The sequence below is a fragment of the Corynebacterium sp. Marseille-P4321 genome (genome assembly GCF_903645305.1).
Lineage (GTDB): Bacteria > Actinomycetota > Actinomycetes > Mycobacteriales > Mycobacteriaceae > Corynebacterium.
In genome coordinates this window covers 56272-168138 of sequence record NZ_CAHJXO010000003.1, presented here as the reverse complement: position 1 = coordinate 168138, position 111867 = coordinate 56272, and the positions used below count along the sequence as shown (strand labels likewise).

Genomic DNA, 111867 nt, shown 5'->3' with positions numbered 1-111867 from the left:
AATGAAGCCCACCTCCTCGTCCGAAAGCTTGAGCACCGTCACGTTCTCCAACATGCCGCGCAGAAAAAGGCGGTGTTTTTCAGACGCGAAGGCGGGGCGGATGTTCGGATCCAGGCACACCACCGCGCCCAAATCCGCGGACTCGCGCGCGGCGGCCGCATAGCGCAGCGACGCTGGCTCCAGTGCCAGCGACAGCGTCCCAAAAACCGCGTACCCGGCGGAAACCGGCACGGGTTCCGCGAGGCGATCGGCAGTGCCGTCGACGTAGAAGGTGTACGACGCCGAGCCGTTCTCCGCGAGGGAAGCCACCGCCAAGGACGTGGGTTCGTTACCGGTGGGGCAGTGGGAAAGGTCCACGCCAACGTCGATAAGCGAAGTGCGAAGCGCCTCCCCGAACGCATCCGCGGACAAGCGCGACTGGAACGACACCTGCGAACCCATGCGCCCAAGAGCGCGGGCGACGTTAAACGGGCCGCCGCCGAGCGCCGGTGTGAGCGGCGCGAGCGGGTGCGGCGAGGACGGCACGAGGTCGACGAGCGCTTCTCCGTAGACGGTGATCATGGGGGACCGCGCGCCTACCGTACCGGGCCAGCCTGGCGGTAGAGGCGGTGGAAGTGATGCACCGGGCCGTGACCCTGGCCCACGTTCAGGTCATCGGCGTGGGCGATCGCCTCGTGCAGCCACTCGGAAGTCCACGTCACTGCGTCGTTCGCAGCGGCGGGGGAGCGGTCGCCGAGGGCCAGGCGAGTGGCAAGCGCAGACGACAGTGAGCAGCCCGTGCCATGGGTGTTCTTGGTGTCCACACGCGGAACCCCCGCGACGTGGACCACGCCGTCCGGCTGTACAAGGGCGTTCGACGCGGCGCCGGATTCAAGGTGGCCGCCTTTTACCAGCACAGCCACCCCGGTCGCGTTGGCGTACTCCTTGCCCTGCTCTACTGCGGTGTCGAAATCTTCGGCAGGCTCATTCTGGGTGAGTACGGCGAGCTCCGGAATGTTCGGGGTGACCACGGTGGCGTGATCCTTCACAAACTGGCGCAGCGCCTCCTCGGCATCCTGGGTGAGCAGGCGATCGCCGCTGGTTGCCACCATCACCGGGTCCACGACTACGACGGGCACGCGACGGCGCTTGAGGAAATCGGAGACGGTCTTGGTGGTTTTCGCATCGCCGAGCATGCCGATCTTCACCGCGTCGACCTCCACATCGTCGAAGACGGAGGCGAGCTGCGCTTCAAGGAACGCCTGCGGCGGGGTGTGGATCTCGCGAACGCCCTGCGTGTTCTGCGCGACCAGGGAAGTGACCACGCACATGCCGAAACCTCCCGCGGCGGCGATGGACTTCAAGTCCGCCTGGATCCCGGCGCCGCCAGTCGGGTCGGTGCCGGCGATTGAGAGAACGTTGGGGATTTGGCTGTAAGCGCGGCCTGTCATGGAGCCATCCTTTCGCGATTGCGGATAGTGATGGTCCCGACGGTACCGAAGACGAGGAGGTTCGCGTCGTGGCGGCGGGTAACCTAAGCACATGGTTTCGGTGCGGCCCACGATAAAGGTGCTTAAAGTTCTGGCAGGTTCGGGAAAACTGCCGAACAAAACATCGATGGCGTACCAGTGCGCACAACGTGCCACGGAAAACGAAATAAAGTTGCAGTACCTTCGTGAGGCGGTTGCGCACGCTCAAATGGAAGTCGCCCTAGTCGAATATGCTCAAGCTCGTTTTGACAGGGGGATTTTCGAGAGATTGAAGGCTTTCAATTTCCCGATTTTCGAAACACGCGACACGGGGGGATCCGCTTGGCGAGGGGCTGTAATCCACGACGGAGGGGAAGAAGCTTGGCTGGTTTACGCAGACAGCCATGATCATTTTCACGCGGAAGCAAAAACCGTCATTTCCAGTATGCGTGCGGCGGGAACGCTAGGACCGAGCAAACTGGATTTGCGCATTCTGAATCTCCAGAAAGCTGTTCAGAAGCGACAAGAGTTTGAAAAATTGTTAATCACGGAGACGTTGACGGCAATTAAACAAGCCGTCGTTCTTGGCGAACAGGGGGAGATTCAGGCCGGATCGTTGAAGATCGCGCTCGGGATTGACACTTCTTCGTTCGATACATGGGACGTTGAGTCTGCCCATGATGAAATCGACATTTTATCTATCCGAATCACCAACTGGCACGACAACTATGAGGAACTGCAATCTTTCACTTGTGTGTTACAACGATTGCTGCGTGTCGACGAAGGAATGATGGAGGCATACGCAGGGCCGACCTACGTGCTTAACATCGGAATTTCACGTGCGGACCTTATTGCCATACTCGATATTCCCCGCGAATCTCTACGTGTGGCGGATTTTGCCCCTCCTCCTCCCGACAAGCTTCACTATTCGACTAAAGGTTCTCTCGCGGAGGCATATGTAACGGGGAATGCCATCCGAGCCGTCTGCGGCAAGTGGTGGGTGCCAATCGGCGATGACAAAACCCATGGCCATTTGCCGATCTGCCCCGACTGTGAACGGCTCGAACCCTATGCCGAAGCATTGCGCGCCTACCTCCGCTCGGTTACAGATCCTTGAGTTCGTCCATTTCTTCATGCGTAAAAGGCTCTTGCAGGGGGTCGGCGCTGGTGTTGTTGCCGTGAAGTGCCTCAGCCAGAATCCGGGCGCCTGCGTCGCGGACTTGCATGAAATTCCGCAGGTCGGACATTTTGATGCGCTGGTGAGACCCGACCATGTGAAATGGGAGATCGCCGTCACGCATAAACTTCAGCAGGTGCGGGCGGCTCATTTTCAGCAGCTTCGCAGCCTCGTTAGGAGAGACCTCGGCATCATCTGCGAGGACGTTGATCGTTTGCCCCTCGTTCAAAGCGACCAGAATGGACTCCAATAACAGGGCGAGGTTCGAATCTGGGGCGGAAGCAATGAAGTCGCGCAGGCCCGCAATTTCCTCTTGAGTAAGACTCTGGCTTTCAAGTTGTGCGATGACAGCGTTCGACATGCTCGCTCCCTCCAGACCGAAACCGCTAACTGATTATCTGTAATAACTGTAATTGCCGTACTCCGGTTTTGCAATAACACCGGCTTGTTGCGGAAGCGGGGATCCAGGTAGGTCCGGGTGGGATATGTAAGCGGTTACGCTGCGGCGATGGCGAGCTGCTCGTTGAAGCGCTCGTAGTCGCCGCGCACCTTCGCCAGCGGCTCCACCACAACGGTCTCCGACATCGTCGCGACCTCTCTCTGTAACGCGGCGCGGGTGCGCCGCTTCACGCTCGAGCCGATCAGCCCGCCGAACACCGCGGTGATAAGGCCCACCACAAGCCCGCCGAGCAGTCCGGCGAGGATGAGCAGCGTCGGAATCGGCCACCCTTCCACCTGCGGCACAAGGTCGGCGCCCAGCAGCGGGGTGAGGATGCCGGGCACGAACGCAACGAGCAAGTACCAGATCACGCCGAGCAGCGCGGCGAGTAGGAACAGCCACTGCAGCACAGTGAGCAGGCTCCAGCTTTTCGACGGCTCCGCGGGCAACCTCGTCCGCGCCACCGCCCGGTCCAACTCCGCGGGAAGTGCTTGCGAGACTTCATCGGCGCGGTCGGCTACGGCCGCCTCCCACGCCGGGGGTAGCCCAGCCGCAGCGTCCGCGGCGTAATCGCGCAGGCCACGGTTGGCCACGGCCTTCGAAGCGGCGTCGAGCTCCGGCATGGACGTGCGGTGCACCCCGACCTCGTCGGCGTCCTCGCGAAGACCCAGCCTGCGTAGCGGGTCCGGCTTGAAGCGGGTAATCCAGCTGGTTACCAGCCACCCGGTGCGCTCGTGCAGCCGCTTGCGGTAGGCAGCTGCGGTAGTCTCCGCGATACGGTCGGCGTCGGCGGCTTGGGTGAGCGCGGCATCCAGCTCGCGCTTGGCCTGCTTCGCCGGGGCCCGCGTTGCCTCGCTGGCAGGCGCGGCGAGGTCCCGCGTCACGGCCTGAATGTCAGCCTCGATGCGGGCGGTCTGCGCAGTATGGGCCCGCGCCACCTTGGCGATCGCGCCGCGCAAGCGCTCAATGCCCTCACCGGTGAGGGTGGAGGTGGGGATGACGGTGATGTTGCGCAAGCCGTCGTCGATAAGCAATTGCTCGAAGCTGCCCGCAACCGTGCCCACATCGCCGGCAGCGAGCAGATCCGCCTTGTTCAGCACCGCAAGCGTGACCTCGGAGTGCGTGGCGTGCGGGCGGATGAATTGATCGTGGATGACGCTGTCGGCGTACTTCTCGGGGTCCGTGACCCACACCAGCACGTCCACCTGCCCCGCAAGGCGCGTGGCGATCTCCCGGTTGGACACCTCGACGGAGTCGAAGTCAGGGAGGTCCAGCAGGATGAGCGGGCCCGCGCCGGGGGCGAACTCGCCCGCGCGCTCGCGGCGGTCCTCCACACCGAGCCAGTCCAACAGCTCCTCAGAGCCCGCGGGCTCCCAGATTGCGGCAAGCGGGGACGAGGTGGTGGGGCGGCGCGCCGCGGCCTTGCCCAAATCCTCGCCGACTACCGCGTTGAAGAGGGAAGTTTTACCCGATCCGGTGGCGCCGAAAAAGCCCACTACGGTGTGCTCGGCGGACAGCGCGCGGCGCTCGTTGCCCGCGCGGGCGACGTGCTCGAGGCGGTCCAACTGCTGCTGGCCCAGGTAGCCCCGGCCGATCTCGGCGGCGTCCTCGAGGGCTTCGAGCCGCTCGGTGAGGGTGGGTTTCTTTTTAAAGATTGCCATTGCCGAATGTCCCCCTCAGCTGGTCGAACAAACCGCGCAGCGTGCCCGTCTCGAAGCTTTGCTGGATATCGTCCTCGACCACGGCCGGTGCGTGAACCGCCGGGCGGATGCCGAGGAATTTCTCGTTGACCAGGCCGCGGGCAGCATCGGCGGTTTCCTGTATATGCTGCGCCGTGGCACCCTCCAGCAGCGGGTCCGTCACCTCGAAGTAGCGGGCGCGCTCCGCATCGAACAGTGCGGTGAGGCGCTCGTTGAGGTCGTTGCGCGCCTCGGTGGCCATGCGGCGTACCGTATCCTCGCCGAAAATGGTTTCCAAAAGCTTCTGGCCCACCACCGCGGACCCGCCCGCAATAGCCACCTCGCCGCCGGTCAGGCCCGCGGTGGTGGAAAAGACCACCAGCATGAGCGCCACGGTGACCACGTTGAGGCCGAGCGACATCACGCGGGCCCGCTGGCGCTTCTCGCCGGCGGTGCCCTGAATGCGCTCGAGCAGGCTTTGCTGCCAGTCCCGCACCAGCTGGGCCGCTTGCGCGTCGATGTCCGCGCTCGCCCGCGCCAACGCCTGGTCCGCGTCTTCGCGCAGCTGCGGGGCCACCGCGCCCAGGTGCGACCAGGAGCGTGCCGCGGCCGTGTCGGCGGCGTCCACGATCACAGCGTGCAGGCCGTGCTCGAGCTCGGTTTCCACCTCGCGCAGCGGAGCGGGCTCACCGGTGAAGAAGCTGCCCACCTTGTCCACGGCTTGGGAGAACCAGCGTTCAAACCCGCGGATTACGTCCGAGGTTCCCACCACGTCCTGCCAGCGGTCCATCACTTCCTGGCGCAGCAGCTTGCCGTCCGAGGTGGCGTCGATGACGTGCCGGTTCGCGCCGCGGTAATGCTCGGTGATCGTCTCGTCGATCTGGTTGCCGAACGCCTCCTGGCGCTCCCGGCGCTGCGCAAGCTGGTCCACGCGGTTCAGCGCACCATCCACGGCGCCCGCGACGGTCTTGCCGGCCACGTCGCGCCGGGTGGCCGTATCGTCGGCAAGCTGCGTGAGATAGTCCCGCAACGGTGCGACCAACCCTTCACCGAGAAACTCGTCCGGGTTCGCCTCCCCGCCCAGATCCTTCACAAACGGCACCTCAAACACCTGCGCCGATTCGAGCCCCGCCTCGGACATCATGCGCCTTAAGTCGTCCGGCACCGTCTGCGCGGCAACCTCGTCGAGCCGGTTGAGCACCACAACCACCTCGATGCCGCGCGACGCCGCGTCGTTGAGAAAGTTCCACACCAGCTGGTCCGCGTAGCGCGCCGGGGTGGTGACGAAGATCCACAGGTCGGCGGCGGCGAGCAACTGCGAAGCCAAGGCGCGGTTCGCATCGTCGATGGAGTCGAAATCCGGGGCGTCGAGCAGCGCTAAGCCCCCGGGCACGCTGCCCGTCTCCACCACCCGCAGCGTGGTGGACTGCTCGTTGCCCGCTCCGTGGGAGCGGGTGAGACCCGGCAGGACCTGCGGGGAGTTGAACCACTCGGCATCCCCCGGATTTGCCACCAGCACCGGCTGCCGGGTGGTGGGGCGGATGACGCCGGGATTAGACACCCGCTCGCGCAGCAGCGCGTTGACGAGCGTGGACTTGCCGGATCCGGTGGAACCGCCGATGACGGCGAGCAGCGGCGCATCCAGATTGGCAAGGCGGGGCAGGATGTAATCGTCGAACTGGTTAATCACCGCCCTGGCTTCCGGAGTCGCATCCGTGGGCAGGGACGTGTCGGCGACGGCATCGCGCACGGCGCGGACCGCATCGATGACCTCGGTGGTGTTGGGCGAAGAGGTAGTCACCCGGCTCATTCTTCCATGCCCGGACGACACGGGGGCTGGGTAGCTCGCCGGCTAGTCCTTGTAGTTTGTCTTGGTCAGGTTCAGCCAGCCGTAAATGCCGCCCATGATCAGCCCGCCGCCGATGAAGTTGCCCACCCACACAATGCTCCAGTGGCGCGCCACATTCGCGAAGGTGTAGCCGGGGATATTTTCCGGTCCGAACTCGAAGCCGGTTAGCGATGTCAGGACGAAGTTGGCGATGGAATGCTCGTAGCTCATCGCCGCGAACGCCGGGACGATCACGATGACACCGAGCAGCTTGGCCGTGTAGTCCTTGTCCGCCTGCGTTGTCAGCATGAACGCGATGTTGACCACGATGTTGGCCAGGATCGCCTCGATGAGGAGCTTCCCGCTCGGCTTTTCGAGTTTGGCCACCATCAACTGGTAGATAAAGCTATCCGTTGTCACTGCCTCGCCAATTGTTGTCGAGGCGATCATGGAGGTGATGAGCACGCCGCCGATGAGGTTGAACAGGGTGACAAAGCACACGATGGCGAAGCCCCTGCGCAGCGTGTTCTTCTTGTGAATCGCCCCATACGTCATGAACATCATGTCGCCGGTGGCAAGCTCTCCCTGTAGCACCACAATGACGTACAGGGTTGTTGCGAAGATGGAGGCGAACGCGTACCTACCCAACCCGGGCACCATGGACTCGGCCGCCGTTGCGGTGTTCGCGGCGAACGCCGTCATGATGCCCAGGAACACTCCCGCGAGCATCGCCCTCACCGCGAATCGCGCCGGTTCTTGGCTGAAAAGGTCGAGTTTGTTCTGGATGGATTTCGGGGCTGACTCGTGGAAGCTCACCGGGACGAATGTACGGCAGCGGATGGGGTTGCGCTCGGTGGGGTTGGCCAGCGTGGCAGAATACCCAAAAGTGGTACTCTCGTCGCATGGCTAGGAACACCTCCGTAACGCTCGGCGATCACTTCGACCGGTTCGTGGCAGCGCAATTAGCGACCGACCGCTATGCGTCGGCCAGCGAGGTGCTCCGCGCGGGTCTCAGGCTTCTGGAGGAGCGCGAAGAGCAGCTCGAACTGTTGCGGGGGGCTCTGCGACAGGGGTTGGATAGTGGCATAGCTGAGCCATTTGACATGGACCAGTACATGGCGGATATCAAGGCCTCCGGTGTATAAGTTCACTGTTCAGGCGAAGCGCGACCTGGATCAGATCAGGGACTACACGCTGGAGACCTGGGAAGCTGATCAGGCTTACCTCTATGTGGGCAAACTTCGGGGCGGCTTTGAGTCCATCGATCATGATCCGGGGGTGGGGAAGGCTCGACCAGATCTTGGAAACGGGATGCGTTCTTTCGCAGTGGGGAGGCACCTGGTGTTCTACACCCGGCATGAGGGAGACGTCATCATTGTTCGTATCCTCCATCAGCGGATGGATCCGCATCTTCACATGTAGGTCCCCGAATTCGGTGCCGTACCGTATGCGCGGCAAAATACGCGGAGCGATTTGGGCAAACGCCCCAGGTCGTGCTTTAATACCCCAGTTGTCTACTGCTGGTCGGTTGCGACGCGCGTTTCCGAGTGTCGTTGCCGAGACCCTTCGACGGTGCGCAACCGTTCGTCGATGAGCAATAGGCTCCGAAAGCAATTGACCACGTGCGTGCAGGACGGAAATCTGGCGCACATTGATCCAGGTCAGGAGACCAACTGTGATTCAGCAAGAATCGCGTCTGAAGGTCGCCGACAACACGGGTGCACGCGAGCTGCTGTGCATCCGCGTCCTCGGCGGCTCTGTCCGACGCTTCGCCGGCATCGGCGACACGATCGTCGCCACCGTGAAGGAAGCTGCCCCGGGCGGCAACGTCAAGGAGGGCGAGGTCGTTCGCGCCGTCATTGTTCGCGCGAAGAAGGAGACCCGTCGTCCGGACGGTTCCTACATCGCGTTCGACGAGAACGCCGCTGTCCTTATCAAGAACGACACTGAGCCGCGCGGCACCCGTATCTTCGGCCCGGTGGCACGTGAGCTTCGCGACAAGAAGTTCATGAAGATCGTGTCTCTCGCACCGGAGGTGATCTAACTTATGAAGATCAAGAAGGGCGATATGGTTCAGGTCATCGCCGGCAAGGACAAGGGTGCTCAGGGTCGCGTCATTGAGGCGTACCCGAAGCGCGAGAAGGTCCTCGTCGAGGGTGTCAACCGCATCAAGAAGCACGTCGCGAACTCCTACACCGAGCGTGGCACCGAGTCCGGCGGCATCGTGACCCAGGAAGCGCCGATTCACGTGTCCAACGTGATGATCCTCGACTCCGACGGCAAGCCGACCCGCATCGGCTACCGCTTCGACGAGGACGGCAAGAAGTACCGCGTGGCCAAGACGAACGGGAAGGACATCTAATGACTGAGAGCATTCAGAACTACACCCCGCGTCTCAAGACCCGCTACCAGGACGAGATTCGCGGCAAGCTGAACGAGGAGTTCGGCTACGACAACGTCATGCAGATCCCCGGTCTGACCAAGATCGTGGTGAACATGGGTGTCGGCGACGCTGCTCGCGACTCCAAGGTGATCAACGGTGCCCTCGAGGACCTCGCCGCTATCACCGGCCAGAAGCCGCAGCTGCGCCGCGCAAAGAAGTCTATTGCGAACTTCAAGCTCCGTGAGGGCATGCCGATCGGCGCGAAGGTGACCCTGCGCGGCGACCGCATGTGGGAGTTCCTGGATCGCCTGCTCACCGTGGCTCTGCCGCGTATTCGCGACTTCCGCGGCCTGAACGACAAGCAGTTCGACGGTAACGGCAACTACACCTTCGGCCTGTCCGAGCAGACCATGTTCTACGAGATCGACATCGACAAGATCGATCGCGTGCGCGGCATGGACATCACGCTCGTGACCACCGCCACGAACGACGACGAGGGCCGCGCGCTCCTGCGCCACCTCGGCTTCCCGTTCGCGGACAAGGACGGCAAGATGAAGCGCGCATAAGCGTTGGCTTCTGCCTGGCGAGTACCTCCGGCCCTTTTGGGCCGGAGGTTTCGTGTTTTTCGGGGTGCCTTTTGCAACTGAGGCGAGATGTTACGGATGGGATTACAAAACCCCTGGATGCTGAATTTGATTCCGAAATACTTCAGGCGGGGACGCTGGAGGGTTCCTCGAAGCACGATTAACCGCCACCATGAAGGTTGGGATATTATCCCCGTCGTATTAAATACATATGCTTAGTAGGGGACTCCATGTCATTTTTCTCCCGCAGCGCGATCATTGCGCCGAAGACTTTTAACCGCTGGCTCATCGTCCCCGCGGCACTGGCCATCCACCTTTCCATCGGCCAGGTGTACGGGTTCTCTGTATTCAAGAAGCCGATGATGGAGCACTTCGGCGTCGGCGAGGTCGCGGTGGGGTGGATCTTCTCCCTGGCCATCGGGATGCTCGGTATCTCCTCCGCACTGTTCGGTTCGTGGGTGGAAAAGGTCGGCCCGCGCGCCTCGATGGCGGTCTCCGGCACGCTGTGGGTGATCGGCTTCTTCGTGGCCACCCTGGGTATTAGCACCGGCAACCTGTGGCTGGTGTACTTCGGCTACGGTTTCATCGGCGGCATTGGCTTAGGCATCGGCTACATTTCGCCGGTGTCCACACTGATGAAGTGGTTCCCTGACCGGCCAGGCCTTGCCACCGGCCTTGCCATCATGGGCTTCGGCGGCGGCGCGCTGATCGCCTCCCCGGCATCGAACCGGCTCATGGAAGCTTTCGGCGGCGGCACCGAAATCGCCGACCGTGCAGCTGGCTTGCAGCCCACCTTCATTACGCTTGCGCTCGTATACGCGGCGGTGATTGCGATGGGCGCGTACTGCATCCGCCTGCCGCACCCCGACTGGACGCCGTCCGGGGCACCGCGTCTGAACAAGCCGTCGAAAGTCGCTATTGCCGGCGCGAACGTCAGCGCCGCCAATGCGATTCGCACGCCACAGTTCTGGTGCCTGTGGGTAATCCTGTTCTGCAACATCACAGCGGGCATCGGCATTCTGGAAAACGCCGCGCCGATGATCCAGGACTACTACCCGGCGCTCACCGCGGCCGCCGCCGCAGGGTTCGTGGGCCTGCTCTCACTTGCGAACATGGGTGGGCGTTTCATCTGGTCGTCCGCGTCCGACGTCATCGGCCGCAAGAACATCTACATGGTGTACCTCGGCGTGGGGTTCATTTTCTACTTCGTCCTTGCGAGCGCGGGTCACACAAGCCTCGCGCTATTTGTCATCAGCGCGCTCATTTTGCTCACGTTTTACGGCGGCGGGTTCGCCACCATCCCCGCGTACCTGCGTGATTTGTTCGGCGTGTACCAGGTGGGCGCCATTCACGGCCGCCTGCTCACGGCGTGGTCGGCCGCTGGTGTTGCGGGCCCTTTGATTATCAACATGGTGGTCGAGCGCCAGGCGGCTCGTGGCAACGAGGGGCCGCAGCTCTACCAGCTTTCGCTTTACATCATGTGCGCGCTGCTGGCAGTGGGCCTCATCGCCAACTTCCTGGTCAAGCCGGTCGAGCGCAAGTGGTTCGAAGATCCGGCGAAGGTGCAGGCGAAGATCGACGCCGACCGCGCGTCGGTGCTGAACGCCCAAACGGACGAGCAGGGCAAGCTACGCGCCACTTCCGGGGCCGCGCACACCGCAGTCGCGGGAGTATTGGCCGTGGTGATCGTGCTACTGCTGGTCTACGGCCTGTGGGAAACCGCCGTGAAGGCCTCCGGCATGTTCGTGGGCTAAGCAGCAGCAAAGCCCCCGAGGCCTAGGCGCCCGAGTACACGCTGAACCGCTCAGCGGACGCCTCGCCCACGAGGACCGTGTTCGTCTCGCGCGCGAGGTCCACGGCCATGGCGGTGACATCCGCGGTAGTCACCACCGCGCCGAAGCCCGCGGCGGCGGCCGCGCGCATCATCTCGAACGTCACGCGGGAGTCCACGGCGAGGATGGTGTCGGCGGCGGGCACGGAAGCGTCGAGAAGCATGTGCCCTGCAAGCTTGTGCACCGCATTGACCGCACCGATGTCCTGGCGCACCACGCCACCCGCCGCGGCGGTGGGAAGCGCGCGCTTGCGGTGCCTGCTCAGCTGGGACGGCACGGCGAAGACCGCCTCCGGGTCGAGTGGCATGAACTCCGGGCGCACGGGCAGGCTCGCGGCGAGCTCCCGCACGCGCTGCTCCGCGGAGATGCCGCACGATTGCGCGGGGATCGGGTCGATGAATTGCGGCGGGGCAGCGGGGCGGGCGAGATCGATATCCAACAGGTTGTAGGTGTTCTTCCCGCCAATCGCGCCCTCGCAGTAGCGCGCGGTGGCCACGTCGGCGGCGCTTTTGATCAACCCGTGGGCGAGCAGCACGCCGTGCGCGAGCTCAATGTCGTGGCCGGGTGTACGGAAGAGCTGCGCGACCTCTTCGCCGCGGGCGCGGATCTCTAGCGGCTCCTCCACCTCAACCTGGCCTGCGCGTGTATCCCGCGTACCGTCGGCGCCGATGCGGGTAACTGCGAAACTCTGCTTTAACCTGCTCACCCGGACGATGCTAACGCGAAGAGCGCACCGTCAGCGCAAGGCCCGCGCCGAGCAGGCACGCCACGGCGCACGCCTGGTACAGGCCGGGGTAGCCGCCGAGGTAGCGCAGGCCCGCCGCGGCGAGCAGCCCGTCCAGGGTGGGGTGCATACCGGTGCCGATATGCATGCCATGGAGAGGGATAGTTTTGCTCGCCATAGCACCAGCCTAATCAGGGCGGCAATCCCGCTAGAAACGCAAATCGAACTCCGTCGCACCATCGATGCGCTCCGGGTCGGTGCGCGTGGCGATGGACACCCGATTGAACACGTTGATCGTGCAAATGGACACCAATAGGTTGTGCGTGCCGTCCTCGCCAAAGGCCGCGACGCAGGCGTCCCACAATTCATCGGGCACGGAGGCGTAGCCGTCGATATGCGTCACCGCGTCCGTGAGCCGCAGGGCGAGCACCTCCTCCTCCGTAAACACGCCCGGGTGATTCGTCCAGTCCTCCGCCGCGAGGATCCTTTCCTCGGAAAAGCCATCGCCGCGTGCGTCGCGCCGGTGGGTGGCTATGCACGCCTTGCAGTCATTGATCACGCTCGCCCGGAGCGTGATCAAGTGCCCGAGCTCTCGGGGCGTATTGGCATTTGAGTACTTCACCATGGGTAAAAGCGACTTGAACGCCTCGCCTTTGAGCTGTGTGCGTGATTCGGCCATGTGGTCAGGCTACCTGCGCACACTTTGGTTATCCACAACCCCGCGCGCCCGAATTCCACAAGCACGTCGAGTGGTGTCTGGGTGCTGCGATAGAACTATTACGCACACGGTCGCAACGGCCGCGAGGACACATGAGAAAGGGGTGGGCGCGATGCGCGCAGACAATCACACACATTCGGCGGCTGTGGCCGGGGCGGGCAACGGCGAGAAGCTCAAGGAGAAAGTACAGAAGCTGCTCAACCAGGCCAAAGACAGGGAGGGCACGCCGGAAGGCGAGACGTTTTACGCCAAAGCGTTCAGTCTCATGGCGGAGTACGGCATCGATCAGCGCGATTTGGACCAGCCTGATGAAGGCGACGCGGTTACTCACCGCACCTACACCTTCAAGCATTCCTACACCGAGATGCAGGCGGGCCTGCTTCATGCGATCGCCTCGGGGCTGCACTGCACCGGGTTCACACACAGGGTGTACAACTCCACGCGAGTGGAATCTGCGACGATTTTCGGCCTGAAGTGCCACCTGGAGCGGGTGGACATGCTCTACGGCATGCTGCTGCCCGTCATGCTTGCAGGTGCCCAACGCGTGCGCGCGAGAAACGTGAGGGAATCAACGGTGATCATGCGCCGGTCATTCATGTCCGGCTACGCATCAGAGATCCGCGCACGTCTCGCGGAGGCGGAGGTGGAGGCAGCAGGGCCAGGTAGCGAATATGCACTAGTGCTTATCGACGACTTCGAGCGGGCCTCGCGTGCCTGCGACGACTACGCGGCGGCTAAAGGTTTCTACCTTTCCCAGCACGAAACGAACCGCTCCTTCGACCCCGGCGCCTACCTTCGGGGCAAGGCGGCGGGGGAGCGTTCCGACCTGGGGCAGACGCGGGTCGGGGCGCGGCCAGCACTGCCGTTCTAATAAGCCCTGTGTGCTCTTACTTCAACAGCCAGGCGGCCGCGGCGACGATCATCGCCTCGGACGCCCGGTCCAGGGTGGGCTGCAGATCCGGCACGAAGTGCGGGGAGTGGTTTGCCGCCGCGGTGGATTCGTCCGCAAACGCGCCGAGGCCCCAGTACGTGTACGGAGTGCCGAAGGCGTCCGGAATGTAGGAGAAGTCCTCGGAGGCCGGGACCGGGTCCAAGTCGATGGACTGCTCGCCGAAGTAGGCGTCGAAGGCGGCGCGCACCTGGTTGGTGACCTCCGGGTCGTTGTCCGTAAGCGGGTAGTGCTCTGCTGGCTCCCACTCCGGTTCCTTCGGGCTGCCGGCAGCCGCGCACTCGGCGCGCACCACACGCTCGATCGCCGCGCGCAGCTTCTCCGCGTCGCCGCGGGCGTAGGTTCGGGTGTTGATAAGCATCTCGGCCTTGTCCGAGATGATGTTGGACTTCACGCCGGCGTGCACTGCGCCGACGGTGAGTACGGCGGTGTTGCGCGCCGGCAGCTCGTGGGGCACGAGCGTGTGCAGGCGGGTGATAATGTGCGCGGCCAGCAGCACAGGGTCAACGCCTTCCTGCGGCATGGAACCGTGGGTGCCCTTGCCCCACACCGTGAGCTTCCCAGCGTTCGCCTCCGACATCACCGGTCCAACGCAGGTGCCCACGTAGCCGGCAGGCAACAGCGGCAGGACGTGCTGGGCGAGGAATACGTCGGGCTTCGGCATGACATCCGCGATGCCTGCTTTCACCATGACATCGGCGCCGCCGAACTGCTCTTCGGCGGGCTGGAACACCGCGACCAAGGTGCCGGACCACGCGTCGCGGTTGGTGGCGAAGGCTTCCACGGCGCCCAAGGCACCCATGATGTGAAAGTCGTGACCGCACGCGTGCATCGTCGGCTTCTCCACACCGGTGAACTTATCCAGCTGGCGTGCGGTGGAGGCGTAGTCCTTGTCGGGCGCTTCCTCCACCGGCAGGCCGTCGATATCAGCCCTGATTGCAACGATGGGCCCTTCGCCGTTTTCCACCACGCACACCGTGCCCGTCTCAGCCACCGGGGAGTAGGTCAGTCCGAGCTCGTCGAGACGCTCGCGGATCTTCGCCGCAGTATTGACCTCCTGCAGGGAAAGCTCCGGGTTTTGGTGGAACCAGCGGTAGAGCTCCTCGCGCTCGGAACGGGTACGCTCCACGGTGGACAGCAGGGTGTGCAGGGAAGAAGCGCTCTCGGTCATGCACGCAGTCTAAAGTGCGGTGCGACCCTTTGGAGGCGGAACAGGCAGCGAATTTGATTATTGTCCCAGCATGCGCGTAGGTTAGACCGTCGGACTTGCGCGCCGGATCTTCGGCGTGTGCAAGCCGACAATTTTTTGCACATCCAACTTTGTTGCAGGCCCCCCGCCATGATGCGGACCGCGTGCAAGGGAGGCGGCGAGCGCCCCACGTTACTGAGCGTGGGGAGCGTGAAGTAGCCCCCGACAGACCACGCGGATAACGCGGCTCGACGCTAATCGCATCGGGCCAGTAGGTGGTGGGAACCGCAACGAGAAAGGTAGACGGTCTCTTATGACCATGACTGATCCGATCGCGGACATGCTGTCCCGCGTGCGCAACGCTACAAATGCGCAGCACGACAGCGTGTCTATGCCTTCGTCGAAGATCAAGGTGAACATCGCCGAGATCTTGAAGCAGGAAGGCTACATCGAGGACTACAAGGTTGAGGACGAGAAGGTGGGCAAGTCGCTGACCCTCGACCTCAAGTACGGCCCGACCCGCGAGGCTTCCATTGCAGGCCTGCGCCGCGTGTCTAAGCCGGGTCTGCGTGTCTACGCGAAGTCCAACGACCTGCCGCAGGTGCTCGGCGGCCTGGGCGTGGCAATCATCTCCACGTCCCACGGCCTGCTCACCGACCGCCAGGCTCAAGAGAAGGGTGTAGGCGGGGAAGTCCTCGCTTACGTCTGGTAAAGGGAGGTTGGAAACACTATGTCTCGCGTAGGTAACGCACCCATCGCAATCCCGAACGGTGTCGAGGTGAAGGTTAACGGCCAGAACGTCGAGGTCAAGGGCCCGAAGGGCACCATGGACCTGGACATCCCGGCTCCGATCACCGCGTCCGTCGAGGACAATGAAATCGTGGTGTCCCGTCCGGACGACCACCGCCAGAACCGCTCGCTGCACGGCCTGTCGCGCTCGCTGATCAACAACCTCGTTGTCGGCGTGACCGAGGGCTACAAGATCAACATGGAGATCTTCGGCGTCGGCTACCGCGTGCAGCAGAAGGGCAAGGACCTCGAGTTCTCCCTCGGCTACTCGCACCCGATCCTGATCGAGGCGCCGGAAGGCGTCACCTTCTCCGTCGACGGCAACACCAAGTTCGCCATCGAGGGCACCGACAAGCAGCAGGTTGGCCAGATTGCGGCGAACATCCGCCGTCTTCGCAAGGATGACCCGTACAAGGGTAAGGGCATCCGCTACGAGGGCGAGCAGATCCGTCGCAAGGTCGGAAAGACGGGTAAGTAATCATGAGCAATACTGCAGAGAACACCAAGCGCACCCCGGTGGGCAAGGACATCTCGTCCCGCCGCCGCGAGGCGCGTCAGCGCCGCCACAACCGCATCCGCAAGACGCTGCGTGGCACCCCGGAGACCCCGCGTCTCGTCGTGCACCGCTCGTCTCGCCACATCCACGTCCAGGTCATCGACGACCTTGCGGGCCACACCCTGGTCTCCGCGTCGTCCATCGAGCCGGACGTGCGCAACCTGGAGGGCGACAAGAAGGACAAGGCCGCCAAGGTCGGCCAGCTTGTCGCTGAGCGTGCAAAGGCCGCCGGCATCGAGGAGATCGTCTTCGACCGCGCTGGCTACAAGTACCACGGCCGCGTTCAGGCGCTCGCCGAGGCAGCTCGTGAAGGTGGTTTGAAGTTCTAATGATCACCGCAATCAACACCATTAACGGAGGGATCGCGTAATGGCCGAGAACAACGGCGGACGCTCCGCCGAGGACCAGAACAACAACAACGACCGCAACGAGCGCGGCGGCCAGGGCCGCAACGACCGCGGTGGCCGTGGTGGCGAGCGCGGTGGCCGGGGCGGCCGTCGCGATGACCGCCGCAACCAGAACGACGAGCGCGATAAGTACATCGAGCGCGTCATCACCATCAACCGCGTTGCCAAGACCGTCAAGGGCGGCCGCAACATGTCCTTCACCGCGCTGGTAGTTGTCGGCGACGGCGAGGGCATGGTTGGCGTCGGCTACGGCAAGGCCAAGGAAGTCCCGGCCGCAATTCAGAAGGGTGCAGAGGAAGCTCGTAAGAACTTCTTCCGCGTCCCGATGATCGGTGGCACCATCCCGCACCCGGTGCAGGGCGAAGCTGCCGCAGGCATCGTGATGATGCGTCCGGCTGCTCCCGGTACCGGTGTGATCGCCGGCGGCGCCGTCCGTCCGGTGCTCGAGTGCGCTGGTATCCAGGACATCCTGGCGAAGTCCCTCGGCTCCGACAACGCTCTGAACGTGGTTCAGGCAACCGTTGCGGGCCTGAAGCAACTCGTGCGCCCCGAAGAGGTCGCCGCAAAGCGTGGCAAGGCCGTCGAGGATGTCGCGCCGGCTCGTATGCTGCGCGCACGCGCAGGACAGGAGGCCTAATTACAATGGCACTGAAGATTACGTTGCACCACGGCAAGGTCGGCGAAAAGCCGGCTACCCGCGCTAACCTCGAGGCCCTCGGTCTGCGCAAGATCGGCCAGAGCGTTGTCAAGCCTGACAACGCTGCGGTCCGCGGCCAGATCCTCAAGGTGCGCCACCTTGTCGATGTCGAAGAAGTTGCAGGGGAGGAGTAAAGCACATGGCTGATGTCATCAAGCTTCACGATTTGCGCCCTGCAGAGGGCTCCAACAAAGCCAAGACCCGTGTTGGTCGCGGTGAAGCGTCCAAGGGTAAGACCGCTGGTCGCGGTACGAAGGGCACCAAGGCTCGTAAGCAGGTTTCTGCTGCTTTCGAGGGTGGCCAGATGCCGCTGCACATGCGTCTGCCGAAGCTGAAGGGCTTCAAGAACCCGAACCGCGTCGAGTACCAGGTGGTCAACGTTGCGGATCTGGCGAAGGCATTCCCGGAGGGCGGCGACATTGCTATCGCCGACATCGTCGCAGCGGGCCTCGTGCGCCCGAAGCAGCCGGTGAAGGTGCTGGGCGAGGGCGAGATCAACGTCGCGCTCAACGTCACCGCCACCAAGTTCTCCAAGTCCGCGGCTGAGAAGATCGAGGCTGCCGGCGGTTCCGCGAACGCGGAGGCATTCGCCAAGCGCGCGGCCAAGAACGTCGAGGGCCCGGTTGAGTCTGCTGAGGGTGACGCCACCCCGGCCGCAGAAGCAACCGAGGGTGCTCGCGGCGTGCTCGACTCCGACCCGCTTCAGGGCGGCGCCGAGGTGAACGAGGCTGAGCCGCAGGACGAGGCGTAAGCCTTAAGTCCCGCGCACAAGCGCTCGCGCGAACAATCCCCCATTCGAACCCGCTGAGGGTTCGGGCGGGGGATTTTTCATGCGCAGGAGAACCAATGCAGGTTCGCAGCTGTGAAGAACCTGCCGAGCACCGGTGAATCTGCGAGCGTGCCTCGGAAGGGCGTACCTCAAATATCAATTCTTGCGGGGTGGCTGCTAGGGTAGTGGGGTCAAATCAGGACTGGCGGTTTCCGCGTGCCTGAATCCGATGAATTTGTCCACTATCTCCCGGCTGCAATTCTGGCGGCGGGGGCCAGGAGGCTTTGTGTCCGCAATTGCTCAGGCGTTTAAGGACCATGATCTTCGCAAGAAGATCATGATCACCCTTGCGCTGATCATTCTCTACCGCATCGGCTGCCAAATCCCCACGCCGGGCGTTGACTACGCGCTGATCAACGAACGGCTCGAAGAGGTCTCGCGCGGCGAGCAGGCGACGATGTTCTCCATCATCGGGCTGTTCTCTGGTGGCGCGTTGCTGCAGCTGTCCATCTTCGCCATCGGCATCATGCCGTACATTACGGCGTCGATTATCGTGCAGCTGCTCACCGTGGTGATCCCGCGGTTCGAGGAGCTGAAGAAGGAAGGCCAGTCCGGCCAGGCGAAGATGACGCAGTACACGCGTTACCTCACCGTGGCGCTGGCACTCCTGCAGTCCGCAGGCATTGTCGCGCTGGCGGACCGTGAGCAGCTCCTCGGCCAGGGAGTGCCTGTGCTGGTGGAGGACCGCAACATCTGGACGCTGATCATGATGATCATCGTCATGACCTCGGGTGCTGTGCTCATCATGTGGCTCGGCGAGATCATCACCGAAAAGGGCGTGGGCAACGGTATGTCCCTGCTCATCATGGCGGGTATCGCTACCCAGATTCCGTCCGAGGGTGTGTTCATCTACCAGAACTCCGGCGCGATGACGCTCACCCTCGTGGTGCTTGCGCTTATAGTGCTCGTGATCGGCATCGTGTTCATCGAGCAGGGTCAGCGCCGCATCCCGGTGCAGTACGCGAAGCGCATGGTGGGCCGCCGCCAGTACGGCGGGTCCTCTACCTACCTGCCGCTGAAGGTGAACCAGGCCGGCGTTATCCCGGTGATCTTCGCGTCCTCGCTGATGTACGTCCCGGTGCTCATCACCCAGATTGTCACCATGAACAACCCCACTCCGCCGGACAACTGGTGGATGAACCACGTCATGGCGTGGCTGCAGAACCCGGGTTCGTGGCAGTACATCCTCACCTACGTTGTGCTGATCATCTTCTTCTCCTACTTCTACGTCTCCATCCAGTACGACCCGGTGGAGCAGGCGGAGAACATGAAGAAGTACGGTGGCTTCATCCCCGGCATCCGTCCGGGCCGTCCGACTGCGGAGTACCTCGGCTACGTAATGAACCGTCTGCTTTTCGTCGGCTCGATCTACCTCGCGCTGATTGCAGTGTTGCCGAACCTGGCGATGGACGCGGGTATCACCGGCTCCGGCCAGATGGGTATGAGCGCCTTCGGCGGTACAGCCATCCTGATTATGGTGTCCGTGGCTCTGACCACGGTGAAGCAAATTGAATCCCAGCTACTCCAATCCAACTACGAAGGACTGTTGCGATAATGCGTCTCGTTCTCCTTGGCCCTCCCGGTGCTGGCAAGGGCACCCAGGCCGCGATTCTTTCCGAAAAGCTCGGCGTTCCCCACATCTCCACCGGAGATCTGTTCCGCGCCAACATCGGCGAGGGCACCCCACTGGGTGTTGAGGCGAAGAGCTACATCGACGCCGGCAAGCTGGTGCCCACCGACGTCACCGCCCGCATGGTGGAGGACCGCCTGAACCAGGACGATGCGGCCGACGGCTTCCTGCTGGACGGCTTCCCGCGCACTGTGGAGCAGGCTGAGATCCTCACTGAGCTGCTGGCGAAGAAGGGCGAGAAGCTCGACGGCGTCCTGAACTTCGTGGTGGATGAGGACGTGGTGGTGGAGCGCATGCTGGCCCGCGGCCGCGCCGACGACAACGAGGAGACCATCCGCACCCGCCTCGGTGTGTACCGCGACGAGACGGCTCCGCTGATTGATCACTACGGTGACGCGATCATCTCGATCGATGCTGTCGGCGATGTGGACGAGATCAACCAGCGCACCATGGAGGCACTGGGCAAGTAGCCCGCTTACGCGCAGGCCGGTGTGTTTCGCACCGGCTTTTTGCATTTTGCTTATCGACGACTAAAGGACACAACGCCCATGCCACTGCGCAAACGCAAAATTCCGGCGAAGACCCCGGAGCAGCTGGAGAAGATGGAGGCCGCTGGCCGCATCGTCGGGCTCGCGCTGAAAGAGGTGCGCGCCGCGGCGAAACCTGGTGTGAGCACGCTCGAGCTGGACCAGGTGGCCGAAACCGTGATCCGCGACCACGGGGCGTACCCCACCTTCCTCGGCTACAACGGGTTTCCGGGTTCGATCTGCGCGTCGGTCAACGACGTGGTGGTGCACGGCATCCCGAACGAGGTAGACGTGCTCGAAGAAGGCGACCTTGTTTCCATCGATTGCGGTGCGACGCTTGACGGCTGGGTGGGGGATTCCGCGTGGTCGTTTGGGGTGGGGGAGTTACCGGCAGGCGTCGATAAGCTCAATGCGGCAACCGAATGGGTGATGCAGCAGGGGATTGCCGCGATGGTACCGGGCAAGCGGCTCACCGACGTTTCGCACGCGCTGGAGCAGGCGACGTACGCAGCGGAGGAGCGCTTCGGTGTCTCGCTTGGCATTGTCGACGGCTATGGCGGCCACGGCATCGGCCGCACCATGCACGAGGACCCGTTTTTGGCCAACGAAGGCAAGCCGAACCGAGGGCCCGTCATCCAAGAGGGCTCCGTGCTGTGCATCGAGCCGATGCTGATCCTCGGCGGCGGGTTTGAAACCGAGGTGCTGGACGACGAGTGGACCGTGGTCACCCTCGACGGCGCACCGGCCGCCCACTGGGAGCACACGGTGGCAGCAACGACACAGGGTCCGCGAATTCTCACCCCACGTTCCTAACAGCGGGGTTTAGGGTTATACTTCCGCCATGTCTTACCGCCCCCGTCACGCTAAGCCGTCGCCGCTGAAGCGGCGTGCCACCACCTTCCTCGCCGGCGCCGGTGTCGTCGCCTCGCTGACCGCCCCGGTTGTCGCCGAGGCGGCGCCGGCCCCGCGCCCCGGCGTCCAGGCGCCGGCCGGCTCCAGCCTGGATTCCTTCACTGCCCAGGTGGAAAAGCAGATCGCCCAGCTCAACCGCAACGCCCGCAACGCCGCTTGGGACGTGCGCAACAACCTGCGCCGCCAGGCAGACTCGCTGGCGGCGATCGACCCGACGCTGCCAGCGCGCGCGAAGAAGGAAATCGACCGCATCGTCGAGCAGTTCTTCCCGGGCCTGATCGCGGAGAAGACCCCCAAGCCCAAGCCCAAGCCGAAGCCGAAGCCGGCTCCGGCCCCCGCACCGGCACCTGCGCCCGCTCCGCGCACTGGGTTCGACTACGGCCCGTGCCCGCCTGACGCGAAGGCCTGCATCGACCTCGACGGCCGCCGCTCCTGGCTGCAGAACAACGGCCAGATGTACTACCAGTCCGGCCTGATCGGCCCGGGCCGCCCCGGCTACGAAACCCCGCGTGGCACGTTCTACGTCAATCGCAAGGTCAAGGACGAGATCTCCTGGGAGTTCGGCAACGCGCCGATGCCATACGCGACGTACTTCACCTACAACGGCATCGCGTTCCACGAGGGCGACCCGGCCATCCTGTCGCACGGCTGCATCCGCATGTACCGCCACGATGCGCAGCGTTACTTCAACGACCTGCAGATCGGCGACAAGGTGTACGTGTACTAGCGCAAGCTAACGTCGATAAGCATCATGCCCCGCCGTGGACCACGCGGCGGGGTTTGTGTTTGCGCAGGTAAAGGCATATGATGGTACGTCGGTGTGTGTAACGCACCGACTTGACCGGTATTAAACGTCTGCCACCTGCTAAAACGTAGGTGCTGTAGGAAGTGGAGTGTATGGCAAAAGAAGGCGCAATCGAGGTTGAAGGCCGTATCATCGAGCCTTTGAAGAACGCGATGTTCCGTGTCGAACTGGACAACGGGCACGAGGTTCTTGCCCACATCAGTGGCAAGATGCGCCAGCACTACATCCGCATCCTCCCGGAGGACCGCGTCGTGGTGGAGCTGTCTCCCTACGACCTGGACCGCGGACGTATTACTTACCGTTACAAGTAAGTCTTTAAGCCTCCTCACCCAGATTGCCCGGTTCACCCGGGAATCGCCTACCTCTGGCCACGGTGGCTGGAGCCGCGCGTAACCACAACCCACTCTCCGGCACGGCCCGGACAAAGTGTTGTCTGGCGTGGACGGGTGGGGAGAAAACCACCGTAACAACCCGAAAGGCACGTACCTCATGGCACGTCTAGCTGGTGTTGATCTCCCGCGCAACAAGCGCATGGAGATCGCTCTCACCTACATTTACGGCATCGGTGCAACCCGATCCAAGGAACTGCTGGAGAAGACCGGCATTTCTCCCGACCTGCGCACGGACGATCTCTCCGACGAGCAGCTCTCCGCGCTGCGTGACGCGATTGAGTCCTCCTACACCGTAGAGGGCGACCTGCGCCGCGAGGTGCAGGCAGACATCCGCCGCAAGATTGAAATCGGCTCCTACCAGGGCATGCGCCACCGTCGTGGCCTGCCTGTCCGCGGTCAGCGCACGAAGACCAACGCGCGCACCCGCAAGGGCCCGAAGAAGACTATCGCAGGAAAGAAGAAGTAACCTATGCCTCCTCAGACTCGTGGTGCGCGTCGTGGACGCCGCACCGTAAAGAAGAATGTGGCTGCAGGCCACGCATACATCAAGTCCACCTTCAACAACACCATCGTGTCCATCACGGACCCGCAGGGCAACGTGATTTCCTGGGCATCTTCCGGCCACGTCGGCTTCAAGGGCTCCCGTAAGTCCACGCCGTTCGCCGCGCAGATGGCTGCAGAGAACGCCGCCCGCAAGGCCATGGACCACGGCATGAAGAAGGTCGACGTTTTTGTTAAGGGTCCGGGCTCCGGCCGCGAGACCGCTATCCGTTCGCTCCAGGCCGCCGGCCTGGAGGTGTCGTCGATCTCCGACGTGACGCCGCAGCCGTTCAACGGCTGCCGTCCGCCGAAGCGTCGTCGCGTTTAAGGCTGAAAGGAAAGAGGTAAGAGAAACATGGCTCGTTACACCGGCCCTGCTACCCGTAAGTCCCGTCGCCTCCGCGTCGACCTGGTCGGCGGCGACATGTCCTTCGAGCGTCGCCCCTACCCTCCGGGGCAGGCTGGCCGCGCTCGCATCAAGGAGTCCGAGTACCTGCTCCAGCTGCAGGAGAAGCAGAAGGCTCGCTTCACCTACGGCGTGATGGAGAAGCAGTTCCGCCGCTACTACGAAGAGGCGAACCGTCGCCAGGGTAAGACCGGCGACAACCTGCTCATCCTGCTGGAGTCCCGCTTGGATAACGTTGTCTACCGCGCTGGTCTGGCAAAGACCCGCCGTCAGGCACGTCAGCTGGTCTCCCACGGCCACTTCACGGTCAACGGCAAGAAGGTCGACGTTCCGTCCTTCGCCGTCACCCAGTACGACATCATTGATGTCCGCGACAAGTCCCGCAACATGCTCTGGTTCGAAGAGGCCCAGGACAACCTGATGGAGGCTGTCGTTCCGGCTTGGCTGCAGGTCGTTCCGGACACCCTGCGCATCCTCGTGCACCAGCTGCCCGAGCGCGCTCAGATCGACGTGCCGCTGCAGGAGCAGCTCATCGTCGAGCTTTACTCGAAGTAACCCAGTTACTTCACCACCGCGCACGCAAGGTTTACACGTTATCTTTGCGGGTGCGAAACATCCCGAATATCCATTCCTACCGGCTTCATATAGCGGGAGCCGACAAAGGAGAAGTTCATGCTCATCTCTCAGCGTCCTGAATTGACCGAGGAGTACATCGACACCAACCGCTCGAAGTTCGTCATCGAGCCGCTCGAGCCTGGTTTCGGCTATACCCTGGGCAACTCCCTGCGCCGCACGCTGCTGTCGTCCATCCCGGGCGCGGCCGTGACTTCGATCAAGATCGACGGTGTGCTCCACGAGTTCACCACGATCAACGGCATCAAGGAGAACGTCTCTGAGATCATCCTCAACATCAAGGACATGGTGCTGTCCTCCGACTCGGACGAGCCGGTAGTCATGCACCTGGCCGTTGAGGGCCCGGGCAACGTCACCGCTGGCGACATTGAGCCGCCGGCTGGCGTTGAGATCCACAACCCGGATCTGCACATCGCCTCGCTCAACGAGCAGGCTCGCCTGGAGATGGAGCTTGTTGTCGAGCGTGGCCGCGGCTACGTTCCGGCCATGCCGAACTCCGGTGGTGAGGCCGGCCGCATTCCGGTCGACCAGATCTACTCGCCGGTCACCCGCGTTGCCTACAAGGTTGAGGCAACCCGTGTTGAGCAGCGCACCGACTTCGACAAGCTCATCATCGACGTGGAGACCAAGAACTCCATGACCGCCCGCGACGCTCTGGCGTCGGCCGGTTCCACCCTGGTGGAGCTCTTCGGCCTGGCGCGCGAGCTGAACACGGCGGCTGAGGGCATCGAGATCGGCCCGTCGGCGCAGGAGACCGAGTACATCGCCGCGTACTCCACGCCGATCGAGGACCTGAACTTCTCCGTCCGTTCGTACAACTGCCTGAAGCGTCAGGAGATCCACACCGTTGGTGAGCTCGCAGAGTGCACCGAGAGCGATCTGCTGGATATCCGCAACTTCGGCCAGAAGTCGATCAATGAGGTGAAGATCAAGCTCGCGAACCTGGGCTTGACCTTGAAGGATGCGCCGGATGATTTCGACCCGACCCAGATTGAAGGCTACGACGCCGAGACTGGGGATTACGTGGACACCAGCGCGGACGAGACCGAGTAAGCCAAAGAGCACGCGCTCGCTTACGCACACTTAACCGCAAACGAGGAGTACGAATATGCCTACCCCGAAGAAGGGTGCCCGTCTCGGAGGGTCCGCCAGCCACCAGCAGCACATGCTGGCTAACCTGGCGCAGTCCCTGTTCGAGCACGGCGCTATCAAGACCACGGACGCTAAAGCGAAGATGCTGCGTCCGTACGCCGAGAAGCTGATCACGAAGGCGAAGAAGGGCTCCGTGGCTGACCGCCGCGCAGTTGCCGCTCAGCTGCCGAGCAAGGAGATCGCTGCATACCTGTGCAACGAGCTCGCGCCGCAGTTCGAGAACCGCGAGGGCGGCTACACCCGCTCGATCAAACTGCCGAACCGTTCCGGCGACAACGCCCCGATGACGCAGATCTCCCTCGTGCTCGAGGAGACCGTGTCTTCTGAGGCGACCCGCGCTGCACGCGCCGCTGCCTCCAAGCAGGCTGCGGAGCCGGAGCGCACCGTCACCGAGACCGAGGACGAGGTCATCGTTGAGGAGACCGTGGTCGAGGAGACCGACGAGCCCGGCGTGACCGAGGAGATCGTCGAGGTTGAGGAGGTGCCGGCTGACGAGGAGTCGCAGCTGGACGCCCCGGCCGCCGACGCCGAGGTTGACGAGAAGGTCGAGGAGATCGAGGCCGAGGACAAGTAAGTCCCCGCCGCTCACGTGCCCCGCAGTGTGACCACTGCGGGGCATTTCTCGTCCCTGGGCTACAATCCCCACCCATGATGCCCACCCCGGATGACGCGCTGCGCCTGCGTTTCGACATCGCGTACGACGGGACGGATTTCCACGGGTGGGCGCGCCAGAAGGGCGGGCTGCGCACGGTGCAGCAGACCGTCGAGGAAGCGTTGAGTTTGGTGCTGCGCGAGGACGTGCGCCTCACCGTCGCGGGCCGCACGGATGCCGGGGTGCACGCCAGCGGTCAGGTTGCGCACGCCGACATCTCGCGCGCGTCGTTGGATCAGCGCTCGCTCGACGGCGACCCGGCGCGGCTTGTGCGTCGATTAGCAAAGCTTTTGCCGGAGGACGTGCGGGTAATGGGGGTTGAGGAGGCACCGCCGCTTTTCGACGCCCGCTTTTCGGCCCTCACCCGCACTTACGTCTACCGGGTGACCACGCACCCGGCCGGGGCGATGCCTGCGCGTGCGCGCGACACCGCGGTGTGGGGTAAGCCGGTGGACTTGGATCTCGCGCAGGCGTGCGCGGACACGGTTGTCGGCCTGCACGACTTCGCGGCGTTTTGTCGTCCGAAGGAGCACGCCACCACCATCCGCGACGTGCACGCGTTTGCGTGGAGCGAGCCGGAGCCCATGTTGTACGAGGCCCGGATCACGGCGGACGCGTTCTGCTGGAACATGGTGCGCGCACTGGTGGCCACGTGTCTGACGGTTGGGGCGGGCCGTAAGCCCGAGTCGTGGCCGGGGGAGCTTTTACTTCGCGACGAGCGCGCGGCCGATGTCCCGCTCGCCCCGGCGAAGGGGCTCACCCTGGTCGGAGTGGAGTACCCGCCGGCTGCTCAGCTCGGCGCGCGCGCCGAGGCAACCCGCGCCAGGCGCGAGATGTAGGCTTCTTGCGTTACCGGGGAACGCCTCGGCTTGCGCGGGAAGGAGACGCACATGGGCACAGCTGCTGCGGCGTGGTTCGCGGTGTGCTTCTTTGTGCTCCCCGGGTTTTTGGTGAACTGGGTGGCCGGGCTGAAGGCGCCTGCGGCGATGGCTGGTGCGTTGCCGGTCACGTTTGGCGTGGTGGGTATGGCCGCGTGGTTCTGGGGGTTGGTGCGCGCCCCGTTCGGGCTGTTTACGTTTGCGCTCAGCGTGATTGGCGCGCTATGCATCGCGGGGGCGTGGCGCTATCTGTTTGCGCGACGGGCCCGCGGGCAGGAGGTGTCGTGGCGCCGGGCTCTTTTCCCGGGCTCCGGGGCGCAGCGTCGCAGGCGAAGCATCGCAGACCCGTACTGGATCCTGCCTGCTGTGGGCGTTGTGGCTGGCGCGGCAACGATCATCTCGGACCGGCTTTCCTGGCTGGTGCGCACGCCCAACGGGGTGATGAACATTGTGCAGGGCTGGGACGTGCAGTGGCACGCCAACCTGGTGCGCTTCATCATGGACGAGGGGGTCGCCTCGCCGACGCGGATGGGCGAGCTACTCAATGTGGAAACGCACGCGGGCCAGCTGTACCCGTCGGCCTATCACGCTGGAGTTGCCCTGTACGCAGAGGCGGCGGGGCTGGAGCCTATCCCGGCGTTGAACGTCGCCTCCACCGTGCTGCCCGGCATCGCTTTCCCCGTGAGCATGGCCTGCTTGGTGTTTGCGTTCTTGCGCTCCACGGGGCTGACGGCGCAGATCGCGGCGGGGCTGGCGGCCATATTCGTATACGCGCTGCCGCAGGTGCTGTGGGTGCCGGAGTACGTCGGCATGTGGCCGTACCTGTTCGCCATCGGTCTGACGGGCATGGTGGTGTGGCAGTTCGTCTCCGTGCCGGATGCGCGCGCCGGGGCGCTGTCGGCGGGTATCGGGTTCTTAGGAGTGTTGTGCGTGCACCCGTCGGCGGTGACGGTGGTCGTGCTCGCGGTGGTGTTGTTCTGGCTCACCTCCACCCTCGTGCGGCCGTCGCACAGCCGGGTGGGGGATACGGTGTGGATGGCGTTGCCGGCGCTTGTTGCGTCGATAGTGTTCCTGCCCCAAGTGCTGGCGGGTGCGGACCAGGCGAGCGAGGTGGCGGGCTGGCAGCCGCGCGATCTGAAAAGCTCGGGCAGTGCCTGGGGCACCGCGCTGTGGATGGAAACGCGACACGTGGAGGACTTCTTCCCAGGCTTTGACGCCACGGTGTGGCTCTGGCTGGCCGGCGCCGGCGCGCTGGTGATGGTGCTGTGGCGCTTCCAGGTGTGGCCGGTGCTGTTCTACGTCGTCTCGCTTGCGGCGGCGGCGCACGCGCTCGAACCCATCGACAACTGGTTCGGCGACGTGGTCGCAGTGGTGGCAAACCTGCACTACAACACCGCGCACCGCCTCATCATGCCGGTAGCGATGAGCGTCGTGGCGGCCGCGGCTATCGCTGTGGCGGCGGCGATTCGGTTGGTTACCCTCGCCCCGGCGGCGGAGCGCTACCAGCGGCACATTAAGGCGTCGGCCGCAGCCTCCGCTGCGTTAGCCCTCGTCGCAGGCGCTGTGGCGGTGCCGCAAGTGCGCGCGGCGGCGGAAACGGGCGCGAAGGCGGCGTTCGAGGCCCCGCGCACCATCGACCGAATGGTCAACGCAGACGACCTGGCGGCTTTCGACTGGCTGGCCAACCAGCCAGCCGCCCACGAAGGGGTGACCATGGGCGATCCGGCCGACGGCCACTCCTGGCTCTACGCCTACGCCGGGGTGCCCACCGTGTCCCGCCACTACCAAAGCGCGGTTGCTGGCATCGGCTCGGCGACGGAGACGCTGTTGCGCCACGCGGATTTCATCGGCGAGCAGACGGTGAGTAAGCGCAACCCGGCGGACCGCGCGGTAGAAGAGCTGGACGTGCGCTTCTTCATTGTCAGCCCGGGCTCGTTTTGGAGCCACCAGCTGCCGCGCTACGACATGCTGCGCGCCCCGTGGGTCTCCGAGGGGCTCACGCCGGTTTACAGCAGGGGCGATACAGCTATCTTCGCCGTCAACAGCGCGTTCTCGAAGGCCGAGCTGAAGGCGATGCGCAAGGACGCCCTCCAGCACGGCTCGGACAAGCTGCCGAAATTCGAAAGCGCCGCCGACCTCCTGGCAAACCAGGCGGGTCAAGCGGGGCAGCCAGCGTGGTAGTAGCGCTCTACTTGTCTTCCACGTACTCGAAGACCAGCTTGCCCAACTCCGGGAACTTCACGGTGATCGTTTCGCCGTTGATGGAGTAGGTGCCTTCCTCGAAGTACTTCTCGGTGGTAAACGAGCCGGTCTCCGGGTCGAAGAAGCATTTTTCGCGCTCGAGCGGGGAGTTCGGGGTTTCCTTGACTTCTACGGTGCAGTAGTGGTTGTCGCCGCCGTAGATCTTCAGTTCCGTGCGGGATTCGCTGTCGTCTTTGAGGCGGTAGTAGCCCTCCGGGATCTCGCCGCCGGCGCTTGCGCTGCAGGCGGTGAGTCCTGCGGCGGCGAGCATGAGGCTTGCGGCGGCTGCGGTGGCGCGTGTGTTTCGGTGCATGGTGTGTCTCCTTTTTTGGGTTCGGTTGCACGGTGTGGGGTCACCCTAAACCGGCATCGAAGCGTCACAGGGCGCGCGGGAGGACCGCTCCCCGTGTAGGGTGAGAAAGACTTACTCGGGGGAGGGGGAGCAAATGGCTCGTGTGTTGCCTACTACGCGTGCTCAGGTGTCTGGGCATAGGTTCATGCGTCGGCGTGTGGAGCACGGTTTGATGTTCGGGGATATCCGCATGATCCACGACCCGTTGGCGTCGCGGCGTCGCGCGGCGGTGTTTGGGTTGGCTGCGGTGGTGCTGATTGCGGGGGTGATGGGGTTGTTTGCGTGGATGCGGCCGAATCCCAATCCGGGCGAGGCGCCGATTATTCGGGCGTCGGACGGCAGCCTGTACGTGCGCGTGGGCGAGGCGGTGCACCCGGTGACCAACCTCACCTCCGCGCGGTTGATTGCGGGGGCGGCGGAGGAGCCGGCGCGGGTTGGCGACGAGCATTTGGCGGCGATGGGCCGCGGCATCCCGGTCGGCATCGTCGCGGCGCCGTCGATGTTCGCGCCGCAGGACAGCCCGGAGGCGTTTTGGTCGGTGTGCAACACCACGGTCATCGCGGGTGAGGCGCCGGAGCAATTGCTTATCGACGAAGCCGTGCTGGCCACCGACGGCTCCCGCCAATGGCTGGTCACCGCTGAGGGCCGCCAGTTGCTCCCGCCGGAGACCTCGCCGGAGGGGCGCATCGTGCGCCGCGGCCTGGGCGTGGGCGCGGGCACTCCGGTGTGGGCCCCGCCGTCGCAGATCCTCACAGCGCTGCGCGAGTTGCCCCCGATGGTGCTGCCGAACCCGCTGCCGGAATTACTGCACACCGGCGAGGACACTTGGCTCCTTCACAACGGTGCGGTGCAAAAGGCCACGCCCACGCAGCGCGCAATGCTTCTCGACGCGGGCGCCGCCGAGAAAACCGTCCCCCGCGACGAACTGGCCTCCTACCCGGACGGCGATCTCGAGCTGCGCCTGCCCGCGCACGCCCCGCGGTGGGTGGACCCGGAAACGCGCGCGGTGTGCGTGACGCAAGCACGCGGCGGCGCCACATTAGCGCAGGTGCCGGAGGGTGTGGAGCTGTCCGGGGCGTCGATAGCCACGCACTTCGCGGGTCTTGCGGGCGGCTCGGTGGGCGTGGACTCGGGCCACGGCTACCACGTGGTCTCCGCCAACGGGCTGCGCCACAGCGCGCCGGACAAGGACACACTCGCAACGGTGGGTGCCGAGCACGTGGAGCAGGTGCCGTGGGAGATTATCTCCCTCCTCCCGGAGGGCGCCGAGCTGAGCCGGGAGGCGGCGCTCACTGCCACCTATTAGCGGTACTCGCTGCGCCTGCGGGTCGCGGCGGCCGCAAGCGCAAGGACCGCTGCCGCGAGCAGCGCCACGCCCAGGTTCCCCAGGCGGACGCCGGCGCGGGAGACGCGCGCATCCGCGGGTTCGACGCTCAGCGGCGGGTTCTCCGCCACCGCGTCCGGGCGCAGCTGGGTGAGCACCGCAATCGGGGTCACTGCGCCACCACCCGGTTGCGCGGCGGCGTGCACCAGCTCGCGCACCTCGGCGGGCGAAAGGTGTGGGTGGCGTGAGAGCAACAGTGCAACCGCACCGCTGACCACCGGAGCGGCGAACGAGGTGCCCTGGTAGGCCCGCACGCCGTCATTGGCCAGGGTGCCGTCAGCCCAACCTGCCCCGCGCGAGGACAGCGCGTGCGCGACGTGGCCCTCGGCCGATAGCGTCGCCCCGAGTGAGTAGCCCGCGACAGTGTGCGCGTCATCGCGGGCGGCCACCGCCAGCACGGTGGGGTAGTGCGCCGGGTAGACGGTGAACCCCGGCTCGCAGTCGGGCGAGGCGTTGCCGGCGGCCGCGACCACCACGGCGCCTTCGCGTTCGGCGCGGGTGAGCGCGTCGCGCACCACCGCGTCGTCGATACGCGCGGCCAGCCCGGGGTCGACGCAGGACACGACGGAGATGTTGATCACCCGCGCACCCTCGTCGAGCGCGTTGTGAATCGCCTCGGCGAGCGTGCGCAGGTTGCCAGCGGCCGACTCCTCGCCGGGCGAGTCGCGGTAGTGCGCGGACGTCTGGCGCACGGAGACCACTTCTGCGCCCGGCGCGATGCCCGTGGTCGCCCCGGCGATCACTCCGGCGACAACGGTGCCATGTGAATCGCAGTCGAACAGCGGGTCCTCGCCCACGAAGTCCCTCCCGCCGCGCAATCGGCGCAGCTCTGGGTGGGCGGCGACTCCGGTGTCGATGACTGCGACGGTGATCCCGGAGCCCGTCGCAAAGCTGCGCAACTGCGAAACCTCCTCCGTAACCTGCGGCGCCTGAGCGCTCGCGGGTACCGCGCATGCGTAATCCTGCGCGGCGGCCGGCACCGGGACCAGCAGTGCGGCGAGCGCGGCCACGGGCATAAAACGCATGGCCTACAACCCCCTGATCAGGTCGAACAGGCCGGTGAGGTGCACCGCGAGCGGGAAGAACGCGATGATAGCGGCGGCTTCAGCGCGCTCGAACCACACCACGGTGGTGGGCTCTAAATCGCCCACTCGCTGCGCCCAGACCACAGCCGTGGCGGCGCCGAGCGATACTGCCATCGCAATCACCATCACCGCCGGGTGCACCTCGCCGCGCGCGGCCGACACCGCGGCAGCCACCACCGCGGCGAGCGAAACGGCGGTCAAACACGCGCGCGGCACCGCCCAGTGGTGCCTGGAGGCGTGCACCACCAGCGCGCCAGCGAGGCAGACACACAGCGCGAACGGCCACACCCCGCCGGCGAGCGCGATGCGGGCCAGCGCCGGAAGGGCGCACACCGTAACTGCCACGCTCAGCGCTGCGGCCACCGACGCCGCCGACCGGCTGCGCGCGTCCACATCGAGTTGGTACGCGTCGGCCCGGTCGAACTCCTCGCCAGCCGTGGGCACCCGGGGCACCGCCAACCCGGCAACGCGGGTGGCGGTACCCGGTGTGGCCATTACAAGCAGCACCGCGGCAAGCAATGTCAACGCCGCAGGTGCGAGTGCAGCCGGCAGCCACACGCCGAGCGCGCCGCAGGACACCATCGCGCACACCGCGCACACGAACGCGGCCTCCGCTGCGCCAAAGAGCCGCATGCCCATTCCGGCGCCGGCGGCGAGTGCTGCGGCAGCCGCGGCGGCAAACACCCCGTACGCCACGTCCGCCCCCTGCGGGTCTGGGCCCGCGACCCACAGCCCGGCGCACAGCGCGAAGCAGCACGGCACGGCGAAGTACACCGCGCGCGAGGCACCCACGACTGCAACGCACAGCGCCACCAGGCCGGTTACGGCCAGCGCCTGCGCCGGGGTGAAGAACACACCCGCGCACATAAAAAGCGCCACAAGCCCCGCGTACGTCGCTGCGACGTCCAAGCCCCGCAGCTGGCGCGCGGTGTGGCCCACTTCCCGTAGCGCATCCGCCGCGTCGCGCACCACCGGGGGCGCTACGTGTTCTTGGGGGCGGAGGGCCACCGCGGAGCCGTCGAAAAGCTTGAGCTGATACAGCGGCGTGTGCATGTCCAGAGGCGCCCCGCCGACGGTGGAAACCTCCCACGGGCGGTGGATCTCAGGCAGATCCACCAACCTGGCTAGCTCCGGCAGCACCTCTGCAAAGGTGGACGACGTGGGCAGCGTGACGTCGATGTCACGGTGGAACCCGGCGACGGAAACACGCACGGTAACGCGCACAATGTGGTGCGCCGAAGTGGCAACCAAAATTCTTCCCCCCGAAAAATCATCCGGCTAGTCAATCCCGTGCGCGGCACCCCATTCGCCGCGCAGTGGAACACAGTATGGCTTACAATTGCCCTCACGTCCACAGTTCGGGGGAACTGGGGAGCAATAAATAAGGGGGGGAAAATTTTGCTTGGCCTAGACCACAATCCGGTGCTCGTGCCCACGGCGAGCGAGCCGGAGCTGCCGCCGCTGCCGCATGGGGTGCTGCGGGTCGAACCGGTTCCCGCGGCACAGAAACAGCAGCCCGCGCCGGTGGTGAAAATTCTGATTCCGGTGGTCATGGTGGTGGCCATCGGCGCGGTGATGGCGTTGATGATGCTGTCCGGCCGCGCCATGAGCCCGATGATGCTCATCTTCCCGCTCATGATGCTGTTCGGCCTGGTGGGCATGTTCTCCCCGGGCCAGCGCCAGGGCGACATCGACGAGACCCGGCGCGTCTACCTGCGCCACCTTGACGCCCTTGCGGGCAAGGCGCGTGGCAATGCTGATCGGCAGCGCGAGCACTACACAACCTTGCACCCCGCGCCGGGCGAGCTGGCCGCGGCGGTGCCCACGGAGCGGGTGTGGGAGCGCGCGGCGTCGTCCCCGTTGGCGCTCACGGTGCGCCTGGGCACGGGCAACGGCGCGTTGTGCACGCCGGTTGAGGTGGAGGATCCGGGCAGCCCGGAGGATTTGGACCCGGTGTGTGCGGTGAGCGTGCGCCGCACCGTCGCGGCAGTCGGCACAGTTGCCGGAATGCCGATTGTGGTGCAACTCGACGCCTTTCCCACCATCACGCTCGCAGGACCGAGAGCACTCGAGGTGGCGCGCTCCATCGTGGTGCAGCTGGCGTTTTTCCACGGCCCGGAGCTCGTTTCCATCAGCGCGCCGTTCGGGTGGGCAAAGTGGTTGCCGCACTCGCGGTCGCGGGATGCACGGTTTCGCGTCGCGCTTATCGACGCCTCCGGTGACCACCCCGCCACCTCCGACGCCGACTGCACCATTTACGTGCACCCGGACCCTGACTACTGCATCGACGGCGACACCTTCCACCTCATCTGCGACGACACCCTGGGCGCGGTGACCGAGCAGGGCACGGAAACCCTTGGGGTGCCGGATGCGTTCTCAGCCCGCGAGGCGGAGTACGTGGCGCGCCGGCTGGCCTTTTACCGCCGCCCGGACAACGCGACGCGGACCCAGGGCGGCGGCCTGCTGCCCATGCTCGGCATCGCAGACATCGAGGCGCTGGATGCGCACACCATGTGGCCGGGCAGGCAGGGTTCGCGCCAGCGGCTCACGGTGCCGATCGGCGCAACCCCCGACGGCGACGCGGTGTACCTCGACGTCAAGGAGGCGGCGCACGGCGGCATGGGCCCGCACGGCCTGTGCATCGGGGCCACGGGCAGCGGAAAATCCGAGTTGCTCAGGACACTTGTGGCAGCGCTCGCCGCCACGCATTCACCCGAGGAACTCAACTTCGTGCTCGTGGACTTCAAAGGCGGCGCCACGTTCCTCGGGTGCGAATCACTGCCGCACACCGCCGCCGTGATTACTAACCTGGAAGACGAAGCGGTGCTGGTGGAGCGCATGTTCGATGCGATATCGGGCGAGCTGAACCGCCGCCAGGAGCTGCTGCGCGCGGCCGGCAACTTCGCCAACACCACCGATTACGCCGAGGCGCGCCGGGCGGCACCCGAGATGGATCCGTTGCCGGCGCTGCTCATCGTGGTGGACGAGTTTTCTGAGCTGCTCAGCCAGCACCCGCACTTCGCGGACCTGTTCGTGGCGGTGGGCAGGCTCGGCCGTTCGCTCGGCGTGCACCTTTTGCTCGCCTCCCAGCGTTTGGAGGAGGGCAAGCTGCGGGGCTTGGACAGCCACTTGTCATACCGCATTGGGTTGAAGACGTTCTCAGCGGGAGAGTCGCGGCAGGTCCTCGGTGTGCCGGATGCTTACGAGCTGCCAGGTGAGCCGGGTTCGGGCTACCTCAAGGCGGGCATGGACCTGGTGCGTTTCCGCGCCGCGTACGTCTCAGGCCCGCTCACCCGCGAGGTGGCGGAGCACCGCGAGGAGACATCCGGGGTGCGCGTATTCACCGGCGACGAGGTGGAGGCGGAGCCCGTGGTGCAGGTGGACACCGATCACTCCACGACGGTGCTCGGCGCGGTGGTGGAAAAGTCCCGCGAGGTCGCGGCAGCGCTGGGCATGTCGGCGCACCAGGTGTGGCTGCCGCCGCTGCCCGCAGAGGTTTCGCTCGCACAGGTCGCGCCAGGGGCAGTTGGGCTTATCGACGAGCCCTACCGGCAACGCCAACTGCCCCTTCGTATCAACCTGGAAGCCGCTGGCGGGCACGTCGCGATTGCTGGCGGGCCCCAGACGGGCAAGTCCACCGCGGTGCACACCCTTGTGGCGTCGTTGGCGGAAGCGGACTACGCCGTGTACGTCATCGACGCCGGCGGCGGGAACTTCCGGGACCTGGCGCACCTGCCGCACGTCGCAGGCGTGGCGGGCAAGGGCGACGAGGAACGCGTGCGCCGCGTGGTGGACGAGGTGCTTGGTGTCCTGGACGCTCCGCGCCCGACGGTGCTGGTGGTCGACGGCTGGCACGCATTGCTTGCCGCGGACGCAAAGACGGAGGACCTGCGCGACCCGCTGGCGCGCATAGCCTCCGAGGGCCCGGCCGCCGGGGTGCACCTGGTGGTTACCACGCAGCGCTGGAACGCCATCCGGGCGAACGTGCGCGACCTGGTTGGCACTCGCTTTGAGCTGAAGCTCACGGAACCAATGGATTCGATGATCGACCGCAAGGTGCAGGAGAAGCTGCCCGCCACCCCGGGCCGCGGTCTCACCCCGGACGGCCGTCACCTCCTCTTCGCCCGTGTCAACGCGGAGGACATCGCGCAGATCACCGACCGGGTTGCAGGTCGCGCGCCGGTGCCGCGGCTCAAGGTGTTGCCGCGCCACGTCGAGGCCGCCCCGCTTGTGACCGGGGAGGTCGGGCGCATTCCACTTGGTGTCGGCGGGGCCGGCCTGGAGCCGGTTTACGCGGGCGGGCACGTGCTGGCCATCGGAGCGTCCGGGAGTGGTAAGTCCACCTTCGTCGCTAGCGCCATCACGGCGATCGAGGCGATGCCGCGCGAGCAAGCGCGCATGGTGATCCTGGACCCGCGTCGCGCCCACCTGGGCCGCGCCGAGGAGACGATGGTGGCCGCGTACGCCGCTTCCAACAGCTCGATCACAGAGGCGGTCAGGGCGATGTGCACCACGCTTAACCAGCGTCTTCCCGGCGCGGATGTGACCGCAGAACAGCTCGCCCAGCGTTCCTGGTGGCAGGGCCCAGACATCTACCTGGTCATCGACGACCTCGACCTGGTGGGCGAGGATCCGTTGCGCCCTGTGGTCGCCCTCTTGCCGCACGCGCGGGACGTGGGCCTGCGCGTTGTGGTGGCCCGGAAGTTCGGCGGGGTATCGCGCGCGTTGTTCTCCGGCTTCCTCGCCGCGTTGAAGGACGTGCACCCGGATGTGTTGGTGATGGACGGCACCCGCGAGGAGGGACAGTTGTTCGGGGTGCGCCCCGGCCCGCAAGTGCCTGGCCGCGCCACGCTAGTGCAGAGTGAGCCGAAGGGCACGATTCAGCTCGCGGCTCCGTATCAGGAAGGAGGCGCGCTGTGACGACGGCTCAACGCGACACCGCGCCAGCGTTGCGGATCACCGCGACCGATATGTCCACAGTGTTCACCGGGGCTGCGAACGTGCACCGCTTCGACGCGCCGTCGAGCCGCGAGATCGCGAGCTACGTGCGCCAAGTGCTCGGCCCGCAGCCGGACGGCGCGCGGGTGCATATCGCCGCCGACCACGCGCGCCTGCGCGAGCTCGAGCACGCACTGGCCGGCTACGACATTGAGCTGGAGGTAGAGGAGCTTGAGCTTGACGACGACTACCTCCCCGACCCACCCACCGACTCCTGGCAGGCAGTCGAACCCGAGGGTGACCGCTCCGGCTGGATCATCGCCGCTGTGGTGGCCGTTGTTGCCGCCGTGGTGGCCGGGGTGCTCTACGCCACGGTTTTCTCCGGTGGAGGCGGGCCCGACGTCGCGGCCGACCCGGAGCCTGCGCTAGATCCCACGCCCATGCAGGACGAGGTGGCGGGTGAAGACGATGGTGGGGCACCGGAGGCGTCGATAAGCAATGTGCCCGAAGCAACCGTGCGCCTAGAAAAAGACGGCCTGAGCGTGGAAGTGCCCGCGGGGTTTGTGCTCGACGCGGACGCGGAGGGGGACACCTGGCGCGCGACCGGCGAGGACCCGAACTTCCGGCTGCACATCTTCGTCGAGCAGCTCTACCAGCTGCCCGCCGCGACGATGTCCGAGCAGCTCATCGCCGACATCGAGGCCGATCCGGAAATCGAGCTGGTGGAATCCGACGGGCATTTCGTCACCTACCTCGAGCGCGCCGCCGACGGCTCGCAAGCGCTGTGGAAGACGTGGCCCGAGGGCAACACGCAGCTCTTCGTCGGCTGCCACACCCGCTTCGAACCCACCACTGTGCAGCGCGCAACGTGCCGCATGGCCATGGATTCCGCAGAATTTCAAAAAACTTTTGCAACCGATGGAACCGAAGGCGCAAACCTTGCGTCTAATACCTAGCAGCAAAAATCCGGCTGCCTAGCTTCTCAAGAAAATACCGAGGGGGAAACCACACATGGAGCAGTTCGCAACAGAAGCCGACGTGATGCGCGCGGCCGCAGACCGCACGGACGAAACCAACGCGGACGTCAACCGCGAAATCGACCGCATCCAACAAGTCGCCGAATCCACCAGAGGTTTTTGGGTCGGTCGCGCCCAAGCCAGCTTCGACGAGCTGATGGTACGTTACGACGATGCCCAAAAGCGCCTGTCCGAGGCCCTGGCCGACATCGCGGTGAACATCCGCGACAACGCCAAGAACTTCGAAAACACCGACGCCACCAACACCGACAACCTCCGCCAGCTCTCCGGCGGCCTGGCACTCTAAAGAAAACGGGGGATACACCTATGGAAATCAAGTACGACTTCGCCCAGATCACCAACGCCTCGGAGGACCTGCGTTCCTCCGCAGCCCGCATCAACGGCGACCTGGCTGAGCTCAAGCAGATGCTCCAGCCCATGGCGGAGACCTGGAGGGGCAGCGCCGCCACCGCCTACCAGGCGCACCAGGCGAAGTGGGACCAGGCGGCCGAGGAGCTGAACCAGATCCTCAACCAGATCGCCACCACGGTTGAAGACGGCAACGCGAACATGCTCGCCGTCAACAACGCCGCCGCCAACAGCTGGGGCTAAGCGAGAAAAAGGGGGACGCCAAAAACTTGCGTCGGGGGCGCGCCGATCCATTCGGGGGACGGGCGCGGCGCGTACCCGGCGCATCCACTAGGGGGAAACGGGGGACCGGGGGATGCCGAAGGCGCCGGCGCAGGATGGGGGAATTCCTGCGGCGGCGCCTTTTGGTGTTTGGGTGCTTCACCGCGTAAGGTGTGCTCCCTGTGTGTTTGCATACGCCAGCCACGGGTCTCCACCGGCCGCCGCGGGCAGCGAAACACACGAGATACGTTTCTGGCCGGCAGCATCTAGACAGACTTTAAGGAGTCGTGCATGTCTACTTACCACCCGAAGAGCGGTGACATTACCCGTAAGTGGTACGTCATCGACGCGACCGACGTGGTGCTGGGCAAGCTCGCTTCCACCGTCGCAGACATCCTGCGCGGGAAGCACAAGCCGCAGTACGCGCCGAACGTCGACACCGGCGATCACGTCATTGTGATCAACGCCGACAAGATCCACATCTCGTCCAACAAGCGCGAGCGTGAGATGCGCTACCGCCACTCCGGTTACCCGGGTGGTCTGAAGTCCATGACTCTCGGTCGCGCGCTGGACGAGCGTCCGGACCGCGTGATCGAGGAAGCTGTGAAGGGCATGATGCCGCACAACAAGCTTTCCCGTCAGTCCATCAAGAAGCTGCACGTCTTCGTCGGCGACGAGCACCCGTACGCCGCCCAGCAGCCGGAAACCTACGAGTTTAAGCAGGTGGCACAGTAATGACCGAGCCGAACAACTTCGCAGAAGAGAACCTGGGCGCCGACATGGACCTCGACGCCGCGACCGCAGCGACCGAGGAGTTCAACTACACCATCGGCGACGCAATCGCACCCGAGGTCGACGAGACCGAGGAGACCGTTGAGGTTGCCCCGCTGCACGAGGGCCCGATCCAGACCGTTGGCCGCCGTAAGCGTGCCATCGCTCGTGTCACCGTGACCGAGGGCGAGGGCAAGATCACCGTCAACGGCCGCGAGTTCGAGGAGTACTTCCCGAACAAGCTGCACCAGCAGGATATCCTCTCCCCGCTGACGCTGCTTGAGCGCGAGGGCCAGTTCGACATCAAGGCGAACATCTCCGGCGGCGGCCCGACCGGCCAGTCCGGTGCACTGCGCCTGGCTATCGCCCGCGCACTGAACATCTACAACCCGGCTGAGCGCCCGACCCTGAAGAAGGCTGGCCTGCTCACCCGTGACTCCCGTGCCGTGGAGCGCAAGAAGGCTGGTCTGCACAAGGCCCGTCGCGCACCGCAGTACTCCAAGCGTTAATCGCTTCCGGGCATTTACGGCCGTCACCCGCGTTTCGGGTGGCGGCCGCTTCCGTGCGGCGGGCTAGGTTGCGACTGCCAGCCTGGGGTGGGCCGTCCGCGGGTGGGGTAGTGGTGTCAGGCATAATGTTGCGCATGACTCGATTGTTCGGAACTGACGGTGTCCGCGGCCTGGCTAACGAGGCGTTGACTGCTTCGCTCGCGTTGAAGTTGGGTGCTGCGGCGGCGACGGTGCTGACAAAGGACCGCCGCGCGGGCAAGCGTCGCCCCACGGCGATCATCGGGCGCGACCCGCGTGTATCCGGCGAGATGCTCGCCGCGGCGATGGCCGCCGGCATGGCGTCCAAGGGCGTGGACGTACTGCGCGTAGGCGTGATCCCCACCCCGGGCCTGGCGTTTCTCACCGACGATTACGGCGCCGATATCGGCGTGATGATCTCCGCCTCGCACAACCCGATGCCGGACAACGGCATCAAGTTCTTCTCCGCCGGCGGGCACAAGTTGCCGGACCATGTGGAGGACGAGATTGAACGCACGATGGCCACGTTGGAGGAGACCGGCCCGACTGGCACGAGCATCGGGCGCGTGATCGAGGAATCCCTGGACGCCCAGGAGCGCTACCTGGCCCACCTTGCGGAGGCGGTGAGCCAGGACCTTAACGGGATCCGCGTGGTGGTGGACTGCGCGAACGGCGCAGCGTACGAGGTTGCCCCGAAGGCGTACGCCGCAGCAGGAGCCACGGTGATCCCGATTTTTAATTCGCCGAATGCGTACAACATCAACGACGGCTCCGGTTCGACCCACATGGACCAGATCCAGGCCGCGGTAGTGGAGCACGGCGCGGATCTTGGCTTGGCGCACGACGGCGACGCCGATCGCTGCCTGGCGGTGGACGCGCAGGGCAACATCGTGGACGGCGACCAGATCATGGCCATCCTTGCGGTGGGCATGAAGGAGAGCAACGCGCTGCGCGACAACACGCTGGTGGCCACGGTGATGTCGAACCTGGGCCTGAAGCAGGCGATGGAGCGCGAAGGTATCGCTATGCGCGAGACGAAGGTGGGCGACCGCTACGTGCTCGAGGAGCTGGGCCGCGGCGACTTTTCGCTCGGCGGCGAGCAGTCGGGCCACATCGTGGTGCCTGCGCACGCCACTACCGGCGACGGGCTACTTTCCGGCCTAATGCTGATGGGGCGAATGGCGCAAACGGGCAAGACGCTCGCGGAGCTGGCGAGCGTGATGCAGGTGCTGCCGCAGGTGCTGATCAACGTGCCGGTGAGCGACAAGTCGCGCATTCTTGACGACGCTGCCGTGAGCACCGCCATCGCCGAAGCCGAGGCAGACCTGGGAGAATCCGGCCGCGTGCTGCTGCGACCCTCAGGCACCGAGGAGCTCTTCCGTGTCATGGTGGAGGCCGCAGACAAAGAGCAGGCGAGAAAAGTTGCTGGTCGGCTCGCGGCGGTGGTCGCCGCAGTGTAGTTTTGGCGGTGCACGAAAAAATTTCGCCCCGGTAGGGAACCGAAGGGGCGTTGGGGGAGTCTAACTAGGAGACAGGTTTTCTAGGTTTCAATCCTTTTGGGGGTGGGGAATTGGTGTACACGTTTGACATGGATGTTCAGGCGGTGCGCGCTCGGTACAGCGAGGCTATCGGGGCGTACCGCGACGCTGCCGCCGACATGGAGGCCAGTCGCCCGGCTGTGCCGCCGGCGGCGTTCGGAGAGGGCTTCAGTGAGCACGGCATGCGGATTGTGGAGGCGTTGGAGGAGCTCGGCGTGGCGTCGAGAAGCTTCCTGCACGCGCGCACCCGCAACTGGGAGCAGGTGCTTGCGCTCGCGTCGGCCGCTGCGGAAACGGATGCGGCGAACGGCGATGCGGTGGGCGGGGTGATGGCGCCGTGACCACGACAGCCACGGTCGAGCGCGAGGTGCGCGATCTCGTTGATACCGTCAGTTGCGCACCCGAGGTCACCGCGCGCCAACGCAGCGAGGTGCAGGGGCTGGCGGGGGACTTGTTGCGGGACCAGGCGTGCACGAACGGCTTGAACCTGCAGCTTTTCGCCGCCGCAGGGGTGTCGCTCGGTGCGTCGTGCGAACGGCCGGCCACGCCGGCGCGAACGTGCACCGCGGACGATAGCGTCTGGTTCGACGATGTGGGCATCCGCGGCCGCGAGCGCCGCGACGAGGAGCTGGAGAGCCGCCATTTCGACCGGGTGCGCGAGATCGGGGCCGACATCGAGCGTTGCTGCAGCGCAATCAGCGAGGTGGTAAGCACCGCCGAGACTGCCGTGCGCTGCCTGCTCGAGCCGGTGCGCCGCACCCTCGACATCGTGCTGCGCTGCGGCATCACCCAGCTCGTACAGCCCGCCGTGGATCTCGCCATCGAGGCGCTTTCGCACGCCCGCGAGGCCACCCGGGACCGCAACTGCGTCATCGAGCAGTGCCTCGAGCAGATCGCGAAATGCGTAAGCGAGGCGGCGCAGGATAGCCCGGCGCCGCAGGTGCAGTTTGAAAAGCAGGGGCAGCTTATCGACGGCTCCGCGTCCGCCCGCACACCTCCACCACCGGCACCAAACTGCAGGCGGGCGCGGTGGGCACACAGGCGGCGTCGGCACCGGGTTTCGAGGTGTCGTTTAACTTCGGCGTGGACGCCAAGCTGGATGCGCATCTCGACGCGAAGGTGAACGTAGCCGGTTTCCAGCCACCATCCGTGCCGCCGGTACTGCAGGACCCGACCGCGATGGTCGGCGCGTTCGGTGCCGTTGGTGCCGTGGCCGCGCTCGGCGCGCTGGAGTGCTTCACCTCGGCGGCGGAGTGCCCGCCGTGCCCGTGCCCAGAACCAGCATCGGCCCCGGCACCCGAACCGGCACCCGCGCCCGCGCCGCCTCCACCGGCCCCGGCACCAACGCCGACCGGCACGGGCGTGATCGCGCCGCCGCCTGAGCTCGCAGACGTGCCGGAGCCGGCACCACCGCAGGAAAAGATGGCGCACACGCAGGTCGCCGCGGTGCCAGCAGCACCGGATGCGCCAGCATCACCGGCCGCAGAGGGTGCGGCCCAGCCCAATAACGCCCCGGCGGAGGACCCGTGGGCTGTGAAGAAGACGGGGGAGTGGTAGGAAATGGATTTCGCAGAGTTCGCGGCGCAGTACCAGCGCCGCACCGCGAAGCGAATGGCCGACTTTGAGGCGGTTATGCGGGAAACGCAACGCAAGATGGAGTTCACCGCGCAGCAGCAGGCAATTGCGCGCGAGACGTTGCCGCGCCACCAGTACCAGCCGCCTCGCGGCGATTATTCCCTGCCGCGTCCGCGTAAAACGCAGCAGCAGAAGCGCCAGGTGCGTGCGGTGCTGCAGGCGCGGCAGCACGGTTCAGGCGGAGCTACCCGCGAAGAGGGCAGCCAGCCCTAAAACAGGGAGAAGCCCGCGTCGTCGCGGGTGAGGCCCGCCGCGTCGGCGAGCTTTTCGCCGGTGAGCGACTCCACGCCGGAGCCTGCCGCGTCCAGCTCGGAGAAGTCGGCGTACTTTTTGTCGCCGTTGAGCTGGTGCAGCAGGTATCCGGTCATCAGGCCGCGCACCGTCTCCTGCAGGCCGCGGTCGGACTTGCCCAGGCCGAGGATGCGCTTGACCACACTGTCCTCGGAAAAGCCTTGCTGGTCGCCCTTCTTCACCGTGCGGTATACCGCTTCGCCAGCCCAGTTGTACGCCAGCTTCGCGGGGTTGCCCGGGTCGAACAGCGAGTCGCTGTCCTCGCCGGGGCCGACCACCATGCCGGGGGTGAACAGGTTGCGCGCCGCCTCCACCGCGGATGGGGCCACGTTGGAGGGGAAGATCGAAGCAACGGCCTTCACCTTCGGGTTGTCCACTGCCGCGAGCACGGCCGCGCCGCCGCCCATGCCGTGGCCTGCGATGCCTAGCTTGGACGGGGCGATGGAAATGTTGCCGTTGCCCAGCCGCACGCCCGCAAGGATTTGCAGGCACGTCTCTAAGTCGGCGGCGAACCCGCGATGGTCGGGGTTGTAGCCCTTCTCGGTGTCCGGCGCCGCTACAGCGATACCCCAGCTGGCCAGGTGGCGCAGGGTGCGGTGGTAATCTTCAACGTCTTTCAGCCAGTCGTGGCCGAAGGCGATGGCGGGCAGATCCTTGCCTTCTTCCGGGGTGTACACCTTGCCGGGCAGGCCGGTGTAGCCCAGGTCGCCCACCATGACGCGGTGCGGGCCCCGCTTTGACAGATCGGACAGTTTTTTAAGCTTCGCAGACACGACGGCAATTCTACTGCAAGTCCTCCTCCGCTAGGGTGAGTCCGGCGCGCACTCGCAGCCCGCACTTCTTCGAGCACTAGACCCACATCACGCCGCAAAAGGAGATCCGAGATGCTTCCAGCACTGCAGCTCGCGTTCATCGATTCGGTGAATCTGCTGCTCATCGGCGTCATCGTGGCGGTCGGCATCATCGTGCCCAACGCGAGTAAGCGGTATGCGAAAACTACGGCGTTGCTCATCGCCGGCGACTGGCTGGGTGTCGCCTCCTTGGCGCTGATCATGCTCGCTATTTTCGACGGGCTCGGCGAGGTCGTGCAGCGCTTCGTGGAAGGCCCCGCGTTCGGCTGGCTGCTCATCGCCACCGGTGTCGCGACCGGCGTCCTTGCTCTGCGGGGCGGGGACAATTCGGCGCTCACGCAGCGTATCCTGCGTTCGCTGAACACACCGGGCCCGCTTACGGTGCTCACCGGCTTCATCCTCGGCCTGATCCAGTCCGCGACGTCTATGCCCTTCTACGGCGGGTTGGCGCTACTGTCTGCCTCCGGAATCGACGCGGCGGTGCGATACACCTCGATTGTGCTGTACGCCTCGGTGGCGCTTTCGCTTCCCACGTTGAGCGCCCTGCTCGTCGGCTGGGTGCGCAAGCGTCCGGATTCTGCAGCGGGCAGGGGGTTCGAGTGGGCGCGCAACCACCCGGAGACGGTCACGCTTACTGCTACGTGGGCGGTGTCAGTGATGCTGATCGTGTTGGGCGCGGCGCACCTGCTCTAGCATTGGGCGCATGTTCCCGCTGCGCGCTGTCATTGATTTAGAGGCCATCGCACAAAACACTCGCCTGCTCAAGGGGATCGCGGGTGAAGCCGAGCTGATGTGCGTAGTGAAAGCAGACGCCTACAACCACGGCGTCGAGCGCTGTGTGCCTGTCATGGAGGCGGCCGGCGCGGACCGGTTCGGCGTTGCCACGTTCGCCGAGGCTATCCGCGTACGTGCACTCACCGACCTGCCTGTACTCGCGTGGCTGTGGGAACCAGGCGAGGAGGTGCCGCTTGGCGTCGAGGTTGCGGCGCCGTCGGTGCGGCATTTGCAGGCGCTTATCGACGCCCATCCGGTGCCCACCGTCTACCTCCAAGTGGAAACGGGCATGCACCGCAACGGCATCGATCCTCTGGATTGGGAGAATGCCTTCGCACTGGCTAAGGCCGCCGAAGACGCGGGCAAGCTGCGGGTGGCCGGGTTGATGAGCCACCTGGCTGTCGCCGACGACCCCTCTGACGCCTACACCGATACCCAGGCCGAGCAGTTCCGCGAGACCATCGCCACTGCCCGCGCGGCAGGTCTGGAGGTGCCGCGCAACCACCTGGCGAATTCACCGGCCACACTGAGCAGGCCGGATCTGCATTTCGATATGGTGCGCCCGGGCGTGAGCCTGTACGGCCTGGAGCCGATTGCGGGGCGCACGCACGAGCTCACCCCGGCCATGTCGTGGGTCGGCGACGTGGTGGCGGTCAAACCGCTGCGCGCCGGCGAGACCACCAGCTACGCGCGCACGTGGGCGGCGCCGGAAAACGGCTGGACCGCTGTGGTGCCGGCGGGCTACGCCGACGGCGTGCAGCGCTCCTGGCAGGGCGCGGTGAACGTGACCATTAACGGCACCAGCTACCCGCAGGTGGGTCGCGTGTGCATGGACCAGATCGTGGTGTGGCTCGGCGAGAACACCGAGGGCGTGCTCCCAGGCGATCAGGCCGTGATCTTCGGGGCAGACGGCGACTCGGCGACAACGCTCGCGGACGCCGCCGGCACCATCAACTATGAAGTGGTGTGCGCCCCGCGCGGGCGCACCCGCCGCGAGTACCGCCTGCCGTCCGAGGGGCAGCGGATCTGCGAGGGCGCGGACGACACCCGCGAGCTGGGCCGCGAACTTGGCGCGCAGTTGCAGGCTGGCGACGTGGTGATCCTGGACGGACCCCTCGGTGCCGGGAAAACCACATTCACCCAGGGCATCGCGGAAGGCCTGCAGGTGAAAGGGCGGGTGACTAGCCCGACGTTCACCATCTCCCGGCAGCACCGCTCCACGTGCGGCGGGCCGGATCTGGTGCACGTGGACGCCTACCGTCTCGGCGGGGTAGCGGAACTCGACGCGCTCGATCTTGACACCGACTTGGACGAGGCCGTGGTGGTCGCAGAGTGGGGCGGGGGGCTGGTGGAGCAGCTCACGGACGGATACATCCATGTCTCCCTGGACCGCGAGACCATGGTGCAAAAGGACCCGGAGTCCGAGGCACGAATAATTTCGTGGCGTCGGGGCGGCGAGTAGGCTCTAGCTCATGCTCAAAACGACAAGCAGAGAACGTGGTTGGATCGCGCTTGCCGCGGTGTTGTGGATCGTCCTTTTGATCGGGATCATTTTCATCCCGCAGTCGCGCCCGTCGGCGGCGCAGGCTGGGGTGACCCCGACGAACTCGCTCACCCGCTCCATCGAGCAGATCAAGCCGGCCGGCGGTGTTGTGGCTGCGGAACTTGTGGACATGACCCGGGTGTACGACGAAAACCTCTACGGCGGCTTCATCACGGTGTGCCCGGGTGAGCCGGAGGAGTACGTCGAGATGAAGCTCGGCGCCGTTGGGTTGGAAAGCGACGCGCTCGATATGAGCGGCGACAACGGCTACATGCTGCTCTTCCCGGCAGCGGAAGGTGTGGAACCACACGTTGACACCGTCCCGCTTGATCGCGTGAACATCTGCCTTCAGCCGATGTTGCAGGGTGTTCCGCTGCAGCAACCGATGGCGTTCGGCAAGGCGCAGGGCCAGTGGCTGATGCTGGGCTAGGCCCCATGCTTGTTCTTGCAATCGACACCGCCACCACGGATCTCGTTGTCGGCATCGTGGACACCGCTCAAGGCACCACGCTCGCCGAGGTGGCCGTAGCCACCAGGGCGCACAACGAAGCGCTGGTGCCCGAGACCACGCGGCTGCTCGACGAAGCGGGGGTGGCGTTTAGCGACCTCGGCGCCGTGGTGGTGGGCTGCGGCCCGGGCCCGTTCACAGGGCTGCGGGTCGGCATGTCGACGGCGTCGGCATTCGCCCAGGCACTCGGCATCCCAGTCCACGGGGTGTGCACGCACGACGCCGTAGCCGCGCGGCTGGACGGCTCCGCCCTAGTGGTCACGGACGCGCGCCGCCGCGAGGTGTACTGGGCGCGCTACGAAAACGGCGTGCGCACAGCCGGCCCGGACGTGTGCAAGCCAGCCGATCTCGCATCCGAGCCGGTCGATGTGCTCAGCGTGCCGCCGCAGCTCGCTGAGCAGCTCAGCGTGGAAGCCAACGAGGTGACATACATGGCGCCCTCGCCAGCCGGGCTTGTTGCCGCAGCCGACCTATCCTCCGAGCCGGAGCCGCTCGTGCCGCTGTACCTGCGGCGTCCGGATGCCGTGGAGCCGAAGCCGGTGGACGTCTCCCCGGCGGTGCGATGATCTTCCGGGAGTTGGCGCCGAAGGACGCGGGCGACGTCGCCAAGCTCGAAGCTGTGCTCTTCGCCGGCGACAACCCATGGTCCCGCGACGTGGTGGCTGGCCAGATCGCCCAGCCCCACACCTTCTACCTGGGCGCCTTCGACGAGCACACCGAAGACGCGGACGGGGAGCCGGAAATGGCGGGCTACGCTGCGCTGGCAATGCTGGGCCCGCGCGACGACCCGGAGTTCGAGGTGCACACCATCGGCGTGGCGCCGAGCTACCAGGGCCGGGGGCTGGGACGGGCGCTCATGGAGCAGCTCACGCACACCGCCGACCTGCTTGACGGGCCGATGTTCCTCGAGGTCCGCACCGACAACCATGCGGCGATCGCGCTATACGAGCGATTAGGGTTTTTTACCCTGGCCACGCGCAAGCAGTATTATCAGGCCTCCGGAAAAGACGCGTATTCCATGATGCGCAGGCGCAAAACCGAGCGCGATTCAGGTGCAGGGAGGAACACATGAAGGTGCTGGGCATCGAGTCGTCGTGCGACGAGACGGGCGTGGGCATCGTCGAGCTTCACGACGACGGCACGATGGACATCCTCGCCGACGTGGTGGCCTCTTCCATGGAGCAGCACGCGCGCTTCGGCGGGGTGGTGCCGGAGATCGCTTCGCGCGCGCACCTGGAGGCGATGCCGCAGGTGATGGAGAAGGCGCTGGCGGACGCGGGCATTGAGAAGCCGGACGCTGTAGCAGCCACCGTGGGCCCCGGGCTCGCGGGCGCCTTGCTTGTCGGCGCCAGCGCGGCGAAGGCCTACGCCGCGGCGTGGGGCGTGCCGTTTTACGGCGTGAACCACTTGGGCGGGCACGTCGCGGTGGCGAATTTGGAGGGCGAGGAATTGCCGCACTCGGTCGCGCTGCTGGTCTCCGGCGGCCACACGCAGCTGCTTGAGGTGGATGCGGTGGGCAAGCCGATGCGCGAGTTGGGCACGACGCTTGACGACGCGGCAGGCGAGGCTTACGACAAAGTATCCAGGCTGCTGGGGTTGGGTTATCCGGGCGGGCCGATCGTCGATAAGCATGCTGCCCGCGGCGATAAGGATGCCGTGGCGTTCCCGCGCGCCCTGTCGCGCGCCGAGGACCTGCGCGGCGAGCACCGCTACAACTTCTCCTTCTCCGGGCTGAAAACCGCGGTCGCGCGCTACATCGAGGCGGCCGAGCGGGAGGGGCGCACGGTAGCGCTTGACGACGTGTGCGCGTCCTTCCAGGAAGCCGTCTGCGACGTGCTGACCGCAAAGGCTGTCATGGCCTGCGAGGACACCGGCGCGAACGTGCTGCTGTTGGGCGGTGGCGTTGCGGCGAACTCCCGGCTGCGCGAGCTGGCGGAGCAGCGTTGCGCCGAGCGCGGCATCGAGTTGCGCGTGCCCCGGTTCAACCTGTGCACGGACAACGGGGTGATGATCGCGGCGCTGGCGTCCCAGCTCATCCACGAGGGGGCCGAAGCGTCTCCGCTCACCGCAGCGACGGATACCTCCCTCGAGGTGGAAACGCCCCTGGTGTAGCCGGGGTTCTCACCGAGCGGAGCTGCCCTGAACGCATTACCTTGGTGGTGGTTAACCCCACCTACGCGAAAGGACCGGCCAACAACATGAGCACACGCAGCGACCGCGAGCGGTTCGGGTTCCTGGTGAACCCGGACCTTACTTACCACCGCATCGTCTTCGACATCGATAGCGCCAACCAGTTCCTCGGCCCCGTGGTGCGCGAGAACGTCCGGGTGGCGTTCGTGACCCAGGGCGAAATTTTCGAGGCGCTTTACTCGCCTGAGGCGCGCGACAATCGCGCCGCGCCGAACCCGGTGGCGTCGATGGCTCGCAACACTGCGGCCACCGACAACCCGAACTTCCTGCAGGATCCGGTGAGCGCGATCTCCGGCCCGGTGATTTTCCTGGGCCGCGATGGGCGCAGCATTGACGACGAAAGCGTGGAAGAAATCAAGCAGTCCATCCGCGCCGTGCGCAACTACCGCGAAGATAACGAAGAAGAGTGGCAGCTCTGGGAGAACGCGGTGTTGAACATGGGCACCCCGCTTACGTAGAACCGGCCGTTTGAGCTGGTAGTTAGGAGCCGGGCGCGCACCCCGTTTTACCCGCGGGGTGGTGCGCTCGGCTTTGTTGTGACTTAGCACTCGCGGAGGTAGAGTGCCAACCAGGTTGTGTGAAGCGCAGTTGTTCACCCGCGACGACGGCTGGGCCTGACAAACCTTGAACTTCAATCACCTTGAACCCGTAAACAACGACTTCAATTACGAAAGGTCACGTACAGGTACTGATCATGGCAAACGTCAACATCAAGCCGCTCGAAGACAAGGTCCTCGTCCAGATCGCTGAGGCTGAGACCACCACCGCCTCCGGCCTGGTTATCCCGGACTCCGCAGCTGAGAAGCCGCAGGAGGCTGTCGTCATCGCGGTTGGTCCGGGCCGCCTGGACGACAACGGCAACCGCGTGGCACTGGACGTCAACGAGGGCGACACCGTCATCTTCTCCAAGTACGGCGGCACCGAGCTGAAGTACGGCGGCGAGGAGTACCTGCTGCTGTCTGCCCGCGATCTGCTGGCCGTCGTCGAAAAGTAACTTCGAAGCAAGTAACGCAGAAAGGGTGTAGCCATACATGGCAAAGCTCATTGCATTTGACCAGGAGGCCCGTGAGGGCATCCAGCGCGGTGTGGACACACTCGCCGACGCGGTGAAGGTCACCCTTGGCCCCCGCGGCCGCAACGTCGTCCTGTCTAAGGCGTGGGGCGGGCCGACCGTCACCAACGACGGCGTGACCATCGCCCGCGACATCGACCTGGAAGAGCCGTTTGAAAACCTCGGCGCCCAGCTGGTCAAGTCCGTCGCTGTGCAGACGAACGACATTGCTGGCGACGGCACCACCACCGCAACCCTGCTCGCGCAGGCGCTGGTGGCCGAGGGCCTGCGCAACGTCGCGGCCGGCGCCAACCCGATCGAGCTGAACAAGGGCATCAAGGCGGCTGCCGAGAAGGTCGTCGAGGAGCTCAAAGCTCGCGCCACCGAAGTCTCTTCCTCCGAGGAGATCGCCAACGTGGCAACGGTGTCCTCCCGCGACAAGGAAATCGGCGAAATGGTCGCTGGCGCGATGGATAAGGTGGGAAAGGACGGTGTGCTCACCGTCGAGGAATCCCAGTCCATCGAGTCCTACGTCGATCTCACCGAGGGCATCTCGTTTGAGAAGGGCTTTTTGAGCCCCTACTTCATGACGGACCCGGATTCCGGCCAGGCTGTGCTCGAAAACGCGCGCGTGCTGCTCGTGCGCAACAAGATTTCCTCGCTGCCGGACTTCCTGCCCATCCTGGAGCAGGCCGCGTCCCAGTCCGTGCCACTGTTCATCATCGCGGAGGATGTCGAGGGCGAGGCCCTGCAGGCGCTGGTGGTCAACTCCATCCGCAAGGCGCTGAAGGTCGCAGCCGTGAAGTCGCCGTACTTCGGCGAGCGTCGCAAGGCGTTCATGGACGACCTCGCGGTGGTCACCGAGGCCACTGTGGTCGACCCGGAGGTCGGGGTGAACCTGAAGGACATCACCCTGGAGCAGCTGGGCACCGCTCGACGCATCACGGTGACGAAGGACGACACCGTCATCGTCGACGGCGCAGGCAGCGCCGAAGCGGTGGAGGAGCGCCGCGGCCAGATCCGCCGCGAGATCGCCACCACCGACTCCACCTGGGACAAGGAGAAGGCCGAGGAGCGCCTGGCGAAGCTCTCCGGCGGCGTGGCCGTGCTGCGCGTCGGCGCGGCGACGGAGACCGAGATGAACGAGCGCAAGCGGCGCGTCGAGGATGCCATCAACGCGGCGCGTGCCGCAGTTGAGGAGGGCATCATCGCCGGCGGCGGTTCCGTGCTCGTGCAGATCGCCTCCGAGCTTGAGCAGTTCGCCGAGGGCTTCGACGGCGAGCAGAAAACCGGCGTGCTGGCGGTCGCCCGCGCGTTGAGCAAGCCCGCCTACTGGATCGCCGACAATGCGGGTCTCGACGGGGCCGTGGTGGTGTCCAAGGTCGCCGAGATGCAAAACGGCGAAGGCTTCAACGCCGCGACGCTCGAGTACGGCAACCTCATCGAGCAGGGCATCATCGACCCGGTGAAGGTCACCCACTCCGCCGTGGTCAACGCCGCGTCCGTGGCACGCATGGTGCTCACCACCGAGGCGTCCGTGGTGACAAAACCGGCCGAAGACGAGGATCGGGCGGCAGGCGACGGGCACGTGCACTAGACGCTTTGCGCGTCGATAAGCGCACACAAGCCCAAAAACTCCCCGCGAGCAACATGCCCGCGGGGAGTTCGCTATGTGCGGCTACTTGGCCGAAGCCGCGGCAACCTTCATGCCGCCCGCAGCGCCACGCAGCACCGCCTGGCGCTCAGACTCACTCATGCCGCCCCAGATGCCATACGGCTCCGCCACACGCAGCGCGTGCTCGCGGCACTGGGAGAGCACAGGGCAGTTGAAGCAGATTGCCTTCGCGCGGTTCTCCCGCTGGGCGCGCGCACGGCCGCGCTCCCCGTCCGGGTGGTAGAAAACCTCCGAAGCTTCGCCCCGGCAGGCGCTGTGAAGCTGCCAATCCCAGAAGTCGGCGTTGGGGCCCGGAAGCGTGTGTGGCAAAGACATGTGGAGAGTGCTCCTTCAACGAGAAATCTCTGAACTGTGATGACCGAGAACGAAGTCTGGCTCCCTTGGGTTAACACTGGGTGTATCGGCGGTTACAGGTAGTTCCCAGAATGACCCTCTGCCCGGATTAGCGTGAAAATATTAGATGTGAGCTGGGCTGACAGCAAAGGTTACGGGCTGGTGAATTCCTTGCGAAATTCAGGTGTTGCCCGTGGGCGGATGTGTGACAGGTAAACGGTTTATGATGAAGCATCTGCCGCGCTTGATAGTGCGGAACCTACACGTCGGAGCAAGGAAGGAAACGGTGCGGTGCGGTCTAGAGCTACCCACGATGGTCCTGTCAGCTCCGGCTCTGATGAAGACGATGAGCTCGCCTCGCTGGTTTCGCCCGCTGCCAACGGGGACCAGCGCGCGATGCAGCGCATCATTGCGATCATCCACCCGCGCGTGCTGCGCTACGCCCGTGCACGCATGAGCGGCGGACGGATGCCCACCCCTGAGGACGTCTCCCAGGAGATCTGTCTCGCAGTAGCTTCCGCTCTGCCGCGCTACCACGACACCGGCAAGCCTTTCATGGCGTTCGTGTACGGGATCGCCTACAACAAGGTTGCAGACGCGCACAGGGCGTATTCGCGCGACAAGACCCACCCGACGGAAGAACTGCCCGACCGCGAGTACGCAGGGGTTACACCCGAGGAAGCCGCGCTTACAATTGAAGGCAGTAACGCTGTGCGTGCGTTGCTCGATGTATTAAGTGATACGGCGCGGGACATCATCATCCTGCGAGTGTTCGTGGGCTTGACGGCGGAAGAAACCGCAGAAGCGGTGGGCAGCACACCTGGTGCTGTACGTGTGGCGCAGCACCGTGCATTAGCGAAGCTGCGTGAGGAACTACGCCAGGATGATGGCCGATTTTTGGGCACAGGTTTGAGCAGGCAACCGGAAGGCGGGCAACCGTGAGTGAGCGACGGGGCGACTCAGTGAAGAGCGACGACCTCTTCCTCGACGCGTTAGCGCGCGGCGAGGACCCTTCGAACGACAGTGACCCCCTCGCCGGTTTGCTGCTGGGGTTGCGTGAGGACGTGGAGCGCCCCATGCCAGACGCGCCGCAGCTTCCGGGGGAGCACGAAGGCGGCGCAGACGTGGTGTCGCTGGATGAGGCCCGCAAGAAGCGCTACGCCACCAACCCGTGGGTTGCAGGCTTGGTGGGTGCGGCAGCGGCCTCCGTGGCGATCGTAGGCGCCGGATCAGCGCTGTACAGCCCTATGAACAAGGGCGAGACCACAATGGTGGAGCTGGCCACCACCTTGGATGAGTTGGAGGCTGCGAGCGAAAGCGGCGATGCCGATGCCACACGCGACCTGCTCGAGCAAGCTCGGCTTCTGTTGGCCTCCATCAACGAGACCAAGGTGCCAAGGCTCGGCCCGTCCGGCGACCCTGTGGTGGTCACCGTGACCCGCAATGTGACAACGACGAAGACTGCGCCTGAGCCACCGCAGCCCTCGGCAGCAGTGCCTGCAGAACCACGTCCGGAAACCGCGGTGCCGAGCCAGGTACCCGGCACGCAGACGCCAGGTACCGGTCAAGCGCCGACCGTGCAGCCAGGCCAGCCGGGCCAGCCAGGCCAGGGGGCAGGTGCAACCGAGCCAGCCCAGCCAGGGCTCACAGCCGCCCGCGCCGAGTAACCAGGAACAGCCGGTGCAGCCACCCCAGCCAGTGTCTCAGCCGGCTGCCCCGCCGGTGTCGGTGCATCAGTCGCTCGTCGCACCGTCGGTGGCGCCTCCGGTGGGCGTAATCGGCTCCTCGAACGGAACGGAGTAGCTAGCGTCCCTCGAGGCCGTCAAGGTAGCCCATGGCGTAATCCCAGGGCACGTATGCGTCGATGTTCGGGCTCGCGCTCGGCTCGTGCACCGGCGGCAGCTCGTTGTTCAGCGAGGCGATCATGTTTTGCTCCATGATCTCCCAGTCGTAGAAGTGCATCTGGTCGCAGTCGTCGCACTGGAAGTAGATGCCCAGGATGCCGCGAGGCTTCAGCAGGCGCTGTGCGTCGCGCACGTGGGCGAGGTCGCGGATGACTTCAACGCGCTCCTGGGCCGACAGTGGCTCCACCGGTTCGTCGTCTTCGATGAAGGATGCCGGGTCGTTGGGGTCGTCCGCGAACGGGTCCAGTGGCATCATGTCGTCGTAGTTCACCTGACCCAGCCTATTCAAGGAGCTTGGGAGTAGGCCAATCCGCCTACCGTCTTCGTCGCGGGGCGATATACCATGTACGGCAAAGCAAACCGCGGAGAGGAGAAAAGGTCGATGGCCGCAGAACGTGTTTGGACAGGTGGGGACGATCCGGAGAAGGTGGCGCTTCGGGGCTTGACGTTTGACGACGTGCTGCTGCTGCCCGCCGAATCGCACATTGTGCCCTCCGAGGTGTCCACCGCCTCCCAGTTCACCCGCAACATTCGCCTGGGTATCCCGGTGGCCTCCGCGGCGATGGACACGGTGACGGAGTCCCGTATGGCGATCGCGATGGCGCGCCAGGGCGGCATCGGCGTGCTGCACCGCAACTTGAGCGCCCAGGATCAGGCGGAGCATGTGGACGTGGTGAAGCGCTCGGAGTCCGGCATGGTCTCCGACCCGGTTACTGCGACGCCGGACATGACGCTTGACGACGTAGACCAGCTCTGCGCCCGGTTCCGCATCTCCGGCCTGCCGGTGGTGGACGGTGATGGGCGTTTGGTGGGCATCATCACGAACCGCGACATGCGCTTCGAGCCGGACTTCAACCGGAAGGTCTCCGAGGTTATGACCCCGATGCCGCTGGTGGTGGCCCGGGAGGGCGTCGATAAGCAAGAAGCTCTTGCGCTGCTGTCGGCGAACAAGGTGGAGAAGCTGCCCATCGTCACCGACAACGGTGCGTTGGCTGGCCTGATCACTGTGAAGGACTTCGTGAAGACGGAGCAGTACCCGAACGCGTCTAAGGACGCCGACGGGCGCCTGCTGGTCGCGGCTGGCGTGGGCACGGGTGAGGATTCCTTCGACCGTGCGGCGCTGCTGGTCGAGGCGGGCGTTGATGCGCTCGTGGTCGACTCCGCGCACGCGCACAACAACCGCGTGCTGGAGATGGTGGCGCGCGTGAAGAAGGAATTCGGCGAGCGTGTCGACGTCATCGGCGGCAACCTGGCCACCCGCAGCGCGGCGCAGGCGATGGTGGACGCTGGCGCGGACGCGATCAAGGTGGGTATCGGCCCGGGCTCGATCTGCACCACCCGCGTCGTGGCAGGCGTGGGTGCGCCGCAGATCACCGCGATCATGGAGGCGGCCGTGCCGGCGAAACAGGCGGGCGTGCCGATCATCGCGGATGGCGGCATGCAGTTCTCGGGTGATGTGGCGAAGGCGCTCGCCGCCGGTGCGTCGACAGTAATGCTTGGTTCCATGCTCGCTGGTACCGCTGAGGCCCCAGGCGACATCGTGGTCGTGGGTGGCAAGCAGTACAAGCGCTACCGCGGCATGGGCTCCATGGGCGCGATGCAGGGCCGTGGACTCACGGGCGAGAAGCGCTCCTTCTCCAAGGACCGCTACTTCCAGGCGGACGTAACCAGTGAAGACAAGCTGGTGCCGGAGGGCATCGAGGGTCGCGTGCCGTACCGCGGCGAGCTGGACTCGATCACGCACCAGATCGTCGGCGGCCTGCGCGCGGCGATGGGCTACACCGGCGCGAGCTCGATCGAGGAGCTGCAAACCAAGCAGTTTGTGCAGATCACCGCAGCTGGCCTGCGTGAAAGCCACCCGCACGACATCACCCAGACCGTCGAGGCGCCGAACTACCGCAGCTAAAAAGGGGCGTTTGACCAATGCGTGACTACGTCGAAATCGGGCTCGGCCGAGAGGCCCGCAAGGCCTACGACCTGCACCAAATCTCCATCGTGCCGAAGCGGCGCACGCGTTCCTCGAAGGACGTTGATACTTCGTGGCACATCGACGCGTACAGCTTTGACATCCCGCTCATTGCGCGGCCAACCGACGCGCTTGCCAGCCCCGAGTTTGTCGTCGAGATGGGCAAGCAGGGCGGTCTAGCCGTCATTGACGCCGAGGGGCTCTGGGGTCGGCATGCCTCCTTCGAGGACGCCGTGCAGGAGGTGCTTAACGCGGGCGGCGCTGAATCGGCTGACGAAGACGCCGATGATTTCCTGCGTACCAGTAGGGCACGCATCGAGACGCTGCAGCGCCTGCACGCAGCGGAGCTGGACACGGACCTGCTCACTGAGCGCATCGCCCAGGTCCGCGACGCAGGCGTGACCGTTGCGGTGCGCGTGAGCCCGCAAAACGCTCGCGAACTTGCGCCCGTAGTCATCAAGGCTGGCGCGGAAATCCTGTTCATCCAGGGGGCGACGGTCTCCGCCGAGCACGTGCAGCCGGGCGGGGAGTCGTTGAACCTGAAGGAGTTCGTGGGCACGCTCGAGGTCCCGGTGATTGCGGGAGGCGTGTACGACTACTCCACCGCGCTGCACCTCATGCGCGCCGGCGTGGCCGGTGTGATCGTCGGCGCGGGCGACATGGTCCGCGACACCGGCATCTACGTGCCGATGGCTACTGCAATCGCAGACGCGGCTGCGGCGCGCCGGGATTACCTGGATGAGACGGAGGGGCGCTACGTGCATGTCCTCGCCGATGCGGACGAGCTCTCCGCGGGCGAGATCGCCGTCGCGGTGGCCTGCGGTGCGGATGCCGTTATGCTGGGCCGCGGTCTTACCGGCGCCGAGGAAGCCGCCGCCGGTGGCGCGTACTGGCAATCCCAGGCAGCCCACCCGCAGTTTCCCCGGGGTGGAGTGGAAACGAGCGAATCCTCTGGGGCTTCGAGGCGCCACCCACTCGGGGTTGTGCTCTATGGTCCGTCGTCCGAACCGTGGGGTGAAGTCAACCTAATTGGGGGATTACGGAGAATTATGGCCAAATGCGGGTACACTGATTTGAAGTCTTTCCAAAAGGCCGAATTGTGTGTCCGCTCTTAATCGCAGAATTGGTTGAAGTTCACTTATGTCCAACCGTGTAACGATACTTCGAGACGCCCCAGAGGGCCCGTCCCACGAGGTTGGCGTCAACGACATCTTCTTTTCCGTCACTGACGCGAAAGGCGTGATGACCCACGTCAATGAGGTGTTCATTCGCCATGCGCAGTATTCGCCCGAGGAAATGATCGGCAAACCCCATAACTTGATCCGCCACGAGGAGATGCCCGGCGGCGCGTTCAAGCTGATGTGGGACACCATCGAGGATGGCCGTCCCTTCGCTGCGTACGTGCGCAACAGGGCGAAGAGCGGTTCGGCCTACGACGTGTTCGCCACCGTCACCCCGTTGCCGGACGGGGGCTACCTTTCGGTGCGTACCCGCCCGATGACGGAGCTGTTCGCGGCAGCGGGCGAGGTGTACCAGGAGGCGAACGCCGTTGAGCACGCCGCGCTCGACGAGGGTGTCGGCCGCCGCGAGCGCGCTGTGCGCGGCGCCGCCCGCATGGGGGAGCTGCTGCCGGACTACGACGCGTTTATTCGCGATGCGTTGCCGGCCGAGGTTGCTGCCCGCGAGGAAGCTGGCTTCACGCTACCGGAGGGCGAAGGCGAGATCTACGACGCGGCGCAGGCGCTGTACTCCGAGCTCGACTCGTTCATGCAGATCCAGACCGCGATTCAGGTTGCGGCCGAAGAGCTACGCAAGGCGTCTGAGACCTTGGTGGAAGAGAACGCGGTGACCAACAAGGTGAAGGCGGAGATGGAAAACGTCGTCGCCGAGGGCGCGTCGCGTACGCTGCTGCTCGCTCCGCTGCAGGTGTGGGCGACGATGCGTGGCATTATCGACGAAAACGCGCAGTCTCTGGCCGAGGTGGCCGAGGAGCTGTACGCGAAGACCTCTAACGCGCGCATGGCTATCGCTCTGGCTCGTCTGCACACCGCGCAGACTGCGCAGTTCTCCACGGAGGAGGACCGCTCGGACTCGATGCGTTTGCTTGTCGACGCGCTTGAGGGCGACGTCAGCCACATGGACGACGCGGTGTTCCTGCACTCCTCGTTCCGCCGCCGTGTGGAGCTGAAGGTGAACTCCATTACGGAGCTGACGAAGATTCCGCTTGAGATGATTAAGCGTTGGTCGCAGAACACGACCGATTCCATCATGGGCGACGAGGTTGCGCCGCTGGTGGAAGAGGTGCAGCGTGCTATGGATGCGGCTGACCGCTCCATCCACCAGCTGCATGTCTCTGCGGAGAACTTGGCGCAGGCGCCGTCGACGGACCCGGTGCGTGAGGCACTGGACCGCCTCAGTGCAGCAGTGCGCTAGTAAGCGCTAGCTTTCACGCCGCGACCATCTGCGTAGTCGCGGCGTTTCTGTGTGCCGGGCGGGAGCCGTCGATAAGCAATCGGCTAGTATTTGAAGCCGTGACTACCGATCAACGTCCTGTCCTTGTCGTCGACTTCGGTGCCCAGTACGCGCAGCTCATCGCCCGCCGCGTGCGCGAGGCCAATGTGTTTTCCGAGGTCGTTCCGTCCACTATCACCGCCGCCGAGGTCCGCGAGAAGAACCCGCTCGCGCTCGTGCTTTCGGGTGGCCCGTCCTCGGTGTACGAGGAGGGCGCCCCGCAACTTGATGCCGAGATTTTCGAGCTGGGGCTGCCGATTTTCGGCATCTGCTACGGCTTCCAGATCATGACGCAGGCGCTCGGCGGCAAGGTGGAGAAAACCGGTGCGCGCGAGTACGGCCGCACCCAGATGGAGGTCAAGGGCGGCAAGCTTCACGACGGCCTGTCGGCCACCCACCCCGTCTGGATGTCGCACGGCGACTCCGTGACCCAGGCGCCCGAAGGCTTCGAGGTGACCGCGTCCACCCCGGGCGCGCCCGTGGCGGCGTTCGAGGACGCATCCCGCAAATTCGCCGGCGTGCAGTACCACCCGGAGGTCATGCACTCCCCGCACGGCCAGCAGGTGCTTACCCGCTTCCTCACCGACATTGCGGGCTTGGAGCAGAACTGGACCGCCTCCAACATCGCTGACCAGCTCATTGAGCAGGTACGCGAGCAGGTGGGCGAGGGGCGCGCGATCTGCGGCCTGTCCGGCGGCGTGGACTCCGCGGTGGCTGCCGCACTTGTGCAGCGCGCCATCGGTGACCGGCTTACCTGCGTGTTCGTGGACCACGGCCTGCTGCGCCAGGGGGAGCGCGAGCAGGTGGAGAACGACTTCGTGGCCGCGACCGGTGCCAACCTAGTCACTGTCGACGAACGCGAGGCGTTCCTTTCCAAGCTGGCCGGCGTGACCGAGCCGGAGGCGAAGCGCAAGGCTATCGGCGCGGAGTTCATCCGCTCCTTCGAGCGCGCCGTCGCGGGAATCCTGGCGGATTCCGGAGACGGGCAGAGCGTCGACTTCCTGGTCCAGGGGACCTTGTACCCGGACGTGGTGGAGTCCGGCGGCGGCACCGGTACCGCGAACATCAAGAGCCACCACAACGTTGGCGGCCTGCCGGACGACGTGGAGTTCAAGCTCGTTGAGCCGCTTCGCCTCCTGTTCAAGGACGAGGTCCGCGCCGTCGGCCGCGAACTCGGCCTGCCCGAGGTGATTGTGAACCGCCAGCCGTTCCCGGGGCCAGGACTGGGCATCCGCATCATCGGCGAAGTGACCGAGGAGCGCCTGGAAACCCTGCGCGCCGCCGACGCCATCGCGCGCGAGGAGCTGACCAAGGCCGGCCTGGACGAGCAGATTTGGCAGTGCCCGGTCGTGCTGCTTGCTGACGTGCGCTCAGTGGGCGTGCAGGGCGACGGCCGCACCTACGGCCACCCGATCGTGCTGCGCCCGGTCGCGTCCGAAGACGCCATGACCGCGGACTGGGTCCGCGTGCCGTACGAGACGCTGGAGGCGATCTCCACCCGCATCACCAACGAGGTGGCGGAGGTCAACCGGGTGGTGCTCGACGTGACGTCGAAGCCGCCGGGAACCATCGAGTGGGAGTAACGGCGTAACGGGCCGACTATGCAGCTGCATAGTCGGCCCGCGCTGTTTATCGGGGCAGCTTATATATCCTGTCATGCGACTATGCAGCTGCATACTTCACTCGACGAAGTAGGCGCGGATATTGCCAACCCGTTGACGTAAATCGACGGTGAGCCGGTGGCCTTCGGCACCGTTATTGACTTCGCCGGCCGGGCAGTCAGTCTCGCCAACAAGGGTATCGCAGGTGACCAGCACGGGAACGTCCTTGGGTAGCCGCAGGTCGATCCGCCCGAATGTGTTGCGCACTTCGATTGCCACGTCCTCCTCCAGCGGATCGATGTCGGTGAGGTCTACGACGACCGGCCCGGCGAATACGTTCACGTCGTTAAGCGGGCTGTCCTCTTTCACAATGAACCAGTGCGCCTGGAACTTCGCTGTGGCCGCCACGCTCAGTACAACAAGGGTGAGTACTGCCGGAACCCAGAGCCACGGACGTGCGGAAGTATCCGCCTCTCCCTCAACACCAGGGAGCAAACTTGCCGGTGGTTGTGGCCTGCGCATGTATGCGAGGTACCAGCCGGCGCCGAGGATAAGCGCGCTGAGCAGCGTCGCCCAAAGCTTTCCTAGCACCGCGAGCACCGGGAACGCGATGCCGATGGCGAGGCAGAGCGCGAACGCGGTGCCGCGCTCGTTGCGCTCCGCGCTGGTGAGCCGCTCGCGGGGCGCCTGCAGGGACTCCCACGGGCTCACGGCGAGGCCTAAGCGGGGCATGTTGAGCCAGCACAGCAGGTAGAGGAAGAGTCCGCCGCCGAACGCGAAGCTCGTTGCGATGAACAGCAAGCGGATAAGGAGCGGGTCGATCTGGAAGCGTGCGCCGAAGCCTGCGCACACGCCGCCGATGATTCCGTTCCCGCCTTGCGATCGGGGCAGACGGGGAGGACGGGTAGCCCAGATGCTGCCGGGGGTGTTTGTGGTTTTCATGTGTCACTCCTCGAAGTACGCGCTTACGGATCCCACCCGCTGCGAAACGTAGAGCGTGAGCATTTCGCCTTCCTTGTCCGCGTTGTGTTTACCCTGCGGGCAGGCGGTTTCCCCGATATTCACTTTGCAGTTCACTTCCACAGGAACGTTGTTCGGAAGGACGACATCGAGTTCGCCGACCCCGTTGTTGAACTCTAGGGTCTTCGGCTCTTCGAGTGGCTCCAGATCAGAGAGGTCGATGCGGGTTTCTCCGACTAAAGCCTGGTAATCAGGGATCGTGTCAACGTCGTTGAATTTCAAATCGGCACTTCCGACGGGACCGAACCGCACCTCGAAGTGGCCGCCGCTTATCGTGGCCGCCGCTGCGAGGGGGAGAGCTACCAGCAAGGCAATCGGGAGCCAGATCCACCCGCTGGTTTTGGACTTCTTCGGCGCAGGTTCTGGTTCCACCGGCTCCGGCAGGTGCCACAGGCCGGGGGCGGCGCCGAGCGGGTCCCACGCCGGCGGCTTAAGGCCTTCACCAGGGTGCGGGTAGCCCTCCGGTGGGGTGAGGTGGGAGGTGTCGAGAGGTGGGGTACCGGTGGCGTCGTGAAGCGAAGGCTCCGGCGACCCCGGGAGGAGACCCGCGGGAGGCTCGGGCTGGCGCTGGTACGCGAAGTACCAGCCCGCTGCGAACAGGATGAAGGTGACCAGCACGGCGCGCGCGTCGCCCGCGATCGACATCGAGGGGAAGAAGATGAGCATGCCGAGCAGCAGCCACCAGCCGGTGGCGCGCTCGTTCTTCTCTACTTCGGTGAGCTTTTCGCCCGGGGTGACTACGGCGCTCCAAGGGCTGCGGGTCATGCCGAAGCGCGGCATGTTGATCCAGCACAGCAAGTACAAGAAGATGCCGCCGCCGAAGACGAGCGAGAGCACTGCGAAGAGCACGCGAACGAACACTGGGTCCACCTGGTAGCGGGCGCCGATGCCTTCGCAGACGCCGCCTACGACGGCTTTGCCGCCCTGGTCTTCCGGGATGCGGGGCGGGCGGGTGTCCCACATCTGCTTGAGGGGGCCTTGTGTTTCCATGCCTCCATCCTGCTTGGCGCGGCGCAAAAGCGGTATCGGGATCGCCCCTGATCTTTTCCCTCAGGGTCATCCCCGATGTGCTTGCCTGCGGTGTCGTGGAACCATGGTGGGTATGCCCGATCGCTCCCCGTATGCCCTGTATCCGAAGATGAAACGCGACCGCTCACAGCGCGTCGTCGCCGGTGTGGCGTCGGGTGCCGCGCGGCATCTCGGGATCGATGTGAAGTGGGTGCGGCTGTTTTTCGTGGCGGCGAGCTTCGCGGGCGGCTTCGGTGCGCTGCTGTACGCGGCGATGTGGATGTTTGTGCCGCTCAGCGACACCGGCGAGCCCGTCACGCGGCAGCGTCTCACGTCTGCCAACGTGGGGCTTGTGGCGCTCGGTTTCGCGGGCGCGCTGATGGCGCTGCAGGTGTCCTCAGGGGCGGGCGCGACTGTGGTGTTCGTGCTTGGCGTGCTCATCGTCGGTGCGGTGATCGCGCTGCAGGCGTACGACCGCGGCACGGGAACCGTGCCCAACGTTGCGGCGCTGACACTCGGTGCTGTACTCATCATCGCCGGGGTGTTGGCGGTCGCGCTGCTCGGGGAGTCCGCGGGTGTTGCCGGTGTCGTGATCTCCGTGCTGGTTACCGTCGTCGGTGTCGGGGTGCTTGTCGTGCCGCTCATTGTGAAGCTGGCGAACTCCCTGGTCGCCGAGCGCGAGGCGAAGGCGGTGGCGAACCAGCGCGCCGAAATCGCCTCCCGCCTGCACGATTCGGTGCTGCAGACGCTCGCGCTCATTCAAAAGGAGTCGGAGGATCCGGAGGCCGTCGCGCGCCTCGCGCGCAGCCAGGAACGCGAGCTTCGGGCCTGGCTTTTCGACGACTCCGTGCCCAACCACACCACGACATTCGCCGCGCTGCAGAAAGCTGCCGGGGAGGTGGAGGACACCTACGGCGTGGTCATCCAGCCGGTGACCGTGGGGGAGGACGTGGCATTCGACGAGCGCACCGAAGCCGTGGTACTTGCGGCGCGGGAGGCGATGGTGAACGCGGCGAAGCACGCCGGCGTGGATTCGGTGGACGTGTACGCGGAGCACCTCGCCAGCGAGCTCACCGTGTTTGTGCGCGACCGCGGAGCAGGCTTCGACATGGACGCGATTCCTGTAGATCGGCACGGGGTGCGGGACTCGATTATCGGCCGGGTGGAGAAGGTGGGAGGACGCGTGAGCGTGGAATCGTCGCAAAGCAATGGCTCCGAAATCGAACTAGCGTTGACGCTATGACCCGCGTGTTTTTGGTGGATGATCACTCCGTGTTCCGTGCTGGCGTGCGCGCCGAACTGACCAGCGCAAGCGCCGGCCAGATAGAGATCGTCGGGGAGGCTGGCAGCGTCGCGGATGCCGTGCGCGGGATCGCCGAGACTGGCCCGGACGTGGTGCTTTTGGATGTCCACATGCCGGACGGCGGTGGCTTAGCGGTGCTGCAGCGCGCGCCGGGACCCTCGTATTTGGCGCTGAGCGTCTCCGACGCCGCAGAGGATGTCATCGCGCTGATCCGTGCCGGCGCGCGCGGATACGTGACGAAGAACATCTCGGGCGCGGAGCTGGCCGAGGCGGTCGAGCGAGTGCGCGGCGGTGACGCGTATTTTTCGCCGAGACTGGCGGGGTTTGTGTTGGACGCGTTCGCCACGGGCCGGGTTGTGGAGGAGACGGACCCGACGGTGGACTCGCTCACCCGCCGCGAGCTGGAGGTGTTGCGTCTGCTCGCCCGCGGCTACACCTACAAGGAGATCGGGGAGCGGCTGTTCATCTCGGTGAAAACGGTGGAAACGCACGCCTCCAATATCCTGCGCAAGACGCAAACTTCGAACCGGCACCAACTCACGCGCTGGGCGGTGGCGCGGGATCTGGGGTGACTACCGGAGGTCACAGCGTCGTTTCGGGCGGCGTGATCAAGCCTTCGGGCGGCTCGGGGCTGCGCCGGTAGACCAAGAACCAGACAAGCAAGAACAGTAAGACGCTCGCCACGAATCCGCGGGAATCGCCGGCAGTGGATGCCGACGGGACGGTGATAATCAAGCCGACCAGGAGCCACCACCCAGTCGAGCGCTCACCCCGTTCCGCAGGGAGGAGCTGTTCTTTCGGGGTTGCAATCGCCTCTGCCGGGCTGGATGCGAGCCCATAGCGCGGCATAACGAACCAGCACAGCAGGTACATGAACAGGCCGCCGCCGAAGAATAGGGCAAACAGCACGAAAATAACGCGGACAAGGACCGGGTCGAGGTTGTAGCGGGCGCTAATGCCTTCGCATACGCCGCCGATGACGGCCTTGCCGCCTTCTGCTTTCGGGATTCGGGGCGGGCGAGTGGCCCCACATGCGTTGCAATGTCGATTCGCTGCTCATGTCCCCCATTGTGCTCTCGCGGCCGTTCCGCTCAAACCGAACTAGATCATGAGGAAATATATCTACAGGCAACCTAGGATTCCGTGGTCTCATCATGATCTAGTTCCCCTGGACGCCGCGGGCTTGCGAAATCCGGCCTGGGTCAGCAGGGAACGGGCCGTCTTATCCGTCTCCTGCAGCATGAGCGGGTCGGTGCCCGGCATTGGGGAAATGGTGGTATCCGCCCACTGCTTGCCGGTTGGGATGCCCACGATGTGCAGGCGTGTATCCAAAGAACCGTCCGGGTGGACGGTGCGTCGGGTGGCGTCGTCCGTCTCCGGCGAGGCGGAGCCGCTGAAGGGGCGCACACGCTCGGCATCGCGCAGTGAGGCGGTCAGCGGGTCGGGGGAGGTGCGGATGTCGGGGCCGGGCAGGAAGGCATCCGCAAGCGCGGTGGCGCGCACCGAGCGGGTGTGGCTGGTTGCGGTGTAGGTGTCGCCGTCGACTTCGACGATGGGGTCGGGGCCGAGGAAGGTGACCAGGCCGGCGTCGAAAAGCGCGAGCAGCTCGCGGGTGCGGAACAGCGGCGGGCCGGAGCCGACCATCTGGCCGAACGCCATGTACTGCGACAGGGCCGCTTCGCGCGCGCCGCGGCCGTTCTCTGTGGCGATGGCGCTGGGTTTGCGGCCGGCCGAAATCGCCCAGAGCCCGGCCTTGAGCGGGGAATCCCAGGCCGCGACGGCCTCGGCGATGTCCACGGTCATCCCTTCGGCGACGCGCTGCTGGAGTTCTTCAAGTGAGAGGTCCTCGGTGCCGGCGAGCGGGTCCACCCAGGCTGCCATGTCGAAAGCTTCAGTGCTCATGCCGTCCAGCGCGGCTGTCAAGGCGCGGGCGACGGGGAGGATGTCGTCGGGAGTCGCATGCGCGGCAAGGTCGGTGGCGTCGATGGCGGCGAGTATCTCCTCGAGCGGCGCGGTGAGCGCTTCGGGGCGCACGCGGGCGAGCACGCGGTAGTACTCGGCGTAGGCGTCGCGGGCGAGTGCGGGCCACAGGGTCCGGCCGAAGGACACTGGTGCGGATGCGGTCTCAGTTGCGGCCTCGATCGCGGCACGCAGGCGGGACAAGTCGGCCTTCGGCGGCAGGGAGTGGTACTCAGATTTCGGCAGGTAGGGGTAGCCGCGCCCCGAAGTCACGACGAAGTGCGGCTCGTTGCCGGAGGCGACGTAGCGCAGACCGGCGCGCGCGGAGTCGTCCTCGACGAAACGGCCGCCGCGGTCGATGGTGGTCAGCGCCATGAGGTCGAAAAAGCCCATGCCCATGCCACGTACCAGCACCCGCTCGCCGGCACCAATTCGCGTAATGTCCTGCTCCACGGGGTTCCCCGGCGGGATGTAGGTCAGCCCCGATTCGGCAAACGCCTGTTGTGCGGGCGTGGGGGAGGGGAGCACCCAGCCGGAGGCGAGCGCGGTGGAATCGGCGTGGACCACCCAGCCGTCGGTAAGCGTGAGTGCGTCCTGGTCGCCCTCGGCGGCGATCGCGACTGCGCGCGCGTGGTGCTCGACCACCTCCACGGAATCCGGCAACTGTGCCAGGGCAACCTGCCACGCCCAGCGCAGATACTCGCCGTACAGCGCGCGCGTGGGGTTGGACTCGGGCCGGGTGACGCGAATCTCCTCGGCGAAGGCGTCGGGGAGGGTAGGCGGGTAGGCGTCGATAAGCGAATGCTCCTTCTCGCCGCGCAGCGCCTGGATCCACTCGTACATGGTGGGCCCTTCGAATACGGGCGCGGCAACGGTCGCGCCGGGTTCGGTGAAGAGGGTGACGGCGCCGGCGAGGGTGTTCATGCACAACGTGCGGGTTTGCTCGGTGTCCCAGATGCGCCCGGCGCCGAGCTGGGCATCGTCGATGACGTGCAGGGTCAATTCGCCCTCGGCACCGTCGGCCGCACCGCGGGTGTTGAGGTATGCCGCGATGCGCTCCGTGATCGAGATGCCCCGTGGTCCGGCCCCGACGATTGCGATTGCTGCTCCCACGGTGATGTACCTCCACGATGTTGTGCGCTGCCGCATTTCCTTTACAGACCATTTAGTCTATTGATAGGGAACCAGATTGTCGGCCGCGGTAGCACCGCAGCGGTTTCGTATTAAGCCGAAGGACCTCGCGAAAACCCTCGTCGGCATAGCCATCAGGAGCTCGAAAGCTACTAGAAAGCTACTCGAAACCGAATGTTTCTAGTGTGAGCTGCGGAAATGCGTCTACTAGAAAGGCTTTCGAGTAGAATTTCAGGATGTGAAAAGAGAGAGTAGCTACCGAGATGACCCGCGTCTCCTCTTGCAAATACCGGAGGATCAATGGTTTGAGCGGAAGTCGTTTCGTATCAAGCCGAAGGATCTTGCGAAAACCATCGTCGGCATGGCCAACGCGGAGGGTGGGGTCGTCGCGGTTGGCATCACCGATCGGGAATTCGACGGGGTTCCCACGCCTGCCCAGGACAATGCCCTGAGGCAGGCATCGCTTGACCACACTGATCCCACGGTGCGCGTGCGGATCGAACCGTTTGACGTCGGCGATGGGGCGCAGGTGTACCTGTTTCATGTGGTGCCGAGCGAGAGTGTGCATTATCTGCGTTCGGGAGACTGCTTTTTGCGTGTTGGTGATGAGACTCGGCAGCTCAATGCCGACGGCATATTGGAGCTCCGCTACACCAAGGGGGAGCAGCAGTTTGACGCGACGGTGCCTCCCCGTGCTGCTCTTAGTGACCTCGATATGGATTTGGTGGGTGAATATGCCAGCGCCATAGGTTCTTCATCTGCATCGGATGCCCTCAAAGCGAGGAATCTCATCGACCGAGATGGCAGGCCGCGTACGGCGGCAATTTTGCTATTCGGCAATGACCCGCAGGAGTTTTTCCCCAACGCGCACGTTCGTGTGCTCAGATTCGGCGAGGATGAGCGGCGCGCTGGCTACCAGCAGCAACTTCTGCAAGACGAGCGTTTCGGCGGTCCGTTACCGCAGCAGATTCGGTCTGCTCAGAAAGCGATCGAAGGGATGCTGCCTCAGGTTCGCCGGTTGGGGAATTCCGGTCTGTTTGAGGACGAGAATCTCATCCCTCACGATGTCTGGCTCGAGGGGTTGGTGAATGCTGCTATTCACCGTTCTTACAGCATGGCGGGCGACCATGTGCGCTTCGAGGTCTACCCATCCCGCATTGAGGTCTCGAGCCCGGGGCGTTTTCCGGGCCTCGTGGATCCTACCCGCCCCGAATCTATTGCCCGTTTTGCGCGAAATCCGTTGATTGCCAGAGTGACCGCGGAGCTTCGCATCGGACAAGAGTTGGGGGAGGGAATCCGCCGTATGTTTGCGGGCATGCGGCGGGTTGGTTTTGCTGATCCGGTTTACTGGCAGACCAGCGGAAGTGTGGTGCTCACGCTGAAGGCGGTGCAACGGCTGGACCCGGGGACCGTGGACGCTCTCCCGCCTCACGCCGCCAATGTGCTTTCGGTATTGCAGGCGAAAGCCAGACCTATGTCCACCGGCGAGGTTGCTGATGCGCTGGGAATCTCTAATCCGCCTGCCCGGCGCGCCTTGCAGGCACTGCGCGAGGAGGGGCTCATTCATTGGAGGGGCAACAGTGCGCGCGACCCTCGGGCTGTGTGGTACTTGGAAGGGCCGTTACAGGAGCTCGAAAGCTACTAGAAAGCTACTCGAAACCGAATGTTTCTAGTGTGAGCTGCGGAAATGCGTCTACTAGAAAGGCTTTCGAGTAGAACCTTTCGAGTAGCTCTACGCGTACGCGAGCCTGCGTGTGCCGTCCACGTGCGGGTAAAGCACCCACGCGAGCCCGAACAGCGCCGCGCCGAGCAGCGCCGCACCCCACGCCGGCCACTGCGCGAGCGGCGCGAGCATCAGCGCGAGCCACCACAGCATCAAGGGCACGAGCATGCTTATCGACGGCACCGTGGCCACCTTGTTCTCCTCCGCGAACCGCCTCATTTCCCCGCGGTACGGGTGCGCCAGGGTGACGCCCACGGCGGCGGCGACGCACGCGAACGCGACGAGCACCTTCACGCCGAGCGCAGCTTGGGAGGCCATTACCGCGACCGAAACCGCCACCCCGAGGGAGCCGAGCGCGCGCACGGCGGGAGGCGTGGGGATTGGGGTGGGCAAGTTTCGCACTGCGGACGCGCTCACGAGATCCATGCCCGGCGACGTTACTAGGGCGCCGAACGTATCCGATAAATTAGCACCCCTGTTCGACCTCGACGCTTGCCCGTGTCGGACCTGGGGTGCATACTCATCCCCGTGAGCAGAACACCCTTTCGAGCAGTTCCGGACGGCCAGTCGAACCTGGCGCGCCAGCCGGAAACGCCTGCTCAGCCGACGCGCGCGGACCAGATCGCGGAGCTGCGCGCCCGCATGGCCGCCATCGGCGGAGAGGTGCCGCAGCAGGTTGTCGCCGACGAGGACGTGCTCGCGGTGTCGGGGCCACTTTCGACCGTGCTGCCGAATGGCGGGTTGCCGCGCCGGGCGGTCACGCACTTCAGCGACACACCCGCGCTGGTTGTGGAGCTTATCGCCCAAGTCGCGGGCGCGGGCGGGCGCGCCGGCGTGGTGGGGTGGCCGGAGCTGTCATACGCGGGTATGCCGGAGGATGCGCTGGAGCGCGTGGTGGCGGTGCCGGAGCCGGGCATCGACGATCTGGCGGTCGCCGGTGTGCTCGCCGAAGGGCTGGACCTGGTGGTGCTGCGCACGCGCACCGCGCTCGAGCTCACACCGGTGCGTGCCCGGCCGCTGCTCGCGCGCCTGCGCAAGGCCGACGCGGCGCTCGTCTTGGTCAACGTGCAGGTTCCCTCGCCTGCGCTCACGGTCACCGGCACGTTGTCCGCCTTCCACGGCATCGGCCGCGGCACGGGGCGCATTACGGGCATCGACTTCGACGTGCGCGCGGAAACCAAGGGCCGCCGCCCGGCGAGTGCGACGGTGACGCTCGGCGGCGGGGCGAAAAAGCCGCAGCTCAAGGTGGTCACGTGAGGGCGGCGGCGCTGTGGTTCCCGGATTGGCCGGTGCAGGCGGCGAAGCTGGATTCCGGCGACGAGCTGGCGGAGCCGATCGCTATCGCCGCGCACCACAGGGTCAAGGTGAGCTCGTTCGCGGCGCGCCAGCTGGGGGTGCGCCGCGGTATGCGGGTGCGCAACGCGCAGGCGGCGGCGCCGGAGCTCACGGTGGTTGACGACAACCCGGACCGCGACGGGCGCATGTTCGCGTCGCTCGCCGCCAGCTTCGACGACGTCGCGGCGAGCGTGGAGATCCTGCGGCCTGGCCTGGTGCTGGTGGACGTGGAGGCCGCCGGCAAGTTCCACGGCGGCGAGGAACGCGCGCTTGAGATGCTTATCGACGCAGCATCGCGCCGCGGCATCGACGCCTTCGCAGGCGCGGCCGACGAGATCGCCACGGCGGTGATCGCGGCGCGGGTCGGGGCGGTGGTGCCTGCGGGGCAGTCGCGGCACTTCCTCGCGTCCCAGCCGCTGGGTGCGCTGTCGGCGGAGGTGGCGCTCGGCGCGGACACCGCCACGGTGACCTCGCTCGGTCAGCTCGGCGTGCGCACGCTGGGGGAGCTCGCGGAACTGCCGCCGGCCGCGGTGACCACGCGTTTCGGGGCGGAGGGGATGCTTCTGCACCGTATCGCCTCTGCCGCGCCGGACCGCCGCGTGGCCCCGGAGCTGCCGGTGGAGGACCTCGCCGTGGCGGTTACGCCGGAGGACCCCATCGAGCGGGTGGATGCCGCCGCGTTTGCAGCCCGCGCGCTCGCCGCCAGCCTGCACGAGCGGCTGAAAGAGACCGGCCGCAACTGCCTGCGCCTGAAGGTGGTCGCGGAGCTTGGCGACGGCACCCAGGTCGAGCGGGTCTGGCGCACCCGCGACGCGCTCACCGAGGCGGCGACGGCGGACCGGGTGCGCTGGCAGCTCGACGGGTGGCTCACCGGCGGCGGCGCGGGGCAGATCGTGGCGCTTACGTTGGAGCCGCTCGAGCTCGCCGCGCCGGAGCCGGCGGGTGAGCTGTGGGCCGACCGCGCCACCACCGACGGGGCGCGGCGTGTGGTGGAGCGCGTGCAGTCGCAGCTGGGTATCGACGCGGTGGTGCAGCCGAAGCTGGTCGGCGGGCGCGGGGTGGCGGAGCGGGTGCGGTTGGTGCCGTACGGGGAGGCTGGGCCGGACGTCGATAAGCATGCTTGGCCCGGTGCCGTGCCCGCGCCGCTTCCTGCGCGCCTTGGCGGCGGCATCGACCACCCCGCCTCGCGCATCGTGCTTATCGACGCGCAGGCGAACCCCGTCATCGTCACCGCCGAAGCCCTCTTATCCTCCAACCCATACGCGCTCGCGTGGGGCGAGCGCCGCTTCCTCGTCACCGGATGGGCCGGGCCATGGCCGGTGGACGAGGGGTGGTGGGCCCAAAACGAGGTGATGGCAAACCGTGTCGCGCGCATGCAAGTAGTGGGCCGCGAGGGCGGCGGGGAAGGGGCCGCGACCGGCTGGCTGTTGGTGTGGAGCCGCCGCAGCTGGCGCGTGGAGGCGGTGTATTAGCGAGTTAGCTCTGCACGATATCCACCACGAGGCGCGTCGGGCCGCGCAGCACCTGCACCGAATACGGCAGCTCGGAGCGAAGCCCTACCACCACCTGGGTGCGGCCCTCGTACGTTCCGGCGTGGGTGACGTCCACAATGTTGCCGGTGTCGCCAGCATTCTCCACTGCCACGCCGTTGTCGCGGCCCATTTCGAAGGGGGAGACGGTGCCGTCGACGTTGATGTTCAAAAACGCGTTACCCGCCACCGTGAGCGGCTGGCCGGTGGTCTCCTGCATGGGCGTGGAGGTGTAATCCACAAACCAGCCCGGATCCCCCTGGCCTTCCAGGTCCACCACGACGCGGTCGAAGCCTTCGTGGGTGCCCACGCGCACACCGGTGACTGCGAGCTGTGCGGGCTCGGAGGGGCGCTCAGACTTCGGGGAGAGCTCCGCGGTGCCCAGCGGCTGCAGCTTCGAGGAGGAAGCGGAGCTGCCCAGCATGGTCGTCGGCCCGCCGGTGCCGTCCGGTCCGGCGCAGGCCACGCACGCGGAAATCGCCGCGGCGCATGCTGCCGTGGCGGCGATGCGGCGCGCGGCGACGTTCCTGCTGCGCCCTCCGGAGTTACTCAACACGGAAATCACCGTATTCAGGCCGCCGGGGCAAACCAAAAGGAATGGGCTGAAAACGCAAATGGTTACGCAAACGTTATTTCCTGGATGGTCGTCCAAATGCCCGTGGCTTAGGGTACCCTCAATTCCGCGTCGCGTGGTGGGCTAGAGTGTGGCGCATGACTACTCCGCTGCCATGCTCCGACGTTGAGGCTGAACCGCTCCCCGGCACCGCCAAAACCGGGTCTGCGTATGTGCTCTTCGAATGGCCGGACGCGTGGCCCCGCGACGTGCTCAAGGACGCTACGTTCGGCGAGGCGCTCACCGCCGACATCGCCGGGCACCTCGACGGGTTCGACGCGTCCCTTTTGCTCATTCGCCACCCAACGCGCGAGGGCCGCAACATCGACGACCACCACGTCTACCTCGTATTCGCCGAGGAGGGCGTCATCGAGGTGTTGCACGTCGACGGCCCGGAGGCGCTGCTTAACCTGGACCTCTCCGGCCCCGGGCGCAACGGCGCGCAGGTACGCAACCGCCCCCTGCTGCTCATTTGCACCCATGCGAAGCGCGACGTGTGCTGCGCGGTGAAGGGCCGGCCGATGGTGGCGCAGATGCACAGCCGCCGCCCGGGCGACTTAGTGTGGGAGACCTCGCATATCAAAGGTCACCGCTTCGCGCCAACGATGCTTCTCATGCCCTGGGCGTACAGCTTCGGCCGGATGAACGTCGAGGCCACCGACGCGATGCTCACCGCCGCCATCGAGGGCCAGTTCTTCGTGCCGGGCAACCGCGGGCGCGGCACCCTTGGGCCCGCGGAGCAGGCCGCGGAAATCGCCGTCGCCGAGCAGCTCGCTCGCACCGGCACGCAGGTGAGTTACGGCGGGTTGCAGGTGGGCAGCGCGCTTATCGACGGCTCCGTGGCCCACGTCGCTGTCAAGCATGCCGCCACCGACCGCACTTACCGCGTCGAGTTAACGAAGCAGCCCGTCGCCGGGGTGGTGGATTCCTGCGGTAAACCACCGAAGGAATCCTTCGCCTGGAAAGTGGAGTCGCTCACCTAAGTTGCGCGCGCGGGTGCACCTACCTTTAGGATGTCCCGCATGAGCAAACGAGCACTGCTGGCTACGGTGCTAATGGTGGCGGGGGTAGCCACCTCGGCGTGCGGGGCACGCCCGGAGGTTATGGGCACCACCGGTTTTGAAATGACCGCCGACGGGGACGTGGTGGTGCGCGTGCAGCCGTGCGGCACGCGGGTGGACTATATCTCCGTGAGCGATTTCCGCGAGGGCCTGCAGCAGAACCCGGGCGCGTTCAAGGCGCGCACCCCGCAGCAGGACCAATTCGTGTTCAACCTGAACGCACCGGCGGATTGGTGGGACCCGAAAGACCCGTTCACCATCCCGCAGGACACCAGCGCGCCGGTCCGGGCGGTGGCCGCGTCCACCGCGGACGACACAGAGACGCTGCCGGTGGCCACCACCGTGGGTGAAATTCTGGCGCTGCGCCCGGGTGAAATCCTCATCGGCGACAATATCGGCGAGGACGGCAACGACGCCCCGGGCGTGGCAGTGGTGACGAAGCAAGAGTTCGAGCGCTGCCCGCACCCGGAGAAAGCACCGAACGCCTAGAGGTAGCCCGCCAGCACCTCGTGCACGGCGCCGATGACGCGGTCGGTGGCGTCCTGAACCTCGGGCGGGGAGTGGCGGAAGCTGTGCGACACGGTAGCGATCTCGTGCATGGTCAAGTCGTTCCATGAATCGCCGAAGGTGATCAACTGATCCGGCTCCACCCCGACGCCGGCAAGCAGCTCCTCCACACCTGCACCCTTGTTGCGCCCCGGCGCCATGAGGTCGATGTAGTCCTGGTTCTGCGCCACGGTCACGCCATCGAGCGTGTGCGCCCATTCGACCACCTCAGCACGCAACGCCTCATTTCCGGGAACCCAAATGGGTACCACAGCGAAGCGGTGGGCGGGGATGTCGGCGCGCGTCATGGGCTCGAAGTGGGCGGTGAAGGTGTGTGCGGCGCCGGTGTTATTCGCAAACACGCCGTCGACGCGGCCGAGCGTGGTGCCGAAGATGGCCAGCCCTTCGCGTTCCCCGAACGCATCCAGGGCAGCGTGCAGCACGGCGGCGTCGACTTCGTAGCCGTAAATCAGCTCGGTGTTTGCGCCGTCGGTGGCGGAGCCGCCGTTAGACAACACCTGGTAATCGAACTCAAGCCCGCTGCCGCGTAGCGCGTACGCCAGCGCGGAACGGGAGCGCCCGGTGGCGGAAATGGCAAGATGCCCGGCATTGCGCCAGGCATCTATCGCGGCGATGTCGGAGGGGTTAATACCCGCGCCGGGGTGGTGGAGTGTGCCATCGAAGTCGAACGCCGCTACCTTCATGGCACCCAAGGCTAGCGACGCATGACCTTCTTCGACAGCCAGTTGCCCAGGAACTGGGCGAGCTGCACAATCACCACGATCACCAGCACCGCAGCCCAGGTCACCTGCGGCTCGAACGCGCGGTAACCGTAAACGATGGCGAAGTCGCCCACGCCGCCGCCGCCGATGTAACCGGCCATCGCGGACATATCGATCACCGCGATGAAGATGAAGGTGTAGCCCAAAATCAGTGGGCCAAGTGCTTCCGGCAGGATCACCGACGTGATGATCTTCCAGGGGCTCGCGCCCATGGAGCGCGCCGCCTCAATCACGCCCGGGTCGATGGCCACCAGGTTCTGCTCCACAATGCGCGCCACGGTAAAGGTGGCGGAGAAGCACATCACGAACGTCGCCGCCGAGCGCCCAATCGTCGTGCCCACCACCTGCAGCGTGAGTGGGTAGAGCATGGCGATCATGATGATGAACGGGATGGGGCGGAAGAAGTTCACGGCCACGTTGATCAGGGTGTAAATCACCTTGTTCTGCAGGATCGCACCCGGGCGGGTGGTGTAGAGCAGCATGCCCAGAAGCAGGCCGAAGAAGCCGCCGACCACCATGGTGATGGCCACCATCCACAGCGTGTCGCCGATCGCGTCGACGAAGACGGGACCAAGGTTGTCCCAGTTCGGTTCAGCAAGCAGGAACTCGGTCATCGCGTGATCTCCTCGATGTCGGTGTTGCGTTGCAGGGTGCTAAGGAACTCGTCGATGGCGTTGTTGTCGCCGTTCAGGCGCACCGTCATGCGCCCGAACGAGCGCTCCTGCAGGGTGGTGATGCCGGCGTGCACCGGCTCGACCGTCACGCCGGCGCGGCGGGCAGCCTCGGCGGCGCCGAAGAAGCCGGAATCCTCCGCGAGGTCCACGGTGAACAGGCGGCCCGGCTTGGCCAGCAGCTCCGCGCGCTCCACCTCGTCCGGACGGTTGCGCAGGCTGGTTGCGGCGAAGCGCTTCGCCACGTCGGTCTGCGGGTTAGCAAACACGTCGTAGACGCTGCCGTACTCCACCACGCGGCCGTCCTCCATCACCGCGACGTTGTCGGCGATAGAGCGGATGACATCCATCTCGTGGGTGATCACCACGATGGTGATGCCCAGCTCCTCGTTCACGCGGCGCAGCACTCCGAGCACCTCCTGGGTGGTTTCGGGGTCGAGTGCGGACGTGGCTTCGTCGGCAAGCAAAAGCGACGGGTTGGTGGCAAGCGCCCGGGCGATGCCCACACGCTGCTTCTGGCCGCCGGAGAGCTGCTCCGGGTAGTTCTTGCCGCGCTCCGACAGGCCGACGAAGTCGAGCAGCTCGGCCACGCGGCGCTCGCGCTCCTTCTTGTCCACACCTGCGAGCTTGAGCGGGTACTCAATGTTGCCCGCGGCGGTGCGGGAGGAAAAGAGGTTGAACTGCTGGAAGATCATGCCGACGTTGCGGCGGATTTCGCGCAGCTCTTTTTCTTTGCGGCCGACCACGTCTACGCCGTCGAGAAGCAAATGCCCCCCGGTCGGCATGTCCAGGCCGTTGATCAGGCGCACGAGAGTGGACTTGCCGGCGCCCGAGTAGCCGATCACGCCGAGGATCTCGCCCGGTTCGACGGTCAAGCTGACGTCGTCGACGGCTTTGACCTCGCGGTCTTTCGTTTGGAAGACCTTTGATACGTTCTGGAATTCAATCCGGGTGCCGGTCTTTGCCATCTACTTGTACTCCTCCGTGAGGCGGTCGAGGATCTCGTTGAGCTCCTCCTTGGTGCGCTGGACCTGCACCGCGGTGCCGTTGGAATCCTCGTTGAGCGCCTCGGTGACCTCGGGCGACTGCCACACCTCGACGAGCTTCTCGTACGTGGCGTTATCCAGGTCGTCCGCGGAGACCGTGAAGACGTTGATGTAGGGTTCCGCCAGCTCCGAGTTCGGGTCGTCCGCCGCCACGGAGGAGGCCGGGTCGATGCCCGCACGCTGCAGCCAGTTGTTGTTGATGATCGCGGGGCGGCCCTCGTTGTACGCATTCGGCGTCTGCGAAGCGTCCACCGCCACGACGGAGACCTTCGAGGCCTCCTTATCGATGTCCGCAGGCGTCGGCGTGAGCGTCGGCGCATCCGGCTTCAGCTTCAGCAGGCCCGCCTGCACCAGCACGTTGATGGCGCGGCCCTGGTTCGACGGGTCGTTCGGGATCGCAACTTCCTCGCCCTCGATGCCGTCGGTCGAATCGTGGTCCTTCCAGTACAGGCCGAGCACGTTGATCTCGCCCGAGCCGATGATGCGCAGGTCCTGGTTCGCCGTGGCGTTGTACTGGGCCTGGTAGTTGATCGTCTGGAACTTCGAAATCTCGATCTGCCCCTCCGTCTGCGCAGGGTTGACCTGCGGGTACTCGGTGAAGCGGACGATGTCTAGATTGATGCCCTCTTCCTGCGCCTTGTCCGCGAACACGGACCAAGCCTTCAGGTCGGCGTCGGTGGTGCCGATCTTCACGGTCACGGCTTCGCCGCCGGAAGCATTATCGCTTGTCGACGACTCCGTGCCACCGCACGCGGCAACACCGAAGGCCAGAAGCGCTGCGGTGGCCGCAGCTGCAAAACGGTTAGCTCGCATTGCTTACTTCTCCTGCAAGCGATCGAGGATGTCGTTGAGCTCTTCCTTCGGGCGGTACGCCGGAACGGAGGTGCCCTTGGAGTCCTTGGCCACGGCCTCGGCGACCTCGTCGGTCTGCCACAGCTCGACGAGCTTGTTCAGGGTCTCGTCGTCAATGTCCTCTGCGCGGGCGGCGAAGACGTTGATGTACGGCTCTGCGACCGCGGAGTTCGGATCGTCCTCGAAGATGGCCAGCGACGGCTCGATGCCAGCGCGGTCCAGCCAGGTGTTGTTGATGATCGCCGGGCGGCCCTCGTTGTACGCGTTCGGGGTCTGGGACGCGTCCACCGGAACGACGGTGACCTTGGAGGCCGCCGCGTCGATGTCAGCCGGGGTCGGCGCCAGCTCGTCGGCGACGTTGTCGGACAGGGTGAGCAGGCCAGCCTGGACCAGCACGTTGATGGCGCGGCCCTGGTTGGACGGGTCGTTCGGGATTGCGATCTCTTCGCCCTCGATGCCGTCGAGGGAGTCGTGGTCCTTCCAGAACAGCGCGAGCGGCACGATCTCGGTGGAGCCGACGATGCGCAGGTCGTTGCCGGAGGACGCGTTGTACTCCGCGAGGTACTTGATGTGCTGGAACTTGTTCACGTCGATCTCGCCCTGGGCAAGTGCCTCGTTAACCGGGGAGTAGTCGGAGAACTGCACGATGTCCAGCTCGATGCCGTTGTCGGAGGCGAGCTGCTGGAAGACGGTCCAGGCTTCCTGGTCGGACTCGGTGGTGCCGATCTTCACCGTTACGGTGTCGCCGTCGGCTGCGGCGTTGTCGGCGGTACCGGCGTTGTCAGCTGCCTCGTTGGAGCAGGCGACAAGGCTGGTGGCGGCGATTGCCGCTGCTGCGGCGGTGGCCAGAGTGCGGTTGAGACGCATGGCTTTCCTCCTGGAAATAGGGGTGCAACAAATTTACGGTTCGTGAATGTAGCACCTTACGAACCGCTTAGTCTATTCAAGATTCACCGGCGGGACCTGGGCGGGCTCTGCGGGGAGGCACTGGTGTTCGAAATCTGGTAGCGTTTTCGAACATGAGATTTAACGGGGGCGAGCCACTTTCGTGGTCGCGGCTGGAGCGCATCCTCTCCGGCCGCTCCGGCCCCGAGCCCGTGCCCGTGGAGCACACCGGCCAGCCTTCCTCCCCGTGGCCGCGCCCGTGCCAGCCGGCGGTGCCGTTCGCGGAGCTGCACGCCGTGAGCTCGTACAGCTTCCTCGGCGGGGCGAGCGAGCCGGAAGCCCTTGTTGCGCGCGCTGTCGAACTCGGCATTGGCGCGCTTGCCCTGCTGGACCGTGACGGATTCTACGGTGCCGTGAAGTTCGCGGAAGCCGCGGCCGCCGCAGACGTGGCCACGGTGTTCGGGGCGGAGCTCACGCTCGGCGACCGTGTGCTGCCCGTCATCGCCCGCGGCCCCGAAGGCTACAAGCGCCTGTCCCACCTTATCGCCGACGCGCACATGGCCACCCGCGAGAAAGATGTCGTGGCCTACCCGCCACTGGAGCTGATCGGCCAGCGTCTCGGCGGCACCTGCGTGGCGCTGGCCGGGTGGCGGTGGGCGGACGAAATCGATCGTCTGGTCGAAAGTTTCGGTGATGGCCACGTCGTGCGGGAATACGAGGTGACCATGTGTCCGGAGGACGCCGACCGGCACGCCACTTTGGACCGCTTTGTTCACATCTCGGCGATCGTCACTGCGGCCCCCGCCGCCGCCACGCGGGACGATGCACGCCTGGCCGCGGCGAAACGGGCCTTGGCTAGGCGGGAGTCGCTCGCCGCGGCGCACGGCGAGCTGCATCCGATGGGCGCGAACTGGCTGCGCTCCGGCGAGCAGCTCGCCCGCATGCTGCCCGGTTGCGAGGAAAAGTTGGCGTACACCGTTGAGCTGGCGCGGCAGTGCGCCTTCACGCTCGACCTCGTGGCGCCGGAGCTGCCGGATTACCCCACGCCGGACGGGCGCAGCGAGATGGAGCACCTGCGAAACCTCACTCTCGCCAGCGCGCAGTTCCGCTACGCCTCCCGGCCCGCGGAGGTGCGGGACAAGGCGATGGCGCAGATCCGTTACGAGCTCGGCGTGATTGAGGAGCTGAACTTCCCCGGCTACTTCCTCATCGTCTACGACATCGTGGACTTCTGCGCGCGCGAAAACATCCTGTGCCAGGGCCGCGGGAGTGCGGCGAACTCGGCGGTGTGCTTCGCACTCGGCATCACTAACGTCGAGCCGATCGCGGCGGGTTTGCTCTTCGAGCGTTTCTTGTCGCCGGAGCGCGACGGCCCGCCGGACATCGACTTAGACATCGAGTCGGGCCGGCGAGAGGAGGTCATCCAGTACGTCTATTCCCGCTACGGTCGCGACAACGCCGCGCAGGTGGCCAACGTGATCACCTACCGCACGAAGGGTGCAGTGCGTGACGCCGCCCGCGCCTTGGGCTACGCGCAGGGTGCGGCTGATGGTTGGGCGAAGGGGATAGCGCAGGTGCCGGATGGCGTCGATAAGCTTGCTGCTCAATTCAAGGGCCAGCCGCGACATTTGGGCATTCATTCGGGAGGCATGGTGATCTGCGACCGGCCCATCGCCGACGTGGTGCCGGTGGAGTGGGCGCGGATGGAAAACCGCTCGGTGGTGCAGTGGGATAAGGACGATTGTGCGTCCGCCGGGTTGGTGAAGTTCGACCTGCTCGGGCTTGGCATGCTCGAGGCGCTGCACCACATGGTGGATCTCGTGCGCGAAACCACGGGGCGAGAGGTGCGCCTGTGGGAGCTTTCGCTTGACGACGCTGACGTCTACTCCATGCTTTCCCGCGCCGATTCCGTCGGCGTGTTCCAGGTGGAGTCCCGCGCCCAGATGGGCACCCTGCCCCGGTTAAAGCCGCGGTGCTTTTTCGACCTGGTGGTAGAGGTCGCGCTGATCCGCCCGGGCCCGATCCAGGGCGGCTCCGTGCACCCGTACCTGCGGCGACGCGACGGGCTGGAGCCTGTGGAGTACGACCACCCGGTACTCGAGCGCGCCCTAGGCAAGACGCTGGGCATCCCGCTGTTCCAGGAGCAGCTCATGCAGATCGCCGTGGATGCTGCGGGGTTCTCGGGCCGGGAAGCAGATGCTTTACGACGAGCCATGGGCTCCAAACGCTCCCCCGCCAAAATGGCGGCGCTGCGGGCACGCTTCTTCGAGGGCTGCTGGCGCACCAACGAGATCGGCGAGGATGTGGCCGAGCGCCTGTGGCAGAAAATTGTGGCGTTTGCCGCCTACGGGTTCCCGGAGTCGCACTCGCAGTCGTTCGCGTCGCTGGTGTACTTCTCCGCGTGGTTCAAGTACCACTACCCGGCCGAATTCTGCGTGGGGTTGCTGCGGGCGCAGCCGATGGGGTTCTACTCGCCGCAGTCGCTGATCCAGGACGCCCGCCGCCACGGTGTTCGGGTGCTGCCGGTTTCTGTGAACGAGTCCGGGCGCGAGGCGCGCTGCGTCGACTCGTCCGCCATCCGGGTGGGGCTCGGCCTAGTGCGGGGCCTGGGTGCGGCTGCCGCCGACCGTATCGAGGAGGCGGCGCCTTTTTCCGGCATCCCCGACCTGTCAAGGCGCGCGGACCTCACCGTCGAGCATGTGGAGGCGCTCGCTCGGGCGGGGGCGCTGGATTGCTTCGGGGTGGATCGTCGTCAAGCATTGTGGCAAGCGGGCGTCGCCGCGACCGAGCGGGAAGGAATGCTGCCGGGCCTATCCGCTATCGCCGCCCCCGCACTGCCCGGCATGAACGCCTTCGAGCTCATGGCCGCCGACGTGGTGGCCACCGGCGTGACCCCAGGCGCAATGCCCGTGGAAATGGTGCGCTCGGCGTTGTCTGCCCAGGGCGTGGTGTGCGCTTCGGAGCTTCTGCGCGGCGTGGAGGACGGCACCCGCGTGCGCATTGCCGGCGTGGTCACGCACCGCCAGCACCCGGCCACTGCCGGCGGGGTGACGTTCTTCGGTATGGAGGATGAGACTGGGCTGATCAACGTGGTCATTCCGGTTGGGCTGTGGAACCGGCAACGTGTGCTCGCGCGCACCGCGAAGGCGCTTGTGGTGCGTGGCATCGTGCAAAACGCGTCCGGGGCCGTGTCTGTGGTGGCGGACAGGTTGGAGCCGCTGGCGATGGGGGAGTGGCTCACCCGCGGGTCGCGCGACTTCCGGTGAATTATGCGGCTGCATAGTCCGTTTTCGGGATTTATAGGGGATGTCGATAGGGGAGCAGTGCCGCGCCGGGTTATGTCGGCGTTATGCGGCTGCATAGTCCGTTTTCGGGATTTATAGGGGATGCCGATGGAGCCAGAGGTGGGTTGCGCTATGCGGCTGCATAGTCGTTTGGCGTAAATTATTTGAAAATCGAATAAATGAACTACTTGAAGGTGATGCTCATTAACAAAATGCTGGTGTCACCTTTAAAAAAGTTTAATCGAACTCTTTACTCGAACTAATAAACGACGTACACTTGTTCTACATCCACACATTCGGAGGGGAGACAGCGCAGTGGGAATCGCAGCTGAACAGTACGAAGACGATGGATTGCAATCCGCATCCATCACGTTTCGCATACAGGAATATCACGCCGCCTCGACACGGAACCGGGCCCGCATGCTCGACGCTGTCGGCATTTTCGACGAGCTGGGGCTCGCGGAGGCGCACGGGCTGAGCTCGACAAGCCAGTGGTTGCAACGCGAACTGCGCATCGCCACCTCGTTGGCCTATGAATACGCCCGCGTTGCGCGGGGCGTGAGGCGCTTCCGCGTGTTGTACGCGGCGTTCGCGGCTGGCGAGATCGCGTATTCCACCGTGCGCTACCTGTTGCCGCGTATGACGGAGGACAACGAGGTAGAGCTTGTGGAGCTGGCGAAGTGCCTCTGCGACAGTGAGCTGCGCCAAGCGCTTGCCGGGGTGGGCAATGAGGAAAACGTTGACCCGGCCGAACCGTTCTTCAAGGCGAATGTCTTGGATAACGGGATGCTTGACGTTCGTGGGTTGCTGCCGGCGGTGGTCGGGCAGGAGGTGCTCTCGGCGTTGAAAATCGCGCAGCTGGCCAGCTACGGCATCGAGGACCTTGACACTGATGCGCTCTTGGATCCTGAGGCCGTTGAGAAGCTGATCAACGAGGCAGAAAACCAGGAAGAAGCATGTCCCGGGGAGCAGGTCCGCGCGCCGGACAAGGACACAACCCTTAGCGCGGACAAAGTGCTCAACTTGCCGTCGCGCTACGGCCCGCCCGAGAAGGGCGACATGTACGCGGCGTTTCTCACCATGGTGCAGATGGTGCGCTCCAACCCGCTGAGCCCGCTGCGTACCCCGGGTGCGCAAGTGAACATCATGGTCACCGAGGACGGGAGGTGCTGGATGCCTGAGAATCCCTCCGCGCGGTCCGAAGAAATCCGCAGCTACGTGGCGAACGCCGTCGCGCGGATGCACTACCTCGACCGGAAAGGGCTCACGCTCAACGTTGGTAGAGCGCAGCGCTTTGCTACCGACGGGCAGGTGCAAGCACTGATCGCGGTCTGGGGGTACCAATGCGCGATGCCCGGATGTGCGCACAGGCGGTTCCTGCAGGTTCACCATATTAAGCCGTGGGAACACGGGGGCGCCACAAACCTGGACAATCTCATCCCGTTGTGTTCCGGCTGCCACTCGAACGTCAGCCACGGTATTGCGCACATCGAGTCTGCGGGCCCGAACCTGTACTTCCGTTTCAAAGACGGCTCGCAGTTCGTCTCGCGCAACCGCATGCTGCCGAGGAAGACGGCGAACTTTAAGGGTTCGATGGTGACCAACCCTCGCGTCGCGGGCGCATCTTTCGATGTCTAGCCAGGCTGGTAGCGTAACCGGCATGACTGAGCCTGCGCTGCCCGTGACGCCGCTGCCGACATCGGTGGAGTCGATGCACCGCGTGTCACAGAAGTTGATGATCCCCAGGTACGTCAGCAACGTACTGTGGGCGGTGATTCTGCTAGTGATCTTCTGGTTGTGCTACCGCCAGTGGGGCTGGGGCTGGCTCATCCCGTTCGGGTTCTTCGCGGTGTATTTCATCTGGCAGATGTTCCTCATCCCGTTCCAGGTGCGCAACATCGGGTGGCTGGAAACGGAAAACGAGCTGATTGTCAGCCGCGGCAAGATGTTCCACACCATCACTGCGATTCCCTACGGGCGCATCCAGTTCGTGGATGTGGAGTCGGGTCCGGTTGCGCGCGCACTGGGGCTCAAGGAACTGAAGGTGCACACCGCGTCCACTTCTTCGAATACGGAGGTGCCGGGCTTGCTTATCGACGAAGCTGACGCCCTCCGCGACCGCCTCGCCGCGAAAGCGCGCGAGTACATGAGTGGGCTGTAAACCATGGCGGATGTGCTCGAGGGATACCGCAAGGTCCACCGGCTCAGCCCGATTCTTCGGGTATGGGCGTTCGTGCTTGGCTTGGCCACACTCGCCGCGTTCAACTTCACGCTGCCCATTTACAACTGGCTGCGCGAGGAAAATGTGGGTCTTAACCAGGCGGCGTGGGTGCTCGGCGGCTTCGTGCTGTTTCTCTTCGTGGCGTTTGGGTTGTCGCAGTTGTGGTGGGCCCGCACGGGGTTCATCGTGGGTGAGGAAGAGGTGGAAACCCGCCGGGGTGTGCTGACGAACCAGGTGCGCTCCGCGCGCTACGACCGCATCCAGGCGGTGGACGTGGTGGAGCCGTTCGCGCCGCGCCTGTTTGGCCTGGCGGCAGTGCGCATCGAGGTGGCGGGTGCCGCGAGCGCAGGGTTGGACATCTCGTACCTGCCACGCGAAGAGGCGGATGAGGTGCGCGCCCAGATTCTGAGGCGCATCGGACAGGAAGGTGGTGCCACGCAGCTTGCCGATTCGGCACCGGATGAAGGCGATTCCCTCGTCCCGCCGATTCCGATTAGCCGGTCACTGGTGGCAACTACCGCACAGATGTCCACGCTGTTCACGCTGGCGTGGTCGACGGTGCCGCTGTGGACGGACCTCACGGCCGCCGCGATTGTGCCGGTGGTGATCGGCTTCTTCCCGCGTATCTGGGGCACGATCGATTCGTCGTGGCGCTTCAACTCGAAGAAGGACGGCGAGGTCTACCACCTGAACTATGGGTTGGCGAATAGGCGCCGGCAGGCGGTGCCGCGCGGGCGTATCCACGCGGTGCAACTGCGGCAGCCGATGTTCTGGCGTTTCTTCGGCTGGTGGACGGTCTCGGTCACCGTGGCAGGCTACGGATCGGAACGCAATAAGACCACCGGCACCTCCAAGCTTCTGCCGGTGGGCACGTGGGAGCAGGCGAAACGGGTTGTCGACGCAGTCGGCCCGCTCACGGCCGAGGAGCTCACGGACCTGGAGCACGCCACCTACCGTTCGCCGCGCAGGGCCCGTTGGGTTTCGCCGATCGACTGGCGCCGCCAAACGGTCACGCTGCGCCCGGATTTGGACGTGGTGCACCTCACCGTCGGAAGGCTGGGCCGCTGGTACCAGGCGGTGGAAATCCCGCACATTCAGGAGATCAGCTACCTGCGCACGCCAACCCAGCGTCCGTTGGACCTCGCCACGGTTGACCTAGAGCTTGTCCCAGGGGCCTTCAAGATGTCGTGTCGGGATATGGATACGGGTGAGGCACTTCAGCTCGTCGATAAGCTGCGCGCCCGTGAGCTGCCTCCCTTGCAAGCCGACGACATGTTCGTGGAAACGTCAGACGCCGCCCGGGAAGCCGAGCTGGCGCCAGGCCTCGTAGACGGCGACTGACGCCGAGTTCGTCAGGTTCATACTGCGCTGGCCCTCGCGCATGGGGATGCGCACCTGGCTGGTCACCCGTTCATGTTCGGCGTGCTCCGGCGGTAGGCCGGTCGGTTCGGTGCCGAAGAGCAGCGCGTCGCCGTCGCGGTACTGCACCTCGTGGAAGTACTTTTCGGTGTGGGTGGTGAAGGCGAACACGCGGGCGTCGGGAAGCGACGCGAAGCAGGCGTCGATGTCCGGATGGATGATCAGGCTGGCCAAGTCGTGGTAATCCAGGCCCGCGCGGCGCACGTGCTTGTCGTCGAAATTGAATCCGAGCGGCTCCACGAGGTGCAGCTGTGCGCCGGTGTTTGCGGCGAGCCTAATCGCGGCGCCGGTGTTTCCGGGGATGACCGGGTTGTCGAAGATGATGTGGAGCACGCCGAACAGTCTAGAATTAGGCGCGTGACTGCGATCAAACTGGACGGAAAACTCTACCGCGAGGAGATCTTCGCGGACCTCAAAGAGCGCGTTGCTCGTCTCAAGGAGCAGGGGATTACGCCGGGCCTGGCCACTGTGCTCGTCGGCGAGGACCCCGCCAGCCAGAACTACGTGCGCATGAAGCACAAGGACTGCGAGGAGTTGGGCATTGCGTCGATAATGAAGGAACTGCCGAGCGACTGCACGCAGGAGGAGCTTGAGCAGCTTATCGACGAGCTCAACCACGACGATGCCGTCACCGGCTACATCGTGCAGCTGCCACTGCCGAAGCACCTGGACGAAAACCGGGTACTTGAGCTCATCGACCCGGCGAAGGACGCCGACGGGCTGCACCCGGTGAACCTGGGCAAGCTGGTGCTGAACGAGCCAGCGCCGCTGCCGTGCACCCCGAACGGCTCCATCGAACTGCTGAAGCGCTTCGGCGTGGAGATGGACGGCGCGATCGTGTGCGTCATCGGCCGCGGCGTGACCGTGGGCCGCCCGATTTCTTTGATGTTGACAAAGCGCGACGTCAACGCCACCACGGTGCTGTGCCACACGGGTACGAAGGACCTCGCGGCGGAAACGAAGCGCGCAGACGTCATCATCGCTGCGGCAGGCAAGCCGCACATGATCACTGCGGACATGATCAAAGAAGGTGCCGCGCTTCTCGACGTCGGCGTCTCCCGCGTGGACGGCAAAACCGTCGGCGACCTGCACCCGGAGGTGTGGGAGAAGGCCGGATGGGTCTCCCCGAACCCGGGTGGTGTGGGCCCGATGACGCGCACGTTCTTGGTGCGTAACATCGTGGAGTCCGCGGAGCGCCAGGCGGGGATTAGCGCTGAGTAGCTTGGCCGGCCTCACCCTGGACAACCCGCACGACCGGGGCAATCGGCCGTCGCCGCTGCCGCTGTGGGCGCAGTGGGCGATGGTGGCGCTGCTGGTCGCCGGCGTGCTCGCCTCCGGGGTGTTCGCGGCCACCGAGCACTGGCGTCGCGCCACATTCACGCTGGGGGCAGCGATGGTGTGGCTGGCGTTCATGCGCGTGTGCTGCGATTCGAAGGTGATCGGGCTCGTGGCGGTGCGCTCGAAGCGGTTCGACGCGCTGTTTTGCACCTTTCTGGGGGCGGGGATGATGTGGCTGGCGTGGTCGGTGGACTCGCTGGGCTCGTAAAGCTGTTCGAACGCGGTCAGGTTCGCGTCGGCGGCGGCAATAACCTTGCAGGTGTCACTTTCCCGCCGCACTTGCCAGGAGGACCGCAATGAGCGAGCTGAACACCTTCTCTTTCGAATCTGATGTTTGGGGCACCCGCTTCGAAGCGGAGATCACCGTGTTTCCGCCGGGTGGTGGCGAGTTGTCGCCGTGGCAGGAAGACTACGTCGACGAACTTTTAGCGTCGTTACAGGAGGTCGTCGACCTGGCGATGCTGGAACTCGACTGGCGCGACGAGACGCTCGACGCCTACGTGTTGCTCGCGCACGCGTGGCAGCTCGTAGACCTGGCGAAGGACTCGGTGGATTCGAACCCCAAGCAGGCGAAGGAATACTTCGAGTTGGCGGAGCGCGACCTACGCGCGCTGCATCTGCTCGATGCTCGGTTCACCTCCGCGTACCACATCGCTCGGCGCGGCAAGGAACTCGCGGGCAATTTCGTGCTGGGGGAGACGCTGTACGAGCTGTGCGAGAGCCTGGAGACTTGGATGCCGGAGCGGCTGCACGGAGCGGGGCGCGCCGGGCGGGTTGTGGTGGCGGACGACAGGCAGAGTCCGGAGAGTTTCAGGGCAACCAGGGTGCCCGACCGCACCGCGGTGAGCGTGCGGATGGTGGACGCCGGCGAGCTAGAAGATGCGGAGTACAGCCGCGTGGGCCGGACAGTGCTTCCGGTGCCGATGTTTCGCGACGGCGGGGTGGAGCCGCGGCTGGAATGCGTGGTGGGCACCGGGCCGGTGGTGATGCGCTACCTGTTCAAAGCCGACCGGGAATCGTTTGCGCTGTTGCGCGACGTGGGGCACGAGATGCTGCGCCACGCCGATAAGACCGACGGTCAGACGCCCGTGGATTTCTACATCAACCTGGCGTACGCGAAACAGCTGAGCCTGATGGCGCATTCGACCCGCTTCGACGAAGACGGGTTGTACCGGCGAAACGTGTTGCGGGAACTGGAGGAAGCGCTCGGGGTCCTAGCGTTCTTCGACCCGGATTATGAGGTGCCGGAGCAACTCGCGGAGGTAGCCAGTGGGCTGAACGAGGACATGGGCAGTACCGAGGTGCTCTCGGTCGCGCGCAGTATCGACGCGTGGCTGCCGCGGAATCTAAACGAGTTAATTCCCAGGGGCTGGGACGAAGAACTCGACAGTGAGATGGGCACGAGCATTATCGACGGGCTGAACGCGGTCGACGGGAAGCGCTTCGTGGTGGTCTTCGACGAGCAGACGAAAGCCGAGTTCGCGGACACAGACCTGCCCAACAAGGACCGCCTCATTCCGTTCTCTCTGGGCCGGGAGCTTGACGAGGATGTCTTCGGACTCCAGCGCCAACAGCTGTTCCGCGCCTGGGTGTAGGCCGCCCGGCTAGATGTCGTAGATACCCTTGTCGGCGGCGATGGCGTGCGTTGACGGGGTTTTCTCCGTGAGCGTGATGAAGGAGCGCAGGATGCGGTCCATCTGGCGGGCCTCCACTAGGAAGGCGTCGTGGCCGACGGGGGAGGAGAGCTTCGACATGGCCAGCAGGTTGCCTAGGTTGCGCGAGAGGTGTTCCTGCTGGTGGTACGGGTACAAGATGTCTGTGTCCACGCCGACGATCATGGTGGGCACCGTCGATGAGGCGAGGGCCTTGTTCAGACCGCCGCGGCCGCGTCCCACGTCGTGGCGATTGAGTGCTTCGGTGATGGCGACGTAGGCGCCGGCGTCGAAACGCTTGGTCAGCTTCACGCCTTGGTACTCCAGGTAGCTCTGCACCGCGAAGCGTTGGTTGTCGTCGCGGAAGGTGCCTAAGGGGTTCTCGCCGGGTTGGGACGCGGTGCCGAAGCGTTCGTCGATTTCCAGCTCCCCGCGGTAGGTCAGGTGCGCGATGCGGCGGGCGGCGGCCAAGCCCTCGTCGGGGGATTCGCCGGTGGCGTAGTAATCCCCGCCGTGCCAGGCCGGGTCGCTGGTAATCGCGTTGATCTGCGCGGTCTGGATCCCGATCTGCCACGCGCTCGCACGCGCGGACACAGCCAGCACTAGGGCGTAATCCACCTGCTCCGGGTAAAGCAGCGTCCACTCCAGCGTGCGTGCGCCGCCCATGGACCCGCCGAGCACCGCATGGACACGCTCGATGCCTAGCTCGCGCATGAACGCGTGCTCTGCGCGCACCATGTCGCGAATCGAGATGGCGGGAAAGCGCGAACCCCAGCGACCGCCGTCGGGGTGCTCGCTCGCGGGGCCCGTGGAGCCGTAGCAGGAGCCGAGTGCGTTAGTGCACACCACGCACCACTTGTTGGTGTCTAGGGCCAAACCGGGGCCGATGACGCCGGACCACCACTCGTCCGCCTCCGAACCGGCGGTGAGCGCGTGCTCCACCAGCAAGATGTTGTTTCTGCCTTTGAAGTCGCCTTGGGGAACGCCCCATCGTCGATAAGCAATGTGCGCATCGGCGATCACCCCACCTGCCTCGGTGTGGAAATCGCCGATCGCGACGGTGGCCAGCTGGCCTTCGGGAGCGAGCATCTAGATCGCCGCGAAGCCGCGCTCGAGGTCGGCGATGATGTCCTCAATCGCCTCAATGCCCACGGACAAGCGCACGGTGGCCTGCGTGATGCCGGCGCGAGCAAGACCTGCCTCGTCCGACTGCGAGTGGGTGGTGGAGGCCGGGTGAACCACTAGGGAGCGCACGTCGCCAATATTCGCAAGGTTGGAGTGCAGCTTGAGCGCGTCGATGAACTTCCAGGCGTTGGTGCGGTCGTTTGCGTCGCCCGCGATGTCGAAGGACAGCACCGAGCCCGTGTAGGCCAGGCCCAGCTTCTCCTGCGTCGCCTTATAGGGCGAGCCAGCGAGGCCGGCGTAGTTCACCTTGGCCACCTTCGGGTTGTCGGCGAGGAACTCCGCGACCTTCTTCGCGTTGGAGTTGTGGCGTTCCACGCGCAGCGCAAGCGTGTCGATGCCCTGCAGCGCGACCCACGCGTTGAACGGGGAGATCGCCGCACCGGTGTCGCGCAGCAGGCCGGCGCGGGCGCGCAGCGCGAACGCCGGGGCACCCAGGTCGGCGTACTTCAAGCCGTGGTAGGCGGGGTCTGGCGTGGTGAACAGAGGGAACACATCCTCGCCGTCACGCTGGACGGTCCAGTCGAACTTCCCGCCGTCGACGATTGCGCCGCCGATGGCAGCGCCGTTGCCGGTGTAGAACTTCGTGGTGGAGATGACGACGATGTCCGCACCCAGCTCCAGAGGCTTGATCAGGGCCGCGGTGGCCATGGTGTTATCCACGATCAGCGGCACCTGGTTGTTGTGCGCAACCTCGGAAATAGCCGGGATGTCCAGCACGTCCGCGATCGGGTTGCCGAAAGTCTCGCCGTAGAACGCCTTGGTGTTGGGCTGGACCGCGGCTTGCCAACTCTCCGGCTCGTCCGGGTTGTCCACGAAGGTGAACTCGATTCCCAGCTTCGGCAGCGTGTGCAGGAACAGCGTCTCCGTGCCGCCGTAGAGGCGCGGGGAGGTGACCACGTGGTCCCCGGCCTGCGCGAGGGTGAGGATCGCGGCGGTTTCCGCGGCCATGCCGGAGGCGAACGCGGTAGCGGCGACACCGCCCTCAAGGGATGCCAGACGGTCTTCCAGCGCCTGCTGGGTCGGGTTGGTCAGACGGGTGTAAATCGGGCCGGGGTCCGAGAGGTTGAAGCGGTTCTCGGCATGCTGGGCGTCGTTGAAGACATAGCTCGTGGTCATGTAGATCGGCTGGTTCCGCGCGCCGTAATCCTGATCAACCTGCTGGCCCGCGTGGATGGCGCGGGTGTCGAAGGACCATTCCTGTGCGTTCGAGTTGTCGTAGTTCGCCATGCGTTGCAATTTATCCTGCTTGGTACGGCGCTTTGAACCAAGCTGTCTATTCGGTATGGTTGGCCTTTACTTTTTCATGAATATAAAGCTGGCTTAACCCGCGTTGGGTTCGATCGCCGCAAACCCCCGTTCGAGGTCCGCAAGGATGTCGTCGATGGTTTCAATGCGAGAAAACCTCCGAACTTCATCGGCGTCCTTGGCTTTCCAGGACGATTGAGGTCATCATGAACGGGCTGGCCATCGCCCTGCGCGACGCCGGGTAGGTTGTCGGCTTCGACACCCCGGAGGCGGAGAGGTGGATCCACCCTAAAATCCGCCCCAGAAGCAAGAAACAGGCAAGAAAACGTTTCCGCAGGTAAGAGATATTTTGGAGGGGTTTTAGGCCTGTGCTGGCGCCCTTTTCTGGTTACGAAGCAAGAAAGAGTGTGAACGTACGGGACGAGAAAGAATCGTGCACAACACACGGCCGGCCGCGGAGTACACCTCCGCGGCCGGCCGATTCGGGGTCAGCGAGTTACTTCTCCAGTGCGTCGATGATGCGGTTGAACGTCTCGGACGGACGCATCACGGCGTTCGTCTTGTCCTCGTCCGGCCAGTAGTAGCCGCCGAGGTCGGCGGGGGAACCCTGGGCCTCCAGGAGCTCCTTGTCGATCTGCTCGGCGTTGTCGCGCAGATCCTGCGCAATCGGGCCGAACACCTCAGCCAGCTCGGCGTCCTCGGTCTGGGAGGCGAGCGCCTCTGCCCAGTACAGGGAGAGCCAGAAGTGGGAGCCGCGGTCGTCGATCTCGCCCACCTTGCGCGACGGGGACTTGCCTTCCTCCAGCAGCTTCTCGGTCGCCTGGTCGAGGGCGGAGGCGAGCACGCCAGCCTTCTCATTGCCGTTGCGGTTCAGCTCGTGACGGAAGGACTCAGCCAGTGCGAGGTACTCACCGAGGGAGTCCCAACGCAGGTGGTTTTCCTCCTCAACCTGCTGGACGTGCTTCGGGGCGGAGCCGCCGGCACCCGTCTCGAACAGGCCGCCGCCGGCCATGAGCGGGACCACGGAGAGCATCTTGGCGCTAGTGCCCAGCTCGAGGATGGGGAAGAGGTCCGTGTTGTAATCGCGCAGCACGTTGCCGGTCACGGAGATGGTGTCCTCGCCGCGGCGGATGCGCTCGACGGACTCCTTGGTGGCCTCCACCGGGGACTTGATGTCGATGTCCAGGCCCTCGGTGTCGTGGTCGGCCAGGTACTTCTTCACCAGCTCGATCATGTTGCGGTCGTGGCCGCGCTCCGGGTCGAGCCAGAAGATGGCCTTCATGCCGGACAGGCGGGCGCGCTCGACGGCGAGCTTGACCCAGTCCTGGATCGGGGCGTCCTTGGTCTGGCAGGCGCGCCAGATGTCGCCCGCCTCCACATCATGGGAGATGAGCACGTCGCCCGCGGAGTTGACCACCTGGACGGTGCCGTCGGCTGGGATCTTGAAGGTCTTGTCGTGGGAGCCGTACTCCTCGGCCTTCTTCGCCATCAGGCCGACGTTCGGGACGGTGCCCATGGTGGTCGGGTCGTAGGCGCCGTTTTCGCGGCAGTCGTCGATCACGGTCTGGTACACGCCGGCGTAGGAGGAGTCCGGGATGGTGGCCAGGGTGTCCTGCTCCTGGTCGTCCGCGTTCCACATGTGGCCCGAGGTGCGGATCATTGCCGGCATGGACGCGTCGATGATCACGTCGCTCGGCACGTGCAGGTTGGTGATGCCCTTGTGGGAGTTCACCATGGCCAGGGCCGGGCCGTCGTTAAGCTGCTGCTCGATGGCGGCGCGGATCTCCTCGCCGTTGTCCAACTGGTCCAGGCCCTCGAGGATTGCGCCGAGGCCGTTTTCGCCGTTCAGGCCGGCGGCGATGAGCTCCTCGCCGTACTTGTCAAAGACCGGCTTGAAGTACGCGCGCACTACGTGGCCGAAGATGATCGGGTCAGAGACCTTCATCATGGTGGCCTTCAGGTGCGCGGAGAAGAGCACGCCCTCGTCCTTCGCGCGCTGAACAGCATCCAGGAGGAAAGCGTCGAGTGCCTTGGCGGACATGAAGGTGCCGTCGATAACCTCGCCCTCTTCGACCTTCAGTCCGTCCTTCAGGATCTCCTCGTCGCCGTTTGCGGTGACGAGCTTGATGGTCAGCGTGTCGGCGGCGGGCATGATGACGGACTTCTCGTTGTGGCGGAAGTCGTTGTCCTCCATGGTGGCCACGTTGGTCTTGGAGTCGGCCGACCACTCGCCCATGGAGTGCGGGTGCTTCTTGGTGTAGTTCTTCACGGCCTCCGGAGCGCGGCGGTCGGAGTTGCCCTCGCGCAGCACCGGGTTCACGGCGGAGCCCTTCACCGCGTCGTACTTGTCCTGCGCATCCTCGTAATCCGGGATGTCGAAGCCGGCGGCCTGCAGCTCGGCGATGGCCTTCTTCAGCTGCACGAGCGATGCGGAGATGTTCGGCAGCTTGATGATGTTCGCTTCCGGCGTCTTCGCCAGCTCACCGAGCTGGGTCAGCGCGTCGTCGACCTTCTTGTCGCCCAGGCGCTCCGGGAACTGCGCCAGGATGCGGCCAGCCAGGGAGATGTCGGCGGTATCGACGTCAATGCCGGCGCGGGAGGCGAACGCCTCGACGATCGGCTTGAAGGAGTACGTCGCGAGCAGCGGCGCTTCGTCGGTGCGGGTCCAAATGATCGTAGACATGGGTCTCCTCTAACTAAGTGTTTTGAGAGTTCAGCCCCCAAGCGTACCGCGTCGGCCGAGCCGGTATGGTGCAAACGCATGAGTCTCACCATCGCATCCGTCAACGTCAACGGCATCCGCGCCGCCACGAAGGTGCGCAACGAGGACAACTTGGGCATGCTCGCCTGGCTCGCCGAAACCCCGGCCGAGGTGGTGCTCATGCAGGAAGTACGCGCCACCGAAGCGCAAGCGGAGGCGGCGCTCGCACCCGCACTCGAGCGCGGGTGGCACCTCGAGGTCGCACCCGCCGCTGCGAAGGGGCGCGCGGGAGTGGGCATTTTGTCGCGCACAAAGCTTCACGACGTTTCGGTGGGCATCCCCGAATTCGAAGACTCGGGCCGCTTCATCGCAGGCACGCTTGACGACGGCTCCCGCGTCGCCTCCCTCTACCTCCCGTCAGGATCCGCCGGCACTGAAAAACAGGACGAAAAATACCGCTTTCTCGACCAGTTCGAGCCTCTGCTGGATACCTGGGCCGACGAGTACCCGGACATGGTGATTGGCGGTGACTGGAACATCTGCCACCGCCGCGAAGACATCAAGAACTGGAGGACGAACAAGAAGAAGTCCGGCTTCCTGCCGCATGAGCGCGCGTTCATGGACGCTGTGTTCGGTTGCTTCCCGGACGATGAGCCGCAGGACTTGGAGGACAAGGAGACTGAGGGCTGGGCGGGGGCGTTGGAATATGCGTCAGCTCACCGTCGTCAAGCAAACTGCTCCCCGAAATGGTTCGACGTAGCGCGCAGGCTGGAACACGCGCCGTACACGTGGTGGACGTTCCGCGGGCAGGCCTTCAACAACGACGCGGGGTGGCGCATCGACGTCCAAGCCGCGACAGCGAACATGCTCGAGCGGGCGGAGCGCACGTGGGTGGACAAGGCGGAAACGGTAGAAAAGCGCTGGTCCGACCACTCGCCGCTGGTGGTGGAGTACCGCTAGGCGCCGAGGGATAGTACCTGCAGCCCGGCTTCGTTAGCTGCCTCCAACATGCGCTTGCCGTAGGCAATGAGGGCGTCCGCCTGCATGTCCAGGGCAATAGCGACGTGTAGGGCATCCAGGGATCTTAGATGCCGGCCCGGAAGTAATCCGGCTTGGTTGAAAACAGGTCGGTCGATCTGTACGACGTGAAACTTCCGCAGCAGGTTGGAGACGAGCTGCTGGGTGAGATTCGTTTCGCGCTGCGCCGCACGTCGCAACTCGGTCACGCCTAGGTCAGAGATGTAAAGCTGCGGATTGACGTTTCGTATCGCTGCAACCAATTGCGGAGACTCGGCCTCCCTCAGCAGCAGTTTCAGGGCGGCGGACGTGTCAAAGTACCAGGCGATCATAGCTTCCAGCTGCTAATTGTTCCGCAGTGCTGCCAGAATTTCTTCGGAACTGCGTTCGCCGTCGACCATGTCGTCGACACTGAAACTGGCGGGCTCTGTGGGTGGGGTGATCACGAGGCGGCTCGTTCGCACATCGCGCGCTTCCTTACCTGCCCGGGTCCCAGCTCGCCTAGCCGCAGTCCGGCTAGTGCGGTACGTTCCCGACACAGGCTTTTTCATCTTTACCGACCTGCTGTTCATATGCACAGGGTATAGCCAAGCCGGGGCGGAGGGAATGGTAAATGCGGGAGCCAATCCCTGAACGGCGTTCAACTGGTGCGCTACACTCCCACACATTCCCTGTAGTTGAACGGCGTTCAGGAGTAAGAATGACGGCACCAACCGAGTCTCGCGACATTTTGGACATCGCCCGCGAAAAAGCGCTCGAGCAAGGCATCGGGCTGAACCAGGACGAGCTCGTGCAGATCCTGCGCATCGAGGACGAGCGCCTGCAGGAGCTTCTCGACCTCGCCCACCAGGTGCGCATCAAGCACTGCGGCGTGGATGTGTCGCTGGAGGGCATCATCTCGCTGAAAACCGGCGGCTGCCCCGAGGACTGCCACTTCTGCTCCCAGTCCGGCCTGTTCGAGTCCCCGGTCCGCGCGGTGACGCTCGACATTGCCGAGCTGGTGGAGGCCGCCAAGCAGTCGGAGAAGATGGGCGCGGGCGAGTTCTGCATCGTGGCCGCGGTGAAGAGTCCGGACCAGAAGCTGCTCGACCAGGTCGCTGAGGCCGTCACCGCAATCACAGACGAGGTGGACATCTCGATCTCCGCATCGTTGGGCATCTTGACCCGCGAGCAGGCGCACCAGCTCGCACAGATGGGCGTGAGCCGCTACAACCACAACTTCGAAACCGCCCGCTCGTTCTTCCCCAACGTGGTGACCACCCACACGTGGCAGGAGCGCAAGGACACCCTCGAACACGTGCGGGCCGAGGGGATCGAGACGTGCTGCGGCGGCATCATCGGCATGGGTGAGACGATCGAGCAGCGCGCCGAGTTCGCCGTCCAGCTCGCGGAGATTGAGCCGGAGGAGGTGCCGATGAACTTCCTCGACCCGCGCCCCGGCACCCCGTTTGCCGACCGCCCGCTCGTTCCGCAGGGCGAGGCGCTGCGCACCGTCGCCGCGTTCCGCCTGGCTATGCCGTCGACGCAGTTGCGCTTTGCGGGCGGCACGGAGCTTGCGCTTGGCGACGACGGCACCGAAGCCGGTTTGCTGGGCGGAGCCAACGCGATCATCGGCGGCAATTATCTGACCACGTTCGGCCGCCCGATGGAGCGCGACCGCGATGCCGTGGACAACGTCATGGAGACCACTTCTGGCCGCGTTTCGTTACCGATTACCCCGGTGGGGCAGAAGCAGCACTCCGGCCACGGTGCGCTCTACGACACGATCAAGTCGCTGTAATGCGTGTTCCGGATTCCACCGAGCTCGCCGACAAGGTGCTCTCCGGCGAGATCGCCTGGCCGCTCAACCCTGAGCGGCCCTGGGATGCCCCGCGGATCTGCCCAATTTGTGGGCGACGCATGGTGGTGAAAATGAACCCCGTGGCGTGGGAGGCGGTGTGCTCCCGGCACGGGGTGCTGCGCTCCGAGTGGCTGGAGAAGTAGTTAGCGAACGAACCGACGCGTGCGGGTGAACACCACTGCGCACGTTGCCAGAGCAATCGCTCCCGCGACGTTCACGGCGACGACGTACGGGTTGGGGTGGAAGTGATCCGCCGGATTCTCGGTGAGGATGCCAATCAAGACGCCTAGGAAACCGGCCGCGAGCACCCCGCCAACTACGAGCCACTGCAACCGGGTACCTAGGGCAAGGCCAATTGCCAGGCCAATAAGCGCCGCCGTCAGGAACACGACAAAGTGCAGCAGGACGGTCAAAGAGATAGAGGTGAAGTCCTGCGCCGCACCGTCTACAGTAGATGGCAAGCCGTACGCATCCACCCACATCACTGGTTCTGCAATGGTGATCAGAAACAGGTCATGGCGCTCGTATTGCGGGTTTTGGAATTGATGGAGCACCGCTGAAGCCGCGGTCAGGGGGCCAAGAATCGCTGCCGCGACGAGAGCGGTCACCGCAGCTGAATCCATCCACCTAGTGAAGCTAGCGCCCAGCTGGTTCATAGCCTGCCACTGCGCTCCGCCCGCCGCGAAAAGGAAACACAGTGCAGCTGCGCCCGCCATGGTCCACAATCCTCCGTCGGCGAACAGTAGGCGGCCGAGGGGTGTCGCCAGACACAGCAGGAGAAAGGCTCCCAGGTAGAGTTTCGGCTTGATGGGGCTGAGGAAGAGTTTCATCGTGCGATCCTTTCGGTGGCGAGAAGATCAATCAGTTCGGCATCGTCGGGGTAGGTGCAGTTCAGGTGCGTATCGACGGGCTCTGAGAAGACCGCTTTCGCCACGGGGCCGAGCGACGATGTTTCGATCGTGCGGTGTTGCGACGCCAGCTCAGCGATAACGTCTGCCGGGCCGGTAATGGTGGGGAAGGACCGGCGTAAATCGTCGATAAGCATTGGCTCCGAAACGCTCTTATCGAAGACTTGAATGACGTGGTTGGCCAAGCCCCTGAAATCTTCCGATCGATGTGAGGACATGACGATGGTGAGTTGCGGGTCCTCGGATATGTGGTCGATGAGTCGCTCGCGGACGCGCTTGCGGGTGGCGGTGTCGATGCCGTCGAAGGGCTCGTCGAGGAGCAAGAGTGGCTTATTGGCGGCGAGTGCGACTTCGAGGGTGAGGAGACGGCGTTCGCCGACCGAGAGTTCGTCAATGCGCGCGTCCGGAAATTCGATGGGGTCGAGCGGGCGGCTGGCGCGCGCGGCGCGTATGTGATCCGTCACGGTTGCACCGGCGAACTTCGCGTCCGGGCCAGCCGGTACAAACGCGGCATTAGGTCCCATCAGCGTGTGCAGGTAGTGGGTTTTGCCAGCAGCGTTGGGGCCAACTAGCGCATAGAAACCGGGGTTCATCGTGTGCGCTCCTTCTCAATCATGGCGGTAAGTTCCTCGGTAGAGATGTCGAGTTGATTGGCTTCGTGGACAAAGGGCTGGACGAAGTCGCGGGCGAAAGCTTCGCGACGGGTCGATAACACCTGCCCGCGCGCGCTGTCGAGCACGAACATGCCAAGGCCCCGGCGTTTCTCTAACAGGCCCTCGTTGAAAAGTTCGCTGAGCGCCTTCGCGGAGGTGGTGGGGTTGACGGAGTGGAACTGGGAAAGCTCGTTGGTGGAGGGAACTCGGTCGCCAGCGCCAAGGGCGCCAGCGCCGATGAGGTCCCGTAGCTCATCGGCAATCTGTTGGTATATGGGTTTACCACTCATGTGGGTAACCATAGCACTGATATTCCTGCGAGGGTAGCGAGATTAAAAACGTACCTTGTAGGTCTGCGGGGAGCGCCGGTCTCGTTTTGTTGGGCTCCTGGCCGACGGCGGGCTCGAAATCTATGAGGCGGACTTCCCCTCTAAGCATCGCGTATCCCGTCCGCAGCGACAGAATCCTGTCGCACGTCATGCGAGACTGCAACCGCTAGTAGCGGGCGATGTTTTGCACCGCGAACTTGCGTCCGTCGAGTGAGGTGGCCACGCCCACGCCGAGGTGAGTGGCGTCCGGGCGCAGCATGTTCGCCCGGTGGCCCGGGGAGGTAGCCCAAAATGCGACGATGGCGTCCGCGTTATCGCGGGCTTTCACCTGCGCAACGTTCTGCGCCGCCATTTTCCACCCGGCCGGGAACGTGTTCTGGTAGCCGGGCTGCTGGCGCAGGTAGCCGTCGCGGGACATCGTGCTCGCCCAGCCCTGCGCCAGCGCGCTCAGCGGCGGCAGCGGGCGCAGCGGTTTAAGGCCGTGGCGGGCGCGGTAGCGGTTGGTGGCGTCGAGAAGCGCCTGCTGCTGGTTCGTCGCTGCCGGCGGCGGCACGAACTGCGGGAGGAAACGGTGGGCGGTGGCCTGGGCTTGGCGCGCGGCGTCGTCGATAAGCTGGCGCGGGTCGGGCAGCGGCGGCAGGGACGATCCCGAGGACAGTGGCGGCACCTGCGCGTGGGCTGGGGCGGCAGGGGTCAGGGGCAGAGCGACGGCGGCCGCGAGCGCGGCGGCGAGAGGCGAGTCTTCACCCGTGCCAGCGTATCCGGTTCGTGGCCATGGCATAGGATTGTGGCCTATGCAGCGCGTACTTTCCGGAATTCAGCCCACCGCCGACTCCTACCACCTGGGAAATTACCTCGGTGCCCTCAAGCAGTGGATCGACCTGCAGGATGGCTACGACGCGTTCTACTTCATCCCGGACCTGCACGCGATCACCGTGGACCAGAACCCGGAGGAGCTGCGCAACCGCACCCTCGCCGGCTGCGCGCAACTTATCGCCCTTGGCATCGACCCGGAGCGCTCCACGCTTTTCGTGCAGTCGCACGTGCCCGAGCACGCTGAGCTGACCTGGGTGCTGCAATGCCTCACCGGCTTCGGCGAGGCGAGCCGCATGACCCAGTTCAAGGACAAAAGCGCCAAGCAGGGCCAGGACCGCACCTCCGTGGGCCTGTTCACCTACCCGGTGCTGATGGCCGCCGACATCCTGCTGTATTCCCCGCAGCTCGTGCCGGTGGGGGAGGACCAGCGCCAGCACTTGGAGCTCACCCGTACACTCGCGGAGCGGTTCAACTCGCGCTACGGCGAGACGTTCGTGGTGCCGGAGGGCATGATCGTCGAAGGCGCGGCGAAGATCTACGACCTGCAGGATCCCACCTCCAAGATGTCCAAGTCCGGGGCGAACCCGAAGGGCATCGTGAACCTGCTCGACGCGCCGAAGACGTCGGCGAAGCGCATCCGTTCCGCGGTGACGGACACCGACGGTGTGATTGCGTACGACAAGGAAAACAAGCCGGGTGTGTCCAACCTGCTGGTCATACAGTCGGCGCTGACCGGCAAACCTGTCGACGAGCTCGTGGCAGGCTACGAGGGCGCAGGCTACGGCCAGCTCAAGGTCGACACCGCCGACGCGCTGGAGGCGTTCACCACACCGCTCCGCGCGCGTTACGACGAGCTCATGGCAGACCGCGGCGAGCTCGAAGCCATCCTCGCCCGCGGCGCGCAACGTGCCCGCGAAGTGGCGGCCCCGCTGCTGGATGACGTGTACGACAAGGTCGGGTTCTTGGCGCCGAAGCGCTAAGGTCTGCGCCGGAGGCGTCGATAAGCAAAAGCTCCTCTACGATGGTTGCGGACTTTCCAAACCGACGACCACGAAGGGGCCCCATGGCAACCTCGACTTCGCCGCGTAAGGCGTACACCGACGACAGAGGCATCGAGCGTGCCACCAAACAGCAGACGGAGAGCCTGGAGGACAAGCTGGAGCAGAAAGCTCCCGCCGCCGCTCACCTCAAGCGGATGCAGGACCGCTTCGCTGCCCAGGGCGGCAACCAGTTCGCGGCCGGCATCACCTACTTCTCCGTGCTGGCTATCTTCCCGCTGGCCATGCTGCTATTCGCGGCTGCCGGTTTCTTCCTGAACGCGCGGCCGGAGCTGATCAACGAGATCCAGACTCAGATCACGCAGAACCTGGACGGCGATTTGGGGGATCTGGTCAATCGCATCATCGAAGCGGCCATCGACCAGCGCGGTGCCGTAGCGGGGATCGGTTTGCTTACCACCCTGTGGTCCGGCTTGAACTGGATGAACCACCTGCGCGCCGGCGTGACCACCATGTGGGGCCTCGACGCGAATGAGGGCGGCAACTTCGTGGTGAAGAAGCTGCGCGACCTGCTGGGGCTGATCGGCCTGCTTCTGCTGCTGATCATCGCGTTCGGTGTCACCGCGATCGGTGTCTCCGGCTGGACGAGTCAGGTGATGGAGCACTTCGGCCTCGGCGACTTCCCGGGCTCGCGCGCGCTCGTGTGGCTGGTCGGCTTCCTTGTCTCCGTGCTGGCGTCGTTCCTGGTCATGATGTGGGTGGTCATGTACATGCCGCGCACGAACGTGCCGGTGAAGTCGGGGCTCAAGGGCGCGCTGCTCGGCGCTGTCATTTTCGCGCTGATTCAGCAGTTCGCTGGCCTGATCATCGGCTCCGCCACCGGCAACCCGGCGGGCGCGATCTTCGGCCCGATCATCTCGCTGATGGTCGTGCTGTACCTGGTGTGGCGCGTGGTGCTCTACGTCTCCGCGTGGACTGCGACCACGGAGGAGTCCCTCGCCATGCAGCCGGCTGAGGTTCCGGAGCCGGCCGTGATCAACGTGCGCGCAGGCGCGGTTCGCCCGGAGGAATCCGGCGGCACCGCGGGTAAGGCGCTCGGCCTGGGCGCGGCGCTCGGCGCGATCGGCGTCGGCGTGGTTTCGCTGCTCTCGCGCGACTAGCGGCGGCGCCGCGAGCGCAGGCTCAGCCACAGCGCCAGCGCCGCGAGCACGCCCACGCCCGCCACGATGGCGGCGGGCAGCCACGGGTAGCGCGCCTCGGCAGAGCTGCTGCTTTGCGACGGCTCCGCTGCCTCAGGTACAGGCTCAGGCGCGGCCGTGGAGGTGACCACCTGTGCGACCGGCTCAAGCTGAGCCACCGAATCTTCCACCGGGTACGCGGCGTGCAACAGCATCTGCGCCTGCTCCCAGGCGCGGTGACCGTTGTTGATGGTGGTGTCCAGCACCACGGCGACCAGGCGGTGCCCGTCGTGGTCCACGGCGCCGACGAACGTGTGGTTCGCGTCGTCGGTGTAGCCGGTTTTGCCGCCGATGCCGTCCGGGTCGTTGAGGTAGAGCTTGTTGTCGTTGCCCAGCTCGAAGGCGGGCAGGTCACCGTAGCCGGGGAACTCGTACGTCTGTGTGTCCACGATGCGGCTGAACGTGGGGTTGGAAAACGCCTCGCGGTACGCCAGCGCCATGTCCCATGCGGAGGTGGACATCCCCGCGCCGTCCAGGCCGGAGTACGAGGTGGCGCGGGTGTCGGCCATGCCGATTTCCTTGGCCAGCTCGTTGATTTTCAGCAGCGCCACTTCGTCGCCGCCGAGCTTCTGCGCCAGCGCGTGCGCGGCGTCGTTGCCGGAGGCGAGCAGCAGTCCGTGCAGCATGTCCTCCACGGTGTACTCGCCGCCTTCGCCGATGCCCGCGGCTGAGCCCTCCTGGCCCGCTGATTCTGCGGAAACCTCCACGGTGTCGTTCAGATCCAGCTCGTCGATGACCACGAGCGCGAGTAGCACCTTGATAATCGACGCCGGCCGGTAGCGCCCGTGCGGGTCCTTCATCGCGATAACCTCGCCCGAATCGATGTCCGCCACAATCCACGCGGAGGCCAGCACGTCGCCAGGCACCTTGTAACCCTGCGCCGCCGTGACGCCGCACGGGCCGTCGTAGACCACGTCCAGGGGGCTCGGCGCCGGGGTGACGCGCTCGGAGGTGCTCACCGGCTCCGGCGGCCAGGTGGCCTGCGGGCAGTTGTCGGTATCCGGCGCCTTATCGCGAAACGGCGGCACCCACTCGCCGTTCTCGTCGAAAAAGCCGGTGGTGGGCACGGGGTCGAGTGGGGTGGTTGCCTCCTGCGCAGCCGTCGAAAAGCTTGTGCACATGCTTATCGACGCCACCGTAGCTACCACAACCCCCACATTCGCACGCTTCATTTACTGATCCTTCTGCTGGTAGCGGGCGACGAGCCGCTCAATGAGCTCGTCGGTGAGGGCATCGTCGGACAAAATGATATCCAGCATGTCCGCGTGCATCGCGTCACGCTCGGCCGGGTCCATCTCTTCGGTTTGCGAATCGTCGTAGGAATCGCCCGCGAAATCCATACCCACCTGGTCGAACAGGCTCGTGCCCTCTTCCTCCTCGGGCGGGGTGTAGCCGGCAATCATCTCGGCGTTAATAGCGGGGAACTGGCTGGTGAACTCGGTGAGGAACTCGTCCGCATCGTCCTGGGCGTCAGAGCGGCGCTTGCCCTTTCTCACCTCAGCCTCGATGCGGCGCTGCAGCGCCTTCTCCATCTGGCGGTGGCGCCAGGCCCGCACGCGCGTCGGCTCCAACCCGCGGGCCACCGCGCGGGAACCGGCCTCCGCCTTCTTCGCCAGGTGCGCCACCTGGGTCGCCGTGGCGTTGACGGTGGCGTTCACTGGGGCGAACTCGGAGTTCGTCGAGATGCGCCAGTTGCCGTAGTAACCCACGAGGAACAGCGCGAAGCTGACCAGCGGGCCGAGCGCTAAGGCCCACACGGAGTATCCCGTCCGGTCGCCCAGCAACACGATGACCGCGCAGGCCACCGCCGGCAAGACCGTGGGCTGGTTGCCGCCGAAGATGCTCGGCTCGCGCCCCGTGACCACGTCGCGGATCATGCCGCCGCCGGTAGCGGTGAACACGCCCATCATGATCACAGGCAGGACAGGCAGGTTGTAGGCAATCGCCTTCTGCGCGCCAGTAGCGGCCCACAGCGCCGAGACCAGCGCGTCGCCGTGGGATTGGAAAAACTCCCACGCCTTGCCCTTGAAGTAGGTAAACCGGGCGATAAGCGCGCCGGTGAACGCGAGGATTAAGTACTCCGGCTGACTCATCGCGGCGACGGTGCCTTGGTTAATCAGCACGTCGCGAAGCATGCCGCCCCCGAGCGCGGACAACATGGCGATGAAGAAAAACCCCACGATGTCGTAACCGCGGTGGCGTGCCATCGTGCCGCCGATGATTCCCATCAGCAGTACGCCGGAGACATCGAACCAGCGGTAGATGGAGCTAATGAGCGGGTCGACCTGGTCCACAGACATAGCCAGTCATTGTAGGCCCGGCCAGTGGCGGCGCCCGTTGGGGCTGGGTGCTTGGCCTAGAACTTGGAGAAGCGCTTAATCAGCTGGTTTTCCATCTCCGTCCACGCCTCGGCCTTATCGTTGAACGGCGCGGAGGGCACGTAGCCAGCGGCCTCGGTGGAGCCCATCATGTAGGCCAGGTAGTCCTGCATACGGGGGTTGGCCAGCAGGAAGGAGTTCAGCGAGTCGTCCTTCGCCCAGTCGGCGGCGTCCGCGAGCAGCTCGTACGCCTTGGTCATCTGCTGGGTGTCCACCGCGTCGGTGCCCTTCGCAATGTCGGCCGCGATGCCGTTGAAGGAGTAGGAGTTGTCCGGGTGGACCTCCACCTTCAGCTCGCCGGCGTTGGCGGCGTTCATCAGGTCCTCCCAGGTGGAGACGGACGCGAGGTCGTGGTCGTCGTTCTCCAAGATCCAGCGGCCGAGGTGCTTCGTGGACGGGAAGGTGAAAATCTCGCCGTACTTGCCCAAAAACACCGGCGAGGTGCCGAGGTAGGTGCGCAGCGTGTAGACGCTTTGGCCCTGGATGGAGATCTTCACCGGGTCGATGCCGGCGCGCGCCCACGGGGAGACGTCGTACGGATCCTCGGCCGCGGCGCGGCGCTCCTCGTCCGCGCGCTGCTGCTCGGCGGCCTGGGCGCGCGCCTCGGTGGCGGCGGCGATCGCGGCGGACGCTGCCGCGACCTCGTCGGCGTCAAGGTCGGCGGTGTCCACCACGCGCACCGCGCCATCGAGCGAGTGCACCACGGACTCCCAGTTGGTGAGCACCACACGGCCCACACCGGACCACTCCTGCAGGCCGTTTTCGCCGCTGTAGTGGTCCGAGCCGCGCGACACGTTGCCCAGGATGGAGTGGGAGGCGAAGAAGATCTGCGCCTGTTCCGCGCTCGCCACCTCGGCGAGCGAGCGCGAGAGCTGGAACACACGCGACAGGGATGTGACGTTCTCGTGGCTCGGGCGGCCCGCCAGGAATTCGGGTGCGCCGATGATGTCGTAGTACTGCTTCTCGTTCGGCACCACGCGGTCGTCGCCCTGCTCCTGGAACGCGCGCCACTTCGGGTGGTCGGCCAGGTCGTGCGCGGAGGTGCGGTTGATGTACGCGAGCAGCTCCTCTGGCGAGTGGAACGCCAAAACTGACGTGTCGTCGCCCAGGAACGCCTGCCATTCGGCGCCTTTTTCTTTCCAGGTGGGTGCCCACAGGGTGTAGAAGTCACCGTCGGTGAGCGAGATCTTGACAGGGAGGATTGCGCGCGTACTCATGGCCTAGCACTTTAGCCGGTCGGCCTCCAGAACCCGCGGAAGGTCATGCCGATGTTGTCGGTGCGCACCGGGTTGAGCGAGACAGGATCGCCCGCCTCGATGTACATTCCGTCACCCGCGTACATGGCCACGTGCCCGTCCCACACCGCCAGGTCGCCTGGCTGGAGCTCGTCGTAGCTAACCTGTCGGCCCATCGCCTGATCGGCGGCGATGCGGGGGATTTCCATGCCCGCCTGGCGGTACGCCCAGGAGGTCAGGCCCGAGCAGTCGAACCCGCCCGGCGCGCTGCCGCCCCACACGTACGGGGTGCCGAGCTGGCTCTTTGCGGCGGCGACAGCGGCCGCGCCGACGGGCGAGCCCTGCCCCGGCGCCGCGGTGGGTTCGCCGGCCGGTGCTGCGGCAGGTGCGACCTCCGGCGGGGCGGGGGCTGGTCCGTGGGGCCGCGGCGGCGGTGCGGAAGCGAGTTTCGCCAGCTGTTGCTCGGCTGCGCCGCCGCCCGCGCCGGGGCCGGGCATGGCCTTTTGCGTCGCCGCGGATGTGGCGGCCTCCAACTCCTGGGCGATTTTGCCCAAGTCCATCTCCAGCTGCTCGAGGGTTGCGGCCGCCTCGATGAGCGCTTTGGAGGCGATGGAGGACGCGTAGAGCCCCGCGCCGACCGGGCCAGCCGGGCTGGCGGCGATCGCCGGGATCGCGGCGGCGGAGCGCACCAGGCCCGCCGCGGTGTCGCCGAGCTCGGCCGCCGCGACAGTGACGAGCGTCGCGCCCCCTACAACCGCGTCGTTGATCGCGGTGCGGTGCTGCGCCAGGTCTGCGGCCGCCTCTAAGCGGGAATCGCCGCACGCGCCCACGATGCGGGCGAGGTCCCCGAACGCACGGAAATCCGGCATGGTGAAGTGCGGCAGGGTGGGCAGCAGCTCCGGTCTTTGCGCCAGGATGCGCCCGGCGACCGATATTGGGTCGAGCACAGGGTTGATGCCACCGTTGTACAAGGTTTGCGCCGAGGTCGGCGAGTAGATGCGCGACTTGTTCACAGCGTCGCCCCCAGCCGCGAGCTAGTGCGATTATCCACGGCCGCGGCCGCCTCCACGGTGAGGTCCATCACGTCGGCGATGCGGTGCGCCTCCTCGCGCAGCTCGGCCGCGCGCGTGTTTGCGCTGTCGATGGCCCGCCCGACCGCGCCGCTGAACGCGGCGAGCGGGCCAGCCGGGGGCACGTTGAGATCGGTCAAAGGGGTCAAGTTGCCCGCGTCGCGGCGCAACGAGTGAGTCAGGGCTTGGACAATTGCGGAGTCGAGTTCGAAAACAGTCATGGGTATTGGACGCGGGAAACGCGGCGCCGGTTCCGTCGCCAAGCAAAATTGCTCTGAATTAGCATGGGCCGCATGGATATCACGGTTGTCAACCACCCGCTCGCCGCCGCCCGCCTGACCAAGATGCGCGACAAGCGCACCAACAACTCGGGCTTTAGGGCCGCGCTGGCGGACCTGGGCGCGATGCTGGTGTACGAAGCCGCCCGCGGGTTGGAAGCGGAGGAGTTCGACACCGAAACCCCGGTGGGCACCGCGCGCGGCACCCGGTTGAAGCAGCCGCCGATCATCGTGCCGATCATCCGCGCCGGGCTGGGCATGGTGGACCCGGCGCTGTCCATGATCCCGGACGCGCAGGTGGGGTTCATCGGGCTCGCGCGCGACGAAGAGACGCACGAGCCGGTGCCATACCTCGAGGCGCTGCCGCAGGACCTGTCCGGGCAGCCGGTGTTCCTCGTCGACCCGATGTTGGCCACCGGCGGATCGCTCATCCACGCCATCGACCTTCTGGTGGGCCGCGGAGCGGACGACATCACGTGTATCTGCATGGTGAGCGCGCAACCGGGCGTCGATAGGCTGCAAGCTCACGGCGGACCCGTGCGACTTGTTACTGCGACGATCGACCCTGCGCTAAACGACGATGCCTACATCGTGCCCGGCCTCGGCGACGCGGGTGACCGCCTCTACGGCCCGCGCAACATCGACCTGTAGGCGACGTGTGGCGGTACTTACCGCCGCGCGCTACATTTGTGGCAACGTAGTTCACCGGCCGCGGGGGCGGCCGGAAGATTCGCACGGGGGAAGCAATGGGGGACGTGTTACCGCAATCGCACTGGGCAAGCTACGCGCTCGGCCTGGGGGAGCGAGTGCGCACCATCAGGGAGATGCGGGGCTTAAGCCAGACGCGGCTGGCGGAGATCGCTGGGGTGTCGCGCACGCTGATTTCGAACTTGGAGCGCAACGACTACAACTCGAAAGTTGCCGACCCAACCTTGTCCACCTGCTACCGCATCGCCCGCGCGCTGCAAGTCCCGCCGGCGGCGCTCTTGCCCGCGGCGGGTGAGGACGTCGCCGGACACTTCGCCTCCTGCCCTCCCACGGAGGAAGGCCCCGAAGAGATCGCTTTCAGCTGGCCCAGGGGCCCGCGCGACACAGCCCGCTTCCACGAGCCCTACCTGCGCCGCGGAGCCCCAGCGGGCACGCCGCCGTTCGTGGACATGGAGTTTCTGGGGTTTGCCGACGCATAATATCCGACCGTTTTCAAGACATGAGACGTGCGGCGCGTAGACTCTTCCGGTACAACTGCACGATTTGCAGAGTTATTTACAGAGTCATTTACAGAGTCATTTGCAGAGTCACGGAGAGCCGGGAGGAAACGTGGGCAACGCCGGGATTGGGGCGGAGGTCGACGCATGGTTTGCGGAGAATGAACAGCGCGTCATCGAATGGCGGCGTCACCTGCATGCCCACCCGGAACTTTCCAACGAGGAAGTGGAAACCACCAACTTCATCGCTGGCGTGCTCGAAGAATACGGGCTGACCCCGGTGCGGTTCCCCACCACCGGCCTGTACGTGGACATCGGCCCGGCGGACGGGAAGCGGCTCGCGTTCCGCGCGGACATTGACGCGCTCGGGGTGCCTGAGCAGACGGGACTGAGCTTCGCGTCCACCAACCCGGGGGTTTCGCACTCCTGCGGCCACGACATCCACACCACCGTCGCGCTCGCGCTTGCGTGCGCGCTGTCCACCATCGACCTGCCCAACGGGGTGCGCATCATCTTCCAGCCCGCCGAGGAAGTCATGGGCGGCGGCGCCATCGACGTGGTGAACTGGGGCGCGCTGGAAAACGTCTCCGCCATTTACGCCGTGCACGCGGAGCCGAACCTACGCGTCGGCGAGATCGGTGTGCGCGCAGGTGCCATCACCTCGGCCTCAGACGTGGTGCGCATCGAGGTCCAGGGCCCTGGCGGGCACACCTCCCGCCCGCAGCTGTCCGCCGACGTGGTGTACGCCATGGGCGCACTGATCACCCAGCTGCCGGCGCTGTTGTCGCGCCGGGTGGACCCGCGCACCGGCACCGTGCTCGTCTTCGGGCACGCCGAGGCGGGCGACGCCGCGAACGCTATCCCGAAGCGCGGGGTGCTTGAAGGCACGATTCGCACCGCGGACATCGCCACGTGGAGGGCGCTGGAGGAGCTCCTCACCGACCTCATCGATCTGGTTGTCGCGCCCACGGGCTGCACCTACCACCTGGACTACATCCGGGGCGTGCCGCCAGTGCTTAACGACGATGCCGCGACCGCACTAGCAGTACAAGCCGGCCGCGCGATCGACCCGCACGCGATTGTCTCCGCGCCGCAGTCCAGCGGCGGCGAGGACTTCTCCTGGTACCTCGAGTATGTGCCGGGCGCGATGATGCGCCTCGGCGGATGGAGCGGCGAGGGCGAGAAACAGGACATCCACCAGGGCAACTTGAACATCGACGAGCGTGCGATCGGCGTGGGCGTGCGTCTGTTTGGTTCGATCGTGGAGAAGTACTTCGGCGTGCCTGAGGAGTAACCGAGGGTAGACTGTGGCCGTATTTTGCCGGAGATGAAGTCTGCCCGAGGAGAGCTGTAGTTTTGTCCAAGAAGATCGTCATCATGGGCGGTGGCCCAGGCGGGTACGAAGCCGCCCTTGTCGCGTCGAAATACGGAGCCGACATCACCGTTGTGGAGGACCACGGTGCCGGCGGGGCGGCGATTCGCAAGGACGTGGTGCCGTCGAAAAGCTTCATCGCTGGCGCGAACATCAAGACCGACCTGCGACGCGCCGACGACATGGGGCTCAACCACACGCTTGGCGACGCGAAGCTGTCGCTCATGGCGCTCAACGAGCGTGTGAAGGCGCTGGCGGAGAAGCAGTCCGACGACGTGCGCCGGGGACTCGAGCGCAACGGCGTGCATTTCATCAACGGCCGGGCCAAGTTCGCTGGAGAGCAGACCGGGCACACCACGCACCGCATCGAGGTGGAAACCCCGGACGGGAACTGCGAAACCATCGAGTGCGACATGGTGCTGGTGTGCACCGGTGCGAGCCCCCGCGTGCTCAAGGGTGCTGAGCCGGACGGCGAGCGCATCCTGAACTGGCGCCAAATGTACGACCTTGAGGAGCTGCCCACCCACCTCATCGTGGTCGGCTCCGGTGTGACGGGTGCGGAGTTCGTCTCCGCCTTCGCCGAGCTGGGTGTGAAAGTGACCATGGTGGCCTCGCGCGACCGCATCCTGCCTCACGACGACGCGGACGCCGCCGACGTGCTGGAAACCGTGCTGGAGGGCCTCGGCGTGCAGCTGGAAAAGGACGCGCGCGTGGACCACGTGGACAACACCGGCGAAGGCGTGGTGGTCTACACCACCGACGGACGCGAGATCGAGGGCAGCCACGTAATGATGTCGATCGGCTCCATCCCGAACACGGCCGACTTGAACCTCGAGGCAGCGGGCGTGGAAACCACCCCGTCGGGCCACATCCACGTCGACCGCGTCTCCCGCACCAACGTGCCGGGCATCTACGCCGCCGGCGACTGCACCGACTTGATGCCGCTGGCCTCGGTCGCCGCGCAGCAGGGCCGCACCGCCGTGGACCACTCGCTCGGCGAGGGCGTGAGCCCGATCCGCCTGAAGACGGTGGGCAACGCCGTATTCACCCGCCCCGAGATCGCCGCAGTGGGTGTCACGGAGCAGCAGATTGTCGACGGTGAGGTGGACGCCGACATCTACAAACTGCCCCTGAACACGAACCCGCGCGCGAAGATGCGTTCTTTGCAGCACGGTTTTGTGAAGATCTTCGCGCGCAAGGGCTCTGGCCAGGTGCTCGGCGGCGTAATCGTCGCCCCGACGGCCTCCGAGCTCATCTTGTCCATCACCATCGCGGTGACGAACAATCTTACGGTGCGCCAGCTGGCGGAATCGATGGCGGTGTACCCGTCGCTGTCCGGCTCGATCACGGAGGCGGCGCGCCGCCTCATTTCGAAGTCCGACCTGGCGTAGCTGGCGCCTATCCCTCTACGCGCGCGTGGGGGAATGCGCGCTGCGGGCAGCGGGCGCGCGGGCACGTGTCGCACCCGGGGCCGATAGGGGTGGCGGCCGCCGGGTTCAAGTCCAGGCCGTCCGCGTAGACGAGCTGGCTGGCGTGCGCCGCGTCGCACCCCAGCGCCACGGCGTGCTCGCGCCGGGGTGCGCCGAACCCCACCGCCGGTCCTTGCACCATGCGGGCCACCCACATCTGCGTGCGCCCGTCCGGAGTGACGGAGACCTGCCGTGTCACGCGGTTGGGGGTTTCAAATGCCCGGTGCACCACCCACAACGGGCAGGATCCGCCCTCGCGGGAGAAGTGGAACGGTGCGGTCGCCTGGCGTTTCGAAATCGTGCCTGAGCGGTCGGTGCGGATGAACACGAACGGCACGCCCTCCGCGCCCGGCCGTTGCAAGGTGCCGAGCCGCTGGCAGGTGGACTCAAACCCAGTGCCGAAACGGGCGGAGATCACGTCCACGTCGTAGCGCGTCTCCCGCGCCGCGGCGAGGATCTCCGCATACGGCATTGTTACGGCCGCGGCGAAGTACTGGCCCAAGCCGTGTTCGGTGAGGCGGCGGGTGGCGGCATCGTCGATAGCAGCGACGCGCTCGGCGAACATCGACGCGTAGCTGAGCCTGCCGTAGTGGTAGGACAACTCGAAGCACTGCTGCGCCTCTGTGAGACCGGCGCGCAGGCGCACCTCGCGGCCTAATTGGTCGAGCTCGGAGCGGGGGCCCTCGACGTGCTGGTTGAAGCGCACGGTGTAGCCGAGGTCCCGGTCGAAGGCCGCCGCGAGGCGGGTCAGGCGCAGCTGGCGTCCGGCGAGGCGGGCTGCGAGGGCTTCGGCCGTGGTGTCGATGTCGTGGAAGTAGTTGCGGTTGGCCTGGAAGTAGTTGCGCGCGCCCTCGTAGGGGTCGGGGGCAGCGCCGCTGAGCGTGGCCGGGATGGCGCGCACCGCGGCGGCAATGGTGGGGAAGCGCAGCGCGAAGTCCGCCAGCTCGCTTTCGGGGATGGCGGGCAAGAGGTCTGCGAGCTCTGCAACCTGCTCGCGTTCCGCCTCGCCGGAGAAGTAGGCGGCGTCCACCCCGAAGGTGCTGGTGAGCTTGAGCAGCACCGGGGCGGTTACTGGGCGCTGGTCGTTTTCTAGCTGGTTGAGGTAGCTGGGGGAGATGTCGATCAGCTGCGCCATCTCCACCTGGGTCAGGCCGCGGCTTGTGCGCAGCATGTGGATCTGTCCCCCCGCGTAGAGCTTTGCCACTGTGCCGCACTCCTTCAATTGCCGTGTTGTCCTGCTGGTTTACAAACTATTGCAGAACGTCGTCGGGTGGGACGCAAAGTGTCACAAAAATTACTATGACCCGCGACACAAATGCCGCAATAGTATGAGATGCGACATTCCAGTCACCCGTATCCCTTGTATGAGGAGACATCTGCCAATGATCAACCACGAAGTACGCACCCATAAGTCCGCGGAGGACTTTCCCATTGAGGAGCATCTGGCCTACAAGGTGGCCAAGGTCGCGGCCGACCCGGTGGAAGTGCCGGAAGACACCCGCGAAATGATTATCAACCGCATCATCGACAACGCTTCTGTGGCGGTGGCTTCCTACGGCCGCCGCCCTGTTGCTGTCGCCCGCGAAATGGCGAAGGCCCACCCGGTGGACAACGGCGGCGCCGAGGTCTTCGGCGAGGACGGGAAGTACTCCGCTGAGTGGGCGGCGTTTGCCAACGGCACCGCGGTGCGCGAGCTCGACTTCCACGACACGTTCCTTGCGGCCGAGTACTCCCACCCGGGTGACAACATCCCGCCGATCCTGGCCGTGGCGCAGCACAAGGGCCTCAACGGCAAGCAGCTCATCCGCGGCATCGCCACGGGCTACGAGATCCAGGTGAACCTGGTGAAGGGTATCTCCCTGCACGAGTTCAAGATCGACCACGTCGCCCACCTCGGTCCCTCGGCCGCGGCGGGCATCGGCACCATGCTCGAACTCGACGTGGAGACCATCTACCAGGCTGTTGGCCAGGCGCTGCACACCACCACCGCAACGCGCCAATCGCGCAAGGGCCTGATCTCCTCCTGGAAGGCGTCCGCCCCGGCGTTCGCCGGCAAGATGGCCATCGAGGCCGTGGACCGCGCGATGCGCGGCGAGGGCGCACCGGCCCCGATCTGGGAGGGCGAGGACGGCGTGATCGCCTGGATGCTGCACTCCCCGGACCGCACCTACACTGTGCCGCTTCCGGCAGACGGTGAGCCTAAGCGCGCGATCCTGGAGACCTACACCAAGGAGCACTCCGCGGAGTACCAGGCGCAGGCGCCGATCGACCTGGCACGACGCATGAAGCAGACGATTGCAGATGCCGGCAAGTCCACCGCGGACATCGAGTCGATCGTGCTGCACACCTCGCACCACACCCACTACGTCATCGGCACCGGCGCGAACGACCCGCAGAAGATGGACCCGAACGCGTCGCGCGAGACGCTGGACCACTCCATCATGTACATGTTCGCTGTCGCGCTCGAGGACGGCACTTGGCA

117 protein-coding genes and 2 pseudogenes (2 of these 119 cut by a window edge) are annotated in these 111867 nt (G+C 65.4%); 77 read left to right on the top strand and 42 right to left on the bottom strand.

Going from position 1 to position 111867, the window contains the following annotated elements; all coding sequences use genetic code 11:
- Positions 1-561 carry the 5' portion of a carbohydrate kinase gene (locus HWX32_RS09190; RefSeq protein ID WP_175935625.1) on the bottom strand. 315 nt of this gene lie to the left of the window's left edge, so the window shows 561 of its 876 coding nt (coding positions 1-561); it begins with the start codon at positions 559-561; its stop codon lies off the left edge, out of view.
- A gap of 44 nt (positions 562-605) precedes the next feature.
- A pseudogene (gene thiD, locus HWX32_RS09185) lies at positions 606-1430 on the bottom strand (bifunctional hydroxymethylpyrimidine kinase/phosphomethylpyrimidine kinase); the annotation flags it as partial.
- Positions 1431-1521: 91 nt separating this feature from the next.
- On the opposite strand from thiD, the gene HWX32_RS09180 reads away from it, so the two are divergent.
- Positions 1522-2565, top strand: a complete 1044-nt coding sequence (locus tag HWX32_RS09180) for a DUF3039 domain-containing protein (RefSeq protein ID WP_175935623.1) — start codon at positions 1522-1524, stop codon at positions 2563-2565.
- Here HWX32_RS09180 and HWX32_RS09175 read toward each other — a convergent pair.
- The 4 genes from HWX32_RS09175 to HWX32_RS09160 all read right to left on the bottom strand — a co-directional run bounded on the left by HWX32_RS09175 (position 2552) and on the right by HWX32_RS09160 (position 7387).
- The gene (locus tag HWX32_RS09175) at positions 2552-2986 is read right to left on the bottom strand and encodes a helix-turn-helix domain-containing protein (RefSeq protein WP_175935622.1); all 435 of its coding nucleotides are present in this window, start codon (positions 2984-2986) and stop codon (positions 2552-2554) included. The genes HWX32_RS09180 and HWX32_RS09175 overlap by 14 nt on opposite strands.
- A 134-nt stretch (positions 2987-3120) precedes the next feature.
- Positions 3121-4725, bottom strand: coding sequence for a GTPase (locus tag HWX32_RS09170; RefSeq protein WP_254868381.1), 1605 nt, complete (start codon positions 4723-4725; stop codon positions 3121-3123).
- Positions 4712-6544, bottom strand: coding sequence for a GTPase domain-containing protein (locus HWX32_RS09165; RefSeq protein WP_254868379.1), 1833 nt, complete (start codon positions 6542-6544; stop codon positions 4712-4714). Before HWX32_RS09165 ends, HWX32_RS09170 begins: the two co-directional genes overlap by 14 nt.
- Before the next feature lie 51 nt (positions 6545-6595).
- Complete coding sequence (locus tag HWX32_RS09160; protein ID WP_175935620.1) at positions 6596-7387, bottom strand: formate/nitrite transporter family protein; 792 nt, start codon at positions 7385-7387, stop codon at positions 6596-6598.
- Positions 7388-7473: 86 nt separating this feature from the next.
- On the opposite strand from HWX32_RS09160, the gene HWX32_RS09155 reads away from it, so the two are divergent.
- From HWX32_RS09155 to HWX32_RS09130, 6 genes are all read left to right on the top strand, one after another.
- Entirely contained in the window at positions 7474-7716 is a 243-nt protein-coding gene (locus HWX32_RS09155; protein ID WP_175935619.1) for a type II toxin-antitoxin system ParD family antitoxin, read from the top strand.
- On the top strand, positions 7709-7993 hold the full coding sequence (locus HWX32_RS09150) for a type II toxin-antitoxin system RelE/ParE family toxin (protein ID WP_175935618.1): 285 nt from the start codon (positions 7709-7711) through the stop codon (positions 7991-7993). The genes HWX32_RS09155 and HWX32_RS09150 overlap by 8 nt, the downstream gene beginning before the upstream one ends.
- 253 nt (positions 7994-8246) lie before the next feature.
- Positions 8247-8615, top strand: coding sequence for a 50S ribosomal protein L14 (gene rplN, locus HWX32_RS09145; protein ID WP_075469150.1), 369 nt, complete (start codon positions 8247-8249; stop codon positions 8613-8615).
- 3 nt (positions 8616-8618) lie between these two features.
- Positions 8619-8933 (top strand): 50S ribosomal protein L24, encoded by a 315-nt coding sequence (rplX, locus tag HWX32_RS09140; RefSeq protein ID WP_175935617.1) that lies wholly within the window; start codon positions 8619-8621, stop codon positions 8931-8933.
- Entirely contained in the window at positions 8933-9520 is a 588-nt protein-coding gene (gene rplE, locus HWX32_RS09135; RefSeq protein ID WP_075469152.1) for a 50S ribosomal protein L5, read from the top strand. Before rplX ends, rplE begins: the two co-directional genes overlap by 1 nt.
- 248 nt (positions 9521-9768) lie before the next feature.
- A complete protein-coding gene (locus tag HWX32_RS09130; protein WP_175935616.1) occupies positions 9769-11292 on the top strand; it encodes an OFA family MFS transporter in 1524 nt (507 codons plus the stop codon).
- 22 nt (positions 11293-11314) lie between these two features.
- On the opposite strand, the gene HWX32_RS09125 is transcribed toward HWX32_RS09130, so the two are convergent.
- The 3 genes from HWX32_RS09125 to HWX32_RS09115 are packed head-to-tail and all read right to left on the bottom strand — an operon-like array spanning position 11315 to position 12773.
- Entirely contained in the window at positions 11315-12076 is a 762-nt protein-coding gene (locus HWX32_RS09125; protein WP_175935615.1) for a formate dehydrogenase accessory sulfurtransferase FdhD, read from the bottom strand.
- A gap of 10 nt (positions 12077-12086) precedes the next feature.
- Complete coding sequence (locus tag HWX32_RS09120) at positions 12087-12272, bottom strand: hypothetical protein (protein WP_175935614.1); 186 nt, start codon at positions 12270-12272, stop codon at positions 12087-12089.
- A gap of 30 nt (positions 12273-12302) precedes the next feature.
- On the bottom strand, positions 12303-12773 hold the full coding sequence (locus tag HWX32_RS09115) for a carboxymuconolactone decarboxylase family protein (protein WP_175935613.1): 471 nt from the start codon (positions 12771-12773) through the stop codon (positions 12303-12305).
- Positions 12774-12924: 151 nt separating this feature from the next.
- Here HWX32_RS09115 and HWX32_RS09110 point away from each other — a divergent pair, with 151 nt between their 5' ends.
- Positions 12925-13683, top strand: coding sequence for a DUF2786 domain-containing protein (locus HWX32_RS09110; RefSeq protein WP_175935612.1), 759 nt, complete (start codon positions 12925-12927; stop codon positions 13681-13683).
- 16 nt (positions 13684-13699) lie between these two features.
- On the opposite strand, the gene HWX32_RS09105 is transcribed toward HWX32_RS09110, so the two are convergent.
- Positions 13700-14932, bottom strand: coding sequence for an amidohydrolase (locus HWX32_RS09105; protein ID WP_175935611.1), 1233 nt, complete (start codon positions 14930-14932; stop codon positions 13700-13702).
- A gap of 331 nt (positions 14933-15263) precedes the next feature.
- Between HWX32_RS09105 and rpsH the strand changes: the two genes are divergently transcribed.
- The 18 genes and pseudogenes from rpsH to HWX32_RS09015 all read left to right on the top strand — a co-directional run bounded on the left by rpsH (position 15264) and on the right by HWX32_RS09015 (position 28936).
- Positions 15264-15662 carry a 30S ribosomal protein S8 gene (gene rpsH / locus HWX32_RS09100; protein WP_075469158.1) on the top strand — a complete coding sequence of 133 codons (399 nt, stop codon included), beginning with the start codon at positions 15264-15266 and terminating at the stop codon, positions 15660-15662.
- An 18-nt stretch (positions 15663-15680) separates the two neighbouring features.
- Positions 15681-16217: a 50S ribosomal protein L6 gene (gene rplF / locus HWX32_RS09095; protein ID WP_075469159.1), complete on the top strand. Its 537-nt coding sequence runs from the start codon at positions 15681-15683 to the stop codon at positions 16215-16217.
- Between the two features lie 2 nt (positions 16218-16219).
- A complete protein-coding gene (gene rplR, locus HWX32_RS09090; RefSeq protein WP_075469160.1) occupies positions 16220-16624 on the top strand; it encodes a 50S ribosomal protein L18 in 405 nt (134 codons plus the stop codon).
- Positions 16625-16664: 40 nt separating this feature from the next.
- On the top strand, positions 16665-17339 hold the full coding sequence (gene rpsE, locus HWX32_RS09085) for a 30S ribosomal protein S5 (protein ID WP_075469161.1): 675 nt from the start codon (positions 16665-16667) through the stop codon (positions 17337-17339).
- A gap of 5 nt (positions 17340-17344) precedes the next feature.
- Positions 17345-17533 (top strand): 50S ribosomal protein L30, encoded by a 189-nt coding sequence (gene rpmD, locus HWX32_RS09080; RefSeq protein ID WP_075469162.1) that lies wholly within the window; start codon positions 17345-17347, stop codon positions 17531-17533.
- Between the two features lie 5 nt (positions 17534-17538).
- Positions 17539-17979: pseudogene (gene rplO, locus HWX32_RS09075) on the top strand (50S ribosomal protein L15); the annotation flags it as partial.
- Positions 17980-18454: 475 nt separating this feature from the next.
- Positions 18455-19783, top strand: a complete 1329-nt coding sequence (gene secY / locus HWX32_RS09070) for a preprotein translocase subunit SecY (protein ID WP_175935610.1) — start codon at positions 18455-18457, stop codon at positions 19781-19783.
- Positions 19783-20328, top strand: coding sequence for an adenylate kinase (locus HWX32_RS09065; protein WP_075469165.1), 546 nt, complete (start codon positions 19783-19785; stop codon positions 20326-20328). Before secY ends, HWX32_RS09065 begins: the two co-directional genes overlap by 1 nt.
- A gap of 78 nt (positions 20329-20406) precedes the next feature.
- Positions 20407-21198 carry a type I methionyl aminopeptidase gene (map, locus tag HWX32_RS09060; protein WP_175935609.1) on the top strand — a complete coding sequence of 264 codons (792 nt, stop codon included), beginning with the start codon at positions 20407-20409 and terminating at the stop codon, positions 21196-21198.
- A 28-nt stretch (positions 21199-21226) separates the two neighbouring features.
- Complete coding sequence (locus HWX32_RS09055; RefSeq protein ID WP_175935608.1) at positions 21227-22024, top strand: L,D-transpeptidase; 798 nt, start codon at positions 21227-21229, stop codon at positions 22022-22024.
- Between the two features lie 170 nt (positions 22025-22194).
- On the top strand, positions 22195-22413 hold the full coding sequence (infA, locus tag HWX32_RS09050) for a translation initiation factor IF-1 (RefSeq protein ID WP_042405263.1): 219 nt from the start codon (positions 22195-22197) through the stop codon (positions 22411-22413).
- 178 nt (positions 22414-22591) lie between these two features.
- Complete coding sequence (gene rpsM, locus HWX32_RS09045; protein WP_075469184.1) at positions 22592-22960, top strand: 30S ribosomal protein S13; 369 nt, start codon at positions 22592-22594, stop codon at positions 22958-22960.
- Positions 22961-22963: 3 nt separating this feature from the next.
- A complete protein-coding gene (gene rpsK / locus HWX32_RS09040; RefSeq protein ID WP_075469168.1) occupies positions 22964-23362 on the top strand; it encodes a 30S ribosomal protein S11 in 399 nt (132 codons plus the stop codon).
- Between the two features lie 27 nt (positions 23363-23389).
- Positions 23390-23995: a 30S ribosomal protein S4 gene (gene rpsD / locus HWX32_RS09035; RefSeq protein ID WP_075469169.1), complete on the top strand. Its 606-nt coding sequence runs from the start codon at positions 23390-23392 to the stop codon at positions 23993-23995.
- A 117-nt stretch (positions 23996-24112) separates the two neighbouring features.
- Complete coding sequence (locus HWX32_RS09030; protein WP_075469170.1) at positions 24113-25126, top strand: DNA-directed RNA polymerase subunit alpha; 1014 nt, start codon at positions 24113-24115, stop codon at positions 25124-25126.
- 55 nt (positions 25127-25181) lie between these two features.
- Positions 25182-25799, top strand: a complete 618-nt coding sequence (gene rplQ / locus HWX32_RS09025; protein ID WP_075469171.1) for a 50S ribosomal protein L17 — start codon at positions 25182-25184, stop codon at positions 25797-25799.
- A 74-nt stretch (positions 25800-25873) separates the two neighbouring features.
- A complete protein-coding gene (truA, locus tag HWX32_RS09020; RefSeq protein ID WP_175935607.1) occupies positions 25874-26716 on the top strand; it encodes a tRNA pseudouridine(38-40) synthase TruA in 843 nt (280 codons plus the stop codon).
- A gap of 51 nt (positions 26717-26767) precedes the next feature.
- Entirely contained in the window at positions 26768-28936 is a 2169-nt protein-coding gene (locus HWX32_RS09015) for a DUF6541 family protein (protein WP_175935606.1), read from the top strand.
- Between the two features lie 7 nt (positions 28937-28943).
- Here HWX32_RS09015 and HWX32_RS09010 read toward each other — a convergent pair whose 3' ends face one another.
- Positions 28944-29309, bottom strand: coding sequence for a hypothetical protein (locus HWX32_RS09010; RefSeq protein ID WP_075469173.1), 366 nt, complete (start codon positions 29307-29309; stop codon positions 28944-28946).
- A 133-nt stretch (positions 29310-29442) separates the two neighbouring features.
- Between HWX32_RS09010 and eccB the strand changes: the two genes are divergently transcribed.
- The gene (gene eccB, locus HWX32_RS09005) at positions 29443-30654 is read left to right on the top strand and encodes a type VII secretion protein EccB (RefSeq protein ID WP_175935605.1); all 1212 of its coding nucleotides are present in this window, start codon (positions 29443-29445) and stop codon (positions 30652-30654) included.
- On the opposite strand, the gene HWX32_RS09000 is transcribed toward eccB, so the two are convergent.
- Entirely contained in the window at positions 30651-31757 is a 1107-nt protein-coding gene (locus tag HWX32_RS09000) for a S8 family serine peptidase (protein ID WP_254868369.1), read from the bottom strand. The genes eccB and HWX32_RS09000 overlap by 4 nt on opposite strands.
- Before the next feature lie 3 nt (positions 31758-31760).
- Positions 31761-33068, bottom strand: coding sequence for a type VII secretion integral membrane protein EccD (gene eccD / locus HWX32_RS08995; protein ID WP_175935604.1), 1308 nt, complete (start codon positions 33066-33068; stop codon positions 31761-31763).
- A 147-nt stretch (positions 33069-33215) separates the two neighbouring features.
- On the opposite strand from eccD, the gene eccCa reads away from it, so the two are divergent.
- The 11 genes from eccCa to HWX32_RS08940 all read left to right on the top strand — a co-directional run bounded on the left by eccCa (position 33216) and on the right by HWX32_RS08940 (position 43085).
- Positions 33216-36737, top strand: coding sequence for a type VII secretion protein EccCa (gene eccCa, locus HWX32_RS08990; protein ID WP_175935603.1), 3522 nt, complete (start codon positions 33216-33218; stop codon positions 36735-36737).
- A complete protein-coding gene (locus HWX32_RS08985) occupies positions 36734-37711 on the top strand; it encodes a type VII secretion-associated protein (RefSeq protein ID WP_175935602.1) in 978 nt (325 codons plus the stop codon). The genes eccCa and HWX32_RS08985 overlap by 4 nt, the downstream gene beginning before the upstream one ends.
- Before the next feature lie 55 nt (positions 37712-37766).
- Positions 37767-38078, top strand: coding sequence for a WXG100 family type VII secretion target (locus tag HWX32_RS08980; protein ID WP_075469179.1), 312 nt, complete (start codon positions 37767-37769; stop codon positions 38076-38078).
- A gap of 20 nt (positions 38079-38098) precedes the next feature.
- Positions 38099-38383, top strand: a complete 285-nt coding sequence (locus tag HWX32_RS08975) for a WXG100 family type VII secretion target (protein WP_075469180.1) — start codon at positions 38099-38101, stop codon at positions 38381-38383.
- A 309-nt stretch (positions 38384-38692) separates the two neighbouring features.
- On the top strand, positions 38693-39136 hold the full coding sequence (gene rplM, locus HWX32_RS08970; protein WP_075469181.1) for a 50S ribosomal protein L13: 444 nt from the start codon (positions 38693-38695) through the stop codon (positions 39134-39136).
- Entirely contained in the window at positions 39136-39681 is a 546-nt protein-coding gene (gene rpsI / locus HWX32_RS08965; protein ID WP_175935601.1) for a 30S ribosomal protein S9, read from the top strand. The genes rplM and rpsI overlap by 1 nt, the downstream gene beginning before the upstream one ends.
- A 134-nt stretch (positions 39682-39815) precedes the next feature.
- Positions 39816-41159: a phosphoglucosamine mutase gene (glmM, locus tag HWX32_RS08960; RefSeq protein ID WP_175935600.1), complete on the top strand. Its 1344-nt coding sequence runs from the start codon at positions 39816-39818 to the stop codon at positions 41157-41159.
- A gap of 113 nt (positions 41160-41272) precedes the next feature.
- On the top strand, positions 41273-41578 hold the full coding sequence (locus HWX32_RS08955; RefSeq protein WP_175935599.1) for a hypothetical protein: 306 nt from the start codon (positions 41273-41275) through the stop codon (positions 41576-41578).
- Positions 41575-42360 (top strand): hypothetical protein, encoded by a 786-nt coding sequence (locus HWX32_RS08950; RefSeq protein WP_175935598.1) that lies wholly within the window; start codon positions 41575-41577, stop codon positions 42358-42360. Before HWX32_RS08955 ends, HWX32_RS08950 begins: the two co-directional genes overlap by 4 nt.
- The gene (locus tag HWX32_RS08945) at positions 42303-42794 is read left to right on the top strand and encodes a hypothetical protein (protein ID WP_175935597.1); all 492 of its coding nucleotides are present in this window, start codon (positions 42303-42305) and stop codon (positions 42792-42794) included. The genes HWX32_RS08950 and HWX32_RS08945 overlap by 58 nt, the downstream gene beginning before the upstream one ends.
- A gap of 3 nt (positions 42795-42797) precedes the next feature.
- Entirely contained in the window at positions 42798-43085 is a 288-nt protein-coding gene (locus HWX32_RS08940) for a hypothetical protein (RefSeq protein WP_175935596.1), read from the top strand.
- Here the strand turns inward: HWX32_RS08940 and HWX32_RS08935 are convergent.
- Positions 43082-43936: a dienelactone hydrolase family protein gene (locus HWX32_RS08935; RefSeq protein WP_175935595.1), complete on the bottom strand. Its 855-nt coding sequence runs from the start codon at positions 43934-43936 to the stop codon at positions 43082-43084. The genes HWX32_RS08940 and HWX32_RS08935 overlap by 4 nt on opposite strands.
- A 111-nt stretch (positions 43937-44047) precedes the next feature.
- Between HWX32_RS08935 and HWX32_RS08930 the strand changes: the two genes are divergently transcribed.
- The 9 genes from HWX32_RS08930 (at position 44048) to groL (ending at position 51677) form a co-directional block, all read left to right on the top strand.
- Positions 44048-44707 carry a hypothetical protein gene (locus HWX32_RS08930; RefSeq protein WP_175935594.1) on the top strand — a complete coding sequence of 220 codons (660 nt, stop codon included), beginning with the start codon at positions 44048-44050 and terminating at the stop codon, positions 44705-44707.
- A 10-nt stretch (positions 44708-44717) separates the two neighbouring features.
- A complete protein-coding gene (gene alr / locus HWX32_RS08925; RefSeq protein WP_175935593.1) occupies positions 44718-46250 on the top strand; it encodes an alanine racemase in 1533 nt (510 codons plus the stop codon).
- Between the two features lie 10 nt (positions 46251-46260).
- Positions 46261-46761: a hypothetical protein gene (locus HWX32_RS08920; protein WP_175935592.1), complete on the top strand. Its 501-nt coding sequence runs from the start codon at positions 46261-46263 to the stop codon at positions 46759-46761.
- A 5-nt stretch (positions 46762-46766) separates the two neighbouring features.
- Positions 46767-47405 carry a tRNA (adenosine(37)-N6)-threonylcarbamoyltransferase complex dimerization subunit type 1 TsaB gene (gene tsaB, locus HWX32_RS08915; protein ID WP_175935591.1) on the top strand — a complete coding sequence of 213 codons (639 nt, stop codon included), beginning with the start codon at positions 46767-46769 and terminating at the stop codon, positions 47403-47405.
- The gene (gene rimI, locus HWX32_RS08910; protein ID WP_175935590.1) at positions 47402-47911 is read left to right on the top strand and encodes a ribosomal protein S18-alanine N-acetyltransferase; all 510 of its coding nucleotides are present in this window, start codon (positions 47402-47404) and stop codon (positions 47909-47911) included. Before tsaB ends, rimI begins: the two co-directional genes overlap by 4 nt.
- On the top strand, positions 47908-48951 hold the full coding sequence (tsaD, locus tag HWX32_RS08905) for a tRNA (adenosine(37)-N6)-threonylcarbamoyltransferase complex transferase subunit TsaD (RefSeq protein WP_075467966.1): 1044 nt from the start codon (positions 47908-47910) through the stop codon (positions 48949-48951). The genes rimI and tsaD overlap by 4 nt, the downstream gene beginning before the upstream one ends.
- Before the next feature lie 86 nt (positions 48952-49037).
- Positions 49038-49487, top strand: a complete 450-nt coding sequence (locus HWX32_RS08900; RefSeq protein ID WP_175935589.1) for a hypothetical protein — start codon at positions 49038-49040, stop codon at positions 49485-49487.
- A gap of 236 nt (positions 49488-49723) precedes the next feature.
- Positions 49724-50023 (top strand): co-chaperone GroES, encoded by a 300-nt coding sequence (gene groES / locus HWX32_RS08895; RefSeq protein WP_075467969.1) that lies wholly within the window; start codon positions 49724-49726, stop codon positions 50021-50023.
- 37 nt (positions 50024-50060) lie between these two features.
- Entirely contained in the window at positions 50061-51677 is a 1617-nt protein-coding gene (gene groL / locus HWX32_RS08890; RefSeq protein WP_175935588.1) for a chaperonin GroEL, read from the top strand.
- An 81-nt stretch (positions 51678-51758) separates the two neighbouring features.
- Here the strand turns inward: groL and HWX32_RS08885 are convergent, their stop codons facing one another.
- Positions 51759-52070, bottom strand: coding sequence for a WhiB family transcriptional regulator (locus HWX32_RS08885; protein ID WP_075467974.1), 312 nt, complete (start codon positions 52068-52070; stop codon positions 51759-51761).
- Between the two features lie 309 nt (positions 52071-52379).
- Here HWX32_RS08885 and HWX32_RS08880 point away from each other — a divergent pair, with 309 nt between their 5' ends.
- Positions 52380-53030 carry a sigma-70 family RNA polymerase sigma factor gene (locus HWX32_RS08880; protein ID WP_175935587.1) on the top strand — a complete coding sequence of 217 codons (651 nt, stop codon included), beginning with the start codon at positions 52380-52382 and terminating at the stop codon, positions 53028-53030.
- A complete protein-coding gene (locus HWX32_RS08875) occupies positions 53027-53755 on the top strand; it encodes a hypothetical protein (protein WP_175935586.1) in 729 nt (242 codons plus the stop codon). Before HWX32_RS08880 ends, HWX32_RS08875 begins: the two co-directional genes overlap by 4 nt.
- Positions 53756-53891: 136 nt before the next feature.
- On the opposite strand, the gene HWX32_RS08870 is transcribed toward HWX32_RS08875, so the two are convergent.
- Positions 53892-54263 (bottom strand): DUF5319 domain-containing protein, encoded by a 372-nt coding sequence (locus tag HWX32_RS08870; RefSeq protein ID WP_075467983.1) that lies wholly within the window; start codon positions 54261-54263, stop codon positions 53892-53894.
- Between the two features lie 111 nt (positions 54264-54374).
- Between HWX32_RS08870 and guaB the strand changes: the two genes are divergently transcribed.
- The 4 genes from guaB (at position 54375) to guaA (ending at position 60052) form a co-directional block, all read left to right on the top strand.
- The gene (guaB, locus tag HWX32_RS08865) at positions 54375-55898 is read left to right on the top strand and encodes an IMP dehydrogenase (RefSeq protein ID WP_075467986.1); all 1524 of its coding nucleotides are present in this window, start codon (positions 54375-54377) and stop codon (positions 55896-55898) included.
- A gap of 17 nt (positions 55899-55915) precedes the next feature.
- Entirely contained in the window at positions 55916-57073 is a 1158-nt protein-coding gene (locus tag HWX32_RS08860; protein ID WP_175935585.1) for a GuaB3 family IMP dehydrogenase-related protein, read from the top strand.
- 25 nt (positions 57074-57098) lie between these two features.
- Positions 57099-58391, top strand: a complete 1293-nt coding sequence (locus tag HWX32_RS08855; RefSeq protein ID WP_175935584.1) for a PAS domain-containing protein — start codon at positions 57099-57101, stop codon at positions 58389-58391.
- Between the two features lie 98 nt (positions 58392-58489).
- Positions 58490-60052: a glutamine-hydrolyzing GMP synthase gene (guaA, locus tag HWX32_RS08850; protein WP_175935583.1), complete on the top strand. Its 1563-nt coding sequence runs from the start codon at positions 58490-58492 to the stop codon at positions 60050-60052.
- Positions 60053-60148: 96 nt separating this feature from the next.
- Here guaA and HWX32_RS08845 read toward each other — a convergent pair whose 3' ends face one another.
- A complete protein-coding gene (locus HWX32_RS08845; protein WP_175935582.1) occupies positions 60149-61012 on the bottom strand; it encodes a PspC domain-containing protein in 864 nt (287 codons plus the stop codon).
- Positions 61013-61015: 3 nt separating this feature from the next.
- A complete protein-coding gene (locus tag HWX32_RS08840) occupies positions 61016-62080 on the bottom strand; it encodes a PspC domain-containing protein (RefSeq protein ID WP_175935581.1) in 1065 nt (354 codons plus the stop codon).
- Positions 62081-62192: 112 nt separating this feature from the next.
- Between HWX32_RS08840 and HWX32_RS08835 the strand changes: the two genes are divergently transcribed.
- The gene (locus HWX32_RS08835) at positions 62193-63341 is read left to right on the top strand and encodes an ATP-binding protein (protein ID WP_254868368.1); all 1149 of its coding nucleotides are present in this window, start codon (positions 62193-62195) and stop codon (positions 63339-63341) included.
- Positions 63338-63973 (top strand): response regulator transcription factor, encoded by a 636-nt coding sequence (locus HWX32_RS08830; protein ID WP_175935580.1) that lies wholly within the window; start codon positions 63338-63340, stop codon positions 63971-63973. Before HWX32_RS08835 ends, HWX32_RS08830 begins: the two co-directional genes overlap by 4 nt.
- Positions 63974-63983: 10 nt before the next feature.
- On the opposite strand, the gene HWX32_RS08825 is transcribed toward HWX32_RS08830, so the two are convergent.
- Together HWX32_RS08825 and HWX32_RS08820 are read right to left on the bottom strand one after the other, a co-directional pair.
- Positions 63984-64379: a PspC domain-containing protein gene (locus HWX32_RS08825; protein ID WP_303049156.1), complete on the bottom strand. Its 396-nt coding sequence runs from the start codon at positions 64377-64379 to the stop codon at positions 63984-63986.
- 174 nt (positions 64380-64553) lie between these two features.
- On the bottom strand, positions 64554-66509 hold the full coding sequence (locus HWX32_RS08820; RefSeq protein ID WP_175935579.1) for an FAD/NAD(P)-binding domain-containing protein: 1956 nt from the start codon (positions 66507-66509) through the stop codon (positions 64554-64556).
- 220 nt (positions 66510-66729) lie between these two features.
- Here HWX32_RS08820 and HWX32_RS08815 point away from each other — a divergent pair, with 220 nt between their 5' ends.
- Complete coding sequence (locus HWX32_RS08815; protein WP_175935578.1) at positions 66730-68136, top strand: RNA-binding domain-containing protein; 1407 nt, start codon at positions 66730-66732, stop codon at positions 68134-68136.
- An 87-nt stretch (positions 68137-68223) separates the two neighbouring features.
- On the opposite strand, the gene HWX32_RS08810 is transcribed toward HWX32_RS08815, so the two are convergent.
- The gene (locus tag HWX32_RS08810) at positions 68224-68640 is read right to left on the bottom strand and encodes a hypothetical protein (protein WP_175935577.1); all 417 of its coding nucleotides are present in this window, start codon (positions 68638-68640) and stop codon (positions 68224-68226) included.
- A gap of 102 nt (positions 68641-68742) precedes the next feature.
- Here HWX32_RS08810 and HWX32_RS08805 point away from each other — a divergent pair, with 102 nt between their 5' ends.
- Together HWX32_RS08805 and HWX32_RS08800 are read left to right on the top strand one after the other, a co-directional pair.
- Positions 68743-69471 carry a hypothetical protein gene (locus HWX32_RS08805; RefSeq protein WP_368485907.1) on the top strand — a complete coding sequence of 243 codons (729 nt, stop codon included), beginning with the start codon at positions 68743-68745 and terminating at the stop codon, positions 69469-69471.
- Positions 69468-71021, top strand: coding sequence for a DNA polymerase Y family protein (locus HWX32_RS08800; RefSeq protein ID WP_175935576.1), 1554 nt, complete (start codon positions 69468-69470; stop codon positions 71019-71021). The genes HWX32_RS08805 and HWX32_RS08800 overlap by 4 nt, the downstream gene beginning before the upstream one ends.
- Positions 71022-71025: 4 nt before the next feature.
- Here HWX32_RS08800 and HWX32_RS08795 read toward each other — a convergent pair whose 3' ends face one another.
- Positions 71026-71634 carry a hypothetical protein gene (locus tag HWX32_RS08795; protein WP_242648268.1) on the bottom strand — a complete coding sequence of 203 codons (609 nt, stop codon included), beginning with the start codon at positions 71632-71634 and terminating at the stop codon, positions 71026-71028.
- Between the two features lie 155 nt (positions 71635-71789).
- Here HWX32_RS08795 and HWX32_RS08790 point away from each other — a divergent pair, with 155 nt between their 5' ends.
- Together HWX32_RS08790 and HWX32_RS08785 are read left to right on the top strand one after the other, a co-directional pair.
- Positions 71790-72674, top strand: a complete 885-nt coding sequence (locus HWX32_RS08790; RefSeq protein WP_175935575.1) for a sucrase ferredoxin — start codon at positions 71790-71792, stop codon at positions 72672-72674.
- A 39-nt stretch (positions 72675-72713) separates the two neighbouring features.
- Positions 72714-73241 carry a hypothetical protein gene (locus HWX32_RS08785; protein ID WP_175935574.1) on the top strand — a complete coding sequence of 176 codons (528 nt, stop codon included), beginning with the start codon at positions 72714-72716 and terminating at the stop codon, positions 73239-73241.
- Here the strand turns inward: HWX32_RS08785 and HWX32_RS08780 are convergent.
- From HWX32_RS08780 to HWX32_RS08760, 5 genes are read right to left on the bottom strand one after another with little or no spacing between them, the layout of a single operon-like run.
- On the bottom strand, positions 73238-74002 hold the full coding sequence (locus HWX32_RS08780; RefSeq protein ID WP_175935573.1) for an HAD family hydrolase: 765 nt from the start codon (positions 74000-74002) through the stop codon (positions 73238-73240). The two genes, HWX32_RS08785 and HWX32_RS08780, sit on opposite strands and share 4 nt — an antisense overlap.
- Before the next feature lie 11 nt (positions 74003-74013).
- Positions 74014-74694, bottom strand: coding sequence for a methionine ABC transporter permease (locus HWX32_RS08775; RefSeq protein WP_075468017.1), 681 nt, complete (start codon positions 74692-74694; stop codon positions 74014-74016).
- On the bottom strand, positions 74691-75719 hold the full coding sequence (locus HWX32_RS08770; protein ID WP_175935572.1) for a methionine ABC transporter ATP-binding protein: 1029 nt from the start codon (positions 75717-75719) through the stop codon (positions 74691-74693). The genes HWX32_RS08775 and HWX32_RS08770 overlap by 4 nt, the downstream gene beginning before the upstream one ends.
- On the bottom strand, positions 75720-76610 hold the full coding sequence (locus tag HWX32_RS08765; RefSeq protein WP_075468021.1) for a MetQ/NlpA family ABC transporter substrate-binding protein: 891 nt from the start codon (positions 76608-76610) through the stop codon (positions 75720-75722). It abuts the gene before it with no gap.
- Positions 76611-76613: 3 nt separating this feature from the next.
- Positions 76614-77516, bottom strand: a complete 903-nt coding sequence (locus HWX32_RS08760; protein WP_175935571.1) for a MetQ/NlpA family ABC transporter substrate-binding protein — start codon at positions 77514-77516, stop codon at positions 76614-76616.
- Positions 77517-77668: 152 nt separating this feature from the next.
- Here HWX32_RS08760 and HWX32_RS08755 point away from each other — a divergent pair, with 152 nt between their 5' ends.
- From HWX32_RS08755 to HWX32_RS08740, 4 genes are all read left to right on the top strand, one after another.
- A complete protein-coding gene (locus HWX32_RS08755) occupies positions 77669-80800 on the top strand; it encodes an error-prone DNA polymerase (protein WP_175935570.1) in 3132 nt (1043 codons plus the stop codon).
- Between the two features lie 438 nt (positions 80801-81238).
- Positions 81239-82456: an HNH endonuclease signature motif containing protein gene (locus tag HWX32_RS08750; RefSeq protein WP_175935569.1), complete on the top strand. Its 1218-nt coding sequence runs from the start codon at positions 81239-81241 to the stop codon at positions 82454-82456.
- 22 nt (positions 82457-82478) lie between these two features.
- Positions 82479-82979, top strand: coding sequence for a PH domain-containing protein (locus HWX32_RS08745; protein ID WP_242648269.1), 501 nt, complete (start codon positions 82479-82481; stop codon positions 82977-82979).
- Between the two features lie 3 nt (positions 82980-82982).
- On the top strand, positions 82983-84380 hold the full coding sequence (locus HWX32_RS08740) for a PH domain-containing protein (protein ID WP_175935568.1): 1398 nt from the start codon (positions 82983-82985) through the stop codon (positions 84378-84380).
- Here the strand turns inward: HWX32_RS08740 and HWX32_RS08735 are convergent.
- The gene (locus HWX32_RS08735) at positions 84327-84791 is read right to left on the bottom strand and encodes a tRNA (cytidine(34)-2'-O)-methyltransferase (protein ID WP_075468035.1); all 465 of its coding nucleotides are present in this window, start codon (positions 84789-84791) and stop codon (positions 84327-84329) included. The genes HWX32_RS08740 and HWX32_RS08735 overlap by 54 nt on opposite strands.
- Positions 84792-84815: 24 nt before the next feature.
- On the opposite strand from HWX32_RS08735, the gene HWX32_RS08730 reads away from it, so the two are divergent.
- The 3 genes from HWX32_RS08730 to HWX32_RS08720 all read left to right on the top strand — a co-directional run bounded on the left by HWX32_RS08730 (position 84816) and on the right by HWX32_RS08720 (position 87391).
- Complete coding sequence (locus HWX32_RS08730) at positions 84816-85679, top strand: bifunctional methylenetetrahydrofolate dehydrogenase/methenyltetrahydrofolate cyclohydrolase (protein WP_175935567.1); 864 nt, start codon at positions 84816-84818, stop codon at positions 85677-85679.
- A 1-nt stretch (position 85680) separates the two neighbouring features.
- Positions 85681-86004 carry a DUF3017 domain-containing protein gene (locus HWX32_RS08725; RefSeq protein ID WP_075468041.1) on the top strand — a complete coding sequence of 108 codons (324 nt, stop codon included), beginning with the start codon at positions 85681-85683 and terminating at the stop codon, positions 86002-86004.
- 88 nt (positions 86005-86092) lie between these two features.
- Entirely contained in the window at positions 86093-87391 is a 1299-nt protein-coding gene (locus HWX32_RS08720; RefSeq protein WP_175935566.1) for a hypothetical protein, read from the top strand.
- Between the two features lie 9 nt (positions 87392-87400).
- Here the strand turns inward: HWX32_RS08720 and HWX32_RS08715 are convergent, their stop codons facing one another.
- The 3 genes from HWX32_RS08715 to HWX32_RS08705 all read right to left on the bottom strand — a co-directional run bounded on the left by HWX32_RS08715 (position 87401) and on the right by HWX32_RS08705 (position 92561).
- Positions 87401-88537, bottom strand: a complete 1137-nt coding sequence (locus HWX32_RS08715; protein ID WP_175935565.1) for a homoserine O-acetyltransferase — start codon at positions 88535-88537, stop codon at positions 87401-87403.
- On the bottom strand, positions 88538-89860 hold the full coding sequence (locus HWX32_RS08710) for an O-acetylhomoserine/O-acetylserine sulfhydrylase (protein WP_175935564.1): 1323 nt from the start codon (positions 89858-89860) through the stop codon (positions 88538-88540).
- 514 nt (positions 89861-90374) lie between these two features.
- The gene (locus tag HWX32_RS08705; RefSeq protein WP_175935563.1) at positions 90375-92561 is read right to left on the bottom strand and encodes an NADP-dependent isocitrate dehydrogenase; all 2187 of its coding nucleotides are present in this window, start codon (positions 92559-92561) and stop codon (positions 90375-90377) included.
- Between the two features lie 78 nt (positions 92562-92639).
- Between HWX32_RS08705 and HWX32_RS08700 the strand changes: the two genes are divergently transcribed.
- Entirely contained in the window at positions 92640-93539 is a 900-nt protein-coding gene (locus tag HWX32_RS08700) for an exodeoxyribonuclease III (RefSeq protein WP_175935562.1), read from the top strand.
- On the opposite strand, the gene HWX32_RS08695 is transcribed toward HWX32_RS08700, so the two are convergent.
- Positions 93536-93928, bottom strand: a complete 393-nt coding sequence (locus tag HWX32_RS08695) for a type II toxin-antitoxin system VapC family toxin (protein WP_175935561.1) — start codon at positions 93926-93928, stop codon at positions 93536-93538. The two genes, HWX32_RS08700 and HWX32_RS08695, sit on opposite strands and share 4 nt — an antisense overlap.
- A 368-nt stretch (positions 93929-94296) precedes the next feature.
- On the opposite strand from HWX32_RS08695, the gene bioB reads away from it, so the two are divergent.
- The gene (bioB, locus tag HWX32_RS08690; protein WP_175935560.1) at positions 94297-95376 is read left to right on the top strand and encodes a biotin synthase BioB; all 1080 of its coding nucleotides are present in this window, start codon (positions 94297-94299) and stop codon (positions 95374-95376) included.
- On the top strand, positions 95376-95579 hold the full coding sequence (locus HWX32_RS08685; RefSeq protein ID WP_175935559.1) for a hypothetical protein: 204 nt from the start codon (positions 95376-95378) through the stop codon (positions 95577-95579). The genes bioB and HWX32_RS08685 overlap by 1 nt, the downstream gene beginning before the upstream one ends.
- On the opposite strand, the gene HWX32_RS08680 is transcribed toward HWX32_RS08685, so the two are convergent.
- From HWX32_RS08680 to HWX32_RS08665, 4 genes are all read right to left on the bottom strand, one after another.
- Positions 95580-96266: a hypothetical protein gene (locus HWX32_RS08680; RefSeq protein ID WP_175935558.1), complete on the bottom strand. Its 687-nt coding sequence runs from the start codon at positions 96264-96266 to the stop codon at positions 95580-95582. It lies immediately after the preceding gene.
- Complete coding sequence (locus tag HWX32_RS08675) at positions 96263-96937, bottom strand: AAA family ATPase (RefSeq protein ID WP_175935557.1); 675 nt, start codon at positions 96935-96937, stop codon at positions 96263-96265. Before HWX32_RS08675 ends, HWX32_RS08680 begins: the two co-directional genes overlap by 4 nt.
- A complete protein-coding gene (locus tag HWX32_RS08670) occupies positions 96934-97287 on the bottom strand; it encodes a GntR family transcriptional regulator (RefSeq protein WP_254868367.1) in 354 nt (117 codons plus the stop codon). The genes HWX32_RS08675 and HWX32_RS08670 overlap by 4 nt, the downstream gene beginning before the upstream one ends.
- A gap of 205 nt (positions 97288-97492) precedes the next feature.
- Positions 97493-98107 carry a CAP domain-containing protein gene (locus HWX32_RS08665; RefSeq protein ID WP_175935555.1) on the bottom strand — a complete coding sequence of 205 codons (615 nt, stop codon included), beginning with the start codon at positions 98105-98107 and terminating at the stop codon, positions 97493-97495.
- Between the two features lie 13 nt (positions 98108-98120).
- Here HWX32_RS08665 and trpS point away from each other — a divergent pair, with 13 nt between their 5' ends.
- On the top strand, positions 98121-99122 hold the full coding sequence (gene trpS / locus HWX32_RS08660; RefSeq protein ID WP_175935554.1) for a tryptophan--tRNA ligase: 1002 nt from the start codon (positions 98121-98123) through the stop codon (positions 99120-99122).
- A gap of 83 nt (positions 99123-99205) precedes the next feature.
- The gene (locus tag HWX32_RS08655; protein WP_175935553.1) at positions 99206-100300 is read left to right on the top strand and encodes a YhjD/YihY/BrkB family envelope integrity protein; all 1095 of its coding nucleotides are present in this window, start codon (positions 99206-99208) and stop codon (positions 100298-100300) included.
- On the opposite strand, the gene HWX32_RS08650 is transcribed toward HWX32_RS08655, so the two are convergent.
- Genes HWX32_RS08650 through HWX32_RS08630 form a run of 5 tightly spaced genes read right to left on the bottom strand, consistent with a single transcriptional unit; the run spans position 100297 to position 105282 of the window.
- Entirely contained in the window at positions 100297-101550 is a 1254-nt protein-coding gene (locus HWX32_RS08650) for a D-alanyl-D-alanine carboxypeptidase family protein (protein ID WP_254868366.1), read from the bottom strand. The two genes, HWX32_RS08655 and HWX32_RS08650, sit on opposite strands and share 4 nt — an antisense overlap.
- A complete protein-coding gene (locus HWX32_RS08645; protein WP_175935552.1) occupies positions 101551-102678 on the bottom strand; it encodes a trimeric intracellular cation channel family protein in 1128 nt (375 codons plus the stop codon).
- A 56-nt stretch (positions 102679-102734) separates the two neighbouring features.
- Positions 102735-103973: a hypothetical protein gene (locus HWX32_RS08640; protein WP_075468097.1), complete on the bottom strand. Its 1239-nt coding sequence runs from the start codon at positions 103971-103973 to the stop codon at positions 102735-102737.
- Between the two features lie 11 nt (positions 103974-103984).
- Positions 103985-105004: a C40 family peptidase gene (locus HWX32_RS11270; protein ID WP_254868365.1), complete on the bottom strand. Its 1020-nt coding sequence runs from the start codon at positions 105002-105004 to the stop codon at positions 103985-103987.
- Positions 105001-105282 (bottom strand): hypothetical protein, encoded by a 282-nt coding sequence (locus HWX32_RS08630; protein WP_175935551.1) that lies wholly within the window; start codon positions 105280-105282, stop codon positions 105001-105003. The genes HWX32_RS11270 and HWX32_RS08630 overlap by 4 nt, the downstream gene beginning before the upstream one ends.
- Positions 105283-105354: 72 nt before the next feature.
- Here HWX32_RS08630 and upp point away from each other — a divergent pair, with 72 nt between their 5' ends.
- From upp to HWX32_RS08610, 4 genes are all read left to right on the top strand, one after another.
- Complete coding sequence (gene upp, locus HWX32_RS08625; protein WP_175935550.1) at positions 105355-105990, top strand: uracil phosphoribosyltransferase; 636 nt, start codon at positions 105355-105357, stop codon at positions 105988-105990.
- A 95-nt stretch (positions 105991-106085) separates the two neighbouring features.
- A complete protein-coding gene (locus HWX32_RS08620; RefSeq protein ID WP_175935549.1) occupies positions 106086-106526 on the top strand; it encodes a helix-turn-helix transcriptional regulator in 441 nt (146 codons plus the stop codon).
- A gap of 130 nt (positions 106527-106656) precedes the next feature.
- A complete protein-coding gene (locus HWX32_RS08615; protein ID WP_175935548.1) occupies positions 106657-107838 on the top strand; it encodes an amidohydrolase in 1182 nt (393 codons plus the stop codon).
- 62 nt (positions 107839-107900) lie between these two features.
- Positions 107901-109307 carry an NAD(P)H-quinone dehydrogenase gene (locus tag HWX32_RS08610; protein ID WP_254868364.1) on the top strand — a complete coding sequence of 469 codons (1407 nt, stop codon included), beginning with the start codon at positions 107901-107903 and terminating at the stop codon, positions 109305-109307.
- Positions 109308-109314: 7 nt separating this feature from the next.
- Here HWX32_RS08610 and HWX32_RS08605 read toward each other — a convergent pair whose 3' ends face one another.
- Positions 109315-110589, bottom strand: a complete 1275-nt coding sequence (locus HWX32_RS08605) for a short-chain fatty acyl-CoA regulator family protein (RefSeq protein ID WP_175935547.1) — start codon at positions 110587-110589, stop codon at positions 109315-109317.
- A gap of 178 nt (positions 110590-110767) precedes the next feature.
- Here HWX32_RS08605 and prpD point away from each other — a divergent pair, with 178 nt between their 5' ends.
- Positions 110768-111867 carry the 5' portion of a 2-methylcitrate dehydratase PrpD gene (prpD, locus tag HWX32_RS08600; protein ID WP_175935546.1) on the top strand. The gene runs 412 nt beyond the window's last position, so 1100 of the gene's 1512 nt are visible here — the first part of the coding sequence; its start codon is at positions 110768-110770; the stop codon falls past the right edge of the window.

Coding starts and splice junctions, on each gene's coding strand:
- HWX32_RS09180 (WP_175935623.1), top strand. CDS start 1,522: ATGGTTTCGGTGCGGCCCACGATAAAGGTGCTTAAAGTTCTGGCAGGT.
- HWX32_RS09175 (WP_175935622.1), bottom strand. CDS start 2,986: ATGTCGAACGCTGTCATCGCACAACTTGAAAGCCAGAGTCTTACTCAA.
- HWX32_RS09170 (WP_254868381.1), bottom strand. CDS start 4,725: ATGGCAATCTTTAAAAAGAAACCCACCCTCACCGAGCGGCTCGAAGCC.
- HWX32_RS09155 (WP_175935619.1), top strand. CDS start 7,474: ATGGCTAGGAACACCTCCGTAACGCTCGGCGATCACTTCGACCGGTTC.
- rplX (WP_175935617.1), top strand. CDS start 8,619: ATGAAGATCAAGAAGGGCGATATGGTTCAGGTCATCGCCGGCAAGGAC.
- rplE (WP_075469152.1), top strand. CDS start 8,933: ATGACTGAGAGCATTCAGAACTACACCCCGCGTCTCAAGACCCGCTAC.
- HWX32_RS09130 (WP_175935616.1), top strand. CDS start 9,769: ATGTCATTTTTCTCCCGCAGCGCGATCATTGCGCCGAAGACTTTTAAC.
- HWX32_RS09120 (WP_175935614.1), bottom strand. CDS start 12,272: ATGGCGAGCAAAACTATCCCTCTCCATGGCATGCATATCGGCACCGGT.
- HWX32_RS09115 (WP_175935613.1), bottom strand. CDS start 12,773: ATGGCCGAATCACGCACACAGCTCAAAGGCGAGGCGTTCAAGTCGCTT.
- HWX32_RS09110 (WP_175935612.1), top strand. CDS start 12,925: ATGCGCGCAGACAATCACACACATTCGGCGGCTGTGGCCGGGGCGGGC.
- HWX32_RS09105 (WP_175935611.1), bottom strand. CDS start 14,932: ATGACCGAGAGCGCTTCTTCCCTGCACACCCTGCTGTCCACCGTGGAG.
- rpsH (WP_075469158.1), top strand. CDS start 15,264: ATGACCATGACTGATCCGATCGCGGACATGCTGTCCCGCGTGCGCAAC.
- rplF (WP_075469159.1), top strand. CDS start 15,681: ATGTCTCGCGTAGGTAACGCACCCATCGCAATCCCGAACGGTGTCGAG.
- rplR (WP_075469160.1), top strand. CDS start 16,220: ATGAGCAATACTGCAGAGAACACCAAGCGCACCCCGGTGGGCAAGGAC.
- rpsE (WP_075469161.1), top strand. CDS start 16,665: ATGGCCGAGAACAACGGCGGACGCTCCGCCGAGGACCAGAACAACAAC.
- rpmD (WP_075469162.1), top strand. CDS start 17,345: ATGGCACTGAAGATTACGTTGCACCACGGCAAGGTCGGCGAAAAGCCG.
- HWX32_RS09065 (WP_075469165.1), top strand. CDS start 19,783: ATGCGTCTCGTTCTCCTTGGCCCTCCCGGTGCTGGCAAGGGCACCCAG.
- map (WP_175935609.1), top strand. CDS start 20,407: ATGCCACTGCGCAAACGCAAAATTCCGGCGAAGACCCCGGAGCAGCTG.
- HWX32_RS09055 (WP_175935608.1), top strand. CDS start 21,227: ATGTCTTACCGCCCCCGTCACGCTAAGCCGTCGCCGCTGAAGCGGCGT.
- infA (WP_042405263.1), top strand. CDS start 22,195: ATGGCAAAAGAAGGCGCAATCGAGGTTGAAGGCCGTATCATCGAGCCT.
- rpsM (WP_075469184.1), top strand. CDS start 22,592: ATGGCACGTCTAGCTGGTGTTGATCTCCCGCGCAACAAGCGCATGGAG.
- rpsK (WP_075469168.1), top strand. CDS start 22,964: ATGCCTCCTCAGACTCGTGGTGCGCGTCGTGGACGCCGCACCGTAAAG.
- rpsD (WP_075469169.1), top strand. CDS start 23,390: ATGGCTCGTTACACCGGCCCTGCTACCCGTAAGTCCCGTCGCCTCCGC.
- HWX32_RS09030 (WP_075469170.1), top strand. CDS start 24,113: ATGCTCATCTCTCAGCGTCCTGAATTGACCGAGGAGTACATCGACACC.
- rplQ (WP_075469171.1), top strand. CDS start 25,182: ATGCCTACCCCGAAGAAGGGTGCCCGTCTCGGAGGGTCCGCCAGCCAC.
- truA (WP_175935607.1), top strand. CDS start 25,874: ATGATGCCCACCCCGGATGACGCGCTGCGCCTGCGTTTCGACATCGCG.
- HWX32_RS09015 (WP_175935606.1), top strand. CDS start 26,768: ATGGGCACAGCTGCTGCGGCGTGGTTCGCGGTGTGCTTCTTTGTGCTC.
- HWX32_RS09010 (WP_075469173.1), bottom strand. CDS start 29,309: ATGCACCGAAACACACGCGCCACCGCAGCCGCCGCAAGCCTCATGCTC.
- eccB (WP_175935605.1), top strand. CDS start 29,443: ATGGCTCGTGTGTTGCCTACTACGCGTGCTCAGGTGTCTGGGCATAGG.
- HWX32_RS09000 (WP_254868369.1), bottom strand. CDS start 31,757: ATGCGTTTTATGCCCGTGGCCGCGCTCGCCGCACTGCTGGTCCCGGTG.
- HWX32_RS08980 (WP_075469179.1), top strand. CDS start 37,767: ATGGAGCAGTTCGCAACAGAAGCCGACGTGATGCGCGCGGCCGCAGAC.
- HWX32_RS08975 (WP_075469180.1), top strand. CDS start 38,099: ATGGAAATCAAGTACGACTTCGCCCAGATCACCAACGCCTCGGAGGAC.
- rplM (WP_075469181.1), top strand. CDS start 38,693: ATGTCTACTTACCACCCGAAGAGCGGTGACATTACCCGTAAGTGGTAC.
- rpsI (WP_175935601.1), top strand. CDS start 39,136: ATGACCGAGCCGAACAACTTCGCAGAAGAGAACCTGGGCGCCGACATG.
- glmM (WP_175935600.1), top strand. CDS start 39,816: ATGACTCGATTGTTCGGAACTGACGGTGTCCGCGGCCTGGCTAACGAG.
- HWX32_RS08940 (WP_175935596.1), top strand. CDS start 42,798: ATGGATTTCGCAGAGTTCGCGGCGCAGTACCAGCGCCGCACCGCGAAG.
- HWX32_RS08930 (WP_175935594.1), top strand. CDS start 44,048: ATGCTTCCAGCACTGCAGCTCGCGTTCATCGATTCGGTGAATCTGCTG.
- alr (WP_175935593.1), top strand. CDS start 44,718: ATGTTCCCGCTGCGCGCTGTCATTGATTTAGAGGCCATCGCACAAAAC.
- HWX32_RS08920 (WP_175935592.1), top strand. CDS start 46,261: ATGCTCAAAACGACAAGCAGAGAACGTGGTTGGATCGCGCTTGCCGCG.
- tsaB (WP_175935591.1), top strand. CDS start 46,767: ATGCTTGTTCTTGCAATCGACACCGCCACCACGGATCTCGTTGTCGGC.
- rimI (WP_175935590.1), top strand. CDS start 47,402: ATGATCTTCCGGGAGTTGGCGCCGAAGGACGCGGGCGACGTCGCCAAG.
- tsaD (WP_075467966.1), top strand. CDS start 47,908: ATGAAGGTGCTGGGCATCGAGTCGTCGTGCGACGAGACGGGCGTGGGC.
- HWX32_RS08900 (WP_175935589.1), top strand. CDS start 49,038: ATGAGCACACGCAGCGACCGCGAGCGGTTCGGGTTCCTGGTGAACCCG.
- groES (WP_075467969.1), top strand. CDS start 49,724: ATGGCAAACGTCAACATCAAGCCGCTCGAAGACAAGGTCCTCGTCCAG.
- groL (WP_175935588.1), top strand. CDS start 50,061: ATGGCAAAGCTCATTGCATTTGACCAGGAGGCCCGTGAGGGCATCCAG.
- HWX32_RS08885 (WP_075467974.1), bottom strand. CDS start 52,070: ATGTCTTTGCCACACACGCTTCCGGGCCCCAACGCCGACTTCTGGGAT.
- guaB (WP_075467986.1), top strand. CDS start 54,375: ATGGCCGCAGAACGTGTTTGGACAGGTGGGGACGATCCGGAGAAGGTG.
- HWX32_RS08860 (WP_175935585.1), top strand. CDS start 55,916: ATGCGTGACTACGTCGAAATCGGGCTCGGCCGAGAGGCCCGCAAGGCC.
- HWX32_RS08855 (WP_175935584.1), top strand. CDS start 57,099: ATGTCCAACCGTGTAACGATACTTCGAGACGCCCCAGAGGGCCCGTCC.
- HWX32_RS08845 (WP_175935582.1), bottom strand. CDS start 61,012: ATGAAAACCACAAACACCCCCGGCAGCATCTGGGCTACCCGTCCTCCC.
- HWX32_RS08840 (WP_175935581.1), bottom strand. CDS start 62,080: ATGGAAACACAAGGCCCCCTCAAGCAGATGTGGGACACCCGCCCGCCC.
- HWX32_RS08835 (WP_254868368.1), top strand. CDS start 62,193: ATGCCCGATCGCTCCCCGTATGCCCTGTATCCGAAGATGAAACGCGAC.
- HWX32_RS08830 (WP_175935580.1), top strand. CDS start 63,338: ATGACCCGCGTGTTTTTGGTGGATGATCACTCCGTGTTCCGTGCTGGC.
- HWX32_RS08820 (WP_175935579.1), bottom strand. CDS start 66,509: ATGCGGCAGCGCACAACATCGTGGAGGTACATCACCGTGGGAGCAGCA.
- HWX32_RS08810 (WP_175935577.1), bottom strand. CDS start 68,640: ATGGATCTCGTGAGCGCGTCCGCAGTGCGAAACTTGCCCACCCCAATC.
- HWX32_RS08790 (WP_175935575.1), top strand. CDS start 71,790: ATGACTACTCCGCTGCCATGCTCCGACGTTGAGGCTGAACCGCTCCCC.
- HWX32_RS08785 (WP_175935574.1), top strand. CDS start 72,714: ATGAGCAAACGAGCACTGCTGGCTACGGTGCTAATGGTGGCGGGGGTA.
- HWX32_RS08780 (WP_175935573.1), bottom strand. CDS start 74,002: ATGAAGGTAGCGGCGTTCGACTTCGATGGCACACTCCACCACCCCGGC.
- HWX32_RS08775 (WP_075468017.1), bottom strand. CDS start 74,694: ATGACCGAGTTCCTGCTTGCTGAACCGAACTGGGACAACCTTGGTCCC.
- HWX32_RS08770 (WP_175935572.1), bottom strand. CDS start 75,719: ATGGCAAAGACCGGCACCCGGATTGAATTCCAGAACGTATCAAAGGTC.
- HWX32_RS08765 (WP_075468021.1), bottom strand. CDS start 76,610: ATGCGAGCTAACCGTTTTGCAGCTGCGGCCACCGCAGCGCTTCTGGCC.
- HWX32_RS08760 (WP_175935571.1), bottom strand. CDS start 77,516: ATGCGTCTCAACCGCACTCTGGCCACCGCCGCAGCAGCGGCAATCGCC.
- HWX32_RS08755 (WP_175935570.1), top strand. CDS start 77,669: ATGAGATTTAACGGGGGCGAGCCACTTTCGTGGTCGCGGCTGGAGCGC.
- HWX32_RS08750 (WP_175935569.1), top strand. CDS start 81,239: ATGCTCGACGCTGTCGGCATTTTCGACGAGCTGGGGCTCGCGGAGGCG.
- HWX32_RS08745 (WP_242648269.1), top strand. CDS start 82,479: ATGACTGAGCCTGCGCTGCCCGTGACGCCGCTGCCGACATCGGTGGAG.
- HWX32_RS08740 (WP_175935568.1), top strand. CDS start 82,983: ATGGCGGATGTGCTCGAGGGATACCGCAAGGTCCACCGGCTCAGCCCG.
- HWX32_RS08720 (WP_175935566.1), top strand. CDS start 86,093: ATGAGCGAGCTGAACACCTTCTCTTTCGAATCTGATGTTTGGGGCACC.
- HWX32_RS08715 (WP_175935565.1), bottom strand. CDS start 88,537: ATGCTCGCTCCCGAAGGCCAGCTGGCCACCGTCGCGATCGGCGATTTC.
- HWX32_RS08710 (WP_175935564.1), bottom strand. CDS start 89,860: ATGGCGAACTACGACAACTCGAACGCACAGGAATGGTCCTTCGACACC.
- HWX32_RS08705 (WP_175935563.1), bottom strand. CDS start 92,561: ATGTCTACGATCATTTGGACCCGCACCGACGAAGCGCCGCTGCTCGCG.
- HWX32_RS08700 (WP_175935562.1), top strand. CDS start 92,640: ATGAGTCTCACCATCGCATCCGTCAACGTCAACGGCATCCGCGCCGCC.
- HWX32_RS08695 (WP_175935561.1), bottom strand. CDS start 93,928: ATGATCGCCTGGTACTTTGACACGTCCGCCGCCCTGAAACTGCTGCTG.
- bioB (WP_175935560.1), top strand. CDS start 94,297: ATGACGGCACCAACCGAGTCTCGCGACATTTTGGACATCGCCCGCGAA.
- HWX32_RS08685 (WP_175935559.1), top strand. CDS start 95,376: ATGCGTGTTCCGGATTCCACCGAGCTCGCCGACAAGGTGCTCTCCGGC.
- HWX32_RS08680 (WP_175935558.1), bottom strand. CDS start 96,266: ATGAAACTCTTCCTCAGCCCCATCAAGCCGAAACTCTACCTGGGAGCC.
- HWX32_RS08675 (WP_175935557.1), bottom strand. CDS start 96,937: ATGAACCCCGGTTTCTATGCGCTAGTTGGCCCCAACGCTGCTGGCAAA.
- HWX32_RS08670 (WP_254868367.1), bottom strand. CDS start 97,287: ATGAGTGGTAAACCCATATACCAACAGATTGCCGATGAGCTACGGGAC.
- HWX32_RS08665 (WP_175935555.1), bottom strand. CDS start 98,107: ATGCCATGGCCACGAACCGGATACGCTGGCACGGGTGAAGACTCGCCT.
- trpS (WP_175935554.1), top strand. CDS start 98,121: ATGCAGCGCGTACTTTCCGGAATTCAGCCCACCGCCGACTCCTACCAC.
- HWX32_RS08655 (WP_175935553.1), top strand. CDS start 99,206: ATGGCAACCTCGACTTCGCCGCGTAAGGCGTACACCGACGACAGAGGC.
- HWX32_RS08650 (WP_254868366.1), bottom strand. CDS start 101,550: ATGAAGCGTGCGAATGTGGGGGTTGTGGTAGCTACGGTGGCGTCGATA.
- HWX32_RS08645 (WP_175935552.1), bottom strand. CDS start 102,678: ATGTCTGTGGACCAGGTCGACCCGCTCATTAGCTCCATCTACCGCTGG.
- HWX32_RS08640 (WP_075468097.1), bottom strand. CDS start 103,973: ATGAGTACGCGCGCAATCCTCCCTGTCAAGATCTCGCTCACCGACGGT.
- HWX32_RS08630 (WP_175935551.1), bottom strand. CDS start 105,282: ATGACTGTTTTCGAACTCGACTCCGCAATTGTCCAAGCCCTGACTCAC.
- upp (WP_175935550.1), top strand. CDS start 105,355: ATGGATATCACGGTTGTCAACCACCCGCTCGCCGCCGCCCGCCTGACC.
- HWX32_RS08620 (WP_175935549.1), top strand. CDS start 106,086: ATGGGGGACGTGTTACCGCAATCGCACTGGGCAAGCTACGCGCTCGGC.